Origin of the sequence: Vibrio cincinnatiensis, assembly GCF_022113815.1 — a bacterium.
GTDB lineage: Bacteria > Pseudomonadota > Gammaproteobacteria > Enterobacterales > Vibrionaceae > Vibrio > Vibrio cincinnatiensis_A.
This window is the reverse complement of record NZ_SGOM01000004.1, coordinates 1-115,343: the sequence shown is the minus strand read 5'-3', so window position 1 is coordinate 115,343 and position 115,343 is coordinate 1. Positions and strand designations below refer to the sequence as shown.

Below are 115,343 nucleotides of genomic sequence, written 5' to 3'. Positions count from 1 at the left end.
GGAGTAATCACCCATCGTGATGTCCTTGCGGCCCAAGAATCGAGTTTATACAACCAAAAGGCGGAAACCTCGTATACAGAAGAGACCCCGCTCTATGAAGTGATGCATACAGGAGTCATGTCGGTTGCCCCTCAAGCAGGCTTAAAAGAAAGTGCTATCTACATGCAAAAGCATAAGGTTGGCTGTTTACCTGTTGTGTCCAAAGGGGAATTAGTGGGTATTATTACCGACAGCGATTTCGTGACCATTGCGGTTAATTTACTTGAGTTACAAGAAGATACAGAGCCTGATGAAATTGAGTTGGATGATAGTATTGAAGACGACATTCTCTAATGCCAGTAACAGTTCATTCTTTACTTAAGAAAAATGACGCTAGGCAAAAAATGGGAAGATGATATTCATCCATGTGAAAAAAGAGCGGCTTTTGCCGCTCAACAATTGCATCAACTTTAATTGAAAGACAAGTCGATAACCCAAGAGGCGATATTAAATAACCTCTACGAGTAACCTAAAATTGTTCTTCTTCGGTAGAGCCTGTTAATGCCGTCACTGAAGATTGCCCACCTTGAATGGTATTAGTCATTTTATCAAAATACCCCGTTCCCACTTCTTGTTGGTGAGCCACAAAGGTATAGCCTTTTTCTGCTGCGGCAAACTCTTTGCGCTGTACCATTTCTACGTAGTGGCGCATCCCCTCTCCTTGCGCATAAGCATGAGCTAACTCAAACATGTTAAACCACATGTTATGAATTCCCGCTAGAGTAATAAATTGGTATTTGTATCCCATATCCGCCAACTCTTGCTGGAATTTTGCAATCGTCTCTGCATCTAAGTTTTTCTCCCAGTTAAAGGAAGGTGAGCAGTTATAAGCAAGGAGTTGATCTGGATATTGAGCATGAATGGCTTCAGCAAACTTACGAGCCTCTTCGAGATCCGGTTTAGCGGTTTCACACCATACTAAGTCTGCATACGGTGCGTAAGCTAAGCCACGAGAAATCGCTTGATCAATGCCAGCGCGTACGCGATAAAAACCTTCAGAGGTACGTTCACCAACGATAAAATCACCATCGTAAGGGTCACAATCTGAAGTGAGCAGATCGGCAGCGTTAGCATCGGTACGTGCAATAACCAGCGTAGTTGTACCTGAAACATCAGCCGCTAAGCGAGCCGCAATCAGTTTTTGTACCGCCTCTTGGGTAGGAACCAAAACTTTTCCACCCATGTGACCACATTTTTTCACTGACGCTAATTGGTCTTCAAAGTGAACACCAGCGGCTCCTGCTTCAATCATCGATTTCATCAATTCATAGGCGTTCAATACGCCCCCAAATCCTGCTTCTGCATCCGCGACAATAGGCAGGAAATAATCAATGCCACCTTCATCTTGCGGCGATTTGCCATTCGACCACTGAATTTGGTCAGCCCGACGAAACGCATTGTTGATACGTTTCACTACGCTGGGTACTGAGTCAACCGGGTAGAGAGATTGGTCTGGATACATGGTTCCTGCGGTATTGTTATCCGCAGCCACTTGCCAACCAGAAAGGTAAATCGCTTCAATTCCCGCTTTTGCTTGTTGCACTGCTTGGCCGCCCGTTAAAGCACCTAAGCAATTCACATAACCTTTCTTAGCGTCTCCATTGACTAAAGACCACAGTTTATCCGCACCACGCTGCGCAATGGTATTAGCAGGAGTAACCGAACCACGTAGATTGACGACGTCTTCAGCACTGTAGGTGCGCTTTACATTTTTCCAGCGGGGGTTAGTTGCCCAATCTTTTTCTAAAGCTTCGATTTGTTGGCGACGAGTCAATGTCATAATGTATCCCTCTTATAGTAGTACGTGGCTAGATGCTCACGTCTGTTTCTTCCTTTTCGCTATCAGTACAACTTATGCTGACTTTGAAGATGATGTTTCACGTTAAGTTTTATGGTTATTCCTAGGCTAAGTAGTCATAGCCCGGTATGGTTAAAAAGTTGGTTAATTCATCACTGGTAGTTAATCGTTCCATTAGCTCAGCCGCTTCAGTAAAACGCCCAAGAGCAAAGCGTTCTTCTCCGATTTCCTGTTTCACCACTTCAATCTCTTCGGTGAGATAACGACGAAATAGGGCTTTCGTCACCACCTCTCCGTTATCGAGAGTTTTGCCGTGTTGAATCCACTGCCAGATAGACGCCCGAGAAATTTCTGCCGTTGCCGCATCTTCCATGAGTCCATAGATTGGCACACAGCCATTACCAGAAATCCAAGCTTCAATGTATTGCAGAGCCACCCGAATGTTATGTCGCATTCCTTCTTCACTCCTAGGCCCCTCACAAGGTTGGAGAAGCTCAGTAGCACTAATTGGAGCATCCGACATCCGGCTAACATCCAATTGATTTTGACGCTCACCCAGCACTTGGCTAAAGACTTCCATCGCCGTATCGGCCAGCCCCGGATGCGCAACCCAAGTACCATCATGACCATTTTGGGCTTCCAGCATTTTGTCGTTGCGGATCTTTTCCAATACCTGCGCGTTGAGAGTCGGATCTTTAGCAGGAATAAAAGCCGCCATGCCTCCCATTGCAAAAGCACCACGTCGATGGCAGGTATAAATCAAGAGACGGGAATACGCATTTAAGAAAGGTTTATCCATCGTCACCACTTGACGGTCTGGCAGTACACGATCTGCGTGTTTTTTTAACGTTTTAATATAACTGAAGATGTAATCCCAGCGGCCACAGTTAAGCCCCACAATGTGCTCTTTTAACACAAAAAGGATTTCATCCATCTGAAACACGGCGGGTAACGTTTCAATCAATACCGTCGCTTTGATCGTACCAGTCTCTAAACCAAAATAGTCTTCAGTAAAATGGAACACGTCACTCCACCACTGTGCTTCTTGATAGGCTTGCAACTTAGGAAGATAGAAATAAGGACCACTGCCTTTTTTCAGTAAGGCTTGATAATTATTGAAAAAGTACAAAGCAAAATCGAATAGCGAACCGGGAATAATTTGCCCCGCAAAGGAGACGTGTTTCTCTTTAAGATGCAAACCACGAACTCGACAGATTAAAACTGCGGGATCTTCTTTTAGCTGGTACACCTTGCCATTATCTGGGTTGATATAACTGATCGTGCCATTAACGGCATCCCGCAAGTTCACTTGTCCATCCAGCACTTTATCCCACGCCGGAGCCATCGAGTCCTCAAAATCGGCCATAAAAACTTTGACGTTAGCATTCAAAGCATTGATCACCATTTTACGTTCCGTTGGCCCAGTAATTTCTACTCGGCGATCTTGTAGATCTTGTGGAATTCCAAGAATTTTCCAACTGCCTTCTCGGATATCCTGTGTTTGTTCCAGAAAGTCGGGCAAGTTACCTTGATCGATCCACGATTGCAGACGCTCTCGCTCACTTAGCAAGCTATCGACTCGTGAAGCAAATTGCGCACACAAAGCCGTTAAAAAAGTTTGGGCTTCAATAGGGAAAATAGCTTGATGTTCAAGAGACAATCTCCCCCTCACCTCAAGCGAGCCTTGGGAATTGGAATGTTGATCGTGTAATGGTGAAGTTTCTGGGGTTTGAGCAAGCATAACCATTTTCCTTATTGGGTTAATAAACATTTGTAACTTTAAAACTACAAATTATTTTCCTGACTTTTATTATTTTGACCTATTTATTCTCTATAATTTTTCGTAAAAACATCCGTAACTCAAGCACGAAATTAGTATCAAAATCTAAATTAAACCTTAACCCATAAGACGTTTACATAAAAGAGCAAAAGTTACCATAACGTTAAATTCAAAGTTTTATTCCGTTTCTTTTCTCGTTATTCTCTCACCACAAAAATGTCATTAATTACGTAATTAAATTACATTTAAAAATAAAAGAAGAAATGATTCAAACATGAATAAAAAAAACAACAGAGCAATGTGATGCTAATGATGGTGGGAAAAAGGAAGGAAAATGCCGACAAGGTTTAAACAATAACACCAAACATTTATGTAAAATTGACGGTGTGAATTTTTACTATTTTATGAAAGCTTCAAAAATTTATTTCTGTGAAATTTTACAATTAAAGGTTCACTATCAGAATAAAAAACTAAAAAAGCGAACTAAAACAGCACGCTTTAACTAGTTTATCGATTAAATATAGTAATGAATAAACGCTATAATAGTTCAGCCACTACATCTGCTAATTGCTCAAAAGTCTGATAGCGAGATGAACTCGGCCGCCATACTAAGCCGATTTCTCGATATGCCTGCTGACCAGGTGGGTCAATCACCACCAAATTTTGATTCTCCAATAAGCCATGATCAATCGCCATTTGAGGAATAAAGGTAGTGCCAAGCCCATTGGCCACCATTTGCACCAGCGTATGTAAGCTTGTTGCCGTAAATGGATTAATCTTCTCTTTATCGGTTAATTGGCATGCCGATACCGCATGCTCCGTTAAGCAATGCTCATTTTCTAGCAAGAAAACAGATTCATCAGGTAAGTCGTCATATTTAATCGGAACTCGAATACCGCCCGCTTGTTGACGGCTTATTACCATTCGAAAAGGATCGCGCCCAACAACTCGGCTTTCCATATGACCGATATCAATCGGTAAAGCAAGAATCAATACATCTAATTCACCTAAACGTAATGCATTGAGAAGGTTAGCCGTGGTGTCTTCCCGTAATAGGAGATGAAGGCTGGAATAACGCGAATTGAGCACTTGGACTAAATCACACAGTAAAAAAGGCGCAATCGTCGGAATACAGCCCAACTTTAATTGCCCTTCCATCGGACCATTTTGGCACTGTTGTCCTAATTCGAGGAGATCCTTCCCCCTAGCCAATAGCTCTCGGCCACGTTTAATCACCAGTTCACCGGCATGAGTAAAAACCAGTGGACTTTTCTTATCCTGCTTTTCATACAAAGGACAACCGATTAATGCTTCTAGGTTTTGAATGCCTTTGCTTAAAGTGGATTGACTAACAAAACAGCGATCTGCTGCTTCACTAAAATGTCGTGTTTCATGTAAAGTTATTAGGTAATGTAACTGCTTTAGACTCGGCCACTTATTCATAATTTCAACTTTCTTCTTAAATCGCTTTTTTCGATTAACTTAATCTATTTAATTCGCTTTTTTTCATACTACACTCTGTACTATAGTTTGTCTCGAATACACATGGACTCGGTAACACAATCTGGTGCTACCGAGCATTAACCATCATTCTTAGGAGCAAAAAATGGTACTCGTAGGTCGTCAAGCCCCTGATTTTACTGCTGCAGCTGTTCTTGGTAACGGTGAAATCGTTGATACATTCAACTTTGCAGAGTTTACTAAAGGTAAGAAAGCCGTTGTTTTCTTCTATCCACTCGATTTTACTTTTGTTTGCCCTTCAGAGCTGATCGCGTTTGATAAACGTTTTGAAGACTTCCAAGCGAAAGGTGTTGAAGTCATCGGTGTGTCCATCGACTCACAATTCTCACACAACGCATGGCGTAATACTGCCGTTGAAAATGGCGGTATTGGTCAAGTGAAATACCCACTGGTTGCTGACGTTAAACACGAAATTGTTAAAGCATACGATGTTGAACATCCTGAAGTGGGTGTTGCTTTCCGTGGTTCATTCCTTATCGATGAAGACGGTGTCGTTCGTCACCAAGTCGTCAATGATCTTCCTCTAGGCCGCAACATCGATGAAATGTTACGCATGGTTGACGCTCTAAACTTCCACCAAAAACACGGTGAAGTCTGCCCTGCACAATGGGAAGAAGGTAAAGCAGGCATGAAAGATACGCCAGCTGGTGTAGCCGCTTATCTATCTGAACATACTGACGATTTAGGTAAAAAATAATATCAGAAACAAATTGCCCGCGCTCAACTCGGGTGAATGGTTGGACAAATAATAAAGCGATAACGCAACGCCAATCAGTGAAGTAAAGTCCCCAAAGCCCAAAGCAACTTTGCTTTGGGCTTTTTGTTTCTAATTTTTTCTTTCAATCCCCCCATTCCGGAAATTCAAGGAGTGTAACTTTTCCCCTATTCTCTAGTTTATCTAACAGACTTGTGAGGAAGTGGCTGCTAGAATTCTGCCACCGAGATCACTGATGAGAAACGCCATGAACTATCAACTTGAAGTCTGTATTGATAATGTAGAATCATTACACTTGGCCATTCAAGGGGGAGCAACCCGCATTGAACTTTGCTCTTCCTTAGCATTAGGTGGCTTAACACCCAGCTATGGGTTGATGAAACAGAGCGCCAGAATATCTCCAATTCCTATCTATGCAATGATTCGCCCTCGCCAAGGCGATTTTCTTTATGATTCAGAAGAAATGGCAATCATGTTGGATGATATTGATGCAGCAGCCAATGCTGGGCTACAAGGGGTTGTACTTGGGGTATTGACGGCACAAGGTGAAATCAATCGTGAGCAAAATGCTCAACTCATTCAGCATGCGAAACAGCGTGGGTTAGGTGTCACCTTTCATCGAGCCATTGATCAATGTGCTGATTTTCGCCAAGCATTAAATACGCTCATTGAGCTTGGTTGTGAACGAGTCTTAACTTCAGGGCTCGCCAGCCGAGTTGAGAATGGCATAGATACACTGGCTGACATGGTGACTCTTGCTCAAGGGCGTATCCAGATTATGGCGGGAGCGGGCCTGAATGCTGACAATGTCACTCACATTGTGCAACAAACGGGCGTACAAGAAGTACATTTGTCAGGCAAAACCACTCGCCCCAGCCGTATGCAGCTTCAGGCTACCAGTGCTAAAATGGGGCAAGCGAATCTTGATGATTTTGTGATTCCCGTGACGAACCCACAAGCCATCGCTCAAGTGGCTGAGCGACTTAAAGCGCTTTAACGCAGCGCATCATCAATGGATTGTTCGCCCAAGTGGCGAACATCTTTTCCTTTAACAAAATAGATGATGTATTCACAAATATTTTGACAGCGATCCCCAACCCGCTCGATAGCACGAGCAGACCACATCACTTGTAAAATATGTGGAATATTTTTCGGATCTTCCATCATGTACGTCATTAATTGACGAATTACCGCTTCATACTCTTTGTCTAACTTATCATCTTGCTTGTGAACTTCTGCTGCGGCTTCCACATCCATACGGGCAAAAGCATCAAGTACTTGGTGCAACATCGCTATCGCTTGACGACAGAGCGGCTCTAAAGAAACTTGGAACTGACGCTCTTTGATGGTTGGACTTTCAATGGCAATATAAGCCATTTTAGTTGCCACATCACCAATACGTTCGAGGTCAGTAATCGTTTTAATGATCGCCATGATTAACCGTAGATCTTTAGCGGTCGGTTGCCGTTTGGCAATAATTCGCGTGCAAGCTTCATCGATCGAGACTTCCATTTCGTTGACTTTATGATCATCACGAACCACTTTACGAGCTAATTCAATATCGTCTTTATGCAGCGCTTGCATAGCAAAGGAGAGCTGTTGTTCAACCAAGCCGCCCATTGTCAGTACATGAGTACGAATCGACTCAAGTTCGACATTAAATTGCCCTGAAATGTGTCGTCCTAGCTGCATGTTCGCTTCCTACCTTATGATTAAATTAACCGTATCTTCCGGTAATGTAGTCTTCTGTCTGCTTTTTCAATGGGGAGGTAAAAATAGAGTCGGTATCGGAGTATTCGATGAGTTTTCCCATGTGAATAAAAGCGGTGTGATCACTCACCCGAGCCGCTTGCTGCATATTATGCGTCACGATAACCACTGTGTATTTGGTTTTTAAATCGTGGATCAATTCTTCAATGGTCAAGGTTGAGATGGGATCCAAAGCCGATGTTGGCTCATCAAGCAGTAACACTTCGGGTTCAATGGCAATGGCTCGAGCAATCACCAACCGTTGTTGTTGCCCTCCCGATAAACCAAAAGCATTTTCATGCAAACGATGCTTCACTTCATCCCACAAAGCGGCCGCTCGTAAGGAGTGTTCTGCGGCATCATCCAGTGTACGGCTATTTTTGATGCCTTGTAAGCGTAACCCATAAATTACATTTTCATAAATAGATTTAGGAAAAGGATTTGGCCGCTGAAACACCATACCAACACGGCGACGTAAAGTGGGAACGTCCACATCCGGAGCATAAACATTTTTACCATGCAATTTAACCGCGCCTTCCACTCGACAACCTTCGACCAGATCGTTCATACGATTAATACAGCGCAGTAAGGTGGACTTACCACAGCCAGACGGACCGATAAATGCCGTTACCTGACCTTTGGGAATACGCATCGAAATATCGTTTAACGCCCGAGTTTGCTGGTAATACAAGCTCAACCCTTCAATCGAGATGGAGGTTTGCTTATCAGTTAAGTTATTCACATCCAAAGGGGGCTGATAACCTAATGTTTGGTTGGCAGAAAACATGATTAATCTTGTCCTAAAGTTCGATATTTCTCACGCAAATTATTGCGAATATGTATTGCCGTTAAATTTAAACTCACAACAACCGTCACCAAGAGAAAAGCCGTGGCGTACACCAATGGCCGCGCAGCTTCAATATTGGTAGTTTGAAACCCAACATCATAGATATGAAAACCTAAATGCATGAATTTTCGCTCTAAATGCACAAAGGGAAATTCGCCATCCACAGGTAAGTTTGAAGCCAGTTTTACCGCACCGACCAACATTAACGGCGCAACTTCTCCAGCAGCACGAGCTATCGCCAGAATTAACCCGGTGATCATCGCAGGACTCGCCATAGGTAATACGATACGCCAAATCGTTTCAAATTGCGTCGCACCTAATGCTAAAGAGCCATGACGAACGGAAACGGGAATACGGGTCAGCCCTTCTTCTGTTGTGACAATGACCACAGGTAAAGTCAGTACAGCCAGAGTCAACGCGGCCCATAATAACCCCGGAGTGCCAAACGTGGGGGCAGGCAAACGATCAGCATAAAGAAGGTTATCGATACTGGCTCCAATGGTATACACAAAAAAACCGAGCCCAAAGACTCCATACACGATCGATGGCACACCAGCTAAGTTAATTACGGCAACTCGAATTAAACGGGTAAACGCGTTATCTTTCGCATATTCATTGAGGTATACCGCTGCGACAATCCCAAGAGGCATCACAATGATCGACATCAGCAAGACTAACAATACCGTACCAAAGATTGCCGGGAAAACGCCCCCTTCAGAGTTAGACTCACGCGGATTGTCTGACAAAAAACCCCATAACTGTTTTCCCCACTGGTAGAGTTTTTGCCAATCATTCATATCATTCGGATACCAGTAGTCCAAAATCTGACTGAGTGGAATTCTAACGATCGCACCGCCCATTTCTTCCACCAATAACACTTGGCTATCCAATTGCTGACGTAACTTATCTAACTCACCTTCAGCCATGGATAGTTTTTCCTCAAGTTGCTGTATCTGATGAGAAATAGTACTTTTTTCTTGCTCATTCACCGAGCGACGACGTGCCTGTTGCTGCTCAAAACGTAATGTGTCTAATTGATGTCCAAAAGAGCGAATGGATTGATGAATTAAGTGATCAATCTGCGCTCTAATTTGCTGCGCCTCAGCAAATGCTTGTGGTAACCACACATCAACCTGTGTTCGATGCTGGCCATCACCGGGTTCAAAACCGACTGGTTTACCGTAAAACTGCCCATCACGTGTACGCTCCACCACCAACCAGCCGGAAGGTTGAGTCGGAGAAGAGAGTTTAAGATCTAAGATAGAAATGAAATCTGCATCATAGCGCTCACGGTTAGCGACCTTAATATTAAGCCGCTGAGCATGCTGTTCGACGTCATCAGGGAGTGCAATTCCCATCTCATGCAAATGACTAATCGATACCGTTTCACTGGCATACAATTGCCCAATTAAACGTTGCCCTTGTTCCGTTTCCCATTGATAAAGAGGGGCGGGCCAAAAATAGGTTAATCCTTTCCAGCCAATGAGCAGTAAAAGCATTAAGACCGAAATTAAGCTAATACTGACTGCACCTCCGGTTAACCATATCCAAGGAGCACCTGTTTTAAATGACTGTAGCATTTTCATCTCGGCCTCCTATCACAACGAACGATATCGAGTACGTAAGCGCTGACGTACCCATTCTGCTAATGAATTAACAACAAAAGTAAACAGAAAGAGCAATAAAGCCGATAGGAATAAAATTCGATAGTGAGAGCTAGCCACTTCCGACTCAGGAAGTTCGACCGCAATATTGGCCGATAAGGTGCGCATTCCTTCCAAAATATTCCAGTCTAAAAGCGGTGTATTTCCCGTCGCCATCAGAACAATCATCGTTTCGCCAACCGCTCTTCCTAAGCCCATCATCACTGCTGAAAAAATCCCCGGACTTGCGGTTAAGAGCACCACCCGAAGTAAGGTTTGCCAAGCTGTCGCCCCCAATGCTAATGACCCATCCGACAAATGCTTAGGAACAGAGAAAATAGCATCTTCGGCAATGGTAAAAATAGTCGGAATCACAGCAAACCCCATTGCCATACCGACGACCAACGCATTGCGTTGATCAAAGCCAATGCCGCGCTCTTGCAAATAAAGCAAAATATCCCCAGCAAAGAAGGCTTGTTCCAGTTCATGACTATAAGACAAGGTCACAGCAATCAACCCCAATAGAAGTGGGATTAACATTAGAGCATGCCATTCAACTAACCCTCGCCCCACTATACGCTTGGGCAACCAAGACCAGAGCAACCCAATGAACACCGTTGATAATGGCAACCCAATCAGTAGAGTGACGACAGCAGCAAGGTGGTTTTCAACAATCGGTGCGAGCCATAAACCCGCTAAAAAACCGATAATAACCGTGGGCAATGCTTCCATTAACTCAATGGTGGGCTTAACCACACGGCGCATGGACGGTGCCATAAAATAAGCAGTATAAATCGCTGCTAACACCGCAATGGGTACGGCAAACAACATCGCATAAAAGGCCGCTTTTAATGTTCCAAAAGCTATGGGGACTAAACTGAGTTTGGCTTCAAAATCATTATCTGCAGAGGTAGATTGCCAAACAAACTGTGGCTCAGGGTAGCTTTCATACCAGATTTTACGCCATAACGAACGAAACGAGACTTCCGGGTGTGGATTGTCGACTTCAGCAATTCGAGCGATACCCTGAGCAAACATAATCAGATAATGCTCGTTGTCAGACATTGCTGCAAGACGAGGAGCCTGTGGTAATACTCGCTCAAATAACACCAGCTTTTCGCTGGTAGTATAATGGCTTTGCAACGTGCCATTAGGATAAAACGTATAAAACCCTTTACGGTTAGTATCAGGCAGTAATAACCGAATGTGGGGAGCCAAATGAAAATGACGAATCGGAGCTAAAGTTCTTGCTCCCCTTTCTAACACATCAAACCATTGGCTGACGTTCCCATTCTCATACGTAACCAGTAAAGAGTGCGCGCCCGCCAGTAAGGTTATTCCCGATACCGTTTGCTCTGCATTCCCTTGGCTTAAGTCAACTTGTTCACGCAATTGATAGCGTTGTCCTTCTTGCTGAACAACCGATAATTGATCGCCTTGACGTAGATACAGCGTTTTACCATCCGGAGTCATCAAGAGTTGATCAAGCTGCGGATAACGCTGAGCCAATACGGCTTCGTTCACAAGCGCCCCCCCCTCTGAAACCCAGCGAACGACCACTTTTCCATCACTTAAATAACTCGCAAAATAGACATCCGGCCGCGCTACCGCAAAACTCAATAACCGAATTTTTTGCTCGCTCGGTGCAATCGTCAGATTCTCAGGAAGCGGCCATGACTCAAGTCGAGGAGTAAATACTCGCCCTTGCTTTTCAACCGAATAATGAAAAAGAGGACGAGCAATCTGTGGCCGGTGCTGGTTATCTAGCACCAAAAACCAGCCATTTTGAGGATTTCCTTTCACAATCCATTCTGGGTGAAAAGACAATGTCTGCTCCCAGAGGGGAGTGGGGGTTGGCGCATTCACTGGCCAAAACTGAATTTGACCTTGCTCGGTAACAACAAACAGATGTTCACCGTAATCATCAATGGCCAATATTTGAGGTTCACTCTCAGGCAATGCTAGCTGCGCAACATCGGGGGTCAGTTTCGCATCGCCAAACAAAGGCAGAGCGACTAAGGCAAGATAGACAAAAATTAAAATCAATGCCCCTAATACACTTACCCCGCCACACGTTACAGCAAAACGGATCATACGGTCTTTAATCAACCGTTTACGATCGCGTTCTTGTAATGAGAATTCGACGTAAGCCATGAATGTCATCTATCCTTTTTATTTGACGGGCTGAACACCAAAGTACACACACCTTGGTGAAAACATAAGCTTTCAGCGATGGGTTAATATCAGGTATTTTGTTGTTAACTCGATATTCTATTTCAAATACGTGACGATTATATTACAGCTCACAATAACCGACTGAAAATAAAACAACTCTGCATACTAACGTTTTTTGCAATAAATGTGTCACATAACTTGCCTAGTTTGCATAAAACCAGCGTCATTAACAGTAGTAGAAGGGCAAAAGAATGAGTACGGAAAAGTTGTATATCGATAAAGAATTAAGTTGGCTATCGTTTAATGAACGCGTCTTGCAAGAAGCGGCAGACAAAAGCGTTCCTTTAGTCGAAAGAATTCGATTTTTAGGTATCTTTTCCAATAACTTAGATGAGTTTTATAAAGTTCGCTTCTCCGATGTTAAAAGGCGAATTTTAATTAATCGAGAGCAAGGGGTGAAAGACACCTCAAAACATTTGCTGACACGAATGCAAAATAAAGCATTTAAGCTCAATCAAGACTTTGACAATCTCTACAACGACATCATTCTCGAAATGGCTCGGCGACGAATTTTTTTAGTGAATGAAACCCAGCTCGATAGCGTACAACAACGGTGGATCAGTAAATATTTTCATAAAGAGGTTTTGCCTCATATCACGCCTTTATTGATGCGTGATGATATTGATGTCTTACAGTTTTTGAAAGATGAATACGCCTATATTGCGGTAGATCTAAAAAAGGGAGAAAACTCTAGTTACGCGTTAATAGAGATCCCCACCGATCACCTGCCTCGTTTTGTCATGGTGCCCGAACAAAAAGGTAAAGGCCGAAAAACCATTATTCTGTTAGATAACATCATTCGCCACTGCTTAGATGATATTTTTCGTGGCTTTTTCGAGTATGACACGCTCACTGGCTACGCGATGAAAATGACAAGAGATGCGGAATATGATTTAAGTAGAGAAGTCGAATACAGCTTGTTAGAACAACTTTCAGAAGGCTTAAGCCAACGCTTAACGGCCATGCCAGTACGTTTTGTCTATGAGCGAGAAATGCCACCAGCCATGCTTTCCTTCCTATGTGAGAAACTGAAAATCTCTCATTATGACAGCCTACTACCCGGCGGGCGTTACCATAATTTTAAAGACTTCATTGCCTTTCCTAATGTCGGACGTGACTATTTGGAAAACCGCCCGTTACCACCACTAAACTGTGCTGACTTCGACGGGTATCCCAATGCGTTTGATGCCATTCGCGCACAAGATATCCTGCTGCACTACCCTTACCATAGCTTTGAACACATTACTGAACTCGTAAGACAAGCCTCCTTTGACCCAAAGGTCATAAGCATAAAGATTAATATTTACCGTGTAGCAAAAGACTCGCGCCTGATGAACTCGCTGATAGATGCCGTGCATAACGGTAAACGTGTGGTCGTAGTCGTTGAGTTACAGGCCCGATTTGATGAAGAAGCCAATATTGAGTGGTCCCGGGTACTGACTGAGGCGGGAGTCAATGTACTGTTCGGTGTACCAGGGATGAAAATACACGCCAAATTACTGTTAATTACTCGTAGGGAAGAGAGAGAGATCGTGCGCTATGCCCATATTGGGACCGGAAATTTCCATGAAAAAACGGCACGTATTTATACCGATTTTTCCCTACTCACGGCCGATAAAGAACTGACTGGAGAAGTCCGTAATGTATTTGGTTATATTGAAAACCCATTTCGCCCAGTTAAGTTTAACCAACTGTTAGTCTCTCCACGCAATAGCCGAACACAATTGTATCGATTAATTGATGCCGAAATCGCTAATGCTAAACAGGGGAAAAAAAGTGAAATCATCATTAAAGTTAATAACTTGGTAGACAAAGGGCTCATTAATAAACTGTATGGAGCCAGCAGTTCTGGCGTTAAAATTAAAATGATCATTCGGGGAATGTGCTCGTTAGTCCCCGGAGTGGCTGGAGTGAGTGATAATATTTCCATCATCAGTATTGTTGATCGCTTCTTAGAGCACCCTCGCGTGCTTATTACCCACAATGATGGCGATCCATTAGTCTATATTTCATCAGCCGATTGGATGACACGTAATATCGACCACAGGATAGAAGTCACCGCTCCGGTTCGAGATGCTCGCTTAAAACAGCGAATTATCGATATCATCAATATCCAATTTACTGATACGGTAAAAGCACGAGTCGTCGATAAAGAAATGAGCAACCGCTATATCAAACGAGGAAATCGTAAGAAAATACGGTCACAGTTAGCGATTTATGACTATCTTAAACAGATAGAAAGAGAAACACGAAAAAGCAAAGGGCAACTGGATCATCATGAACACAACGCAACACGATAACGGTCATTCCCACGAAGCAGCAGTCAGCCGTGAAATCGCTGCGATTGATCTTGGCTCAAATAGTTTTCATATGGTGGTCGCTAAAGTCGTCGAACAAGACTTGCAACTGATCAGCCGACATAAGCAGCGGGTTCGTTTAGCGGCAGGCCTTGATGAGCAAAAAAACTTAGACCATGCCGCCATGGAGCGAGGGCTTGAGTGTTTAGCCATGTTTGCTGAACGCCTACAAGGCTTTACTTCTGATAATGTACGCATTGCTGCAACGCATACACTTCGTCAAGCCAATAACGCGCACCTTTTTTTACAACGTGCTCGTGATGTTATTCCATTCCCTATCGAAATCATCCCCGGCAGTGAAGAAGCTCGCTTAATTTATCTTGGGGTCGCTCATACCCAGCCCCAAGCCGATTCGATGTTAGTGGTCGATATTGGCGGCGGCAGTACTGAAATTGTGATAGGACAAGGCTTTGAAGCCGAACTGGTCAATAGTAAGCAAATGGGGTGCGTCAGCTATACCGAACGTTTTTTTGCTAATGGCAAACTCTCCAAGAAAAAGTTTGCTCAAGCGATTCTGGCTGCTGAACAAAAACTGGAATCCATTGCCAGTCAATATCGTAAAAAAGGTTGGCAGATGGCGTTTGGTTCATCTGGAACCGTCAAAGCCATCAATGAAGTCTTGGTCGGATTAGGAGAAGAAGATGGGCTTATCACACAAGAACGATTATGTAAGCTGACTGAAAAACTGTGTGTGTGGGCCAGTATTGATGAGATTCAATTAGAAGGTCTCACTGAGGATAGAAAGCCGGTATTTGCCGCAGGGGTGGCTATCTTAACCGCTATTTTTAGCGCTCTGAAAATTAAAGAGATGTACTTTTCCGATGGAGCGTTACGGGAAGGTTTGCTGTATGAGATGGAGGATCGCTTTAAATACACTGATATCCGGTTACGCACCACCGAACATCTCGCCAGCAAACACTTGGTCGATTTAGAGCATGCCGCTAAAGTGAAAGGTTATGCCAAAGAATTTCTCGCTCAAGTCAGTGAAAGTTTAGGTTTAAAAGCTAACAGTGAACTGTTTTCTCTGTTGGAATGGGCCGCTTTGTTGCATGAAGTGGGGTTAAGTATCAATTTACAAGCGTTTCACCGCCACTCGGCCTACATCTTACAACACACCAATATGCCCGGATTTAACAGTGAGCAACAACGTGTGCTCGCTACATTGGCCCGCTTTCAGCGCAAAGCGCTCAAACTAGGAGAAATGATTGAGTTTAGCTTGTTTAAGAAAAAACATATTATCGGCTTAATTCGTATTTTACGCTTAGCAATTGTGGTTAATGGCCAACGAAATGATGAGCCTTTACCAGAGTTGCGCTTAATTGCTCACGATGATGAGTGGCAATTACTCAGCTCTGAAACGCATTGGTTAGAAAACAATAAGCTGTTACATGCCGATCTGCTCAGTGAGCAAGAGTATTGGAAAAATGTTGGCTGGACACTGGCATTCTAAAGAAGCATTCGTCGGCATTACTTGATGCCGACTTTAACCAATTCTTGCTCTGCTAACTCTGCAGAAATAGGTAAATAGCCATCTTTACTGACTAATGCTTGCCCCTGTTGTGAAAAAATAAAGCGAATAAATTCACGCTCAACAGGGGTTAATGGATGTGAGGGATGCTTATTAATGTACACATATAAATAACGCGATAACGGATAACGACCAGACAAAATATTGTCGTGAGTGGGATATATATAGTCATTCCCCTGCTGAGCAATAGGGATTAGTCTCACCCCAGAAACGCGGTATCCCACGCCTGAATACCCAAGCGTATTGATTGATGAAGCCACCGCCTGAACCACGGAGGCGGAGCCTGGTTGCTCATTGACATTCGCGGTAAAGTCCCCACTACATAAGGCGTGTTGCTTAAAGTAACCATAGGTGCCCGACACCGAATTGCGCCCAAACAACTGCATACGGCGTTTGGCCCAAGGAAAAGAAAGCCCTAACTGAGACCAACTCTCTATCGATTCACTCGCTCCACAACGTAACGTGCTGGAAAAAATGCTGTCAAGCTGAGCAAAGTTGAGCCCCTCTATTGGATTATCACGGTGAGCAAACAGACCTATCGCATCAATGGCAACCCGTAACTCCGTCGGTTTATACCCATAAGCACGCTCAAATGCTTCAATCTCACGGCTACGCATTGGGCGACTCATCGGGCCAAATTGCGCCGTGCCTTCCGCCAATGCTGGCGGGGCCGTAGAAGACCCCGAAGCTTGCACTTGCGCATTGACATTCGGATATAGCTGATTAAATTCTTCCACCCACAAGGTCGTCATTCCCGCTAAAGTATCAGAGCCCACCGATAACAAACTGCCAGAAATTCCCGTGGTTTTATGATAAACCGCCAGCTCTTTTCCATAGCTTAAGCTTGCTTGCAAGCTTAAAAAACCTAATATCAGTAATCGACTAAACTTCATCGCACAACCAAACGTTTCGGTAAAACAAAAGAAAAACGACTCCCAACCCCAACTTCACTGTGAATATCAAGGTGTGAGTCATGGTGAGACAGTGCATGCTTCACAATTGCCAGCCCCAATCCACTTCCTCCTGTATCACGAGAACGTGCTTTATCTACCCGATAAAAACGTTCAGTTAAGCGGTGTAAATGCTGAGGCTCAATACCTTCCCCTGTGTCTTGAACTTCCAAACAAGCCCCTTGTGGGGTTTGAAACCAGCGTACATTGACTTCTGCACCCGGTGGAGTGTATTTCACCGCATTATAAACAAGGTTAGAAATAGCACTGCGTAGCTGATCTTCATCTGCCAGTACTTTCAGTTGTTTATCCACCATAAAGCGAACCTTGTGCGCGTGTTCTCCACTTAAACTTACCGCTTCTTTTTCAAGAACTTCCAGCATCGCAGGAACATCCACCACCTCATCTAATTCATGAATGGGTGAGGCTTCTATTTTTGATAAGGTCAGTAGTTGATTGACCAAACTCGACATTCGGTTCAACTGTTCGGTCATCACACTGTGTGCTTTCGGCCACATAGGCCCAATGAGTAAATCTGGGTCTTCGGTCATTTCCAAATACCCTTGTAATACCGTCATTGGAGTGCGTAATTCATGGGAAACATTAGCAAAAAAGTTACGACGCATCCCCTCTAACTGCTTTAACTGAGTCACGTCTCGTACCACCATCAAATGCTCTCCTTCGGTATAAGGTACAATCCTCAATTCAAGTGATCGCTCTACATTAAGGGGGGAGCGCATAGTGAGCGGTTCAGAAAAATCATCTTTTTTCAGATACTTAATAAAATCCGGTGTACGAATCAAGTTCGTGATCGGCTGCCCTGCATCATCGGGCCAACGAAAACCGAGCAGATGCTGCGCTAAACGGTTACACCAAACAATGTTTCCTTCCGAACGGAACACAACGACAGCATCGGGTAACGATTCAGCCCCATTACGAAAACGACGAATTAAATTGGTCAGCTCTTTTCGCTTTTTACGCTGACGTTGCTGCAAACGGTAAATACCATTAAAAAGCGATTCCCAATTTCCAGACCCAGAAGGTGGGGTTAAACGCTTCTCATCCCATAGCCAAGCAGAAAAACGCACTTGGTTGTGCAAGTGCCAAACCAATTGCAATACCGTTGCTGCCAGCAGCAGCCAAGGCATATAACCAAAAAACCACCCTACAACCACCCAAGGTAGATAAAAAAAAGCCAGCTCCCAAGCCAGCTTCTTCCAAGTCAATCGCTCAACCATAATGCTCCATCGTTGATCTTATTAAGCTTTTGTTGAAAAACGATAACCTGCGCCACGTACCGTCTGAATCAATTTATCATGCCCAGCGTCTTCCAAAGCTTTGCGTAAACGTCGAATATGTACATCAACCGTTCTATCTTCCACGTATACATTAGTGCCCCAAATATTATTCAGCAACTGCTCACGGCTGTAGACTCGCTCTTGATGCGTCATAAAAAAGTGTAGCATCTTAAATTCTGTCGGCCCCATATCAAGCGGCTCATCATTAGCCGTCACACGATGGGAGACGGGATCTAACTTAAGCCCTTGCACATCAATCACATCTTCCAATGCGGTTGGGGTAACACGACGAATCACCGCTTTTAACCGAGCCACGAGCTCTTTTGGCGAGAAAGGTTTGGTGATGTAATCATCCGCCCCCACTTCCAAACCACGAACTTTATCTTCTTCTTCGCCACGAGCGGTCAGCATCACCACTGGAATGTTGCGGGTCAACTCTTCTCGCTTCATGTGTTTAATAAAGTTAATACCACTGCCACCCGGTAACATCCAGTCAAGCAGAACAAGGTCTGGAAACGGTTCAGCTAATTTGGCGACGGCCGTATCGTAGTCTTCCGCTTCTACCGCCTGATAGCCTTTTTGTTCAAGAACAAAGCACAACATTTCACGAATCGGTGCCTCGTCTTCAACAACCAGAATCCTTCTAGACATAATTGAATAACCTTTGTTATTAATCAACGCCATGCATTATGGGAAATGTTTATGACACTTTTGTGACTATTGCAAACAAATTTTAATATAAGCTTCACGAATTATGCTCAGTGTGACACGAAACGAACCATCACTGAATTTTTCACAGACAGGTAAGACTTTACCGCGAAAATCCCCTATTATGGCGGGATTTTGAATAAGAGAAAGAAGGGTAATATGTGGTTTAAAAACTGTATGGTTTATCGCGTGAATCGTGATATCCAGTTCAACGCTGATCAACTGGAACAGCAACTGGCCGAGTTTCGTTTTACCCCCTGCTCAAGCCAAGATAAACAAAAGTTTGGTTGGGTACATGCACTCGGTAAACATGGCGACATGATGACCCACGTGAGTGAAGATCGCATTCTGATCTGTGCGAAAAAAGAAGAAAAAATGTTACCCGCTTCCGTGATCAAAGAGTCGTTAAACGCCAAAGTTGAGATTATGGAGGCCGAAGAAGGTCGCCCACTCAAGAAAAAAGAAAAAGAAAATTTAAAAGAAGATATTGTCATTGATCTTCTACCAAGAGCGTTTAGCCGTAGCCACTACACCTATGTTTTGATTATGCCAAAAGCAGGGCTGATCTTAGTCGATGCCAGCAGTTATAAAAAAGCGGAAGATGTGCTGGCGCTACTGCGTAAAACGATGGGGAGCTTACCCGTGGTGCCGGCGATTCCTGAAGTCGCGGTGGAAACCACACTGACGCAGTGGGTTAAAGAAGGCAACTTGCCGCAGGGCTTTAACTTACTGGATGAAGCTGAGCTGAAATCCATTCTTGATGATGGTGCGACCATTCGTTGTAAGAAGCAAGAGCTCTCGAGTGATGAGATCCTCAGCCATATTGAAGCCAACAAAGTGGTCACTAAGCTTGCGATCAACTGGCAAGATAGAATTCGCTTTATTCTGGCGGACGACTGTAGCTTAAAACGCTTAGCCTTCAGTGATGAGCTGAAAGATCAAAATGAAGATATCCCCAGAGAAGATCAAGCCGCTCGCTTTGATGCCGATTTCTCACTCATGTGTGGTGAGTTTTCAGTATTCCTTCCCAATTTATTTGAAGTTCTCGGCGGGCTTCCTCACGCTGCTGCTTAATTTTACTACAGGCTCTTACTTCTAAGAGCCTGACTTTTCTGATAACGCTCCCCTTCCTCATCGCGGCTTTAATAAGCCAGCTATAGTCAGGCTGTTCTTTTTAGCGTAAAATTTGCGCCTTTTCCAATACCATCAGGTGGTATTGGCCTGACTTGAGATCAGATTGAGAAGCAAATGATGAGTACAAAATCCCCTTTCGTTCCAGAACTGTTGTCACCAGCAGGCAGCTTAAAAAACATGCGCTACGCTTTTGCGTACGGTGCCGATGCGGTTTACGCAGGCCAACCTCGTTACAGCTTACGTGTGCGTAATAACGAATTTAACCACGAGAGCCTGCAAATCGGCATTAACGAGGCGCATGCTCTAGGTAAGAAATTCTATGTAGTGTGCAATATTCAGCCACACAACTCTAAGTTAAAAACCTTTATCCGCGACTTAAAACCCGTGATTGATATGGGCCCAGATGCGTTAATTATGTCTGATCCTGGCCTTATCATGATGGTAAGAGAAGCCTTCCCTGAGATGGCGATTCACCTCTCGGTACAAGCCAATGCCGTCAACTGGGCAACCGTGAAATTTTGGTCAACTCAAGGCGTTGAGCGAGTGATTCTATCTCGTGAGCTCTCTTTAGAAGAGATTGAAGAAATTCATGAAAAATGTCCAGAAATGGAACTTGAGGTTTTTGTACATGGCGCGTTATGCATGGCCTATTCTGGCCGCTGTCTCCTTTCAGGTTACATCAATAAACGTGATCCGAACCAAGGCACTTGTACCAACGCTTGCCGTTGGGAATATAAAGTGGAGCAAGGCAAAGAAGATGAAACTGGGCAAATTGTTGAACAATTCGACCCAATGGCCGCTCAGCCTATTGAAGTACAGAGTGAACGCCCAGACAATACCATTGGGTTAGGTAAACCAATCGATGACGTCGTTCTGCTTTCAGAAAGCCATCGCCCAGATGAAAAAATGGCCGCATATGAAGATGAACATGGTACTTATATCATGAACTCAAAAGACTTACGTGCGGTACAACACGTCGAACGCTTAACTCAAATGGGTGTGCATTCTTTAAAAATTGAAGGCCGTACGAAGTCGTTCTACTACTGTGCCCGTACTGCGCAAGTGTATCGCAAAGCGATTGATGACGCGGTAGCCGGCAAGCCGTTTGACGAAAGTTTAATGGGGACGCTTGAAAGCTTAGCGCACCGCGGTTATACCGAAGGTTTCTTACGTCGCCATACCCATGATACGTACCAAAATTATGACTATGGTTATTCCGTCTCAGACAGCCAACAGTTTGTCGGTGAATTTACTGGAAAGCGCCGTGGTCATTTGGTTGAAGTGGAAGTTAAGAACAAATTCTGCGTGGGTGATAGCCTAGAATTGATGACGCCGAAAGGAAATATCGTCTTTACGCTTGAAACCATGGAAAACCGTAAATCTGAAATCATTAATGATGCAAAAGGCAACGGTCACTTCGTGTTTATTCCTATGCCAGAAGATCTTAACTTGGATTATGCCCTGCTGATGCGCAACTTGAATGTAGGTCAAGATACGCGTAATCCAACAGGTAAATAATTATGGCGCTATTGATCACAGCGAAATGCACCAACTGTGACATGTGTGAACCTGAATGTCCAAACGATGCGATTTCAATGGGGAAAGATATCTATGAGATCAATCCCGATTTATGCACAGAATGCAAAGGGCATTACGACAAGCCGACGTGTCAGTCGGTTTGTCCTATCACAAATTGTATCATTACCGACCCTAAGCATATTGAAACCGAAGAACAGCTATTAGAAAAGTTCGTCGTGATTCAAGGTCTTGCTTAATTAAAGCCCCAGAGATAACACTCTGGGGTTTATTTCATCCAGCTAACTATAATCATCCAATTGAATGTGCGGTGCACGCAGCGCATTCACTACACATAAAAATGCCAAACCTGAAGCCAATAAATACCCAGTTTGAAAAGCGTGAATAATCACCGCTTGCGGGGTATCCAATAATGCCTCCAACGAGCTTTGTGCATTAAAACCGGGAATTTGTGAGTAAATCAAACTGCCAAATACCGCAGTTCCCACCGAAGCTCCCAAAGAACGAGACAGAGCAGCCATTGAGGTAATTCGCCCTAGGCTTTCTCTTCCTGCGATGGTCTGAATCAGTACTTGAGTCGAAGGCATTACCGTTCCTAACCCTAGGCCACAACAACACGCGAGTCCACTCACCCAATAGGGAGAGGGAGTTGTCACCGCCAGCAAAAGAAAACTCAGACAACTGATCAACATCCCAACCACAGGTAGCCATTTCGGTACGCCCGTCTTGGCTATCGTTTTCCCAGTCACGTAAGAGCCCGTGATAATTCCAGCGGAAAGTGGAATTAATAATAACCCCGATCTCGCCGCATTCACCCCTAATCCCACTTGTAAAAAAATCGGCAAGAAAAACACCAGAGCAAATAAACAAGAAGCAAATAAAAAGGTGGAAATCAGAGGAATATAAATTTCTTTACGCACTAAAAGTGCCAAAGGTAAAAATGAATACTTAACCCATCGTTGCTGCCATACAAACATTAGTAGCAATCCGAAAAACAGCCCGAGTAAGGTCAGACTAAGCAAAGAGCCCCATGCGAAATAGTGCCCTCCCGCAGACAACCAATAAATAATCACCGTCATCAAACTCGGAAATAGGATTAACCCGAAAAAATCGATCTGGGTTTTCTGGGTTTTCTTTACTGTTGAAGCCAGTTTCGATAAGCGATAAATCGCAATGCCAATCAAAGGTAAATTAATCCAAAATAACCAATGCCACGTTAAATAAGTGACAATCACGCCCCCCATGACGGGTCCACCAATACTGGCTAAAGCAAATAAAGAAGAAAAGTAACCTTGGAAACGCGCTCGTTGACGTGGAGGAACCAATTCACCAATTAAGGCTTGTGATAGGCTCATTAAACCGCCACTGCCCAGCCCTTGAATAATTCTCCCGGCCACTAGCCATTGCATATTACCAGCAAGCGCGCAGACCACCGACCCCACGCCAAAGAGAATTAAAGCTATCGTCAGCATTTTCTTGCGACCATATTGATCCCCCAGCCAGCCGTAAATGGGAACCGATGCGGCCCCCGCCAGCATATAACCCACCGCAATCCATGAGGAAAGCTGCATATCACCTAAATCGTTCACCATTGAAGGGGTTGCCGTCGCTAGCAGCGTTTGATCCACCGCCGCCAAAAACATCGGCAGAAAGACCGTAGCAAAAATACTTAAAAAGGTTTTTTTATCAACAGGCTGAGACATGAGTGTTTACTGGAATACGAAGAATAGAAGCATCATATAGTGAGAATAAACAAAACCAAAGGGCAGAACGTTACTCTGCCAAATAAACGAAAAAAACCGCTCTATCAAAGAGCGGCTTCCATACGATATTATGCTTGAATTAGTTTGTACGGCGAAAACGGCGTAGCCAACCGAATGTCAGTAAAGACAAAAGACCAAAACCGCCTAACGAACCACCCGATCCAGAGCCGTCATAACTAGGAACCGTCACTTTCCCGACGCCAACATCATCCTTATTAGCAACCACGATAGAGAGCTCTTTACTCGAACCAGAGACTTCAGACCAAGTCACTTGCGACTCACTCATTTTGGCAGCAACCGCATCTTGTTCTGTGTTTTCACGCATCAGATACATACGTACGGTATACTCACCTTTAGGTAAATTCGCAATATTAAATGAAACGGTTTGTGCTCCATCAGCTTTAATATCGACCACTGGAATCTGTGGATTATCATTAGATTTCAGTCCATTAGTCACGACAAGATAAGCTTTATCACCTTTTTGAGCTGCCTGATTAATAACAAAAGGAATATCAATACGGCTACTATCTATAGTAAAGCGAATCCGTTCACTCCCTTGCTCTGCGTACTTATAAGCTAGATTCATTAACACAGGATCATGATCTGATGAACGGAAAGCCGTTACTACTGGGTTAGAGTAGTCTTTATCCGTGCTATGGAACTTACCTGGGTTAGTACCTGCATTTGTCTTAGCATAATCAAACAGTGGCGTTTCTGAGCTATTGATATGCCAGTCAACCGCATCAACAACTCGCCCTTTAAGACCAGAACTGACTAACATATGATCTAACGAGCCAATTTCATCGTTGTAAGAGTAACTCCAGCTTGGCTGGCGACCTTTCTTCTCATCCATCATGTGTACCGCATTGGTATACCCAAAAGAACGAGTAATCACAGCACCATTAGAACCAAATTGAGGTTGATTACCAATCCAAGTATCACGAGCCGCCGTCAATACTTTATTTGTCGGATTGCTGGTCAAAACGAGCATAGGATCTTCTTTAGCATACGAGTTTAAGTCCCCCATAATGATACGATCATTATCTGGATAACGTTTAGCTAATTGTTCACCTAATTGAACGGCCCCTGCAACACGGAAGTTCTCGCAGTTACCTTGCTGATCTTCATCTATCGGGTTATTGCTTGAGTCTCGATTTTGGAAATCTTCCCAACAAGCTGAGCCTTTAGATTTAAGATGGTTAACGGAAATGGTTAACTTTTTCCCTGTGTTATGCACTAAAAAAGTTCCCGTTAATGCATCACGTTGATAAGCACGACCACTCCCAATTAATTCTCCTTTACTATTGGTTAATACATTGCCATTTTCATCAGTAATCGCTGGTGCTTCTTGTCGAGGCATTGGAATAATATCCACTTCTTCCAATGTGACTTTACTTGGTCGGTAAATAAGACCAGTGGTAATCGCATCAGAGCCAATGGTATCTTCAGAAGTAATCAGTTTATCGCCGTTCGAATCATACGCCACAAAGGTATAACGGTTGCCAACGTAACGAGCATCCGTTCGTTTAGAATAACGTTCTTCAGTATATTCTTGGTTAAGCGCCTCTACTAACTCTTTAATTGCTCCATAGTGACCAAACCCATTATTCTCAACCTCCATTAAGCCAATTACATCGGCATTCATACCATATAATGCTTTGACTAATTTGGCTTTTTGCAACTCAAATTCGACTTGGCTCTCTGCACCACGATTCAATCCATGTGGGTTATGATCCCCCTTGAACGGAGAGTTAAAGAAGTTAAGAACATTCTTAGAGGCGACTCGTAATACAAACTCATCAGAACTCACTGTTGAATCAATCACAGGAGAAGTTTGACGACCACTGTTGGCTTTAAAGTTTGCTTTAGTCACATCAGCTGTAGGTATTAAACGATATTCATCATAACTGTAATTAATAACACCTTGCATACCTACGACACTGTCATCCACACGAATATAATTACTGGTCGGATTATCAGTCCAAGCTGGGAAATAGGGAATGACACCATCGGCGGCTTTTGCATCACTTTCAACATATAAGCGACGATCTTGGTTATCGATGATCGCAGCTTTCGATGAATCAGAACCTGCTGGGGCAAGTTGGTTCGGATGCAAGTTGGTTTTCTCATAAGATAAAACGAGATTGCTACGATAAGAGGAATAGTCAAAGCTGAACGTTCGAGTCACTCTCATGTCTTGCTTGCCTTCTCGTGAAGTATCAATATCTTCAGGAAGCGTCACCAACATCCCTTCATGACGCTCAAGCAATTTACGAAATGAACCTTCATCACTATCAATCATCGTTAATGGAGTTGGGGTGATTTGAACTGGCGTAGAGTTCGTGATTTCCCATTTATTTTCGGTAGGATTTAATTGTGTGGAATTATAGTACTCTTGTACTTTTCCACGGAAACACAACGTTTGCCCAACTAAGTTGGTGTCAATTCCTGAAGGAAAATAGACGAACAGACCATCTGACGTTTCTGGATCGCCATCACCATGTTGATCTTGAATATAATAGCCTTTGGTTAGACCTGTTGTAGTAGCAACCACTACACCTTCGACTAGATATTCATCGTCACTGTAGTATTTATTATTTTCCACATCCACCAATGGAGAGTTCCAGCCATTCCCTTGAATTTCATAAATGGCTTTTTTCACAATGGAACTAGGCGCATCACTACACACTCCGGTTTCCGGTACTGGTTCAACCGGAGCACCAGATAACCCAGTCCCTAAGCCTGCTGGAGAATCTACTGAATATTCAACCCAATCAGCCGCAATAAAGGAAGAGCTGGGCTGTGATAACTCACCAGTATTACGCACCCATGTTTTCCGATATCCCCAACCAGTGGTGTTACCCGAAACCGTCTTAGCGCCAACAATATCATGAGTATTGGCTCGAATAGCCTCTCTAGCATCATCACCATCAACGTAACAGACGGTCTCATCAGAACAACCGGGATTAATAACGGGATGGGCGATAAAAATCGCATCATCACCATTAAACACAAATCCAGCGACTTTAGTTTGTACACCAGCGGGAATTTCAGATTTTATTGTATCGGCAAGAGAACCATGATGGATAACAATAGATTGTCCTGCTCCCAAAGTTACCCCATTAAGCATATTGATGCCTTGGAATGAATCCGCACCACTGCCAGAAAAACCATCCATATACAAGGCGGTATTTTCAAAAGTATGCGCTTCAGAGCCAACATTGGTAATTTCAATAGCTTTATTATTACTCATTCCCATTAAATAACGCGCAATCACAATATCGTTAATATCAGCAATAGCAGGGGCAGCTAATGAACCACTCACCGCTAGTGCGAGTAGAGAAATTTTATGTTTCATAAGTATAATCCTTCACTGAGCGGGTTAGAAAAAGACGGTTGCTTTAGCGTACGCATCTTGATATGCCTCACCAATATTGCCTTCAATCTCGATGACGGAAGAACGGCTGGGTTTATAACGTACCCCGATGGTATGGAAAGTTCGGCTACGTCCCATGGCTTCCCATAAAGCATCATCCCCTCCCCATTGCTGACTTCCCCTGTCCCAGTCTTTATAAGCTTCATAGTTTGCTGAACCCACTAAATCCCAACGTTCATTGAAGCTATATTGAAACGAAACAAGTCCACCTTGGTTTTTAAATTCTTGATAGCGATTACAAACTTTAATCGCCGGATCGACCCAAGGATCGGATGTAGTGGTACACTCACCGATTTCTTCATATTCAATAAAGCCATTAAGCCCCAGTAAGAGCTGATCAGTGATCGCATAACGTAGCCCAACGCCGTACAGTTTAAACAAACCGTATTTCGACTCCCCTGCCGAACCATTACGACGCTCAGCACCCAGTACCATAGAAAATTCATCACCAAAGTAGCCCACATATCCATTCGTGATATTACCTTGAGCTTGACCAGATGAAGATTTACCTTTGTAACTATAAGAAAGACCTACGGCAAAGTTTTGATAATTCCCTTCATATTTGATTGTTTTATCTTGGTCACCCGCTTCACCAGTTTCAGCACCAGTATCAAAGGTCAAATCACCATAAGCATCATAATCATCAAATGCCGTATCAGTGAGACCAAACTCTAAATAATGATATTGATTAATACGATATCCTAACCAAGCTTTATCAATATGAAGCTCCATATCCCCGGAACCACCACGCCAATTTTCTCGCTCATAATCCAATTCAATACGATAATCAAAAATACCAATACGCCCCTTTGAACCAAAAGTCGCAAATGTGTCATCAATATATGAATCATCAGAGTGGTATTGTTTATATTTAGCTTTTGTTCCGAAATAACCACCAACACCAACTTCACCAAATACATCCATGTAGTCGCCATTTTCGGCAGTATAAATCCGAGCCGCTTGACTCGTGATTGGTAAAGCTAAAAATACAGCGGACAGCGCTAAAGGAAGCACTGATTTTCGAGAGTTTATTACTCGCATGCCATTTTCCTTGCTATAGAGTTCAGTTCTAAAAATGAGTATCCCATCACAGTGGAATGTAATTCTAACCTCACAAATATTTATTTTTTGTGATCAAAACTCACATAAATCGTCAACAGAAATCCACAAAACCAAAACCACACAAATAAATCCAATACAAAACAATACATTAGACAAATGAACAAAAGTTCAAAACCCACGTTATTTTCTTTATATCTTGACTTAAGTCTCACTATCAAAAAATAAAAGAAAAACAGCAAACGTTTGCTTTTGATTTAATTAAGGCTTAGAAAAAAAAGAAAGGAAAATAAATAGAAAACTTTCTGAAAAGAAAAAGACAACCACTATGAAAAATAAATAAAGAGAGATCTATTTTATAGAAAGATAGAGAATAAAAACTCAATAAAATAGTGTAAGACAAAAATATTTATTCAATTCATCTCATAAGAAAATTAAAATTTAAATAGCAAAAAATACTCAAATCACATTTTTTCAATACAACATTTATATTGTTTAATCACCCTATAAAAAAACAACACAAATATACTCACCTTGTTTAATACAAGGTTCTACTCTCATCCCATCAAGTTAAAATACCCAACACAACAAAAACCAGATCAAAGTCACAAATAAAAGCAACAAAAGTAAAATAATCAACTAAAATTCACCAATAAGGAGATAAAATTCACACTACAGCATGTAGCACGAAAAAAGCTCATTCTTGAAACCCATATATTGAGAGACTCCTATGCGTAAATCACTTTTAGCTCTTGGCCTCATGGCTGCAACTACCGCTCCTGTTATGGCAGCAGACTACTCCGATGGTGATATCCACAAAAATGATTATAAGTGGCTACAGTTCAACCTAATGGGAGCATTCAATGAACTCCCAGGTAAATCTGACCATGATTATCTAGAAATGGAATTTGGTGGTCGCTCTGGAATTTTTGATCTGTATGGCTATGTCGACATTTTTAACCTCACCAGTGACAAGAGCAGTGATAAATACGGTAAAGATAAAATCTTTATGAAATTTGCACCTCGTATGTCTTTAGATGCTTTAACGGGTAAAGACCTCTCTTTTGGCCCAGTACAAGAGCTGTATATTGCTTCACTGATCGAATGGGATGGTGGCAGTAATGGTGTTAACAACCAAAAAATTGGTTTAGGTTCCGATGTGATGGTGCCTTGGTTTGGTAAAGTTGGGGTGAACTTATACGCCACTTACGAAGGCAGTAACAAAGATTGGAATGGTTTCCATTTTGCTACCAACTGGTTTAAACCTTTCTACTTCTTTGAGAATGGCTCATTTATCTCTTACCAAGGTTATATTGATTATCAATTTGGTATGGATGATGACAACAAAGAACTCAACAGTTCTCATGGCGGTGCAATGTTTAATGGCTTGTACTGGCATTCAGATCGCTTTGCGGTCGGCTATGGCCTTAAAGGTTATAAAGATGTTTATGGCTTAAAAGACGGCGGATGGGCAGGTAAAACCACTGGTTTCGGACACTACCTAGCCGTGACTTATAAATTCTAATTGAGCGTCATTGTTTAAAATTAAGGTGAAGTATCAACTTCACCTTTTCTTTATCTGTGTCAATAAAAACGGTCTTTATTTCCCACAAAAGACCGTTGATAAATTCAATCAATGTGACTGAACACTGGCTATTTTACTCGATTAAGCGTGACAACTGGGTAATCAAGCGCTTGTAGTATGGGTTGCTGCTCAGCAATGTATTTGACCACCGCACGGGCATCGGTATTACACAACACATGCTCAGCCTTGCAGTTAAGTGGTTGAGATTGGTAACGAACTTGATAACGTCCATCCACCTCTTCAATACGGCTGACTGGAAATGCGGTTAACGCTCCATCCACATAAGCTAAATCCACCCGACCGGTCTCTATTTTTTGTGCTTCAAACAAAGGCGTCCAACCATCATTACCGGTTGCATTGTAGCTATTCATCGCAACATTATAGATTCGCTCATCCTGCAATGGCGTCCAATTAGGATTATCAAGCGAGCCGCTATTCACTTCAATCAAGGTTAACTGACCTTGCTGATGAGCCACCGTTTCATCAAAGACATAACGCAAGTTTCCTCCATAAGGAAACTTCCCTGCATGTGCACTGGGGGGAAGTGTCTCTGTCACGGTTTTAGTGATCAGCGCTTTAATTACCTTCCCCTTAACCGGAACAACCGACATGAAATTAGAAAAAGGTAGCATTTCAAGCGTTACATCTCCTTCTCGATATTCACCTTCACTGATATTGGTGCGAATACCGCCCGCTCCCGTCAAAGCAAAATCCACTTTCATCCCCGTCACTTGAACGACTTCATCACTCGCTGCCCAGTAATACTGCCCTAAAGCAACAACCGGCGCGACCTGAGAGCCGTGTTGATCTGAATGATTATCTCCAGGACGGCGAGCATGGCGAATTTCTTGCGGCACATTCGCTATCACGTCACCATAAGCTTTCTCTACTGAGGGTTTGTATTTTGAATCAATATGGCGGCGCAGTTGTGCTTCTTCAGCAGCAATGGCGATATTACGTTGACGTTCGATAAAACGAATCGCTTTACTTTTTTCACTCTCACTAAATGCACTTTCGCTTTGGCGGTTAGCTTGATGATAGAACTCATCATTACTCAGTAATGTATTATGACCCGCGCAAGAGACCAATTCACCTTGAGCATCAAAGCTCACTTTAGTTTTACCAATGGCTTGAGCAAATTCTCCGGCTTGCACAACACAGGTCTTACTTGTTCCATTCGGATTCGTAACCAACTGCGCATAGATACCATTATTGCTCAGCCCCAAATTGGTAAAATCGCCTAATAATGTATGTGAGTGCCCCCCCACAATCAGATCGATACCGTTCACTTTGCTGGCAAGATCCAGATCAATCGCATTCCCGATATGAGTGACAGCAATAATATTCTTTATCCCAAGGGCCTGAAGCTCATCCACAGCCGCCTGCGCAGAGGTGACCATATCAAAAAATTGTAAGTCTCCCGTATTAGGGGCAATGTTAGGCATATCATCGAGGGCAATACCCAATACAGCCACTAACGGTTTATCTTTAGGAAGAGACTCCGCATCATCAACTCGTTGTTTACTAAAACCATCAAAAGCGTAAATCACATAAGGTTTTAAATTGGTTTGATCTTTTAAATCTTTATCTAAACTGGCATCAATATTCGCCGCTAAAACTGGGAAATTAATCTGATCTAAAAAGGCATTCAGTTTTTGGTTATTTAAATCAAATTCGTGATTCCCCAATGCCATCGCATCAATCCCCATTTGACTGAGAATATCGGCATTCATTGCCCCTTCATTGATTTTAAAATAAGCACTTCCCTGCCAAGCATCTCCGCCATGCAAAAACAGCAAGCTTTGATTTTCTTTCTCCGCTTCTGCTCGATATTCATTGGCTTTAGTGAGAATACGCGGATGTCCGCCAAATTCGTTATACACACGCTGCTTATTGATGTAAAAACTGGAACGTACCGGATCAAAGCTAGAATGGGTATCGTTAATATGGGCAATGGTTAGCTCAAATACGCTATTGTCTGTTGATGGAGAAGGGCTTTGGCTACACCCCAATAGCGCAAACGCAATACTACTGGCGAGTAGAACACGGTTAAATCGCATAACTGCATTTCCTTATTTAGATAAAAATCACAGAGTTTATGTAATCTAAAGGAAAAAACATTTAACTTCTGTGACACAAAATAGATATTCACGGTTACATAACACGACCATGATTTATCAGCAATAGGTTGGGAATTTATGACAACTCGGTATTATCGGAATAATAATGAAAGGAATAAAAGAGAATCATGAATATCGTCATACTTGGGCCAGGGGCCATTGGCAGTTTATGGGCCTATCAATTACATCATAGTGGTCATCAGGTAGCGTTGTGGGGAACGCAAAGCCTCGAGCATTGGTCTATATCTCAAGATAATCGCCCAGCTATCTCTTATGCTTATAATCAACCTTCGACACTCCGTCACGCTGATGTTTTATTGATCACGGTAAAAGCTTGGCAAGTGGCTCAAGCTTTGCCGCCTGTACTTCCCCATTTGGCACCAGAAACCATATTAATCTTTATGCACAATGGTATGGGCGCACTAGATTCACTCACAACGGAGATTAACCATCATCCCATCGTATTGGCGACCACAACACATGGTGCTCAAAAAACCTCCCCCCACCATGTTATGCACACAGGAAAGGGAATGACACAACTTGGTGCCTACAATGCCCAAGGCAAACAGTGCGAATTTCTCACCGAAGTTTTTAATCACGCCTTACCTACGGTGAGTTGGAATCCCGAGATGACTCATGCGCTGTGGCATAAACTGGCGATCAATTGTGTTATTAACCCGCTGACAGCGATTCATCAATGTAACAACGGGGCTCTGGCGCAGCCTCAGTATCATTCTATTATCGAACAGATTATCCATGAGCTAGTCAGTGTTATGCAGGCGGAAAGCATACCGTGTGATAAAGCAGCATTAACAGAGTCCATTTATCAAGTCATCACAGCCACCGCAAAAAATCACTCGTCAATGCAGCAAGATGTTGTTCATCAACGCCAAACCGAGATAGACTTTATCACTGGTTATCTGGTGAAAAGAGCTCAGCAGCATGGGTTATCCATTCCCACAAATCTGGAGCTTTATCAGCACATTCACTCGCTACAACAACGTTGGATATCTCAATGAAAAAACGCATATTGGTCCCGATCGCTCCCGGAACGGAAGAGTTGGAAGCGGTCACCATCATCGATATTTTGGTTCGTGCCGATTATGAGGTCGTTGTTGCCAGTGCGGATTTTTCAGGTCAATTAAGCGTTATCGGCTCTCGGGGAATCATTCTGACGGCGAGCTGTAAACTGGTCGATGTCGCCGATGAAGAGTTTTCAGCCATCGTCCTACCGGGTGGGCTAAAAGGGGCAGAAGTGTTCCGTGATAGTACCTTGTTAGTGGAAATTCTCAGACAACAAAAATACGATGGTCGATTAGTCGCCGCCATTTGTGCCTCTCCGGCTATCGTGTTAGAGCACCATCAATTATACCCTAGGGCCATCATGACAGCTTACCCCAGTTTTCAAAGTCATATTCCTCAAGATCGCTGGCGTAACCGTCGAGTCACCTTTGATGTTAACCATAACTTACTGACTAGCCAAGGGCCGGGAAGCGCACTCGAATTTGCGATAGAAATTATTGCTCAGCTATCGGGGAAAACCTTTGCAAAGCAGGTCGCTCTTCCTTTAGTTCCCCTCCCTCAACTGCACTATGAAAAATTAGGTGAAGAATAATTTCCTATGTTAGATATCACCGCCATCCGTGCGCAATTTCCCGCACTAACACAGCAGATCAATCAAGCACCTCTGGTTTATTTAGACAGCGCAGCCACCACTCAAAAACCGCAATGCGTGATTGATACTCTTAGCCATTATTATTCAACGCACAATGCCAATGTCCATCGTGGGAGCCACGCCTTAACAGCTCAAGCCACCTCACAGTTCGAAGCCGCACGACACTGTGTTGCGCAGTTTATCGGGGCAGAGCAGAGCCACAATATCATTTGGACACGAGGCGCTACTGAAGCACTCAACTTGATTGCCCAAAGTTATGCTCGCAATATTTTACTTCCGGGAGACGAAATACTGCTTTGTGAAACGGAGCATCACGCCAATATCGTGCCTTGGCAAATGGTTGCTCAGCAAACGGGAGCAAAAGTCGTCAAAATTCCAATGACTGAGCAAGGGGAATTTGATTTAAACGTTTTTTATCAACAACTCACGCCGCAATGTAAAATCGTCTCACTGGCTCATGTGACTAACGTAACCGGAGCTCGCAATCCAATAGAGTCAGTGATTGAAGCGGCCCATCATATTGGAGCCATTGTGGTGGTTGATGGGGCGCAAGGTATTGTGCATGAGAAGGTGAATGTCGCTGAACTTGATGCCGATTTCTATGTTTTCTCCGGCCATAAACTCTACGCCCCTACTGGGATTGGAGTATTGTATGGAAAAACCGACTTATTAAACTCGATGCCGCCTTGGCATGGAGGCGGAAAGATGGTGGATAAAGTCTCCTTTTCTGGTACCACTTATGCGGGTCTACCGGGAAAATTTGAAGCAGGAACACCCAATGTTGCCGGCGCATTAGCGCTCGCCTGTGCGATTGAATGGTATCAATCTTTTCCTAAGGCAGCGGTGTTACAACATCTGCATGAGTTACAGAGCAAAACCTATGCGGCGCTCTGTGAGATAGAGGATATCAAGGTTATTGGCTACCAACCTCAATCCAGCATTATCAGTTTTATTTTACAAGGCGTGCATCATCAAGATGTTGCCACCTTACTGGATCAACAAGGCATTGCGGTGCGAGCGGGTCATCACTGTGCACACCCACTCATGGAGGCCTTTGGCTTGCAGGGGACGGTACGCATTTCATTTGGGATATACAACAACTTACAAGATGTGGACCGGTTTATCCACGCACTCCATAAAGCCGTTGAAATACTGTAGAGTGATTTTGCAAGATTTAGTAGGGAAGACTTATCTTAAATCTTGCAAGATTTTATCCGTCATGGCTTTTAAACCATTCCCCCGAGATGGGCTTAAATGAGCCAATAAGCCAAGTTGAGAGAAATAACCCTCAATATCAAAACTGAGGATCTGCTCTTTGGTTTTGCCCTCAAAAGCAGCCAGCAATAAAGCCATCAGCCCCCGCACAATACGGGCATCCGAATCGGCACAAAAATGCCATACCCCCTCTTGCTCCTGACTGACTAACCATACCTGACTTTCGCACCCAGCCACCCTCACTTGCTCACTCTTTAATGATTCAGGCATGACAGGCAGTTGCTTCCCCCACACAATCAATTGTCGATAACGCGCTTCCCAGCCTTGCAGTGTCTGCATCACAACAAGGACATCATCACTGGTAATCTCAGAACCAAAGGGGTGAGAAGGAAAAAGCATGGTCTATCTCCAATGATAAAAATCAACGGGTTAATAATAAAAAACAAGCAGAATTCAAGCGATTAAGCGCGATGCTTTTGAATCAATTTCTCAATGATACGAGCAACCGCCACAAAACCAAAACTGGCCGTTACCACCGTAGCAGCTCCAAAACCACTGGCACAATCCATACGTTTGGGACCTTCTGCCGTTGATTTTACCGCACAAACCGAGCCATCCGCTTGAGGGTATTTAAGCTGTTCGGTCGAAAAAACGCACTCAATGCCAAATTTACGAGCCGGATTGGTTGGGAAATGATGATGGCGACGCAAACGATCTTTGAGCTTTTTCGCCAAAGGATCTTGAATAGTCTTGGTTAAATCTGCCACTTTAATTTGCGTGGGATCCGTCTGCCCACCCGCGCCACCGACGGTGATCACTTTTATTTTATTACTGCGGCAATAAGCCAGCAGCGACGCTTTAGCCGGTAAGCTATCAATCGCATCTAATACGTAATCAAAGTCTTTACTCAAATAGAGGTGCTGATTGTCAGGGCTGATAAAATCATCAATCAAATGGATTTGACAATCCGGGTTAATCCGTTGAACGCGCTCCGCCATCACTTCAATTTTGCTCTGCCCGACGGTACCGTTCATGGCATGAATTTGTCGGTTGATGTTAGTGACACACACATCATCCATATCAATCAAGGTTAATGCACCGATACCAGAGCGCGCGAGCGCTTCCACGGCCCATGAACCAACCCCGCCAATGCCAATCACACACACATGCGCGGCACGTAAAATTTCCACTTCACTGTGACCATATAGGCGACGGGTTCCACCAAAACGTTGGTTATAACTGTCTGAGGCAGGCGTATCAAGTTCACGCATAACAAGCTTCCACCACTATAAAAGCCAAAAAGAAAGAGTGCGATTTATACGCACTCTTTACTCAAAAGTCTAGTTTCGCAAACTACTCTCTCTTTTCCGGAGAGAGTGCCCAAGGCGCTTGAGTGGGCGAATTGTCTAAGCCTAATTTCCACACGCGGCCAAAATGCTTGTAATGGCCCGCTTCTATTCCAGCCCTTGGCCCCATACCATGGTAAAGATCAAGGTGATTCTGTTTTACCGCCCCGCCCGTATCAAGCACAATCAATAACCTAAGTTGATGAGCACCAGACCAAGTGCCATCAGCATTCAACAGAGGGACTTCAGCTAAAATCGGCGTGCCCATGGGGAATAGGGTTCTGTCACCAGCAACCGATGCCATCGGTAATAATGGAATCCCAGCACTGCCCGTCACTGGTGCGGCTGCACTTGGACGGAAAAAAACATAAGACGGATTCTGCTCTAACAACTCTTTCACCGTCGCTTCATCATTGGCAAGAACCCATTCTTTAATCGCTTTTAAAGACATATCGGCACGTTTAACGAAACCACGTTCAATTAAAATACGGCCAATACTGACGTAAGCTCGGTTATTTTTTCCGGCATAGGCAAAATATTCTAAGGTATCGTCATCCTCAAAATGGACAAACCCACTTCCTTGCACTTCCATAATAAAGGGGTCAATTAAATTGGCCGAATAGCCCAACTCTAGCCCCTGTCCATCCAAAGCACCAGCGTAGATTTCCGCTCGAGTAGGGCAATCAGCGTCACACTCAGGTAATGCGTAAACGGGGTAACGAAAAACCTCATCTGGCGTATGACGAAGCTCCATCACCGGAGAAAAATACCCTGTAAATAACACGTTACCTTGCTTATCACCACCTCCCAGCTGTGCTGTTTGTATACCAAACTGGGCAAGCTCAGCCGGATCACCACTTTGCAAAACCCATTCATTCAGCTTTTCATACAATGACTGATAAATGGCAGCCATAGATGCAGAACGAGTCACGACTTGTTCACTTTGTGCGGCAAAAGCACTGAAATCACGAGGAGAATTAGAAGCGACAGAATCCACTTTATTTAAAATTTGTGGAAATTCATCATCCAAATACTGCTGCGCTCGATCCGTTGGCTGTGCACAACCAAATAAAAACGCCAAAGTAGCGTAAGAAAAAAAACGTTTTATCACTGAGAGTTCTATCCATATTGGGTGTGAGCGAAAAGGATGACAAACTCCTCAGTGAAGAGCAATGACAGAATCGTTACTGAAGGTTTTTTTTATGTTTTCCTGACAATTGAAAAATGGGGTTATAGCGATTGGGAGAGACTAATCTCATCTCCGTATTCTCTTCATTGAGCATCTTATACTGGAAAGACTTGTCAGCAATTGAGAAGCTAAGAGAACGGCCATTATACTGATAGGTCGTGCTCACTACTCGCCCATCAATCACAATCGCATTCGGCTGAACTTCAATTTTTTGTGCCATATAAGGGGCAACATTTTGCTCAATCCATACCCCGTAGATAGAACTCTTAGGCGGTGCAAAGTGCCCCGTGATTCGGCCAAATAAATTGCTATAAAGTAGAATCACAATCACGGTTCCAACTAATGCCGCAGCAATTAATAATCGCTCAACCGATTTTTTTCGCAAAAAACGACCGGGCTGATTCGATTGATCTGCGTTTTTATATTTTAATCTCATCTCTTCTCTTTGAATATTTTCTCAAAACATCATCAAACCCTATTTATCTTTTCCTCGCTTCAGGATAAAAACATAGGGATAAAAATTTCTGCCAAAGGCAAAAAAAACTTGTACCAAATTGAATAAAAAGTCATTATTTGGACATATTTAAACAACCATGAGTGTCAGATCGTGAAAATTCGCAGTACAGCTCTTGTCAAAGGATTCAGACAATCCGCTCCTTACGTCAACGCTCATCGCGGAAAAATCATGGTGGTCATGATAGGTGGCGAAGCGATTGCCGATAAAAATTTTGCCAATATTATTAGTGATCTTGCACTGCTGCATAGCCTTGGTGTCAAAATAGTTCTCGTTCACGGCGCACGCCCACAAATTAATCAGATTTTAGCTACACAGCAACGAACCACACCTTACCACAAAGGGATCCGAATAACGGATGAAGAAGCTCTCAGTTTAGTAATGCAAGCCGCAGGCCAACTACAATTGGCTATCACAGCTCGGCTTTCTATGAGTTTAAATAACACCCCAATGGCTGGCACCCAACTTAATGTAGTGAGTGGTAATTTTGTTATCTCTCAACCACTAGGGGTAGATGATGGCATCGATTATTGCCATAGCGGCCGAATTCGTCGTATTGATATTGAGGGAATCAACCGGACTCTCGATCAAGGTTCTATCGTACTACTCGGCCCGATCGCCAGCTCAGTAACCGGTGAATGCTTCAACCTTCTTTCTGAAGAAGTGGCAACCCAAGTTGCGATTCGGCTAAAAGCCGATAAGCTCATTGGTTTTTGTTCCGAACAAGGCATTATCGATGAACGGGGAAACGCTATCGCCGAACTCTTTCCTTCCGAAGTCGAAGCGTTAGTGGATAGGTTAGAGTCCACCATGAACAGTAACGATGACTCAACGGGTACCCTGCGTTTTTTACGTGCCGCTGTTGTGGCTTGTCGAGCGGGAGTTCCTCGTAGCCATTTGATCAGCTATAAAGAAGATGGCGCTTTAATTCAAGAACTGTTTTCTTTTGATGGCATCGGAACACAAATTGTCATGGCGAGTGCAGAGCAAGTTCGCCAAGCTCAGATTGATGACATTGGGGGGATTTTTGATTTAATTCGCCCGCTGGAAGAGCAAGGTATTTTAGTTCGCCGCTCCCGCGAACAATTAGAACAAGAGATCCATAAATTTACCATTATTGAAAAAGACAGCTTATTGATTGGCTGTGCAGCCCTCTACCCTTATTCCGAAGAAGGCATGGCGGAAATGGCATGCGTTGCTATTCATCCTGAATATCGAGATGGTAATCGTGGCCTATTGCTGCTCAATCATATGAAAACACAGGCCAAGCAGATGGGCATCCGCCATTTATTCGTATTAACCACTCACAGTTTACACTGGTTTAGAGAACAAGGGTTCACTGAAGTGGGTGTGGATCGCCTCCCGATGGCAAAACAGAGCCTCTACAACTATCAACGTCGTTCGAAGATCTTAATCTTATCTATCTAACCCCTATTTCTCAGGCTCACACATCCCCTAAATGGTTGCTGCTTTTAGGGGAAAATACCAAAAGCCATGAGAGAATACGGAAGAAATGTGAATATAAAACATCCAAAAGCGGGGAGAAAAAGCAGGACACTCTAGATTTCACTGTATAGAAAATAATCACTTGCAATGCTTATGCAACTGTGTAAAATTCGCACAACTGTGATTTAGATCTACTTTTTCACACAAAATAGGACCCTTATTCATTCATAAGGCACAGCGCCAGAGAGACTCATTCCATATCTCTGATAGACCATCTGGTGTCGTACCAAAAAAGATGAATATGTCAGTCTAAATGAATTATTTAGACCTCGCATGGATTGCTTTTACTACACCTATTAGTAACTAAGAGCATTTTATCGATGAAAACCGTTATTTGTAATTCACTACAGAGCTTTTGGGACATGGCGGATAACCAGTTTCTAGGAGGTCTGGATGTCCACTGCGTCTTTCCTGTATGTGAGAACCTACGCCGGTTTCTACTTGAATCAAAAGAACGCTATAAAATTCGTAATATTACCTTTACCAAGGCTCTACAAGCATAATTAGCCACCCTAATCGGCCAAGGATGGTAAATTTCTCATTAATCTTCCACACACGTTAACCGCTCTACCAACCCACTGGCTCGCTCAGTTTTCACTGTGATACTCCGTTTTAATACCGCCATATCGGCATACAGTGCAAGACGCTGTTTGGCGCGTGTGATTCCCGTATAAATCAACTCTCGAGTCATGATTGGGCTAAAATCTGGCGGTAGAATCAATAAGGTAAAATCAAATTCACTGCCTTGTGATTTATGGATAGTCATGGCATACGCGGTTTCATGAGCGGGAACTCGACTCGGTAATACCGTTTTTATCTGGCCATCCGGTAACTCAAAATAGACTTTTAGCCGCCGAACAGGATCATTTTCATCGGGCAAGCAAATACCAATATCGCCGTTATACAACCCAAGGGAATGATCATTTTGGCTAACCATAACGGGTCTCCCTGCATACCATTGTTCATCTTGGAATTTAATCAGCTTTCTTGCTGCCAATGCTCGTTCAACCCGTAGGTTCAAACCTTGCACGCCAAAATCACCTTCCCGCACAGCACATAATAATCGGCAGCGGCCAAATTCTTTTAAAATAGCTCGCGCTTTGCTCGCCATCGATTCAGGTTGCTCTAATTCATCGTTAAGCGAATGCTTCATTCTCTGTAAATAACCAGAGTAAGCGCTCACCAAGGTTTGTAATAAATGTCGGTAGTTTTCGCTGGATATTGAATAATGCTCAATATCCGTAAACCCTTGCTGCCAAACCTGATGAAGTTTTTCAGCTTGGCCACGATTGATCGCTTTGGCGAGTTGCCCTATCCCAGAACGAGCATCGAACCGGTAGCTTTTTTGTAGCATACATAGGCAGTCGGCCAAAGGATTCGTGACCGCTCGTGTAGAATAAGAAGTTAAGCAAGTAAATCCGGTGAGCTCCGCTAATAACTGGCGCTGTAAGGGAGAATAGCCTTGCGATAAAAAACTGCAAATATCCCCTAACACCGCCCCGGCCTCGACAGAAGCGAGTTGATCTTTATCTCCCAGTAAAATTAGCTGAGCATGGGTAGGCAAAGCTTCTACCAACTTGCTCATCATGGGTAAATCAACCATGGACGCTTCATCTACCACTAAAATATCCAAATGCAGCGGATTTTTACTATGGTGACGAAATTCAGCACTGTTTGGGATTGCGCCAAGCAAACGGTGTAGCGTGCTTGACTCGGTAGGAATTCTCGCTTTCAAGCTGGGATCAATGGCTAACTTAGCGACCGCTTGCCCAATCGATTCGGTTAACCGAGCGGCGGCTTTACCTGTTGGGGCTACCAGTTTAACCAATGGTGTTTGTCCTTGCTGCTGAGCTTGAAGCATGAGAGCGGCAAGGAGTTTAGTGACCGTGGTGGTTTTCCCTGTTCCCGGCCCACCGGAGATCACCGCGAAGCGACGCGTCAAGGCGATAGCAGCTGCAACTTTTTGCCAATTTAAACAGTGACGTTCTGCGACTAACTCATCCAATACCATCAGATCATTGGCTTTTTTGGCCTGAACCAGCACTGCGTCAATGGCTGGCCAATCAAGCTTATCTTCTTCAACCACATCTAACCAGTCACAAACCAAACGTTGGCGGATACCAAAAGAGTCATTCTCATGCTGCAAAGCGCTAAAGAGAGCCGTGTAGTCTCGAGCAAATAGCTCATCTAAGTGCTGCTTGAGGTTTTGGACCATAGGAAGCTTTAAGCTCATTGGTGTCCCAAAGCGTTGTAAATGCTCTGCCAGCGTGAGTTCATACTGCCAGTAACGGTGCAGATATAATCGCTGCCCATCGAAAACCAGCGGCACTGAATCACCGTGTTCGCTGATCAATGGACACTGTGTTACTAACGCTTGCCAATGAACGGAATACCATAGCTCATTAACCAGTAAACTTGATTGTCCATGCAACCCAAGTTTACTGGCTAACTCTATTTTCTGCCCTTGTTCATCAAACAAAGGGAGGCAGATGTGCCCTCGTCCTAATTCGGCACTGATCGCCGCACTGATCACCAATAACAGTTGTTGCTGCTGGCTGGATAAAACCAACTCTTTCGCACACCCCAGCATAAATTGTGCAAATTGATAATCGAGCTGACGCAATATTCCTTGCTTAGCCAGTTGTGCTAATTGAATCGATTGCTGCTCTATCATAAATCAAACTCCATCTGCCCAAGCTCACTCGTCGGAGGCGAAGCGGGTTGTCCATCGATCAATCGGTCTAAGGCCTGAATGAATTCAATCTTTGGCTTAGCATGAAATACTCCACTCTGAGATTGCCCATCCATGCCCCGTAAAAATAGATAATAAACTCCACCAAAATGTTGCTGATAATCGTAATTATCCAATCGGCTACTTAAAAATCGGTGTAAAGCTAACGTATATAATTGGTATTGCAGATCATAGCGATGTTCAACCATTGCTCGGCTGAGTTGCTCACCTTGATAGGCTTGTCGATCATATCCTAAATGGTTTGATTTCCAGTCTAAGAGATAATATTGCCCTTGATGTTCAAACACTAAATCAATAAACCCTTTGAGCATCCCTTGAACCGGATAAAACCCGAGTTCCCCAGCTTTAGCAGACAGTGGATCATAACGATGGCCGATTCGATTGAGCTCAGGTGCGGTTAATAGCTCGATCGGCAGGAGAAACTCCATCTCCGTCAAACGCCGCTCTGGAGCCGTTTGGTTGAGGCGTAATGATTGGCCATCCAACGGTGTACTGAGTACGGTTTCAACCATCTTTTGCAATACCTCTAGCCACTCAAAATCCACTTGATGGCGTTCCATTAAGGTTTCAATGGTCGTTTGATTTTTCTCACTGTACGCAGACTCGGTAAACTCAACCTCTTCAAACAGTGCGTGCAAAAAGGTGCCCGGTGTCGCACCACGAGGAAAGGTAAAAATCGAACGTTCCAACTCATCAGAAGCGAACGGTTCATCATGCTCACCGGCAGAATCAAGATCAAACCCAATCCGATCAAACGCGCTCTCTTGTGGATGCCCTCCTTGCTTAACGAGTCCAGAATAACTGGTCACTCGCCATGCGCGGTCAATGGAATGCTGTAATGTTTGAGCGCTCAGCTCAGGCTGTGACGTTTGTAATGGGGTAAAGGGTTCTGGCAACAGCTCTGGCGGTTCGGTGACGATAATCGAACTCAGCGCCGCTTGCTGAGACAAAGCCTGAGTCAGCTGCGCAATGTCCCCCTGTTGACCATTTTGCAACAAATATCCAAGAGCACTTAAATGCACCCCCGTCGGCTCTTTGGTTGAGCGCCCGTTACGCAGCGGAGCCACACCGATAAAACAGCCATAAACGGCACGAGTTAACGCGACATAAATTAAGCGTAAATCTTCTGCTAACCGTTCTTTATCTGCTTGCAGTAAAGCGGCGTCACTACCCATAATATCCAGTAGAGTTTGACCACTGGCAATATCGTAATATTTTCCTTCTTGTGCTTCTCGATAGCTCAACACAAAAGGTAAAAAGACCAAGTCATATTCAAGCCCTTTCGATTTATGGATTGTGACGATTTGCACCAAATTTCGCTCAGATTCAAGACGCAACATGGCATCGTCACTGCTACTCCCCGATTGAGCATCAACCATTGACTGAGCAAACCAGCGCAATAAACCATGATCACTTTCGAGCGTTTGGGTGGCTTGTTGCAATAATTCACTCAAATGCATAAAGTCCGTTAATTGCCGTTCACCATTAGGCTCAGCAAGCCAGCGCTCAGCAATATGTCTCAAGCTTAATACCGCTCGCAGCATCGGCAACACTCCGCGCTCTTGCCAGAGTTTGCGATAATGCTTAAATTCATTTTGTACCGCTTCCCACTCATTCTCATCATTATTGAGCAAATCCAACTGAGCCGCATTCAGAGCAAAAAGGGGCGATGCGAGTGCACTACGTAGTGCTTTTTCATCTTCAGGATGCAAAGCGGCCTGCAGCAATCGCTGGAGATCAGCGGCAACCGCACTGGTAAAAACACTGTCTCGATTCGAAAGATACACGCTTGCAATGCCTTGTTGTGCCAAAGCTTGTTGAATCAAGCGACCTTCACTTCCTGTGCGCACGAGCACCGCGATATCCGCTGGTTCAATGAGGCGATCTCGCTCAAAGTGAGCCTCTCCTTGCTGAGCCGCCGTTAATAGGGCTTGAATCTGACTGGCGGTTGCCTGTGCCATGATTTGTTGATACTCCCCCTTGCTCAGTGGTGCTTCTGTCTGTTGATACCAATAGGTTAAGGCTGGCTGAGCTTGCCCTGCTAAAAACCACTGCTTTTGCTGCGCTTTTGGGCTCGGTTGCACCGGATAAAAAGGAATGTCGTTATCATAAATAAAAGGACTATCGGGAAAAGCAAATAACTGATTAACCGACGCCACCATCTCGGCACTGGATCGCCAGTTCGTGCCTAATGTGTAATGAGCCGAGACCTGATTTCTTGCTTTAATGTAAGTAAAGATATCAGCGCCACGAAAGGCATAAATGGCCTGTTTGGGGTCCCCAATCATAAACCAACCACAAGTCGGATGCGCCAAATAGACTTGGCTAAAAATATGGTATTGCAGTGGATCGGTATCTTGAAATTCATCGATCATGGCAACCGGATACAAGTGACGAATTCGCTCAGCCAGTAACCCTTGTTCATCTTCGGCGAGAGAGGCGGATAATTGACTTAATAAATCATCAAAAGAGAGCCATTGCTGGCTTGCTTTCGCTTTAGACAAGAGCTGTCGGCACTCGGTGATCGCATGAGCCATTAACGGCCCTTGCAAACTTATCGGTTCTGCAAGAAAGGTTTCGATAGCATCAAATAATGGGTGATGAGGCGCTTCCCCTTTGGGTGTTTTTTCCATTAACACGGATTGAGAAAAACGGCCCAATTTCTCAGGGATATCATAAGTGATGGTTGGGGTTTCAGCCCAAGAGGAAATGCGTTCAATCCATTCTGGTAGTAACTTCTTAGTATAGCTGCGCTTATTCACATCTGAGCGACTAATGAGTGTTTCAATGTCCTGTTCAGCCGCTCGCCACTGCTGTTTCAAAGCATCAATTTTGGCCAAATTACTTTGGTGTAACGCTAAGAGATCCCCCGTCATGACCGGAGTGGTTAAGCTCAGGGCTTCCCCGCTCAAATAACGACCAATTTTATCCAGTAACGCTTGAGGTGAAGACCATAAACGGCGAATTTCTCCCGCTAAATTCAGCGGAAGCGGGTAGAATTGTCGCCGCCAGTAGTCCGCAACCACTTGGGCTTTCAGTTGGCTTTCATCGGTAATGAATTCATTATCGAAACGCATTCCCGATTCAAAGGCATTTTGAGTCAACATACGCTGACAAAAACCATGAATGGTGTAGATCGCCGCTTGATCCATCTGCCGCTCGGCATTCAATAATAAATGGACCGCAAAAACATGATCGGTAACCTGTTCGAGTAGCGGTTTCACCACAGGATCATCACTACTCCCTCGACTAAAGGCGATACGGGCCTCATGAATACGACGGCGAATTCGATCTCTTAACTCAGCAGTGGCAGCTTCCGTGAATGTCACCACTAAAATCTGTTCCACCGTCAGAGGCTGTTCATGACGAGTCTGTGGGGAACCGTGACCCAAAAGCAGCCGTAAGTACAGCCCAGCAATGGTAAATGTTTTTCCTGTCCCCGCAGAAGCTTCAATTAACCTTGCCCCGTGCAAAGGAAACGTCAGGGTATCCAACGGGGTGGGAACAATACTGTCAATGTTACTCATCATTCACTCTGCTTTTGGTGGTTTATAGGGGTACTAGTGTGATCTGTATTAAATAATTCTATTTAGTCAGAGCGAAACAAGATAACTCAGAAAGATATGAGACCTGACTCACGGTGCAGCCCACAACAACCGATTACACTGCGCCGCATCGATGGAGTGATACTCCTAGCCACTCCTCACGAATTCTGGTCCCTCTGACCTGTGGCCGTACAGCAAACGCCCTACACAAATAATGATTTACTGGCGGCCACCCTACTTCTCAGGTTTCTTCCTCGTCTTGCAACGATAGCCTTGCCGTTTGAATCACTCGCTTTGCTAATAAGTGCACTTGCTCGGCCAATTCATCATTCCATTGAGGCCAGATTCGGGCAATATATTCATTGCTTCCTTCTCCCGATGAGAAATAGCCATCATTAAAAGTATCCGCCATTTTTTTTCGTGCTTTTTCTTCATCCTCAACCCATTTTCCTCGGCTAAAACCAGCCTCAACGGCAGCTAATGCTGTTTTAGGAAAATAGGGTAAGGGCGAGCTCATCCCTTGGTAATAAAGCTGTACCAGATCCGCTAACTGAGCTTGAGCCTGAAATGAATCCTCCAGTGCTGGAAAGCAATAATGAAGCGCACCGTCTTTGCGATCATAACCAATAAGATGGGTTGAAGCATGATGTCCCATCGCGGCAAAAGCCAGATGATCAAGCCAAGCCGCTAGCAGATCTTGGGCACGGATCGATCCGCTGCGATAACGCACTAAACCCGATTGATAGACTTGCGTCAACCAACCAGTTACCCATATAGGTTTATCTGCCCCCAATGGATGCAATGTGATATTGATTTCAACATCTTGTTGAGGCCTCTGGCATAAGCCATGAAGGCTATCTAACAAGGCTTCTGCCTGAACTCGGTTGGTTTCAAGCTCAAGAGTACCAAAGGCACCAATGGGTAAACGCCCTTGTGCTCGTTGCTGGGCGGCAAAAGTTCGGAGTACGATTTCTCTTTCCGCTGGTTCTGGATGATTAAGCAAGGTGGCAAGCAGTTCATCTCGCAACTGATAACTCGCCAACCCATTCAACGCAAAAGGTTCTTCGTCTTCGAGAACATTAAGCGCTGAATCAAACGTCACTTTTAATCGCCGTTGAAAAAAATACTGCACGGGCAAACGCCAAAAACGGTGTAGTTCAACCCAATCAAGTTCAAGGGGATAGATCCCCCCCAATAAGTAATCCTCAACGGGCTGATAAAAAGCCAAGCTCGCTTGACCTTGTCGCCGAGCCGCGGGTAGCCACTCTTTAGCATAACTGCCCGTTGCTCCCCAAAAAGCGTGCGGACTAAATGGCACCATCGCGTGCTGCCTTGTGATCTGAGCCAGTAGCTTTTCACCCGATTCATCACTGGGTAATGCTTCATCCCCTTGCAAGCAATAGTTTTGTTGGCAATATTCCAACAGTTCGCTAACCAAAACAGAAGGAACTTTAACACTGTTATCTTGAATAGAGCGCCCCACATAACTGATATAGAGCCGCTGCTGTGCAGACAAAAGAGCCTCCAAAAATAGATAACGATCATCATCACGCCGAGAGCGATCACCGGGCCGAATCCTTTGACGCATCAAATCAAACCCTTCTGTTGGCATCGCACGGGGGTAGACACCATCGTTCATCCCCAATAAACAAACCACATTAAAAGGAATCGAGCGCATAGGCATTAAGGTACAAAAGTTAACCTGTCCGGCCAAAAAGCGTGGACTCACACGTGTACTCGATAACTGATTGTGCAGATATTGGCGAATAATGGCAGGCGCTATCGGCGATTGATAGTCCGCCTCCTGCAACTGTTCCTGTAATGCCGCTAAAGTTTCACGAATGGATTGCAGGGCGATTTCACCAGTAATATCCACCGCAAAACTATCGGCTAATAATTGTGAAAGGGTTTCTCGCCACTCAGCGATAGATTGAGTTTGTGCCAAACGGCTTCGATAATCACTTACTGTAGCGATAAAATGCGCCAACTTACCCGCTAGTTCAGCAGTCATTCCCTGAACTTCATTGTAAGGAGCAAGCTGAACGTCTCCTAACTCCACAATACCAGCATGGCTCGACATCGCATAGCCAAGCAACATTCGCTGAATGCCAAACTGCCAAGTATTTTGCTCGGTAGCAGGCAACTCAAATTCTCGTGCCGTTTCGCCATTCAGCCCCCAGCGAATACCACTCTCTTCCACCCACTGCTGGGCAGTGGCAAACTCCTCTTCACTGATCTCAAAGCGAGCTAAGACTGCTGGAGTTTCCAATAACTCCAGTAGTTCTGACGCTAAACAGCGGGATAAAGGCAGCGATAACCACTGCATAAAAGCATGAAGAATTGGGCTTTCTTGATCAACCGATCGATCAGAAATGGAATAGGGAATAAACCGCTCTCCCGGCGCATTGCCAAACACGGCTTGTATATAAGGGCTGTAGGCATCAATATCGGCCACCATAACAATCACATCACGCGGTTTAAGTGATGGATCACGATCAAACATCGACAAGAGTTGGTCGTGCAATACTTCCACTTCTCGCATCGGGCTGTGACAAAGGTGCAATGTTAGTGAATCATCACCGCGCTCAAGAGCGGGCTTATGTTCACTACTGGCTAACCATTGATCATTATGGTGTTCTTGCAGGTGTAAAATATCCGCCTGAATATGATGCAGCAGGCTATCTCGAGGTACATCGATGAACAGTTCCAACTCCTCATTATTGCTCTGTTCAAGCAAAAATAAGTTGTCCCGTCCTAACTTACCAAGAGAGGCCAACAAACTGTGCCCTACCGCTTGCTGCGTATGGAGTTCATCATTTATTAAATAGTCGCTGATTTTTCCTTTCAGTGGTGAGGTTTCTCCACGAATCGTGAACGGTTGATCAGCCTGCACTATTTTTTTTCGTCGTTGTGTTTCAAGCCGAGAAAGATAATGGCGGTCTCGGATCTCTCCCCAATAATGCTGACAGGGATTAGTAAACATCAGATGAACATCAATATGATCACCTAATGCTTTTAGCGCATCCAGATAACGCGGAGGTAAGGAAGAAATACCAAAAATAAATAGTCGCTTTGGCAATTGCTCAAGCGGAATAGAGTCGCTTTGCAGTTGATCAATAAAGGTTTGATAAAGGTTGGCTCGATGATAATGAGACTGGCCAAGAGCAAGGGCATCATCGTACAACGCTTTCCACAAGGTAGGTTGCCAAGAGTGCTCGTCTTCGATCTCGGTTACCGTTTCTCCCGATTCCCAAGCGGCGATCCAATCCGGGCGATAGACTAAATAACCATCAAAAATATCGGCAATTTTTTCAGCAAGTTGATAGCGCTTTGCTTGGTCTGGATCATCGGCCAAATAACGACGCAGTGGGGCAAAAGCGGGTAAATCAAGCAAGTTCGGTAATAAACGCATTAATTTCCAACTTATCGTTTCCTTGTTAAAGGCACTACGGGTTGGAACATCGGAAATGATTTTCGTGAACATCTGCCAAATAAAGCTAGCAGGCAAAGGGAACTCGATGTTAGCGGCCACCCCCATCTCTTTAGCTAACGCCATCTTTAGCCATTGAGACATTCCGGAACTTTGCACCAGAATATGCTCTTTACTAAAAGGATGATTGAGCGGATCATTTTTAATCAGATGCACTAAAAGAATCTTTAGTGTTTCGATGTTATTAGAGTGGTAAACCGTAAACACAATGCACTCACACGACTTTGGCCCGAATAGAAGTTGAGAGTAGCATAAGTGCACTTAACTGAATAATTTTCCTGAGCTAAGCAAGGGAATTACGCCTGGCTCATCACGGCTCGAGCGGGAAGATAAAACAGCACATAGCGCAGTGCTACATAACTCACCACCAAAGTAGCCACCATAAGCTCAAGAGTGGCTAACACATGCACCTGTTCAATATAGTGCGGTGCGATTGACACCTGCTCCATCCAATGGGTCATCTTAAATAATGCCGTGGCACCGATAACCATTGGGAAGGTAAAAGCGGCATAGCCTGGGCTAAAAGGCAAACGCAGTAACTGGGTAAAGGCTAAATAAATAATCGCTGTCATTAAAACCGCAATGCCAAACAATAATGCAATGATGACCGGGGAAGGGTCAGCCGTTACACTCAAATAACCCGCTAAAGAAAGGCTTGCAGGAGCAGCTAAGATCGCCAACGTCGGCTTTGCTGCATCTGGAACTTCACGAGTAAACATAAAGCGGTAGATCATCACAGGTAGCATTACCGCATACGTTAACATACCAAAAATCAACGCACTGTGTGCTATTGGCGCTAAAGCCGGATTACCCGAGAAAGAAACGTCCGCCACAATAATACCAACCGGTGGAACAAACCAACTGGGGATCATGTGATGCAGTTCAAACGCTTTAGCACGATGATAAATAAAACTGACCAAAAAAATGACATGCAGTATGACCGCCAATAACCAGAGGCCATCTCCCGCAATAGGAAAAAATTGCCCGACAGAATGAGAGACCACCATACAAGCCATGGCAAAAGTAGGCACCACGCTTCCCACGACAGGATGCGCTAAATCTTCCTGTAACGCATGACTATGACACAAAAATTTCACTGCCAAAATCAGCAATAAGATACTGGCAATCATTGCCCCAGACCACTGGCCAATACCCTGTAAATCTGCGGCGTTTTCCCAGCTCCACCCCAAACTGGCAATGCCTAATGCCAACCCAGCCATAGGGGTGGGCGCGCCCATCACTTTGATTTTTGCTGCTTGAATCATCTCAACCTCAATACACAACATTGTTGCTACTGGCGGCATGATACGCTTGCTTATTGTTTGAATATATCTAATTATTTATAACAAACGTTCAATAAAACTAAACATTCATGAGCCTTTCTATTTCACTCAAACAATTAAACGTCTTTATGACCATTACTCAGCATAAAACCTTAACAGCGGCGGCTGAGGCCCTGTTTCTTTCTAAAGCGGCGGTCAGTATGGCCTTAGCTGAACTAGAAAAGCAGCTAGGCCATGTGTTATTTGACAGGGTCAACAACCGGTTAATTCTCAATCAGGAAGGTCAAAAATTACTCCCCTTAGCCGATGAGTTACTAGGACGAGCAAAAGATCTTAATCATCTCTTTGATGAAGGAAATACCCTCTCCGGCCAATTACGAATTGGGGCCAGTGACACCATAGGTAATCAAGTTGCCCCCTACCTACTCAGTGCCTTTCAAAAGCAATTTGATCATCACGCCCAAAGCCTATTCATCTCCAATACTGCGCTTATCTGCCAAAAACTGGTCGATTACGAACTGGATATCGCATTGATTGAGGGAAAGACACGACATCCACAATTGTTGGCAACACAATTTGCACACGATGAGATGTGTATTATTTGCTCCTCTTCACATCCCCTTACTCATAAAAAGAATATTCGCTTGACCGATTTTGAACAAAGCCAATGGGTTTTACGAGAATCAGGTTCTGGCTCTCGAGAATTCTTTATGCGGGTGGTCGCTCCTCGAATTGAACAGTGGCAAGAAAGTTTCGAACTCAACACGACTGAAGCGTTAATCAATAGCGTTTCTGCCGGGCTTGGTCTGGGTTGCCTGTCACAGTTAGCCGCTCAATGTGCACTCAAAGATGGACGCGTTCGTTTACTGAACGTACCGCTCGATATGAAACGTCGTTTTTGGGTACTGGTTCACAAAGAAAAGTACCAAAGCCCACTACTAAAAAACTTTATGGAATTTTGTCATCAGTGGGCGGGCTCGCCTCTCAGTTTTGATGGCTTATCTGGACTTTACACAATAAAAACTGTATAAACAGCCAGTAATTTTTAGCACAATGTAGAGGATGAACCATGGCCGTCATCGTTAAGTACGTGGTGGAGCGCAACGGAGAAGAGAAAATGACTTTTACCTCGAAAGCCGAAGCTGACGCTTATGACAAAATGCTGGATATGGCAGATGAGTTATTCGATCTGTTAGGTAAAAGCGCTCTGATCGAAGAAGAAAGCAAGCAAGAAGAACTCGCGCTCTTCTTAGCACAAAATAAAGAAGAGGTGTTAATCGCTCTGGGGGCGAAACGTAAGCCGACCCCACCGAAAAAACCCAAAGCAGCAAAAAGTGATGAATCGGTTGATGATGCCGCTTAATAAGGTCAAGCCGCTGCCCAGCAGCGGTTTTTCTATCTAAAAAGACATATCTATCGCTAAGAAGACAAAAGGTATCGGTCTACAGACGGATCAGTGCTCACCTCTTTCTTCCCTCTCAGACTCTCTTTAAGATACCCTTGAAGTCGCAATAACACCGCTCACTCATAATGACTCACCCAAGTAAAGGTAAGCCTAACGTGCAGCAGCGTTAAATCATCAGCGATATGATGGAATTAATCCCTATTTATGGAGAACTCACATGGCGAATTTTGCCCTTGGCTTTGGTACGGCCACAAAAAATCGTGACGGAAAAATCGTTGAGGCATTTTTCCCTCATCCCGTTCTTAACCCAAGTGATGCACTGGTGAGTGCTTTGGCGAATATTTCTGGTTATTTGCAAGGTAACCAAACGCTAGAAGTCTCAGCAGAACAAAGCGCACAATTAGCCAATGCTTTTGCGGCCAATGGTCAAGCGGCCAATGCAGCCTTCGCCGATAAAGCCGCCAAATCAGCTCAGCCATTAGTGTTGGTGATCCTCGCTTCTGATGATAAACCACAAAGCGTGTCAGAAGGCTTCCTGAAGCTTCAACTCATTTCACACCGTTTGGTTCAGCCTCATGGCACCGTGCTCGACGGTATTTTTGGCCTACTACACAATATTGCATGGACCAATGAAGGCCCGATTGACCTACCTGAGCTGGCAGAGCGCCAAATTGAAGCTCGCTTAGCAGGACGCTCATTAAGTGTCGATTGTGTGGATAAATTCCCTAAAATGGTGGATTACATTGTTCCAACAGGTGTACGTATTGCCGATACCTCGCGTGTTCGTCTTGGCGCTCATGTGGGCGAAGGAACAACCGTCATGCACGAAGGCTTTATCAACTTTAATGCCGGAACCACTGGGGTGAGTATGGTCGAAGGGCGCATTTCGGCTGGCGTGATGGTTGGCAATGGCTCAGATATCGGTGGAGGGGCTTCCATTATGGGTACCCTCTCTGGTGGGGGCAAAGTTGTGGTATCTATTGGTGAAAATTCATTGCTTGGTGCTAACGCTGGCCTTGGTTTCCCATTGGGTGATCGCTGTACCGTTGAGTCTGGCCTCTATGTTACCGCTGGAACCAAAGTCCGTATGCTGGATAAAGAAGGCAACGAAGTAGAAATCATTAAAGCCCGTGAACTGGCTGGTGTTTCCGACTTACTCTTCCGCCGTAATTCACAGACAGGCCAAGTGGAGTGCTTAGCGAACAAATCTGCCGTGGAACTCAATAGCGAGTTACACAGCAATAACTAAATCTTCATTCCATTACTACTAGGCCAGCTTATGCTGGCCTATTCTGTACTTTTCGCACTCATCGCATTAACACGAATTAGCCTCCCCCCCCATTCCCCTCAAGCGATTTTTTTGTACGGTAGACTTTTTTCAACGATTCGTTATTATGCGAGGCAATTTTCTGCTTGTGAATCTGGGCAGATAATGACTATTGGCTTCGTATAACCTCACTGATAGGGTGTGAGGGTCTCTACCAGAATCCGTAAAATTCTGATTACGAAGAGTAAAGTGATTGATCGCTTTTCTCTTTGTATGACCGTCATACCTCAGATGAATAGCGCTTAATCGCAACTTTTTGATTAAGAGGGAACCATGAAACCATTTATTCAGCAACTGCCTAAAGTCGAACTCCATCTGCATATCGAAGGCTCATTGGAGCCAGAATTAATGTTTGAACTGGCGCAACGTAACCAAATCGAAATACCTTTCCGATCCCCTCAACAAGTGCGTGAGGCTTATCAGTTTTCAAACTTACAAGACTTTTTAGATATCTACTATCAAGGGGCGAATGTCTTAATCCACGAGCAAGATTTTTTTGATTTAGCGTGGGCTTATCTATTGCGTTGCCAACAAGACAATGTCATACACACGGAAATTTTCTTTGACCCTCAAACACATACCGCCCGTGGAATTGCCTTTGATACCGTCATCAACGGCATTAGCCGAGCACTGGAACAAGCAAAACATCAATTAGGCATATCCAGCCAACTGATCCTGTGCTTTTTACGCCATCTCAGCGAAGAAGAGGCATTACTAACCCTAGAACAAGCTTTACCATATCGAGATAAAATTATTGGTGTCGGGCTAGACTCGTCCGAGCAAGGTAACCCACCCGAGAAATTTATGCGCGTGTTTGCCAAAGCTCGTGAGGCAGGTTTTCTGACCGTAGCCCACGCTGGAGAAGAAGGCCCAGCACAAAATATCCGTCATGCGATGGAGTTATTACAGGTTCAACGGGTTGATCACGGAGTACGCTGTGTCGAAGACGCTGGATTAGTAGAACAATTAATTAAGACACGAATGCCGTTGACGGTTTGTCCATTGTCCAATCTAAAACTCAACGTTTTTCAAGAAATGTCTCAACATAATGTGGTGGAATTATTACGACAAGGGCTCTGTGTAACCATTAATTCTGATGACCCCGCCTACTTTGGTGGCTACATGACAGATAACTTCCTTGCGGTAGCGGACGCTCACCCTATGACTAAAGCCGAATTAGCACAATTTACCCTCAACGCGATTGAAGCCAGCTTTATCAGTGATGAGGAAAAACAGCGTCTAACACAACAAGTGACGGATTTTATGGCTCAACATTAATTGAATCTGTGGTTGAAATGCCTCCCTCATCCGGAGGGGGAGGCTGTCTTTTCGATTATCCCGGATGGCCATCGACGCGAGGCGTAAGTAACATCCCTGCAAATTTAATGACAAACAGAGCAAAAGCCCCCATCCATAAAACAGCACTGATATTCACCCATAACATCATTTGTACCGGCCAAATAGCAACACCCAACGCGCGTATACAAGCCGACAGCAACAGTGCGATAAAGGCCAACGACATACGAGGACCTTGATAAATCGCCCGCCCTGTGTGCCCCATGGTGACCCGTGCAATCATCGTTAAAATTAATCCCGCTAAAGCTCCTATCGCAAATAGGTGGATTAAGTTATGGGTAATGAATGCGTTATCGAGTAAACCACGCAGTAACAGACTCAATGGAATGCAAAAATAGAACAAGTGCAACGACCAAACTAAAGGTTCTTGGTAAGTTCGCCATGGTTTCCAACGTAAACAGCGAACCAACTGAGCCAAACCAGCAAACACCATAGTCGGCTGGCCAAACTGAGCCATGCTTAACGGGAAGAAGCTAAGAATAAACAGCACCACTAACGGAGCATTAGCCAAAAGATCCAGCCATTGATTGGCTTCAGGTTTCGAAAATTGAAAACGACGAGCGGTAAAGAAAGGGATCACTCGCCCCCCCATGATGGAAAGCAAGAGTGTAAACCACCATAACATCGCCAGCCATACCGCAGAAGAGGAAAAAGGAGGCATTCCTTTAATCGTTGCATAGCTGGCAAAATTGGCAGCGATTGCCAGTAAAAAAAGAGGGATAAAGAAAATATTACGCCACCCCTTCGCTTTTACCACTCGAATGCCAATTTCGTAGGCCGTTAAGGCCAAAAATATCGCCTCAATACTTGACGTTAACCATAAAGGCGCGGGAGTCCAAAAGAGAACACGAACGGCTAACCACAAGGCCACCAGCAGAGCTAATCGATATCGCTTTGTGCCGGGAATTCCCGTCCAGTTTTGTACCGCGGTCAATAAAAACCCCACAACAATCGCCATTGCAAAGCCAAACAGCATTTCATGCACATGCCACCAAAGAGCGGGAACCGCTAACCCTGTCGGCTGGCCCGTTTGAAACATCCACACCCACAAACCAATAGCAATGATGGCGTATATGCTTCCTAGCAAAAAGAAAGGACGAAACCCTAACCGAAGTACGGCAGGAATCTTTTCTTCGATACGTTTATCGACAATATTTAACACGGTGGCTCCTCATGACGTAATCGTCTACACTCTCATGCGTAACACTACGCATAAATCGCGCCAGTATTAAATACAATTAAAAACAAAAAGTTAAAAAAACAAAACTCAATAAAAAAGTCTAAACGACCCATTTAAAACAGGTCATTTAGACTCCATAAAATCAAATAAACTCAAGCGCGATTAATCACAACGCAGGCGATTTGCTTTTGCTTACCAAAACCAATGATCTGTGATAACGCTTTTTTCCCCACCGGAACATAAGCCGATGCCATAGCATGTTGCTCAGATTCAGCATGAGGATCGTGGAAGAAGAAAAATTTCTCACTCATACCGCTAAGAACAATCCAGTGTGGTTCCTTTTTTCCATCAAAACGATAAGTACTGATCAGCAATAACACACATGCACCTTGATTTACCCAAGTTTCAAGCTGCAACTGACTCGGTGGCGCATCGATAATTGCAACCGCTTGCTCATTCAGTTGCTGGCAAAAATCTTGGTGGACTAACTCAATCACCGTTTTTTTATTCGCATCACGAACACTGTCAATAAAAGGGGTGCCTTGTGATTGATTCCATAATTCAACATGAAAGCCACGCTTAGCCGCAGCCAGAGCCAATCCTTGTCCACTGCATCCCCCATGCCCAGCCGCCATAAAAATCGTCGTGGCTTCTCGCCATAATTGCAGCTCTTGGGTACGGCTCGGCTCAAAGTGAGTATCCAAACAAGCAAAACTCATTAATAGGCAAGCCGCTCCACAAGTAAAGGGCGTGGTTTGTACATAAAGCGGCATAGGCAATAACACTTTCGGCCCATGTGGAGTCAAACGCTTTTGCATTCGACGGCCATCACATAAATCATCGTAATAGTGGATCAAACATTTCAAGGTTTGGTAGCCCATTCTTTCATACAATTTTATTGCTGCTATATTGTCTTCACGGACTTCTAGCCGTAATGTAGTGAAGCCTTGATCAAGAGCGGCTCGCTCGCATTGCTCAACCAATGTTTGAGCAATCCTCCGGCCTCTGAAGTCAGGTTTAACGGCAATCGAATACAACCTTGAGAGCTGTGTACCTTGATGAAATAGTAGCAAAGCATAACCAGCCAGTTCGTCACCGGAATCGGCAACAAAAATCACCGAATGGCTGGAATGTAAAAAACGCTTCATTTGACGTGGAGAGATTTTGTCTCCATCAAACAGCTGTTGTTCTAACGCATTAAGCGCAGCGAGATCAGCACTTTTCGCAAGACGAAAGTCCATACGACGTCCTTACTGGATGAAAAAGTGGTTGGTAAGATTGTGTTTCAATCATAGACCTATTGATTTAGGAAGAATATAGCGATGGCAAACCTTTTAATCGTGACCGATCAAGCCAGTGATTGGCAGCAATATTTCCCTTCAGAGCAAGTCGTCAGTGTTGACCAATATCTAGATGCAGAATGGAAATCGACCCAGCGCAGCGTACAAGTGGTTAATCTCTGTCGCGATTATGATTATATGAGTACAGGCTATTACTGTTCTCTATTAGCAGAAGCTCGGGGGCATCGTGTGATCCCGAGAGTCATGGCTATTAATGATATTAACCAACCATTTTTACTTTCATCAGGGTTAGTCAAACTCAATAAGCTGTGTAAGAACATCGAGGCCATTCACTGTAAAATCTATTTTGGTCGCACACCAGAAAAAGGGTTAGAAAAGCTGGCTCAGCGTTTGTTTGAACAATTTATGGTGCCCGTCATTGAACTGGAAATGAATAAAATTCACGATCAGTGGCAAATCCATAAGATTGCCCCCTTTCCTTTTCAAGACTTGCAAGATAGCGAACAAGATTTTTTTATTGAATCACTGGAACTGTTTTCTAGCAAAATTTGGCGCAAACCCAAACAAGAAAAGAAATACCGTTACGATATCGCCATGCTGGTGGATGAGGAGGAAAAGATGCCTCCCTCCGATGCCTCCGCTCTTAAACGTTTCCGTCGGGCCGCTAATCGGCTAGGGATGAACTTGGAACTCATTTCTCCTGATGATCTCTCCCGCCTTGGCGAGTTTGATGGTTTGTTTATTCGTGCAACAACCAATATCAGCAACTACACCTATCGCTTTGCCAAAACTGCAGAAAAAATGGGACTGATTGTGATGGATGATTCAGAGTCCATCATGAAGTGTACGAACAAGGTTTTTCTAACCGAGTTATTGCAACGCAATAACGTGCCTGCGCCGAAAAGTGTCATCGTGCAAGGTTTTGATGAAAACTGGAAAAGCTACCTCATGGGGCAACTAGATTTCCCCATGGTACTAAAAATTCCTGATGGTGCCTTCTCACGAGGTGTCGTCAAAGTACGCAATGAGCAAGAGCTAGAAAAAGAAGCCACAGAATTATTTAACAAAAGTGCGTTAATTTTAGCACAAGCCTTTATGCCCACCGATTTTGACTGGCGAATAGGCGTCATGAACCGCCAAGCTATTTATGCCTGTAAATACATGATGAGCCGTGGTCACTGGCAAATCTATCAACACCATAGCAGTGGTCGCGTCTCTTCCGGTGGCTTTGAAACGTTGGATCTAAAACAAGTGCCCAAAGCTGTCGTAGATGTGGCAGTAAAGGCGGCAAACTTGATCGGCAGTGGATTGTATGGCGTCGATCTCAAAGAGATTGATGGACAAGTGTATGTGATTGAAGTTAACGATAACCCAAGTATTGATCACCACGTAGAAGATGCCTTTCTGGGGGATTTACTGTATGACCGAATCATGACCGAATTTTTACGTCGTATTCAGATGCGTGGCTTTTAAAACCGAGTTTGACTCCCACCCAAGTACTCCTTTATAAAAGTACTTGGGTTTCTTTTATCACAAGGGATTATATGGATTATCTTATTGATCACTGGGAATTTTCCGATCAACCCATTTCACACGCACTCGAAACCACCCAAAGAATTGAAGCACACCACTGGTATCATTGCCAACGAGACAAAACTGGTCTGCGAGAGTGGTTAATAGACAATACCATTCCATCTTCTATTGTCGATAGTTTACTAGCAGAAGACACTCGCCCATTATTTGAGCAATATGATGAACAAAATTTTCTGCTTATTTTGCGAGGAGTCAACCTTAATGAACATGCAGATCCTTCTGATATGCTCAGTGTTCGGATTCTCTATTATCAAGGAGCGTTAATCACCAGCAGAAAGATCCCATCAAAAACTATTACGGCAATACGAGACTTATTAACTCAAGGCCAAGGCCCCAAAACTCTCTCGGATGTCGTCCTTTCTATTATTGATGGGCTCAATAAAAATATTGATGATTACCTGGATTCAGTAGAAGAGAAGATCACCTTATTTGATGATGAAACGGAACTCAGTGATCCCCTTATTCAAACTCATAAAGCTTTACTCAAAATCAAACGCTTTATCAAACCACAACAATACGCGATCGATGATTATCAATCCTCGGTTAATTTACTCGCGACAAGTAAACAACTGCGTTTACGCCACAGTGTCAATACCATTATTCGCATTAACGAAACGCTAGACTTTTTCTTAAGTGAGCTAGAAATCATTAAAGGAGAACTTCGCCAATATCACGCAGAAAAAATGAACCAAAATACCTATCTTTTTTCTGTCATTGCCGCCATTTTTTTACCAACCAGCTTTTTAACTGGCTTACTGGGCGTCAATGTTGGGGGGATTCCAGGAACTGAATCACCCATCGCTTTTGCTTTATTTTGCGCCAGCTTAGTGGCTATTTTTGCATTAGAATTTTGGATTTTACATCGATTACGCTTTCTGACTAATCAGTAACCGAGCACTGTGTTTTATGTCTATTTGGCATTATGGAAGCCTTATCCAGCACCTTTTCCCCGCCAAATGAGCCAAGCAGAGATTCTCCCAACACAAAAGGAATGACAGATGTGGGAAATATTTAAAACCTTTTTTATTTTAGGCTGGATCAGCTTTGGTGGCCCCACCGCTCACATTGGTTATTTTCGTCAAACGTTTGTAACTCAGCGTCAATGGCTAACCGATGATCAATACGCACAACTGGTGGCTCTAAGTCAGTTTTTACCCGGGCCAGGCTCAAGCCAAGTCGGCTTTGCGATTGGTTATCAGCGTGCAGGGCTTCTAGGAGCTTGCCTTGCTTTTCTCGGTTTTACCTTACCTTCCATGGGCTTAATGGTTTTGTTAGGAAGTATTAGCCACCAGTTACTTGATCAACCAGTTTTTGAACACCTAATTCACGGTTTAAAATTATTGGCCGTACTAGTCGTGGCAGATGCAACCTGGGGGATGCATCAAAACTTTTGTCGCAACAAAGTAACCCACTACCTTTGTTTGCTTAGTGCTGTCATTCTATTACTCTTACCCGGTATGCTCTCCCAAATGAGTGTACTGATACTGGCCGCAATCGCGGGAATGCTCTGGCTAAAACAGCCACACACGTTATCAGATAAGCCTCGATTTCGACCTAACTGGTGGCCTCTTATTCTCTTCGCCACTTTATTCCTAGGGCTTCCTTGGCTAACCAATGGGCAACCAAGCCTGATGCTGTTTGAAACCTTTTTTCACGCAGGCAGCTTAGTGTTTGGTGGTGGCCATGTAGTGATGCCTTTATTGCAAAGTTTACTAACCGAACAGATCACAACCGATACTTTTTTAACCGGATACGCAGCCGCTCAAGCCGTACCGGGGCCGATGTTCACTCTCGCCACCTATTTAGGCGTCCATTTATTACCTAGCACCCCAATTTTTGGGGCGTTGGTTGCAACAACGGCCATTTTTCTACCTGGATTTTTACTCTTACTCTCAGTATTAAGAAACTGGCAAACCTTATCTCACCACCCCTTCATTTCTGGAGCCCTGAACGGCGTTAACGCCGCGGTTGTCGGGCTATTACTAGCCGCTCTTTATCAACCTGTTTTTATCAGCTCAGTCTTAACATCACTAGATGTCGCTTTGCTACTCATTGGTTATGGGCTATTAAAAGTTGCTCGATGGCCGATTCTTGGCCTAGTAATGTTTTACCTTCTCTGCGGATTAGGATTGGCATTTATTTAGTAAAAAGAAGTGAATTTGTGCTCTATAAATCGGTTAGTTCAGGTTTTGTCACCTAAACTAAAGCTGGTTGAATGATAAACAGGGTGGCATAGGAAAAAGCCAGAACAGCAAGAAAAAGGAAAGCTTGAAGATGGATAATAAAGAACAACATAGCTTCTTTGCTATTGCAGGAACGTTAAATACTCAATTGTCCCACATTCATCAGCGGATCCTCACTCATGATCCCACCATTGCCCGACTCTCTTTTGCCTTATACGATGCCGAAAACGATCAGCTAAAAACCTATGCCGATAGTACCTACCACGGCTTTGAACTGTCACATTACTCCTACCCTCTTAGCGATTTACCCTCTCTGCAAGCGTGTGTCAAATCAGGACAAGCGCGTTACCTTCATGATATCCCACGTGAATTAAATTCAGACTCACCACATAGTCGCTGGTTAATTGCACAAGGTTTTCACTCCTCTTTAGCTTTGCCGGTTTATCACGAACAAACCTTTATTGGCTTTATTTTTCTTAACTCTTGTGAAAAACAGGCTTTTCATCCTCAAAAATATGCAGAGCTTAAACCTTTCATCGATATCCTTCGTTTTGTGGTTAGCTCTGAATATGATTTGGTCCACTCACTGCTCAACGCAGCAACCGAAATGAATGAAAAATCCACCGAACATTGGCAAGAATCCAGAGAACATAAAGAACGGATCAGTCGTTTTGCGCGAGTCATAGCCTTAGAAGTGGCGGCTATTTATCAATTAGATGATGAGTTAATTGAACATATTAGCCAATTTTCCAAATGCCATGACATCGGTAAACTGTCGATACCTTGCCAAGTGCTAAATAAACCTTGTTCATTGGCTGATGAAGAGAGAGAACAACTCAACCAACATGTGGAGAAAGGCATTGAGATTATCAACCACATTATTGATGACATCGGATCCCCTGAACACCCGAGCGTTTCGGTTCTTAAAGAGATTGTGGCTTACCATCATGAATTTCTTGATGGTACAGGCTACCCCTATGGGTTAACAGAGGAATCCATCCCCGTTTCGGCTCGAATTATTACCGTTGCCAATATTTTTGACGCCTTGACCAGCCATCGTCCATATAAACAAGCATGGTCCATTCCTTTTGCTTTATTAGAACTCGAAAAAATGGTGGTAGCAGGTAAGCTGGATAAACATTGCGTTAACGCTCTACGCTACCATCAAGATTATCTCAAACGTGTGATTGAAACCTACCCAGAGGTCGACCCTCAAGATAGGTTCTCTCATTAATAAGTCGTAACGTTTTTTTCTTTCCATCATAAAGAATCGGTAATAAATGTGAGTTAACTACGCTAACACCCTCAACCTCCTGTGCTACATTTATAATCAATTAACAAAAATATAACAATTAACTTAAGCATGGAGTTTGAGAATGAATCAGCCAAACAAGTTAAGCCAAACAACTTGTGCTCTCCCACCACCTAACGAAATGATCTTAACTTGGGCACAAACGCGTCCTAATGAAGTGTACCTACGGCAAATGATTAATCGCCAATTTGTCGAATTCACTTTTTCTCAAGTCGCCGATAGCGCCTTAAGACTAGTTTCTGCATTACGCTCTCTAGGCGCAGAACCTGGCGACAAAATAGCACTCATCTCCAAAAACTGCGCAGAATGGTTTATCTGCGATCTCGCGATGATGCTCGGTGATTATGTCAGTGTTCCGATTTTCCCTACCGCTGGTGCAGATACCATTGAGTACTGCGTCAGTCACAGTGAAAGTAAAATATTAATCGCTGGTAAACTTGATGATAGCAAGGCAACCACACAAGTACTGAAAGCCATGCCTGAACTCATAAGTATCGGATTACCTTATCCATCTGCCCCCAAATGCCAATATCAATACCAAGAATTAATTGCACAACACTCGCCGAGTGAAGATAGGCCACTGCATACTGATGATAAGTTGATGTCTTTAGTATATACCTCTGGCACATCCGGACAGCCTAAAGGGGCGATGCTAACCTATGGGGCTTTTTCTTGGTCTGTGCAGCAACTGATTCATCAAATTGGTATTGAACCGGAAGACCGGCTCTTTTCCTACCTACCTTTGGCCCATATTACGGAGCGTGTTTATGTCTTTGGAACCTCCATACAAGCCGGAATTATCACCGCTTTTCCTGAATCATTAGATACCTTTATTGAAGATGTCAAAATGCAGCGTCCCACCCTCTTTATCTCTGTCCCTCGACTTTGGACGCTCTTTCAGCAACGTATTCAAGATAAACTTCCACAAAAGAAACTCAATATTTTGCTTAAAATCCCGCTGATCAACCGTTTCATTAAACATAAATTAGCCGATGGACTAGGCTTAGATAAGGCACGGATATTGGGTTGTGGCTCAGCACCTGTTTCACCTGCATTACTTGAGTGGTATCACAGTATTGGACTGGATATTACCGAAGCTTGGGGAATGACAGAATCCTTTGCCTACAGTACCCTCAATTGCCCTTTTAGAGCGGATAAAATCGGAACCGTCGGTCATGCAGGCCCCGGAATTCGGCTAAAAATTACCGATGAAGGGGAAATATTAGTACACAGTAAAGGTGTATTCTCGGGATACTACAAAAATGAAACCGCTTCTAAAGAAGCCTTTGATAGCGAAGGTTGGTTGCATACGGGTGATAGAGGATCTATTGATGCCGATGGTTACCTGACTATTCAGGGGCGAATTAAAGATACGTTTAAAACCGCCAAAGGAAAATTTGTTTCTCCTGTTCCAATTGAAAATAAACTCTTTGAATACAGCCGGGTAGAGATGCTCTGCCTTATCGGGTTAGGTTTACCCGCTCCAATTTTGCTGGTTGTCCCACATCAATTTCCTCATTTCGATAAAGCTCGTTATGAAAGAACCACGAAAAAAGTGCTCGACAAAATGAATGCTCAACTTGAATCACATGAACAAATTAAAGGGGTATTGATGATTAAAGAACCGTGGAGTATTGATAATGGCATTCTGACACCAACCCTAAAAATCAAACGGCATGTATTAGAGCAAAAATATCATGAAGTAGGGCAAAACTGGCCCAAAGATCAGTTGGTCGTCTGGGAAGAATAAGACTTCAAATTGAATTAAATCCCGTAAAGATTGCGCTCAATAAGGATAAGTCAATCAAGAGCATTCATCAAAGAACATAGAATCATGGCCAAGAAAAAAGCCCCACCAGTATTTACTGGTGGGGCTTTTTAAGCATCTAAATTAAAGAATTACTTCTTCTCTTTTTTCGCTTTAACGTCAGCAATAACAGCTTCAGCAACGTTAGCTGGACATGCAGCGTAGTGTGAGAACTCCATAGAGAACTGACCACGGCCAGATGTCATTGTACGCAGTGTACCGATATAACCAAACATTTCAGATAGTGGAACGTCTGCTTTAACACGAACACCCGTCACACCCGCTTCTTGGTCTTTGATCATACCGCGACGACGGTTCAAGTCACCAATCACATCACCAACGTGATCGTCAGGAGTGAACACGTCAACTTTCATGATAGGTTCAAGAAGTTGTGGGCCCGCTTTAGGCATAGATTGACGGAATGCGCCTTTCGCTGCAATTTCAAACGCGATTGCAGATGAGTCCACTGCGTGGAAGCCACCGTCAAATAGTTCAACTTCAACGTCTAAGGTTGGGAAGCCCGCAAGAACACCTTCTTGCATCATGCCTGCAAAACCTTTTTCGATTGCTGGCCAGAATTCCTTAGGAACGTTACCACCCACTACGGTTGATACAAACTTGAAGCCAGAGTTTGCTTCACCTGGTTTGATACGGTAATCGATCTTACCAAACTGACCAGAACCACCAGACTGTTTCTTGTGAGTGTAGCTGTCTTCAACGGCTTTCGTGATAGTTTCACGGTAAGCAACTTGAGGAGCACCAACTTCTAGCTCAACGCCGTAAGTACGTTTTAGGATATCAACTTTGATATCTAGGTGAAGTTCACCCATACCTTTTAGGATGGTTTCGCCTGAATCTTCATCAGTTTCAACTTGGAATGATGGATCTTCTGCAACCATTTTACCAATCGCGATACCCATTTTCTCTGAACCGTTTTTATCTTTAGGCTTAACAGCGATAGAGATAACTGGATCTGGGAAGATCATTGGCTCTAGAGTACATTCATGTTTTGGATCACATAGCGTGTGACCTGTTTGAACGTTCTTCATACCGACAACGGCGATGATATCACCCGCTTGAGCAGAATCGATTTCGTTACGTTGGTCAGCATGCATCTCAACCATACGGCCGATACGTTCAGTTTTGCCTGTTGCACTGTTAAGAATGGTATCGCCTTTCTTCATCTTACCAGAGTAGATGCGGATAAAGGTCAAGGCACCGAAACGGTCATCCATGATCTTAAATGCAAGAGCACGTAGTGGCTCATCAGCAGAAACAGTCGCAACTTCACCCGTTGGCTCACCAGTTTCAGGGTTAGTTAGCGGTTGAGCATCCACTTCTGTTGGAGAAGGTAGGTAATCCACTACCGCGTCCAAAATAAGCTGCATACCTTTGTTTTTATATGCAGAACCACAGTAAGTTGGGAAGAATGCAAGGTCACGAGTACCTTTACGGATACAACGTTTGATGTCTTCAAGAGAAGGTTCTTCACCTTCCATGTAAGCCATCATGAGTTCATCATCCATTTCAACAGCGGTTTCAATCAGCATTTCACGGTATTCAGCCGCTTTTTCCACCATATCTGCTGGAATATCAGTTACTTCGTAGTTTTCTGGCAGGCCAGATTCGTCCCAGATGTACGCTTTTTGGCTCAATACATCTACAACGCCTTTGAAATCTTCTTCGATACCGATTGGCAGAGTCATCACAAGTGGTGTTGCACCAAGTACATTCTTCACTTGCTCTACTACGCGGTAGAAATCTGCACCCATACGGTCCAGTTTGTTTACGAAGATAATACGTGATACGTGTGAATCATCAGCATAACGCCAGTTGGTTTCTGATTGAGGTTCAACACCACCAGAACCACAGAATACACCGATACCACCGTCAAGAACTTTTAGAGAACGATAAACTTCGATAGTGAAGTCTACGTGTCCAGGAGTATCGATGATGTTTAGGCGGTGATCTTTCCAGAAACAAGTAGTCGCAGCCGACTGGATAGTAATACCACGTTCAGCTTCCTGTTCCATAAAGTCAGTGGTGGTCGTACCGTCGTGACTGTCACCCATTTTATGGATTTTACCAGTTAGCTTTAGGATACGCTCGGTAGAGGTAGTTTTACCCGCATCTACGTGAGCAAAAATACCAATGTTTCTGTATTTTGATAAGTCGGTCATTGTCTTACTCTGTTAATAAGGTATAAAGTGCGCGCAGAGTATATCACAATCTGTCAAGACTGATAGCCCTGCTTACGCTTGCTGAAAAAAAATAGTCAATGATTGTCTATTGCTGATGAAATATAGGTGATAGCGGTGAAAGACGCGAGTAAAGATAGGTAAAATTTACTTCGCCATCACACGCTCCCCTTGGGAAAATCCAGCTTATTGATATTGCTACGTAGGTTTAAAGTTCATCAAAAGCATTGATCGCTTCCGATAACTTTCTCACTCCATGTATCTGCATACCTGCAATCCCATTTTTAGGCATATTAGCAATAGGAACAATCGCTTTAGTAAAGCCGTGTTTAAAAGCTTCATTGAGCCGCTCTTGTCCACTTGGAACAGGACGGATCTCACCGGCTAATCCAACTTCGCCAAATACCACTACATCTTTTGGTAAGGGTTTATCACGAAAGCTGGAGAGTAACGCCATCAGTAAGGCTAAATCTGCACTGGTTTCGGTTACTTTGACTCCACCAACTACGTTAACAAACACGTCCTGATCAGCCATTTGCAACCCACCGTGTTTGTGTAACACAGCCAGTAACAATGATAAGCGATTCTGTTCTAAACCGACTGCAACTCGTCTCGGGTTAGCCAATTGGGAGTAATCAACTAAGGCTTGAATTTCAACCAGCAATGGTCGAGTTCCTTCCCAAACGACCATGACAGAACTTCCTGAAGTCGCTTCTTCGCCACGAGATAAAAAGATAGCAGAAGGATTACTCACTTCTCGTAAACCTTGTCCTGTCATAGCAAATACGCCCAGCTCATTAACTGCACCAAAGCGATTTTTGTGACTCCGTAATGTTCGAAAACGGCTATCTGCGCCACCGTCAAGAAGCACTGAGCAATCGATAATATGCTCAAGCACTTTTGGACCAGCCAAGGTACCATCTTTGGTCACATGGCCAACAATAAACACCGCGACATTATTTTGTTTCGCATAGCGTGTCAAGGCTGTTGCTGATTCTCGAACTTGGGCCACGCTACCAGGAGAAGATTGAACATCTGCGACATGCATCACTTGAATCGAATCAATCACCATGATACGAGGCTGTTCCTTTTCAGCAATCTGACAGACACGGTCCACATTTGTTTCCGAGAGCATTTTTAAATGATCTTTCGGTAACCCAAGCCGAGAAGCCCGCATCGCCACTTGTTGTAACGACTCTTCTCCTGTGACATATAAGGTCGGCATTTGAGCTGAAAGCAAACACATGGTTTGCAGTAATAACGTCGACTTTCCTGCGCCAGGGTTTCCTCCAATTAAAATCGCAGCTCCTGGAACAACCCCACCGCCAAGTACTCGGTCAAATTCTTTAAAGCCGCTACTAAAGCGCGGAACTTCCTGAAGATCGATCTCAGAAAGAGTTTGCACTTGGGTTTCTGTTGCGCTCCCAGCGTACCCCATAAGACGCTCATGACGAGCCACCTGAGGAGAGGCGGCTAAGCGCACTTCCGAAATGGTATTCCAAGCCCCACACGCATTACATTGCCCCTGCCAACGGGGAAAGTCGGCCCCACACTCGTTACATACATAAGCACGTTTTGCTTTTGCCATGAATCCTCAAAACTTATCTGAACTGTGAACCAAAAGGTTTAAGAAAAGGTTAAATCACTGCACTATAGGATGACATCATATTGATGTTACTAACATAAATCACTAAAGATTAATGAAATCATGCCGATAAATCGGTTAGGGATTCACTCTAACAGAGACACGCTTTAATAGAAAAGTATGCAGCAACCTGAAATTCTCTCTTTCGCTGAACAACTCATTCCGGTGTACCACTCACCTGATTTTGAGTACTTACTATCCCAGATCACGGATGGTCAGCCCCCCTCTGTCAAACTATTGGTTAAGATGGAACTTAATCGAGTCATGGCCCCATGCACTAAAATTATCGACTTACGAGGTCGCGTTCATGGGGAATGCCGAGAATACGATTTAGAAGGCCGTAAACATTGGCTTGATGATGTCGCTTTTAATGCTTATCACAAAGGCATCAAAAAATTTGGTGGTTATACGGAAGGCGTTTGGGAAAGCCTCTACAATACCCATAATAACTTTAGAGTGATGAAACAGCGAGGTGAGCTGTCGAGCACCAAAAACCAATCATCCAATAATACATCTTTTCAGGTTGAGGCCATTAATCTTGGTTACGATCTTAAACGACAAGAGAATCGCTTAAAACTCGCCACTCAAGTAAGTATCACCCTTAACGATCAATTTCTACACGGTATCAGCGTGGATCTCTCCGCTTCTGGCGGAAAATTCAAAGTCCCAGCGGCATTTAACTATAAGCTGGGGCAAGTTATCCAAGTTCGTTTCAGTGAACTGGAAAAAACGTTAACACTTCCGGGCATAGACGAAGTGGTTGAATATCGAATTCTTGCGATTGATGATTCTTATGATAATGATGCGGTCAAATTTCTACGCACCTTAAAGCTGACAGATTCTCCGTTGGTTGAAAATATTATCACCGAAGTTTTAGCGAACAATCACCAGAAAGCTCGCCATGATAACCAAGACAAAATTATTCGTGCTCGAACGCGTGGATATGAACATACTTATCTTAAACACAGCTGTAATCTGCCGCTCTTTTTTAGTGGCAATGATTTAAAGTTGGTCTTGTTGACAGAACATAATCAATCAACATGGCAATATTGGCATGATGAACGCAACCAACAAATGTTGGGCAGCGTCTTTAATCGCTCCCGAATGACATTACTCACCAAGCCTGGTGTCGCTGGCAGTGGCAATATATTGTATTCGTTTAAACACGATCACCAAGACAAAACCTTATTTTTTTCAATGATGATGCCGGAAGCCCCTCCCGATCATCGAAAATTGTTTTGGCACATCGGGGCTCGTAAAGACAGCTGGAAAGCCTTTCAGTTATCCATGTTTGAACTCTCAGAGAAAGAGCGTCAAGAACTTGCGCTTCATTCCAAAGAATTGGCGGATCACTCTAGTCAACTCACCCACTGTGGCATATTGCAAGAAATTGCCGATGTCGGTTCAGCGAAAGATTATTTGTTGGTTGAAAAACCACCGCTTCCGGCCAATGAACTCAATGCATATCGTCACGCTCGCCAAGTTGTGGGGCACCCCATGGGAATCTATTTTGATGCCCGTTCTCGTCGCAAAGAGCCCCGATACCGCTTTCGCACCCCACTACAATTGAAAAACCAAGATCATGCCCTTGCAGAAGGGTTTACGGTAGATCTATCAAAGCGAGGGCTTAGCATTATTCTAGACAACCCCGTCGCTCTGAAAGCGGGTGACATGGTTCAGATTAACTACCATGAACTTAAATTGTATGATCGGAAGCTACCGTTAGATGCGCTGCCCTATCAAGTCATTCGTATCAGCCCCGAAGGCCGCCGTTTGCAACTCATGATTGAGGAAAACTCAGTCACGATGAAAAGCATTGCTTTTTTTAATAGTATTATTGAGCACAACCAAGATAAGTTGTTGCCTCAAAAAGAACAACTACCTAGCCCAGAGCTACTCGAAGGGCTACATAATATCTTACTCGATAAAATGGTCAGTTCCCCTATCTTTGTAGAAAAGGCAGGAGCGAATCTCAAACCAAGAGTTATTGGTGTCAACTATCCTCTTCCTCCCCATCTTGCTTTACTCGCTAAACTCGGGGAAGAGCAAAATATTTCTCTTGAACCCATTTTTAAAGGCCATACAAACACGCTACTCGCTTCACCGATGCGCCGAGTCGACAAAGCCGAACCTCATTATAACGAGGTGTATATCATTGCCGTTAAATTTGCCGATCGTATTCAGTCTGTTGAGTCGAGGCTGCTCAGTGAGTTTGGTTCGATGAGAGAACGGCTTGAATTTATCCGAAAAGGAAAACAAATGGGGGAACTTTATGTCCTTCGAATTTGCGGCGCACCTGTATTTGATCCGCTAACCACTTTATTACAAAGTGATCTCAATGAGCTGGCTTTGATTAATCTAAGCCAAGCAAAAAATTTAGAGAAAGAAATCAGTTCTATCGTTGGCTATGGTGAGTTGGTGGATATAACCGAAGAGGTGTTAAGTCGTTTAGAAATGATGCCATAACCATTCTTAATTCAATCTTTTTCCAATCTTTATCATAACGAGAGCCATAAGGCTCTCGTTATCTCTTCCGATCCAGCCCATTATGGTTGTGTTTTCCAACTGACTTTTTGTTGTTTCACCAATCCAGCCGATAAAATACACAATACACCACCTAGACTTGCATAACGTATCGCGGTTTGAGCTTGTGTCTCAACTTTGGGTTTGGCGTGATAAGCAATCCCTAACCCTGCCGTCCCCATCATCACAAGATCATTGGCTCCATCACCCACAGCTACGGTATTATGCAGTTCAATGGCATACTCTTCTGCCAATTTAACCAAAATATCAGCTTTAGTTTGAGCGCCAACAATCTGTCCTAGGACTTGCCCAGTTAGTTGTCCATCAATGATTTCTAATTGATTAGACTGCGCATAATCGAACCCGAGTTGCTGCTGAAGATGATCTGAAAAATAGGTGAAGCCTCCAGAAGCTATCGCCGTTTTCCAGCCCAATTGCCGTAATGTGTGAATCAGTTCAGGTAATTCAGGCATAAGCGGTAACTGTTCTCGCACCGAAGCTAAAATTGCCGCATCAGCACCACAAAGTTTCCCTACCCGTTGGCGCAGACTTTGCTCAAAATCTAACTCCCCTTGCATGGCTCGCTCAGTCACTTCCGCCACCTCGTCACCCACTCCCGCAAGCTTGGCGATTTCATCGATACACTCAATTTGAATGGCCGTAGAGTCCATATCAAATACGATTAAGCCCGGTTTAGAAAGATCTGGCACTTCATCAATGCGAGCATAATCGAGCTTTAAATTTTGCAAGATGGTTTCATGTTCAGCAGAAAGCTCTCCCGCCATTAATGCCACATCGTAAGGGCCCACTTTCCATGTTTCGACTATCGCATTGTATTGCCCTGTGAAGACATCGAGATCCTCAAATTGCTGCGGCGTTAAATACTCGGCAAACACGATCCAGTTTGCCTTTGTTTTATCTAGCTGTGTTGCTAAGCGTGTTTCAGGAAGACGATTAAGCAAGGTTGTGTGTTTTCTGATCAATAACGTTTTTACCGCGTCCATGTCCACTTTCCTTTGTTATGATTACCAGACGTTACCCTATTGCAATTTAAAAACGCAAGTCTCAATATGGACTCGGTGTGATTTTTTCAGGTTAACTGTCTATGGATGGCTCACTTTTTTCATTTCGCGTTGTGTTACGTAGTCTCATCATAGTGTTATTGACGGTGATGTTCTTCATCACGATTCAAAACAGCGTAGTGATCAGCAAAGGCAACGAACGTATTCAAGCCAAACAATTGGAAACACTCACAAAAGTGTTGATCAACCAAGCTTCTCTTTCTGCAAGTACAATGCTGGCAGAACAAGATCAAGAACGGTTGTTGGCTCTCACCAATCAACTGGCACAAGAGCGCTTAGTCTTTGATGCCACTATCTATGATGCTGAAGGCGTTAAACTGGCGGCCAGCGACTCAGCACTCAGTGCACGTGAAGTATTAGGGTTAGATACCCCACTGCAAACGGCCAGTATTGGTCGTCAGCAGTTAGTCGAACCCGTTCTGCACGATGGCAGCATTATTGGCTTTGTTCGTCTCACCTTTGAAACAGGGAAGGTTACCGCTATTTCAGATCATCATTATCGAAAAAGTGATCGCTATATGTATCTGATGTTATTAATGAGCTTTATCAGTGGCGTGTTAATGACACTATTGCTACGCCGCCAATTTAAGCCACCCTCAACCGCTGAAAACTTGTTACTAAAAAATGCACAATAAAAAGCCCCAGCCGTTAGGCTGAGGCTTAAAGTTAACCTGATGACAGCTTATTAGACGTTAGCTTGATCACCAATAAGAATTGAGTCAAGAGCAATTTCTATCATCTCATTAAAGGTGTTCTGGCGCTCTTCTGACGTTGTTTGTTCACCGGTTTTAATATGATCTGACACCGTGCAAATGGCTAATGCTTTCGCGCCATACTCAGCGGCCACCCCATAAATACCGGCCGCTTCCATCTCAACGCCAACAATGCCATATTTATCCATCACATCAAACATATCTGGATCAGGGGTATAGAATAATTCGGCTGAAAATAAATTACCGACTTTCACATCAATACCGCGTGCTTTCGCCGCTTCTTCAGCCGCTTTCACCATTTTGTAATCCGCAATAGCCGCAAAATCATGATCCTTAAAGCGAATACGGTTTACTTTAGAATCGGTACAAGCTCCCATGCCGATAACAACATCACGGACTTTAATCTCTTCATTGACAGCACCACAGCTACCCACACGGATGATTTTTTTTACCCCAAAATCTTTAATTAGCTCAGTCACATAAATTGAGCAAGACGGAATCCCCATACCGTGCCCCATGACAGAGACTTTGCGGCCTTTATAGGTGCCTGTATAACCAAACATATTGCGTACATCACACACTTGTACGACATCTTCAAGAAAAGTTTCTGCGATAAATTTTGCACGTAGTGGATCACCCGGCATGAGTACAACGTCTGCAAAATCACCCAGTTGAGCATTGATATGTGGAGTTGCCATGTTTGTTTTCCTATATTGCGTGTTTCTAACTCACCCTAGCATAAATTAGGCTAGGTCTCGCTAGATAAAAATTCCTCACTTAATTCAACCCAAGTGATTGAACTAAGTCTGACTTCATTTTGTTTTTAAGCCTCATTCATGGCTATAAAAAATTTTTTCCATAATCCATTGCTGACAAGTCAAAATAATGCGCAATGCTTTGTCCGATATCAGCAAAGGTTTCCCTAAGCCCTAATGAGCCCGGAGCGACATTTTGACCAAAAACCAGTACGGGAATGTGTTCACGAGTATGGTCGGTCCCCGGCCAAGTTGGATCACAACCATGATCGGCCGTGAGTATTAACACGTCATTTTCTTGCATCTCAGCAAAAATTTCTGGTAAACGTCGATCAAAATATTCCAGAGCAGCTGCATAACCGGCGACATCACGACGATGCCCATAAGCAGAGTCAAAATCAACAAAGTTAGTAAAAACGATGGTGTTATTACCCGCTTGTTGAATTTGCTCAACGGTTGCATCAAATAATGCAGGAATGCCTGTTGCTTTCACTTTTTTGCTAATACCACAGTGGGCATAAATATCTGCAATTTTACCAATCGAAATCACTTGGCCTTGTTTTTCTTCCACCAATTTCTGTAACACGGTCGCAGAAGGCGGTTCAACGGAGAGATCTCGACGATTTCCTGTTCGTTCAAATTGTCCTTTTCCTGCGCCAATAAACGGGCGAGCAATCACTCGGCCAATATTGTAGTCAGCCAGTTCTTCACGAGCAATTTGACACAAATCCAGCAAGCGATCGAGGCCAAACGACTCTTCATGACAAGCGATTTGGAATACGGAATCCGCCGAAGTATAAAAAATCGGTTTTCCCGTTTTCATATGCTCTTCACCCAAGTCATCCAGTACTTGCGTACCTGAAGCGTGGCAATTACCTAAGAAACCTTCCAAGCCCGCACGTGCTAAAATGCGATCAGTTAAGGCTTTAGGAAAACTATTTTGTTTATCACTAAAGTAACCCCATTCAAACAAAACCGGCACACCAGCGATTTCCCAATGCCCTGACGGCGTATCTTTACCAGAAGAAAGCTCTGCGGCATGACCATAGGCACCCATAATATCCGAGTTTTGCTCCAATCCAGGTGCAAACTGGCCAGTGGCTTCTTTGTGCGCCATTGCTAGCCCTAGTTTAGAGAGATTGGGTAACGTTAACGGGCCTTGACGATCCGCATTATCTGCTTTGCCTTGTTGGCATTGTTCGGCAATGTGACCTAACGTATCCGCGCCAATATCACCAAACTTTTCTGCATCGGGTGCAGCGCCAATGCCAAACGAATCTAAAACTAAAATAAAGGTTCTTTTCATCACTCTTTCCTCACCAAAACTTACACATCTTCAGAACGGATCTGCTGGTAAACTTCTGGCGTTGCTTGATAATCACCACCTACGGTGATCGCTTGTTGTACTGCGTAAGCCGCTCTTTCCCATTGTTCTTCATTGCGAGCATGAATTATGGCTAAAGGGGTTTTAGTATCAACGCTCTCACCCAGACGAATAAATTGGTCAAAACCAACTGCATAATCAATGGTGTCAGTAGCCACACGGCGCCCTCCCCCCATTTCGACCACAGCCATGCCAATCGCGCGAGTATCCATTGCGGAAACAAGGCCACTTTGCTGCGCGTACACCGGGCGAGTAATTTCAGCCCGCTCAAGGTAGCGATCATAATGTTCTACAAAGTCTGTGGGGCCACCTAGTCCAGCAACCATAGTTCCAAAACGCTCTGCTGCTTGACCATTATCAAGTACGGCTTGTAACTGAGTTCGCGCTTGGGCTGTATTCTCAGCCAGTTTCGCTAAAACCAACATCTCCGCACACGAAGTCATTGTGACTTCAAATAAGCGAGGGTTTCGATACTCTCCCGTTAAAAAACGTACCGCTTCACGCACTTCAACGGCATTCCCCGCCGAAGATGCCAGAACTTGATTCATATCGGTCAAAATAGCCGTCGTCTTCGTACCAGCCCCATTAGCTACAGCAACAATGGATTTAGCGAGCTCTTCAGAGGCTTGGTAGGTTGGCATAAAAGCTCCGGTTCCCACTTTGACATCCATGACTAATGAATCCAGCCCTGCGGCAAGTTTCTTCGACAGGATAGAAGCGGTGATCAGCGAAATGTTATCAACCGTTGCCGTAATATCCCGAGTGGCATAAATACGTTTGTCCGCAGGAGCCAAATTGCCGGTTTGACCAATAATGGCAACACCCGCTTTTTTGGTTACCTGACCAAATAATGCATTACTCGGCATAATGTTATAACCAGGGATAGACTCCAGTTTATCCAATGTTCCACCTGTATGTCCGAGCCCTCGACCTGAAATCATCGGTACATAACCACCGCAAGCAGCCACCATTGGGCCCAACATTAAAGAGGTGACATCACCAACGCCTCCAGTCGAATGTTTATCCACAATGGGTCCATCAAAGTTCATCGGCCGCCAATCGATCACCATCCCCGAGTCTCTCATCGCACACGTTAAGGCGATGCGTTCAGGCATGGTCATTTCACGAAAGAAAATGGCCATGGCAAAAGCGGCTATTTGACCTTCTGAAACCGTATTATTCGCTACACCTTGGATAAAAAAGTTGATCTCTTCACGGGTCAACACTTCACCATCGCGCTTTCTACGAATAATTTCTTGCGGTAAAAAAGCATTAGCTAAAGACATTAGTACCTCCCAAGCTCCTAATAAGAGCCATGGTATAAATGATATATCGAGGATTTAGGTGGCGCTTTACACCACCTATAGAGAAGTCAGGATGTTAGTAAGCCGTAGGATCCGCTTTCTGATCGGTGACGTCTAACGTATTGAGTAGATTCGTCAGTAGGCTAGAAGCCCCAAAGCGATAATGACGGCTATCAACCCAACTCTCTCCTAAGAGGTCATCTGCCATCGCTAAATAAAGCTCAGCATCTTCAGCAGTACGAACACCACCAGCTGGTTTAAATCCAACCTTATCAGCAACCCCCATGTCACGAATCACTTCTAGCATCATCCGTGCATATTCAGGGGTAGCATTAACTGGCACTTTTCCTGTCGAGGTTTTAATGAAGTCAGCACCGGCTTCAATACTGATTTGCGAGGCTTTTTTAATCAACGCCTCTTCTTTTAGTTCACCCGTTTCAATGATCACTTTTAACAGCGCTTTTTCGCCACAAGCTTCCTTACATGCTTTAACTAAATCGAAACCCACTTTCTCATTACCTGCAATCAGAGCTCGATAAGGGAAAACGACATCTACTTCATCAGCACCATAGGCAACCGCCGCTTTGGTTTCCGCAACAGCAATCTCAATATCATCATTACCATGAGGGAAGTTCGTAACCGTAGCAATACGGATTTCTGGGGTTCCTTGCTCACGAAGAGTTTTCTTAGCAATAGGAATAAAGCGAGGGTAAATACAAATAGCGGCCGTATTACCAACAGGGCTTTTGGCGTCATGGCAAAGTTGAATGACTTTTGCATCCGTATCATCGTCATTGAGTGTAGTTAAATCCATTAATTTCAGTGCACGTAGTGCTGCGGCTTTTAAATCGCTCATGTCTATCTCCGATCAATATATTCAATTAGTTCACTACTTAGTTGAAACCAACTAAAACTAGGTAGCCACAAAATGAACGGACTTGGTTCCCTGAAGACTCGGTGCAACACACCAATTGCTATCCTTTTCACCGCACAGTACCCAATAGGTATGGCACAACAATCAATGATTGCGGTGTCTCTCTAAGGCAAGTTTTTTGCCTTTGCTTAACTCAACCTCTTGTCTTATTAAGCGCCGACATTACTGTCACTTCATTCATTACATGCTATAGCGGTTAGTCGTAAAACTATAGCACTATAGAGAGCGCAAACGGTTTGTATCTCAAAATAACCGTACCCATAAGTTTTCTTTCACTTAGCATGAAAAACAAATAAACCCCCGTAACAACTGCTTGCTACGAGGGAATATACATTGGCGTCTATAAACTCAGTTCCTAATAATTAGAAAGAGAGGAAGAAGCCTGCGATGGTCGCCGCCATCAAGTTAGAAAGAGTACCCGCAACTACAGCTTTAATACCCATTCGAGCAATATCACCACGGCGTGAAGGTGCTAAGCTGCCTAAACCGCCCAGTAGAATGGCGATAGACGATAAGTTAGCAAAACCACACAATGCAAAAGAGATGATCGCTTTGGTTTTCTCTGTCAATACCGCAGGAGCAGCATCGGTTAAGTATGGGGCAAACTGAGAATAAGCCACAAATTCGTTAGCTACGGTTTTAAGGCCAATGAACTCACCTGCAACCGTTGCTTCTGTCCAAGGCACACCTAATAGGAATGCTAGAGGCGCAAAAACCCAGCCTAAAATCATTTCTAAGGTCAGCTCAGGCATGCCGAACCAATCACCGATACCACCAAGCATACCGTTGATAAGGGCAATCAAGCCGATAAACGCGATCAACATTGCGCCTACGTTAAGCGCTAACTGTAGGCCAGCCGATGCTCCGCCAGCCGCCGCATCGATCACGTTCGCTGGTTTTTCATTTTCTGCTGCTTCAATACCATCAATCTGATCAACAGGTTTGTCGGTTTCAGGCATAATAATTTTTGCGAATAACAAACCACCCGGAGCAGCCATGAAAGAGGCTGCAACCAAGTATTCGATTCTAACACCCATTGATGCATACCCCGCCAGCACACCACCTGCGATAGAGGCCAAGCCACCACACATAACGGCAAACAGCTCTGACTGAGTCATTTTAGGAACAAATGGACGAACCACCAACGGCGCTTCCGTTTGACCAACAAAAATGTTTGCTGCCGCTGACATAGATTCTGCACGAGAAGTACCCAACGCTTTTTGTAGGCCCCCCCCCAAAATTCTAATGACCCACTGCATGATACCAAGGTAGTAAAGCACTGAGATCAAAGCAGAGAAGAAGATCAGTGTTGGAAGCACACGGAATGCAAAGATAAAACCGCCTCCACCAAACAGCTCAAACATCTTACCTGAAACTAACCCTCCGAACAGGAAGGACGTACCATCATTACCATAGTTGATAACATTGGATACCGCGTCAGAGAAGCCACGTAGTAGTTCTTGACCCCAAGGAACATAAAGAATAAATGCCCCTAGTGAAAATTGGATAGCAAAAGCACCACCCACGGTTCTAAGATTGATAGCTTTACGGTTCGATGACAGTAATACTGCAATAGCAAGTAGAACGGCCATACCGATTAGGCTCATAAACAGGCTCATAGTTTATGACTTCCTTATAAGTTAAATGTTGGCGTGTTACAAAATGGAGCTCAAAAGCGAAGCAATTATACGCACCCCATCCTAGATAAAGTACTGTACCCTTCACATTTTATTATAAGAACTATCATACATTCACATATTTATGTGAGTGAAATCACTAAACAGTCTCTTAAGCGGGGATGAATGCGACATTTATTTTCACTTTCTTTCACAAAGAATAGTCAAGCGAGGAGAGAGGTAAAGCTAAAGCGGTAAATTAAATAACCGATGGCTATTTTGCCATAAGATATCTGCCAGCATTTCGGGATCTTGCTGTTTAAGTAAAGCGAGTTCATTCAATATTAGAGGCAGTTGGCTCGGTGTATTAATTTGCCCCTGAAACCCACAAAGCGGCATATCAGGAGAATCGGTTTCTAAAACAAGATGCTCAAGTGGCACCGCCGCTATCGCTCGTCGGGTTTTATTGGCTCTTGGATAAGTAATAATGCCACCCACCCCCAATTTAAACCCTAACGCAATAAACTGTTTTGCCTCTTGCTCACTACCACTGAAAGCGTGAATAACACCACCTTGAGTAAAACGTGATTGTTTGATGATCTGCAATAAACGGTTGTGTGTTTTTCGGCTATGCAGCACCACGGGTAACCGAGCGCTTTGTGCAATCGCTAACTGCCCTTTCAAAATGGTTTCTTGATGCTGAGCAGAATCACTGACCATGGCATCTAATCCACACTCACCGACAGCCACACACGCTTGATTCGACTGAGAGAGCTGCTCTTCTAGAAGAGAAAGCACTTGGCAAGCCGTCAGTGAAGGTAAAAAATGCGGATGAATTCCTAACGCATAATAAAAGGTATTCAGGTGCTGTTTAGCCAATAGGGCAACGGTGGACCAATTTTCGGGGCCCACACTGGGAATCAAAAACCGCACCACACCTTGCTGCTGAGCCTGCCTAAGTTCTGTCTCCACAGTACTAGAAAAAGGATCGAGGTCTAAATGACAATGAGTATCAAATAACTGATAAACAATCTTACTCGGTTCGAGATGAAGAGGCATCATGATGGTTCGTTTCTTGGCGATAAGGCACACAGCTACGCTTTTGTTCTGGAGTCAAACCTAGCTGTTTACACCACGCATCATAACGAGCAATAACTTGTGAGAGCCACAACCACATCTTTTTCTCCTCATTGCGCTTCGCGTTTAAAAACAAGTTCAGTCGGGGTTGATTCTTGCTCAACAAAATAATACCCAGCGACATCAAAATGAGTAAGAGCTTGTACAGAAGAGAGCTGATTTTCAATGATATAACGCGCCATCATACCGCGTGCTTTTTTTGCATAGAAACTGATCACTTTATATTGACCATTTTTATAGTCTTTAAAGATAGGTGTCACCACCTGCGCATCCAGCTTGTTCACTTTTACCGACTTGAAATATTCATTAGATGCAAGATTGACCAAAACATGATCCCCTTGAGCTTGAATGGCCTCATTCAATTTATCGGTAATAATGTCGCCCCAAAACTGATATAAATTACTGCCTCGGGGATTTGCCAGTTTAGTCCCCATTTCTAGCCGATAAGGTTGCATAAGATCTAACGGTTTAAGCAAGCCATATAAACCGGAAAGCATCCGTAAATGTTGCTGAGCAAAAACCAGATCATCATCACTTAACGTTTCAGCGTCTAGCCCAGTATACACATCCCCCTTAAAAGCAAAAATGGCTTGGCGAGCATTTTCAAGGGTAAAGCTTTCACTCCACTGAGCAAAGCGAGCAACGTTTAGACCCGCTATCTTATCACTCACTTTCATGAGTCCCGCAATATATCCGGGCGTTAACTGACGACAAACGTCAATTAATGCTTGTGAGTGTTCCACCAATTCGGGCTGTGTGTAACGTTGACTGGGTAATGGCGATTCGTAATCCAATGTTTTTGCAGGGGAAACCACAATCAGCATTGTTATATCCTATATTTTTATTGTTGAGCAGCTTATAGCCTACAAAAAAAGCCATGCATTGTCTGCATGGCTTTCACTATCTTTCCTATTGGGCATATCTATTGAGACGGATTATTGTCCCAAATACCCTCTTCTAACTGAGATTTCAATTCAGGATAATCATTGGCATCAAAGGTAGGGAGCTTGCCCGCTTTGAGCTGACGGTTATAGTCTTTCGCTAACTTAACGACGATCCCTGACAATAATAAAATAGCCACTAAGTTGACAATCGCCATCAGCCCCATAGAAACATCTGCCATTGACCAAACAACGGGTAATGTGGCCAGAGATCCAAACATCACCATACCCAGTACAATGATTCGGAACACAATCAACCCCTTCTTATTATTGTGCTCTAAGAAGATTAGGTTTGTCTCAGCATAAGAATAGTTAGCAATAATAGAGGTAAAGGCGAAGAAGAAAATAGCAAAAGCAATAAAGATACTCCCCCAATCCCCCACTTGTGAACTTAATGCGCGTTGTGTCAGCTCAATCCCTGTAATTTCTCCATGAGGAACATATTCACCAGACATCAAAATAATAGCCACGGTCGCTGAACAGATAACAATGGTATCCACAAACACGCCAAGCATCTGAACATAACCTTGAGAAGCTGGGTGGGGAGGATAAGGTGTGGCAGATGCCGCGGCATTAGGCGCTGAACCCATACCGGCTTCGTTAGAGAATAAACCGCGCTTAACCCCATTAATCATCGCTTGAGCGATTGCATAGCCAACACCACCAGCGGCAGCCTGCTCTAATCCGAATGCACTTCTAAAGACCAAACTGATCACGGCTGGCAGTTTATCAATATTGATAAACACCACCGCTAATGCAATGACGATATAAGCCAGAGCCATGAAGGGAACAATCAGCTCTGCAGTACGAGCAATTTTACGAATACCACCAAAAATGACAAACGCAGAAAGGAGAACAATAACAATACCCACATACAAAGGTTTGAAACCAAATGCCGTATGCATTGCACTAGAGATAGAGTTAGCTTGTACTGCGTTAAACACTAAACCAAACGCAACGATTAGAAAGATAGAGAATAAAACCCCCATCCAGCGCATCCCTAACCCTTTTTCCATGTAATAAGCTGGGCCACCACGGTAGTTACCATCTTTATCACGCGTTTTATAAAGCTGAGCTAAAGTGCTTTCAGCAAATGAAGTTGCCATGCCAACCATCGCAGTCATCCACATCCAGAAGATAGCACCTGGGCCACCTAACGTTAAGGCAACGGCCACACCAGCCATATTTCCGGTTCCAACACGGGCGGCTAAGCTGGTACACAACGCCTGAAAAGAAGAAATACCAGATTTGTCTGACTTGCGACTGTTTCTTAGTACGCTAAACATATGCCCAAAGTGGCGAAATTGGATAAAACCCAATCGAAAGGTGAAATAAATCCCAACTCCCACCAAAAGATAAACCAGAATTGACCCCCAAAGCAGGTCATTCATTAAATTAATTAAGTCTGTCACAAGAACCTCTCATAGAGTGATGCGCTGATTGTAGTCAAAACTAACACCGTAAATGGGCATATATGAATCCCGAAAAATTATCAGAGTGATGGGATGCATTTACGGTTATTCAACGCGGATCCAGTTAGTTGAATAATGCAGCGATTTTTTTGACTGGCGGATAATGCAACCTGAACCACCAAAAATCAATATGCAAACATTAGCATTTTGTTGTTATTTTTTACTATAAAATCACCATCCATTAACACATAAGTGACCATTTTAAGCGAGAAAGTAATACAAAATAAACACAAAAAACCAACAATGAAGATTAAAAAACAATCAAGGAAACATTATTGCATAAGAGAAATCTCATATACTGAGAAGCAAGCTATCACAATGCACCAAGCATAAAATTGTCAGCTAAAAGTCATAACTCAAGCCCAAGCGTTCAAAAAAACACCAACCGCTTACTTCAGTAACCTTTAATAACAGGTCATTAACAGGATTTCTTTTCCAATAAAAACGTTTGCTAAACCTTTGTGATGATTTTTTAGACATGTTTTTCGATAAAAATGTGAAATGACGCAGAAAAAAAACTCAACCATCACGAAAAGATCATAAATGAGAAATAAATCATAGTTAAATTTAAGCCAGTTATGCTATCTAGATAGCTATCACGGGATGATGACAACAATGAGGCTTGCTTATGGATGACTTGCACTTTGATCAACTATTGGACATGGAAATAACCAAAGCCCGAGCACTCCGGACCAAACCGGTAAAACGTATGTGGCGAGAAATAGAAGCCATCCGAGATAAAAAACGCCTAGAGAAAGAATTATTGGATATGGATATCTGCTTAGAGTTAGAAAACATCAAATTATAGTATGAACAGTCATGCCAGTCAGTTAAGCTGACTGGCTTTTTTCAAAACGGATATTTAGAAGCTTGATATTTAACAGCTTGAAGATAGCGCAGCTCTTCTCGATTCGGTGGTAATACAGAGTGAACCGGTCTGGACTATAAGTCCGCTACCGCTTCAAGTAGAAAGAAACCATTTCTCATCTAAATACACTCAGTATTACTTTTTCTCACACGGCGAGCCAATTGAGAAAAACGTTCAGCAATCGTATCCCCAAACACCGGATCATCTTCGTTGCTGGTCCACAGTGCTTCAACATTTTGCCAATCAGAGATAGTAAAAGTTTGATTAATTAGCGGTAGCACCGATTTGTCTTCTAACGCCAAATGATGAAGCTGGCTTTCGATAAACTCCTCTAATTTTTCAACAAAGAGTGCTTGAGGTACAACCGCATCTTGCAAAATCATCTCAACCAAATCAAGAAATCTCTGGGTTTGCTCAGCCAACTGAAGATGTTCTTTCTCTAAGTTATCAATGGCAGGATCTTGTGCATAATGCTCAAGATAATAGCGGTAAATAATATCTTCTTTCGGATGATGCACAGTTTCTGAGTGGCTACCTAAGTAGTCAACGATCTCTTTAATCAAGCTATAATTCACGGATTTTTCAGCTTTAAGTAACTGTAACTTGTCACGTAATATAGCGAGTAAACGAGCCATATACCCATGTTCGCGCTGGATCCTTTCTATCATCATAGTGTTTCTCCCTACACCGCTTTCCCCAATTCACTTTAGGGAATATTCATCTTAGTGTATAGAAGGATCAGGACATGCGCTTTGATACTGGTCGAAAAAACGTCAGTTTGTCACCGGTTCTATCTTGGGTTGCCAATCAATTGGACTTTTTCCTTGCTGAATCAGGATCTGATTCGTCAAGGAAAAATGTTTACATCCCAAAAAACCTCGATGAGCAGATAAAGGAGAAGGGTGTGGAGCCATCAGAACATGATGTCGTTGGCGATCGATCATACCGCCTTTTTTTTGCGCATGTGAACCCCAAAGCAGAAAAATAATGCCTTCTCTTTGTTGGTTCAACACGTCGATCACTCGATCAGTGAATGTCTCCCAGCCACTCTTTGCATGTGAATGCGCTTTACCTTGTTCAACGGTCAGGACCGTATTAAGCAGTAACACCCCCTGCTCAGCCCAGCTCTTTAGATAGCCATGATCCGGAATCTGAAAACCCGGTATATCCTGAGCAAGCTCTTTATAAATATTGACGAGAGAAGGGGGCGTTTTCACTCCCGGAAGGACCGAAAAACAAAGGCCATGCGCTTGGTTCGGTCCGTGGTAAGGATCTTGACCAAGAATGACGACCTTCACTTGATTAAATTCAGTCAAACGAAAAGCGTTAAAGACCTCTTTCGCTGGTGGATAGATAATTTTTCCACTCTGCCTTTCTGCCTCAACAAATTGTAGTGTTTGCTGAAAATACGTTTGTTGTTTCTCAACACCAATAACATCGTGCCAAACGAGTGACTGAGTCATAAACGCTCCTGATTACTTGAAAAAAAGAAGTATACCTTGAATCACCTCAAGCGTCAGGAACTGAGCCATGTCTTTACCACCTAAAGGCAGCAACAACATTCAATGAGTGAAGTTGAATGTTCTTTTTTCTATTTACTTGGCTTACTGGGTTGTGGCACCCGGTGATGGCCTTGCCCTTTCACATGTCGATTCGGTACCGGCATGCGAGGAGTAGCTTGGCTTGCTTGATGAACAGATAAATACATAAGTGCACGCATGATGGCATCCTTCTAACGACTCTTTAGCGAATCGTAATGAAAAAAGGATGCCAAGTTTGTGAAACTACTCTAAAAATGTGTCACCATAATGAAATCTTTTTAAGATTTCGATCTCTTTAGGCCATAAATCTGGATCAATCGTCTCAAGAATCAAAGGAATCCCATTAAAGCGGGGATCTTTCGCTATGTATTCAAAGCACGTCCAACCAATTTCACCTTGCCCTAATGAGTGATGTCGATCAACTCGACTGCCTAATTTAGATTTTGAATCATTAATGTGCATTGCTCTTAAATAGTGCATACCAACCACATGATCAAACTGCGAAAAAGTCTCCTCACAAGCAGCAGGTGTACGTAAATCATAACCAGCAGCAAAGGTATGACAGGTATCCAAACAGACTCCAACTCGAGACTTATCGTCGACTTGCTCAATAATTTCAGCCAAATGCTCAAAGCGCCAACCTAAATTACTTCCCTGTCCTGCCGTGTTCTCAATCACAGCAATCACATCAGGCACCGCTTGGTGTGCCTGATTGATCGATTCCGCAATCGTCGTCAAACACTGAGCTTCCGAGATCTGTTTTAGATGACTGCCAGGGTGAAAATTGAGCAAACGGAGCCCAAGTTGTTGGCAACGCTGCATTTCATCAATAAACGCTTGGCGAGACTTAGCCAACTTATCTTGATCCGGTGCTCCTAAATTAATGAGGTAAGAGTCATGTGGTAAAATATGCTGATCTGAAAATCCTAACTGCTGACAATGCAACCTAAAGGCACGAATCGTTTGTTCATCCAGAGGTTTCCCTCCCCATTGTCGCTGGTTTTTAGTAAACAGCGCAAAGGCTGTCGCTCCGATCTGTTTGGCGCGAATGGGAGCTTGATCAACGCCCCCCGCCGCAGAAACATGCGCACCAAAAAACTTCTCTTCAGACCTCGTCTTATTATTTGTCATTTTATCACTTTCTACTTTCACATCGGCTTCCTAACTGACTGATCTGTCGATTCACACAAGATAATAAAGCATAAAAATGTAGTAAAATTACAACAAAAGCCAGTTAAAAAATTATTTAATAATTCAAATAATTTATACGTTTATTGTTTTTAAAGGCTTTATTGATTAAAATCAAATTTATCACCTTAAAATAATAATGGTTTTTTGTTGTTTTTTGACCTAAATCAATACTAGAATTAAGGATATTAGGTATATAATACCCAACTCAACAAATTTTGAAAATTAACACCAATAACACCACATTCAGTGGGCAAGGAGATAGTAATGATCCAAGGTATCCAAATCACTAAAGCAGCTAATGATGACTTACTTAACTCAATTTGGCTAATCGACAACGAAAAAAATGAAGCGCGTTGTGTCGCTGCAGTCGCAGGTTATGAAGCCGATCAAGTCGTTGCTATCAGCGAGTTTGGTGATTATGAAAGCCGTGAAGTCGCCATTGAAGCAGCACCTCGCATTGAAGGTGGTCAACACCTCAACGTCAATGTACTGAAACGTGAAACTTTAGAAGATGCTGTTGCGCACCCAGAAAAATACCCACAACTGACTATTCGTGTTTCGGGTTATGCTGTACGTTTTAACTCTCTAACACCAGAACAACAACGCGACGTTATCGCTCGTACTTTTACTGAATCACTATAATTTTCAGTAAAATCAACACCTATTCAAAATCTGGTGTTGGATCAAATAACGAAAAAGCGGTGCTTATCAGCACCGCTTTTTATATGGGTAAAAAGAGCTTAAATTATGACAGCTTTACCAATAACGCTCTTAAAGCAGTAAAATCATTTTCTAATTCAACAGAAAGTAGATCCATAACCGCGTGTTTTGCTAATGGTGCTGGTAGCTCAATATCAGTATCGAGGATCTCATCCACCACCTCTTTAAATTTAGCAGGGTGCGCTGTACATAAGAAAAGTCCGGTTTCTCCGGCTTGCAGTTGCTCATTCAATACTCGATAAGCAATCGCACCATGTGGTTCACAGAGATACCCCAGTTGGTTAAGATCCTTAACTGATTCCGCACTCTGATCATCCAATACGGCACCTTTGCCTAAGGTTTCTAGCCCCCACTCTTTCAAACGGCAAAGCTCTTCAATACGTGGCCAGTTATTAGGTTGGCTCACATCCATGGCATTTGACGTTGTTGCAATGGTTGGTTTTGGATCCCAGCACCCAGTTTCTAAATAACGAGGCACCGTATCATTAGCATTGGTTGCAGCGATGAAGCGTTTAATTGGCAGCCCAAGAGCTTTAGCCAACAAACCAGCAGTTAAGTTACCAAAGTTGCCACTTGGCACACTAATAACGAGATTTTCACGCTCTTGTTTACTCATTTGGGCTACAGCTTCAAAGTAGTAACAAATTTGCGCCATCAAACGACTAATATTGATCGAATTGGCCGAGTTTAGCCCGATTTTCTGACGCAACTCTGCATCATCAAAGGCTTGTTTAACGAGTGCCTGACAAGCATCAAAGTCACCATTAACCGCAACCGTATGAATATTTTGACCTAAGGTACAAAATAGCTTTTCTTGCAGTGGGCTAATTTTTCCTTTTGGATATAAAATCACAACATCAATATCAGGCATACCATAAAAAGCATGAGCAACGGCAGCACCAGTGTCACCGGATGTCGCGGTCAAAATAGTAATTTTTCCACCATCAGAAACCGCCGCCAATGACTGGGCCATAAAGCGACCACCAAAATCTTTAAAAGCCAATGTAGGGCCATGAAAAAGCTCAAGCGCATAAACGCCATCTTTAACGGCTTTAATGGGGGCTGGGAACTGAAACGCGTTGTTAACTAATTGCTTTACCTGCTCAGCAGGAAGTTCGTCCCCAATGAGGGCTGATAAAATCTTACTACTACGAGAAATAAAGTCTTCCTCTAGCAGCGCATCAATATCCTCAAATTTGGGCAATTCTGATGGAAAAAATAGGCCTTGATTACGCCCTAACCCTTGGCGAACCGCTTGGCCAAAGGAAACTTGTTCATCATTTTCTTTTATATTGTACAGCTTCATAGCTCACTTCCTGTCACTTTCGAACCCTGCTTGTCAAGACGACAAATATGCACGAATCCTTCTTCATTTTGTACGTAATGTTGTTCAAGCCACCGAGCAACACGCTCAGCCACCTCTTTTTCTTTGCATACGCTAAACAGCGTTGGCCCGCTTCCTGAAATTCCGGTGGCAAGAGCGCCAGCGGAGGCTGCATACTGGCGAGCTTGAGCAAAACCGGGCAATAGTTTCTCACGATAGGGCTCGGCAATCACGTCTTTGATCATTTTGGCGGCTAATTCAGGTTGTTGAGTATGACAAGCGTGAATAAACCCCGCCAGATAGCGACCATGAGCGATAATATCTTGTCGACGATACTGAGAAGGCAGAATTGCTCGCGCTTCAGCCGTTGATACTTTTATCCCCGGATAAGCCATGACCCAATACCACTCATCAAATCCCGGTACAGATTGGCTAATAATACCGAGTTCTTCCAACATTAATTGCAAACCGCCTAAATAACAGGGAGCCACATTGTCATAGTGAATGCCACCTGAGATCTTTCCTTCCATTTCTCCCATCAAAGCCAATAACTCTGTCTCATTTAATGGTTGTCCATGGAATCGGTTTAGGGCATCGAGTGCTGCCACGATAGAGCAAGCGCTAGAACCTAGCCCCGAACCAATCGGCATATTCTTCTCTAGCGTCATTGTAATCGGCTGTAATGCCAATTGTTTTTTATCTAGCTCACGAGCAAATACACACCAGCAGTCATATACAATATTATCTTTAGGCTCCGTCGGTAATTTATTGACAAAACGCCCCGCTGTTTGTAATGAAAAAGGACTATCTCCTTTTTTCACTAATACGCGATCGCCCAACAAGGTTCCATCAATCGGTGAGATCGCAGCCCCTAAAACATCAAATCCAACACTGACGTTACCAATGGATGCTGGCGCGTAAACGACCACACTCATATCACTTGAATTCATTCATTAAACCCCTAATTTCCAACCTAAAGTGCGCATCACGTCAGCAAAAACCCCCGCGGCGGTGACTTCTGTACCTGCGCCGTAACCACGTAATACAAGTGGAATAGGCTGATAGTAACGGCTGTAAAAAGCCAGCGCATTTTCCCCTTCTTTAACCTTAAACATAGGGTCGTTTTCATCCACCATGGCAATTCGGACTCGGCATTCCCCCTCCACAATTTCACCCACATAACGCAAAACTTTGCCTTGCTGTGCGGCCTGCTTCACTAAGGAAGAAAAATGCTCATCGGCTTGAGGCAAACGAAGCATAAACTCGTCAATGCTACCTGAGGTATCAAAACCCGGTGGCAATGCTTGTTCAACATTGACATCAGATAATTCAAGCTTCATACCCGCTTCACGCGCTAGGATTAATAACTTACGCGCCACATCCATACCAGAAAGATCGTCACGAGGATCGGGTTCAGTAAAGCCTTTTTCTTTGGCAAGAGAGGTGGCTTGGCTAAAAGTTAACCCTTCATCTAATTTGCCAAAAATAAAGGACAATGAACCGGATAAAATACCGTTAAACTTCTCTAACTCATCACCCGCGGCAATCAAGTTTTGCAAGTTTTCAATCACCGGTAAGCCCGCCCCTACCGTTGTTTCATACATAAGTTTACGGCGAGAGTGTCTCGCTACATCGCGCAATTGTTGGTAATACGCCATGCTGGCTGTATTGGCTTTTTTATTCGGAGTCACCACATGGAAACCAGCGGAAAGAAAGTCGGCGTATTGGCTAGCAATCTCTTCACTTGATGTACAATCCACCAAGACGGGGTTAATAATATGATTGCGCTGCACCAATGCCGTTAAGCTCCCTAATGAGAACCCTTCTGTTGCCGCATTCATTCTATCGCGCCAATGTTCCAGAGGTAATCCACTCCCATCGAGCAGTAAACCTTGGCTATTCGCTAACCCACACACTCGAATTACGATACCTTTTTCAGCCAGTTTCGCTTGTTGACGATGAATTTGATCAACCAACTCACCCCCAACACCACCTAACCCCACAACGAACAGATCTAAGAAGTGTTTCGAATTAAACAAGTTCTCATGACACGCTTTAATTGCAGAAGAGACTTTATCTTCGGGAATCACGGCTGAAATCGCACGTTCAGAAGAACCTTGAGCAATAGCCACAATATTGACATGCGCTTCCGTTAAAGAAGAGAAAAACTGCGATGCAACTCCGCGAGAAGTACGCATTCCATCTCCCACTAAAGTAATGATGGAGAGATCGTTCATAAACTCAACAGGCTCTAATAATCCTTCTTTAAGTTCCAGTTCAAAAGCTTCAGCTAGAGCTTGTTTAGCCAAAGGCTTGTCATCGGCTTCGATACAAAAACTAATGCTATATTCAGAGGAAGACTGGGTAATTAATACAATAGAAACGCCTGCCGACGACATCGCACCAAAAATACGGCTTGCCATCCCAACCATACCTTTCATACCTGGCCCTGAGACGTTAACCATCGTTAGGTTATTCAGCGTCGTAATTCCTTTAATCGCTAACTTATCTTCTCCTGTATCTTGACCAATCAAAGTTCCCGCCCCTTGCGGGTTAAAGCTATTTTTGATTAAGCAAGGAATTTGGAATTGAGCTATCGGTGCAATGGTTTTTGGGTGAAGTACGGAAGCACCAAAATAGGAAAGTTCCATTGCTTCTTGATAGCTCAAAGATTTCAGCAAGCGAGCATCATCAACCAAGCGAGGATCACAGTTATAAACCCCATCTACATCGGTCCAAATCTCACAACAATCCGCACGTAAACATGCAGCTAATACGGCAGCAGAATAGTCTGAGCCATTGCGACCTAAGCAAACTAGCTCACCTTTTTTATTACCAGCAGTAAAACCAGGCATAATGTGTACATGTTTTGCTGGTAGAGGCGATTGCTTAAAGTTTTGTGTGGAGACTTCAACGTCAACCATTGCTTCAAGGTAATCTCCTTTTGCAAAGAGATACTGCACAGGATCAATCAAATTGGCTGAAAGACCTTTGGCTTGAATCACCGCTTTCATCAACTGAATAGAAATGCGCTCGCCTTTACTAATAATACGAGCATTAACATTATCAGGGCACATTCCCAATAAACGGATTCCATGTACAAATTGACGCAATTGAGCCATTGAAGTGGCGACTTGGTCAGCATAAGCCTCACCGTTAATATTGGTTAGTTGTGCTTGAATATCCTTGAACAAGATTTGAAAGGATTCTTCTAACTCAACGATTTGGCGTTCAGCATCCCCATTACGTAGCGCAGTATCGATCACAGCAATTAATTTATTGGTCGTTTTTCCTGGTGCAGATAGCACCACGGCAACCTCTTCCTGTTGGGCATTATTCGCAATAATATCCGCCACTCTTAATAAGCGATCGGCATCAGCTAACGATGAACCACCAAACTTTAATACTCGCATCCCTTCCTCCAAACTCATAAAAAATAGGTATAAAAAAAGGCCTGTACCGGTTGGGATACAGGCCTTTTTTTGTGAATTTTTACGCTCAGCAGCCTGCCCCAACATGCGTAGTGTCGGTAATAATAATGGTGGTGGTCATTACTACTAGGCTGCGGTTATTCATAAATATTCAAAAACTCGTGTACTTATCTGCCTCTACGTTTAACCTATTTGGGATTAATGAGTCAACGAAAAAATGATTTTTTTTTATTTTCGTTCAATGAACGCCATAAAAATTGCCTTTTATTGCGAAAAATCATTCATCCATAGACTCTCCACCTTTCTCACAAAATGATAATTCAATAGCTATTTCGTATTTTTTATCAGCAACGCTATTCATTTTATGCTTAAATTATATTCTGTTGATAAAGTAATTGAATCATTAGAATCTAGGAAATAAAGAAGGAGGAAGGAGAAATGAATCAGCGACTTGCGCTATTTTTCCTATGTCTGACTGCCAGCGCTTCAGCAACGACTCTCCCACCTTTACCATCTGAACAGAATGATTCTTCACACTCTTTATTTATCAGCAGTGAACCGAACAGCCAAACATTTGATAGTTGGGTAATCGACAGTGGCTACGCTTACCGTCTCTTTCGCAATGTCGATTTATATGTCGGAACCAGGATTAACTCGTCCATCAATGGGGGCTATAATGGCTTTCTCAGTGGAGTGAGCTATAAAATGAACGAACACCTTATAGTGAAAAGTACCTTCTATTCATCGACAAAAGTTGACGAAGAGAACCGACGCAATGAGAGTATTTCTGCGGAACTATCTAGCCGTTTACGTTTATCTGACAATATGGACCTTCATGCCACTCTTGATTATCAAGAATGGCAGCAAGGTATTGAATTTGGCCTTGGCTTTCGTTTCTAATTAACCTCTAACGCCTGTTTAGAGCATAAGATGCCATTCCAGTCTGCATAGAGATAATCTCCCGGTAAAATCATTTGGTTTTGGATGGTTAGTGTGACATTCACTTCCCCCGTCCCACGCTTTTCTGGCCGAAAAGGTGACGTACCTAAAGCCTTTACCCCTAAATCCATTTGAGACATCTCTACAACATCTCGTACTGCACCATAAATCACCACGCCTTCCCAGCCATTTTTAATCGCCATGATCGAGACTTGATCTCCCATAAGGGCTTTCTGGCAAGAACCATGGCCATCCACAACTAAGACTTTACCGTGCCCAGGTTGGCTCAATACTTCTTTTATTTTGCCATTATCGTGATAGCAACGCACCGTCACAATTTGCCCCCAAAAAGCATGACGCATACCAAAATTCTGCAATGGGAGATCCAGTAAAGTAACCTGAGATTCGTATTGATCACATAGATCTGGCGTTATATCTTTCATCATTCCTCCATGATTCTTATTGGGCTTCATCCAAGTAACCTCATCACAGCCAAATGTCTGCTCTAAAGGATAAATGTCATTTATTTCCATTTTTCTGACAATGAACCTAAATACAATACCTGATTATCCACACAAGAGTGCAGTGTTAGTTCATCATTAATTACATAGTAAATGGCGTTTTGCGCAAATTTTCTCGCCAGATTTTGAGCTTCAACTAATGGCATACAAACCGCGAAGCTCTCTTCATACCAGCAAAAATCTTCATCTCCAACAAGTAGGCCGACCCAATCATAGCCGATCAGCGCTTGCTGTAAACGCTGATTATTTATTCGATTCTCATTATCTGACAAGCGCACGCTTTTCGGGTTCCATGCTGTGATCACAGCAAAAGCTTCTTGGGTAGGAAGGGCAGAAAAGCGAAACGTAACTTGAGAGTAGGCTCGCCATAGCATCTTATCCATCATCAAACTTTACAACTCGTTATTAATATTCATATCTGTTACATTGCAACTCTTGATATAAATCAACAAAGTGATTGGAATTAACATTTGGGCGTTGTTAGCATGCTGTTAACATTATAGAATCCGCCCAAAGCCTAGTAGAATCCCTCAAGGTGATGGCGCTTAATGGTTAGTGATATCCAAGGACGGCGGGCACCCAAAGTCATTATTTTTTAAAAAGCTTTGGTTTATTATCAACATAAAATTACTCATATGTGATGTTTTTGCCTAGAATACATTCTATTAGCATATTTTTTTCACAAGTTTAGGTACCGCCAATGCAAACCCCGCAGATTCTTATCGTTGAAGACGAGCAAGTAACTCGTAACACTCTAAAGAGCATTTTTGAAGCAGAGGGATACGCTGTTTTTGAGGCCAGTAACGGTGAAGAGATGCACCATATTCTGTCCGATAATCCAATTAACTTGGTGATCATGGATATCAACTTACCTGGTAAGAATGGTCTTCTCCTTGCTCGAGAACTCCGTGAGCAAGCGGATGTAGCCCTTATGTTCTTAACCGGTAGAGACAATGAAGTCGACAAGATTTTAGGACTGGAAATTGGCGCTGATGATTACATCACTAAGCCTTTCAATCCTCGTGAATTAACCATTCGTGCTCGTAACTTACTTAGCCGTTCAATGAACACCAACTCAACTCACGAAGAGAAACGTTCCGTTGAATCTTATCAATTCAATGGTTGGGTGTTGGATATCAATAGCCGTTCACTAGTTAGTCCAAGTGGTGATAGCTATAAGCTTCCTCGCTCCGAGTTCCGCGCTCTGCTTCATTTTTGTGAGAACCCAGGTAAGATCCAAACTCGTGCCGATCTATTAAAGAAAATGACTGGTCGTGAATTAAAACCGCATGATCGTACGGTAGATGTCACGATTCGCCGTATTCGCAAACACTTTGAGTCCGTATCTGGTACGCCAGAGATTATTGCGACGATTCATGGTGAAGGATATCGTTTCTGTGGTGATATCACCGAATAAAAACCTGAAATAGAAAAAGCCTCGGTATAAAATATCGAGGCTTTTTTTCTTATTAGAACAATACGTTACGATCCGGTTAGTATACTTTATCAATCATAATTTGATGCTCAACAAGCCAAGTCTCACCTTCACTATCTCGGACCCCAAGAGCGACGCTAACCAAACGCTCAACATCCAATTCTAATGTGCTGTTAAAAATGACTTCCCAAACATGCTCGCTGGGTGTACGCAGCTCTAGCTCTGAAGCAGAAATGGACCACATCTCATCTCCCTGCTTAATTACTAGCATAAGCAAGGTTAAATCTGCAGGTAATTGCCCAGACGTTTCAAGCACTAAAGTACCATTAATATGCTCCGTGGTATTGAGTTCAGCAACCTTGTCATCCCCAACCACATTCGGCATCTGATCTGTCCAAAGGTTACTCTTTAGCTGGATAGCCGTTTGTGAAAAAATGCCAGCATTACTGTGCTGCCAATTGACATCGGATGATGATGAACAAGCAGAAAGTAAAAAAGAGAGGAAAAGTAAGCTACTTTTTTTCATATTATTTCCTTTGTGCTAACCACTGTTTAAGGATCTGAATATCATTGAGATACTCATTTTTGATTTCATCCACCCAGTCGGTAATGTTTTCCCACCAAGCAGGCGCTTCTGGCGACTGTGCTTTTTGTGCCACACTCTGAATTCTTTTTAGGCCAATTGAGCCGGCTGCGCCTTTAATTTTGTGGGCTTCTGAAACAATCCCCGCTTGATCTTTTGCCACCATATTAGAGTCCAACACAGCTAAATAACCGGGCATCATCTCTTCTAACATTTGAATGCTTTCTAACATAGGGGTTGGACCAACAATATCGATATACGAGTCTAACATGCTCAGATCCAACAAACGGCTATACAGCTCTTGATTCGCTTCGGGCAAACTTGGAGACGCTGTGGCTTGTTTACTCTCAACTATCGGTTGTTTCGTCACTACTTTCGCAATAACATCTTGTACCGCTTGAACAGAAAGCGGCTTACTCAGCGCCCCATCCATACCTTGTCTTAAGTACTCTTTTTTATCTTTCAATACGTTTGCCGTTAATGCGACAAGCGGAGGAAGCGAAGAGTAGGTGCTGCGATAATAATGGGCAATATCAAACCCTGTCATATCTGGCAATTGAATATCCAGAAAAACCAAATCAAACAGATCAGGATTAAACATGGCTTTGGCTTCTTCCCCAGTCATAGCAACCGTCACTCGATGGCCAAGGCTTTCTAAAAGAGAACGAGCGACCGTGACATTAAGCGCAATATCTTCCACCATAAAAATATTAAGCTTACGCTGTAGTTCTGGCTGAGGAAGGCTGCAAACTGGGGGGGTAGCAAGTGGCACCCGAATCGTGACGGTGAAAGTGCTGCCAAACCCTTCTTCACTGCTCACACTAATATCACCATCCATTAGATTGATGAGCTGACGAGAAACCGCCAAACCAATCCCCGTGCCTACAGCATGAAGGTTGTCCTTCCCTGATTTAACTTGATAATACATGGCAAAAATTTTATCTAATTCCGTTTCAGGAATACCAATACCCGTATCTTCAATTTCCATTATGATGTTAGCATGCTCAGCGCCTAACTCAGCACTGACATTCATAACAACACCACCGTCTTTCGTAAACTTCATCGCATTACTCATCAAGTTCCAAAGCACCTGACGTAAGCGAGTTGCATCCACCTCAACCCAAGCGGGAAGCTCCGTCATTCGTTCTAAATCAAAACGTAACCCTTTTTGTTCAGCCATCAACGCCGATAAACTTTCCATCTCAGCGACAAACTCTTCAAAGTTAAGTGGCTCAGGAAACAGCTCTAATTTACGGCGGTCAAATTTATCCATATCGATAATATCATTGAAGATATTGCCTAGCGTAATGGCACTCACATGAATCGTTTGCATATGTTTACGCTGCTCTTCCCGCAGCGGCGTATCAAGTAACATACGACTTAAGCCCACAATACCGTTAAGCGGTGTTCTTAGCTCATGACTAATGGTTGAGATAAACGTCGTTTTATCACGGCTGGCCTTTTCTAATGACTCTTCATGCCGCTTGCGTTCCGTTATATCACGCCCAAATCCAACTAACCCCAAATGGCGGCCATCTTTACTGTAAAAAGGCACTTTACGAAGTTCAAAATAACTCTTGCGCCCATCAGGGTATTCCAGCCACTGTTCATAGGTAATAGCTCGATTATTGTTAAAGACTTGCTGATCGGTTTCTACAATCGATTGTGCAATCTCCTTACGATATACATCCCAAGGAGTGAGGCCGACCAACTCACTTTCGCGTTTTCCCGTCAGTTCTTCCATGGCCCGGTTACAACCAGAAAATTCACATTGAGCATTACGATAGTAGATAAGATCAGGAGAAGCATCGATAAAAGAACGCAACAGAGCGGTTCGCTCAGCCAACTCTAATTGTGTTTTTTCTCTTTGATAGACTTCGTTTTCCAAATCTACCATGGCTTCTTCACGCGCTTCTTCAGCTTTGATCCGCTCTTCAATTTCCTGATTGAGTTTGACAATATTCTGTTGAAGCTGCTGATTCAGCTCTTGATCACGAGAGCGCATATCTTTCAATTTAGACACTAGCTTAGAAAGCCGCTGACGAGATTCTTCTAATTGGTCCACCACCACAGATAAAAAGTAAACGGCCCAGGGTGTGATCAATAAGCCAAAGAAGATAGAACGAACAATATCAATATCATCGACAAAGCCTTTCAGCACTAAGGTGATCCCAACTTGAACCACGACGGCTAACGCAACCAATGCTAAAGCTAATAAAATGGAGAAACGTAAAATACCCAGTTTAACGAGTAGATCGACATAGTATTGAGCTAAATTCTTAATCTGTTTCATTGCAGGTCCCGCGACAAAGATTGGCGTTAGTCTAACGTGTTTCTCAAGGCGATATCCATCAAGCAACGGATAGGATCAGAGACTTTCACACAGAGTGTAAAAACACTGACCCATTCGTACTAGGAAGAATGAAAAGATAACAGCTTATTGAAGGATGATCTGCAACTATTCTCGAGGAAGATAGTGGAAAGGTTGTCCAATTAATGAACCTTGAGCACCATCACGATCCAATGCTCGGCCTATTTCAGTCATGGCTAACCAGCGATTTTCACACCACAAGGGGGAGAGAAGTGTCGGACGACGCGCAGCGGAGGAAACTCGGTGAAAAACCACCTCTGGTGGTGTTAAACGAATCAATTCACTCGCAATGGCGACATACTCCTCTAAACTAGGCGCTTCCAGTTTTCCAGCGCGCCAAGCTTTCGCCATAGTACTGCCTTCGACGATATGTAAACCATGCAGTTTAATACCATCCGTTCCAACATCAATGACTTGTTTTAGGGTTGCAATATTGTCAGATCGCGTCTCTTTAGGAAGCCCGACAATCAAATGAGTACAGACTTTAATACCCATGGCTCTCGCACGCTGAGTGATCTCGGCATAACAAGAAAAATCATGCCCACGATTAATTCGCTTCAGTGTCTGATCGTTCGCCGTTTGTAACCCCAGCTCTAACCAAATCTCAAACCCTTGCTGAACATACTCATGCAATAATTCAAGCACTGCATCGGGTACACAATCTGGACGAGTTCCTACACATAAACCCACAATATCTGCCGCTTTTAGCGCCTGTTGATACATCTGCTTCAAAACCTGAACTTCTGCATAAGTACTCGTGTAAGCTTGAAAATAAGCCAAATACTTTTTCGCTCGTCGAATTTCTCCTGCACGTTCTTTTAGCTGAGCTTCAATACTCTGCACTTGAGCGTGCTCATCCGCAAACGAAGCAACATTACAAAATGTACACCCACCTCGTCCAATGGTGCCATCTCGGTTAGGGCAGCTAAAACCGCCATGAAGTGTCAGCTTATGCACTTTTTCTCCATAACGACGCTGAAGATCTTGACCCAGAGTATTCACTAACTCATGTAATTGCATACAAGCACCTAGTTAAAACAACATAAAACACACATCTCTGCGCTTAGTGTAATTTAATTACGCAAATAAATGACAAATAGTAAAGGTATGAAACAGATAGAACGCTAATCAAAATCAATAAATATTGATTAATCCAATATTTAGCTTATATCGTAACGAAATTGTTAAATAAAACTCAGCTTATGGAATAAAAAAGAGCGAAAAAAGACCGAATTTTTCGTTGCATTCACGTGCAACAAAATTGTAGGATACTTACAGTTTCCCAATGATTTTTGTTTGTTTTATTACAAATAACATTAGGAAACATCGGTGATATTCCATCCCTACCTATATAATCCACTATAAAAGTGGCCAGATAAAAGGAATATCACTAAGGATTGTTTTTCTCACAAAATAATTCCTGTGAGAGACGGAAAGGAAGCGAATTAACCTGCACGGGTTGATTTACATTGATAACAATAAGGATTGGATGCAATGCTGGGGCTTGCCTTGGCTTATCTGTGTCCGCTTGAACTGGAAGGATGTATCTATGGTAGATAGAGAGCAAAGTTCGCAAGGTCTATATACGCCAGAATTAGAGCATGACGCTTGCGGTATTGGTTTTGTTGCTCACCTAAAGAACCGTAAATCACACCAAGTTGTCACCCAAGCTCTGGATATGCTAGCGCGAATGGAACACCGCGGTGGTCAAGGTTGTGACCCATGTAGTGGTGATGGTGCGGGGATTTTGTTGCAAAAACCCCATGAGTTTTTATTAGAGGAAGCAGTTAAACTTGGCATTAAACTCCCATCATTTGAAAAATATGGTGTGGGTGTTGTGCTGTTTCCCAAAGATGAGCATAAGCGTGCTCAATGCCGAGATATTCTTGAACGCAATGCTAAGCGTCTTGATCTCGATGTCTTAGGTTATCGTGTCCTGCCTACCGATAATTCAATGCTAGGGGCCGATCCATTAAGTACCGAGCCTCAATTTGAACATGTCTTTATTTCAGCAGGCCCAGGGACGACGCCAGAAGAGCTAGAGCGTAAACTTTACGTCCTGCGTAATTATACCGTTCGCGTTTGTTTAGAAAGTGTCTCAAATATTGGTGATGATTTTTACATCAACTCACTTTCCTATAAGACACTGGTCTATAAAGGTCAGTTAACCACTGAGCAAGTTCCTCAATACTTTCTCGATTTACAAAACCCAACCATGGTGACCGCGCTCGCTTTGGTTCACTCACGCTTTTCTACCAACACTTTCCCAAGATGGCGTCTCGCGCAACCTTTCCGTTATATAGCTCATAACGGTGAAATCAATACCGTACGCGGAAATTTAAACTGGATGAAAGCACGAGAAGCGATTCTTCAATCGAATCTCTTTACTCAAGCTGAAATCGATATGTTGCTGCCAATTTGTCAGGAAGGCGCCTCTGATTCCGCTAACTTTGATATGGTTTTAGAGTTATTAGTCTTGTCTGGGCGCAGTTTGCCACATGTACTGATGATGATGATTCCTGAAGCATGGCAAGAAAATAAAACCCTAGATCCCAAACGCCGTGCGTTTTATCAGTACCATGCCAATATCATGGAACCGTGGGATGGCCCAGCTTCTGTCTGCTTTACTGATGGTGTACAAGTCGGGGCAACGCTCGATCGGAATGGCTTACGTCCTTCTCGTTATACCGTGACCAAAGATGATTTCTTAATCATGGCTTCAGAAACAGGCGTGGTCGAAATTGACCCAGCCAATGTGGAATATCGTGGGCGTTTGCAACCGGGACGTATTTTTGTCGCCGATCTTGAACAAGGCCGCATTATCTCTGACGAAGAAGTGAAAGATGGCATTGCCAATGCCCAACCTTATGAAAAATGGGTAGAAGAGAACTTACTCAGCCTGAAAAAGCTTCCTGAAGCGGATAACGTTCATAGCCAACCGTCGCCTGAACGTCTACTACATCGTCAACAAGCCTTTGGTGTCAGCAGTGAAGAAGCAAATGACATCATTTTTACGCTGGCGGAAACAGGGTATGAACCATTAGGTTCGATGGGAGCTGACTGGCCGGTTGCGGTACTGTCTCATCAATCACAACACCTTGCTAATTACTTTAAGCAGTTGTTCGCGCAAGTGACTAACCCACCGATTGATCCCATTCGTGAACGAATGGTGATGTCACTCAATACCTATATCGGCCGCGATCAAAACTTGCTGGCTGAGTCACCGGCTCACTGTCGTAAAGTGGAGCTGGAATCTCCCGTGATTTCCAATGCCGAATTAGAAAAACTGCGGGCAATTGATAATGAACATCTGCAGGCCAAAACGCTGGATATTGTTTTCCAAGCTAGCGAAGAGCCCGGCAAGCTAGAACGAGCGCTAAAGCGCATCTGTCAATACGCAGAAGATGCGGTCATTGATGGTTACTCGATCATTTTGTTGACAGACCGTGCCGTCAACTCAAACCATGCGGCTATTCCAGCCATGCTGGCAGTCGGTGCTGTCCATCACCACTTAATCCGTAAAGGGTTACGCTCGAAATGTGGCATTGTGGTGGAAACTGGAGATGCACGTGAAACCCATCACTTTGCAACCTTAGTCGGTTATGGTGCAAACGCCGTCAACCCTTACTTGGTTGTTGAAACCATTGTTGATCTTCAGCGCCGTAACAAACTGGATGTAGAGGTATCGGTTGAGAAATACTTTGAAAACTATCGTAAAGGTATCAACGCTGGTCTATTGAAGATCTTCTCTAAAATGGGCATTTCAACCCTACAGTCTTACCATGGCGCTCAGATTTTTGAAGCATTGGGGATCAGTAAAGCTGTCGTTGATAAGTATTTCACCGGTACGATTACTCGTATTCAAGGTTTGACTCTCGATGACATAGCGAAAGAAGTCGTAGTTCGTCATCGTATTGGTTACCCAACTCGTGAAATCCCTCTGCAAATGCTGGATGTGGGTGGTGTTTATCAATGGAAACAACGAGGTGAAAAACACCTGTTCAACCCTGAAACGATCCATCTACTTCAGCATTCAACCCGTAATAAAGACTATCAGCAATTTAAACAGTATGCGGCAGCAGTAGATAGCCAAGGCGATAAAGCCGTCACACTACGTAGCCAACTGGATTTCGTAAAAAATCCGGCAGGTTCTATTCCCATCGAAGAAGTCGAACCGATTGAAAACATTGTCAAACGTTTCGCAACCGGAGCGATGTCATTTGGTTCAATCTCTCACGAAGCTCACTCAACCTTAGCGGTTGCGATGAACCGCCTAGGTGCGAAGTCGAACTCCGGTGAAGGCGGTGAAGATCCCGCTCGTTTTATCCGCAAAGAAAATGGTGACTGGGAACGCTCTGCAATTAAACAGGTCGCATCTGGCCGCTTTGGTGTTACCTCTTACTATTTAGCCAACGCGGATGAAATTCAGATAAAAATGGCACAAGGAGCGAAACCGGGTGAAGGGGGTCAACTTCCGGGCGATAAAGTCGATGATTGGATCGGAGCAACTCGTCACTCAACACCAGGTGTCGGTCTCATCTCACCACCACCACACCATGACATTTATTCTATTGAAGATTTAGCTCAACTGATCTTTGATTTGAAAAATGCCAACCGTAAGGGTCGCGTTAACGTCAAACTGGTGTCAGAAGCTGGGGTGGGAACCATTGCCTCTGGGGTTGCAAAAGCTAAAGCAGATGTCGTACTCATTGCAGGCCATGACGGCGGTACAGGTGCATCGCCTATTTCATCGATTCGCCATACTGGACTTCCTTGGGAATTAGGCTTAGCAGAAACACATCAAACTCTACTGAAAAACGGCCTACGTAACCGTATCGTGGTACAAGCTGATGGGCAGATGAAAACACCACGCGATATTGCCATCGCAACTCTGCTTGGTGCCGAGGAATGGGGTATTGCTACCGCCGCGCTTGTCGTTGAAGGGTGTATCATGATGCGTAAGTGTCATAAAAATACCTGCCCTGTCGGAATTGCCACACAAAATAAAACACTCCGTGAACGTTTTGATGGCCGTGTCGAAGATGTCGTTACCTTCTTCCAATACATGGTGCAAGGTTTGCGTGAAATCATGGCTGAACTTGGGTTCCGCACCATTGATGAAATGGTCGGCCAAGCACAAAAATTGAAAGTTCGTGATGATATTGGCCACTGGAAATACAAAAATCTCGATCTCTCAACTTTATTGTATCTTGAGCCTCCTCGTGAGGCTGACGGTATCTACTGTCAAACCACACAAAACCATAACTTGGAAAGTATTCTCGATCGTCAATTGATTAAAATCGCTCAGCCCGCACTTGAGAAATGTCTGCCGATTAACGCAGAATTTCCGATCATTAACACCGATCGCAGTACAGGCACTATGCTTTCTAATGAAATTTCTAAAGTGTATAAAGATCAAGGTTTACCTCAACCTATGCACGTGAAATTTAATGGCAGTGCGGGTCAATCTTTTGGGGCATTCTTGGCTAAAGGTGTCCATTTTGAAGTGGAAGGTGACGCAAACGACTATTGGGGTAAAGGGCTATCTGGCGGTACTTTGGTTCTCTATCCAAACCGCCATTCAACCCTGATTGCTGAAGACAATATTGTGGTTGGTAACGTCTGCTTCTATGGAGCAACCTCTGGTGAATCTTTCATCCGCGGCTTAGCCGGTGAACGTTTCTGTGTTCGTAACTCTGGCGCAAAAGTTGTGGTTGAAGGCGTTGGAGATCACGGTTGTGAATATATGACTGGTGGTGTGGCAATTATCTTAGGTTCAACAGGGCGTAACTTTGCCGCTGGAATGAGTGGAGGAATCGCTTATGTCTGGGACAAAGCGGGCGACTTTAACCAAAAACTCAACCCTGAGTTGGTAGATCTCGATCCGATTGAACCAGAAGATAAAGCGCTCTTAAAAGACATGCTCACCAAACATGTCCAATTCACAGGAAGTGAAGTAGCAAAAGCTTTCCTGAGCGATTTTGAACATCACTTAGCCTCTATGGTAAAAGTCATGCCACGAGACTATAAAGCAGTACTTCAAAAACGTCAGGAAGCCGCAGCGGCAATGGAAGAAGCGGAGGCAGTGTAAATGGGTAAAGCAACTGGATTTTTAGAGTTTGGTCGTGAACTACCAAAGAAAATCGACCCAGCAGAGCGAATCAAGAACAACCATGAATTCGTTCTTAATCAAGAATTTGGGAATAAAATTAATCAACAAGCTGCACGTTGTATGGACTGTGGGGTTCCGTTTTGCCATAGCGGATGCCCGATTGGCAACATCATTCCTGAATTTAACGATGCGGTTTATCGAGATAGCTGGGAAGAAGCATGGCAGATCTTAAGCTCAACCAATAACTTCCCCGAATTTACGGGGCGTGTTTGCCCTGCACCTTGCGAAACGGCATGTGTACTTGGCATTAACCAAGATCCCATCACCATCTGTAATATCGAAAAGACTATCGTTGAACGCGCCTATCAAGAAGGCTATGCCAAACCTAAAACACCTCGTTCACGAACAGGAAAAAAAGTGGCGATCATTGGTTCTGGTCCAGCCGGACTTTCTGCGGCTGAGCAGCTTAATAGTGCAGGTCACACAGTCACGGTATTTGAACGGGATGAGAAAGTTGGTGGATTACTCCGCTTTGGGATTCCTGATTTCAAACTGAGCATGGCGGTGATTGATCGCAAAGTTGACCTTATGGCAAAAGCGGGGGTGCAATTTGTGGTCAATGCACATGTGGGTGTCGATATCAACGCACAGCAACTACGCCAAGAGTTTGATGCCATTCTGTTAACTGGTGGCTCAACCGTTCCTCGTGATCTCCCGATACCTGGGCGTGAACTGAAGGGGGTTTATTTTGCTATGCAGTTCCTCGGTCAGAATAATCGCCGAGCAAACAGCATGGATCTTAAAGGTGAAGAAATTCATGCCAAAGGTAAACATGTTGTCGTGATTGGTGGTGGTGATACCGGTTCTGACTGTGTGGGAACCTCCAATCGTCATGGGGCTACCAGTATTACTCAGGTAGAAATTATGCCGATGCCACCTGAAAAACGCCCAGCCAATATGCCTTGGCCGCAATATCCGATGATCCTTCGTACTTCAACCTCCCATGAAGAAGGATGTGAACGCCACTGGAATATTCTCACAAAAGAGTTTATTGGTAACGACGATGGCGAAGTGACTGGACTGCGCATTGCTGATATTGTTTGGCAAGAGGCCGCTCCGGGCCAACGTCCTGAATTCAGTGAAGTGGCAGGTAGTGAACGCATCATTTCTTGTGACATGGCTTTCCTTGCGATGGGCTTTCTTCATCCTGAGCCACATGGCGTACTTGCTCAACTTGATATCAAACTTGATGAGCGTGGAAACGTTGCAACTCAAGGTTTTGCAACCAACCAAAAAGGGGTATTTGCAGCTGGAGATATGCGAACGGGGCAATCACTCGTCGTTCGTTGTATTAATGAAGGTCGAGAGTCCGCAAGAGCAATTGATGCCTTTCTGATGGGAAATACCCATCTCGAAGCCAAAGCGGACTCATTAATGCTTTCTGCTTAAACAAATCCCCCACTTCACTTATCGTGGTGGGGGAATGCTTTTCTGTCTATTTCCTTTTCATCCTTTCCAACTTGGCTAACGTTCACGTTAGCCTTTTTTGCTTTCTTCTCATTAGCTGAGAATTTTCCTTTCATTGGTGATTAATATGGGTTCATCCCCGCTCCTCAATTGGCATTTTCATATCAAAAAACTTTCAAAATGTTTATTTTTAGTGAGTTAAACTAAATATTTTCAAAATATATGACGATAATCTAAAAACTTGATCTTTTTCATAACAAGCGATAGGTTGTGAATAACATGTAGCTAAACATTAGCTAATCTGTTAACTATCACGCTCACGGCAAAGAGTGCATGATTTGACTGTCAGGATGACAGCTAAGCAAAAGGAGTATTGCCATGGCGCTATACAACCCCAACCTTGAAAAAGATAACTGTGGCTTTGGTTTAATTGCCCATATAGAAGGACAAATGAGCCACAAACTGGTTCGTACGGCCATTTCAGCCTTAGATCGCATGACTCACCGAGGCGGTATTGCCGCCGATGGAAAAACTGGCGACGGCTGTGGATTACTGCTGCAAAAGCCCGATCGTTACTTCCGCTTAATCGCCAGCGAACAAAACTGGTCTTTAGCCAAACAATACGCTATCGGCATGATTTTTCTCAGCCAAAATCCTATCAAAGCACAAAGTGCTCGGGACATCATCAATAAAGAATTAAAGCAAGAAACCCTTTCGATTACAGGTTGGCGTACCGTCCCAACAAATCCACAAGTTCTCGGCTCGATTGCTCGAGTTGCCCAGCCCGATATTCAACAAATTTTTATTTCAGCGCCCGCTGGATGGCAACAAGGGGATATTGAACGACGCTTATATATTGCTCGGCGGCGCATCGAAAAACAGTTAATGAATGATCCCGATTTTTATATCTGCTCTCTTTCCACTCAAGTCATTGTGTACAAAGGGCTTTGTATGCCTGCAGATCTGCCCCGCTTTTATCTTGATTTGGCAGATTTACGGCTTGAATCCTCTATCTGTTTGTTCCACCAGCGCTTTTCAACCAATACTCAGCCGCGTTGGCCTCTAGCACAACCTTTTCGCTATTTAGCTCATAATGGAGAAATCAACACTATTGAAGGAAACCGACAGTGGGCAAGAGCACGCGCATACAAACTGACTTCGCCTCTACTACCTGATCTCGCCACTGCGGCACCGTTTGTCAATGAAACGGGTTCAGACTCATCAAGTTTGGATAATATGCTAGAGCTCTTTCTGGCTGGTGGTATGGATCTCTTTCGAGCCATGCGTTTACTAGTACCTCCCGCTTGGCAACACCATCCAGATATGGATCCTGATCTTAAAGCTTTTTACGATTTTAACTCTAAACATATGGAGCCGTGGGATGGGCCAGCAGGTATTGTTCTGTCTGATGGTCGTTATGCGGCTTGTCATCTGGATCGTAATGGTCTGCGCCCCGCTCGCTACGTCATCACTAAAGATAAATGGATCACATTAGCATCAGAGGTCGGTATTTGGGATTACGCCCCCGATGAAGTGGCCGAAAAAGGTCGAGTCGGCCCAGGAGAGCTATTAGTCATCGATACCAAAAAAGGCAAAATATGGTTCTCAAAGGAGATTGATGATGAACTAAAAAATCGCCATCCTTACCGACAATGGATGGAAACCCATGTCCATAAACTGGCTCCTTTTGCTCAGTTGGATGACAGCCAAGTGGGTGAAAAAAGTTTTGACCAACACTTACTGCAAACCTATCAAAAACAGTTTGCCATGAGTAATGAAGAAGTCGATCAAGTGTTGCGTGTGATGGGAGACGTCGGGCAAGAAGCCGTCGGATCAATGGGTGATGACACTCCAATGGCGGTGCTGTCGAGTAAAGAACGTTTGATCAGTGACTATTTTCGCCAGAAATTTGCCCAAGTCACCAATCCGCCGATTGATCCACTGCGTGAAAAACATGTGATGTCACTGGCCACCAGCATTGGTCAAGAGATGAACGTTTTTTGTGAAACCGATGGTCATGCTTATCGCGTGACGTTCGACTCTCCCGTTCTCCTCTACTCCGATATGCAGCAGCTACTCGCATTAAATCATCAATATTATCGGAACACTATGGTCGATATTCATTATGATCCCCAAGAGAAAGATCTGCGCCAAGCGATTATGGATTTATGTGATCAAGTAGAACAGGTTGTCCGAGCTGGTACAGTATTAGTCATCTTGTCTGACCGTGCTCTTAACCAAGCCAAGCTGCCCATCCCCGCCGCAATGGCGGTTGGGGCGGTACAGTCTCGTTTAGTAACAGCAAACTTACGCTGTGACGCCAATATTATTGTTGAAACCGCCTGTGCACGCGATCCTCACCAGTTTGCGGTGCTAATTGGCTTTGGTGCAACCGCTGTTTACCCTTATTTAGCGTATGAAGTCTTGGGGCAACTGGTCGATGATGCCGTTATCCCCCATACCTATCGACAAACCATGATCAATTATCAACAAGCAATCAATAAAGGCTTATATAAGATCATGTCAAAAATGGGGATATCGACTGTCGCCTCTTACCGTTGCTCACAATTATTTGAAGTGGTGGGATTACACCAAGAAGTTGTCGATCTCTGCTTTAAAGGTGTCGCATCACGTATTCAGGGGGCTAACTTTGATGACATCCAGCAAGATCTCTTTAACCTCAACCGTCGGGCATGGCTAAGACGTAAAGGGCTTGAACAGGGAGGGCTGCTCAAATATGTTCATGGTGGTGAATACCATGCTTATAACCCAGATGTCGTCAACCATCTCCAACAAGCCGTTCAAGCCAGTGACTATCAGGCTTATGCAAAATTTGCCCAGCAGGTGAACGAACGCCCCGTCGCCACATTACGTGACTTAATGCAGCTGAAAAAATCCACATCCCCTCTTTCTTTAAATCAGATTGAACCCGCCAGTGAGCTCTTTTCTCGCTTTGACTCGGCGGCGATGTCAATTGGAGCGCTCAGCCCTGAAGCCCATGAAGCGCTGGCAATTGCCATGAATCGTCTCGGCGGTTTTTCTAACTCAGGGGAAGGCGGGGAAGATCCAAAACGCTTTAATAGCGAACGAAATTCACGAATTAAACAAGTGGCATCCGGTCGTTTTGGTGTCACTCCCCACTATTTAACCCATGCCGATGTGCTGCAAATTAAAATCGCGCAGGGTGCTAAACCGGGAGAAGGTGGTCAGTTGCCCGGACATAAAGTTACCGCAGAAATTGCCAAACTTCGCTACTCCGTACAAGGCGTGACTCTGATTTCTCCCCCTCCTCACCATGATATTTACTCGATTGAAGATCTTGCCCAGTTAATCTTCGACCTGAAGCAGATCAATCCTAAAGCACTGGTTTCCGTGAAACTGGTTTCTGAACCGGGAGTGGGCACTATTGCCACAGGAGTAGCAAAAGCCTATGCCGATCTCATCACCATTTCTGGTTATGATGGGGGCACCGCAGCCAGCCCACTGACCTCAGTAAAATATGCCGGAAGCCCTTGGGAATTAGGGCTAGCCGAAACTCAACAAGCGCTCGTTGCGAATGGATTACGTCACAAAATTCGCCTCCAAGTCGATGGAGGATTAAAAACGGGGTTAGATGTCATTAAAGGCGCCATTTTAGGGGCTGAAAGCTTTGGTTTTGGCACCGCACCTATGGTGGCGATGGGATGTAAATATCTACGTATTTGTCATTTAAATAACTGCGCAACAGGCGTGGCAACCCAAGATGAAACCCTGCGTAGAAAATATTTCAAGGGCTTGCCTGAAATGGTTATGCACTACTTTCAAGGTTTAGCACAAGAGGTTCGAGGTTACTTAGCTGAACTAGGAGTGGAAAAGCTCACCGACTTAATTGGTCGTACCGATTTATTAACCGTCATTGCAGGTATGACCGCCAAACAAAATAAATTGGATCTCTCTGATTTATTGCAAGCGCCAGTCTCTCCGCAAGGATTACCGCTCTATTGTACCGAGCCGAATCCTCCCTTTGATAAAGGCATTCTGAATCAAACCATCGTCGATGATGCGATCAACGCCGTTGAGCTGCAACAATCACTCGAACTGCATTATAAAATCCTCAATACCGATCGCTCGGTTGGCGCGCGTCTTTCCGGTGAAATTGCTCAACGCTATGGAAATATGGGTGTTGCCAGTTCCCCCATAAAAGTGATTCTCGATGGCACCGCCGGACAATCATTAGGCGTTTGGAATGCCGGAGGGTTGGAAATTTACCTAACCGGTGATGCCAACGACTACGTAGGTAAAGGCATGGCTGGAGGAAAAATTGTCATCAAACCTCATGTTGGAACCACATTTGTATGTAACCAAGCCACCATTATTGGTAATACCTGTCTATATGGGGCAACGGGCGGAAAACTGTTTGCAGCCGGTAAAGCTGGGGAGCGTTTTGCGGTACGCAACTCCGGCACGATTGCAGTCATTGAAGGCGCAGGAGATAACGCTTGTGAATATATGACAGGCGGCATTGTCGCTATTTTAGGGGCAACAGGGGTTAACTTTGGTGCCGGTATGACCGGAGGTTTTGCTTATGTACTTGATGAACATCACCATTTCCAAGGACGAGTCAATGAGGAATCGGTTGAAGCGCTTTCGTTAACCACCCTGCCGATTCATCAAGAGCACTTACGCTCCTTAATTGCCGAGCACTTACTAGAAACTCAGTCGCAACATGCGGAAGCCATTCTCGCTAATTTTGATGAATGGATTCCTAAATTCTACTTAATTAAGCCACAAGCGGCCGATTTAAACACCTTATTAGGGCACCAAAGTCGCAGTGCTGCTGAATTACGCGTTCAAGCACAATAATGGGAAGGAGCCGATTGTATGAGCCAGAATGTATACCAATTTATTGATGTTAATCGCGTGGATCCCGCGAAAAAACCGCTGACTGTTCGAAAAATTGAATTCGTAGAAATTTATGAACCCTTTACTCAGCAACAAGCCGGAGCACAAGCTGACCGCTGCTTAGATTGTGGAAACCCTTACTGCGAGTGGAAATGCCCAGTCCACAACTACATTCCCCAATGGCTAAAACTGGCTAATGAAGGACGAATTATTGAAGCGGCAGAACTTGCTCATCAAACCAATAGCTTACCCGAAGTATGTGGTCGCGTTTGCCCACAGGACAGGCTCTGTGAAGGGGCTTGTACACTCAATGCCGACTTTGGTGCCGTCACTATCGGCAATATCGAAAAGTACATTACCGATACTGCGTTCAAGATGGGCTGGAAACCTGATCTTTCCCAAGTGGAGTGGACCAAGAAAAAAGTCGCCATTGTGGGTGCTGGTCCAGCAGGATTAGCCGCGGCCGATATTTTAGTTCGCAGTGGTGTCAAACCAGTGGTGTTTGATCGTTATCCAGAAATTGGCGGCTTACTCACCTTCGGAATTCCCTCTTTTAAGCTCGAAAAAAGCGTGATGGCGAACCGACGACACATCTTTAGCGAGATGGGCGTCGAGTTTCAGTTGAATGTCGAGATTGGTAAAGACATTGCCCTGCAAACTCTACTGGATGATTACGATGCTATCTTTCTCGCTGTCGGCACCTATCAATCTATCCGAGCAGGCTTAAAAAACGAACAGGCTAATGGTGTTTATGATGCCCTACCTTTTTTGATATCCAATACTTATCAAGTGATGGAACTCACCAATCCACAACCCTTTATTGATATGGCAGGCAAAAAGGTGGTGGTTCTCGGTGGAGGGGATACCGCCATGGACTGTGTTCGAACCTCGATTCGCCAAGGAGCGGCACAGGTGATTTGTGCTTACCGACGTGATGAAGAGAATATGCCCGGATCTCGCCGTGAAGTCACCAACGCTAAAGAAGAAGGCGTACAATTTCTCTTTAACTTACAACCACTGGGTATTGAAACCAATTCACAAGGCGCCGTCACCGGTGTTCGCGTGGTAAAAACCGCCTTAGGTAGCCCTGATACCGCAGGTCGTCAACGACCCGAACCGATTGCAGGAAGTGAGCATATCTTAGCCGCTGATGCCGTGCTCATGGCATTTGGATTTCAGCCTCACGCTATGGATTGGCTGACCCCTTTTGGTGTCGAGCTGGATGAGCGGGGTCGAATCAAAGCTGCGAAGGATCAACCCTTTGCTTATCAAACCTCACATGAAAAAATGTTTGCGGGAGGAGATATCGTACGAGGTTCAGATCTGGTCGTAACCGCAATAGATGAAGGACGAAAAGCCGCCGAAGGCATACTCAACTACCTGCAAGTGTGAGCTAAGTTGGGGATAAAACAGAGAAGGTTATCCCCTCAAGTGAATATCCGTTATGATTCATTTTTCTTCCGAATAGGAAAGATCGTGAAAGTATGGATCATGATCGGTTTGCCAATACTACTCACTGCCTGTAGCCAAGGAATGTCAGCCAATATGATTGACCGAACCTCAACCCCTTGTGGCAATAAACCGAATTGCGTATCAACCGAAGAACAACGAAGTAAATTTGCAGTTGCCCCCTTTATTCTGCGCCCTGGCGTGACATTAGAGCAGATAGAGCGTATTGCTTTAACGCTTTCTGGCTCAGAGACAGCGGAAAAGACCGGAAATTATTTACGTATCGAATGTACGACTCGCATTTTACGCTTTGTAGATGATTTAGAACTGAAACTGAATGATGACCAATTGACCGTCCGTTCAGAATCTCGAGTTGGGTACAGTGATTTTGGTGTCAACCGAAGAAGAGTGGAAGCGTTAAGAGAAAAATTAAGCGCTGCAGGAATGCTGCAGTAAGCACTTAATAAGCCAAATACACGTTATCTATCGAACCTATCTCGATCAAACCAGAGACAACATGGTAAACTGCGGCCGTTTTATTTATTGATGAAGAGATATCGTATGAAAATTGGCATCATCGGCGCGATGCAACAAGAAGTCGCTATTTTAAAAGACGCTCTCGAACACTGCCAAGAGGTCAGTAAAGCAGGTTGTACCTATTACGTAGGCCAACTCCATGGCGCAGATGTCATTGTTCTACAATCAGGGATCGGCAAAGTTTCTGCCGCCATAGGCACCGCACTCTTGCTTAACGACTATCAACCCGATGTGATCATCAATACCGGTTCTGCTGGTGGGTTTGAACCGTCACTGACCATGGGAGATGTCGTGATCTCCAGCGAAGTTCGTCATCATGACGCCGATGTAACTGCTTTTGGTTATGAAATGGGCCAAATGGCAGGACAACCAGCTGCATTTAAAGCCGATGAGAAATTAATCACCATTGCAGAACAAGCGTTAGCGTCAATGCAAAACAAACACGCGGTTCGTGGATTGATCTGTACTGGCGATGCGTTTGTTTGCACAGAAGAACGTCAAACCTATATTCGCCAACACTTCCCTTCTGTCGTAGCGGTAGAAATGGAAGCATCAGCGATCGCCCAAACCTGCCATCAATTTCAAGTTCCTTTTGTCGTGGTTCGTGCTATTTCGGATGTTGCCGATAAAGCTTCACCAATGTCATTTGATGAATTTTTGCCACTTGCTGCACAGAGTTCATCAGAAATGGTGGTGAAAATGGTTGAGTTGTTGAACAAGTAACCTAACGCTCATGAACGAATTTTCTGCTTTTTTTTATGCCAACAGCGCTCTACTGGTCATGTGGGGCGCTTTGTTGTTTCATTGGGTATTGCCCATTCCTCGTTCTGCTCACCCGGTGACCTTATGGCATAAATTTTCAGAACTGCTGGCACAAAAGGTCAATACCCCGAACAGCTATCAGCAAAGCCTCATTTCAGGGACACTAGCTTGGCTACTCATGATTATTCCAACCATCATCGTTTGTATCGCCTTAAAACCATTAGTCTGGCAGCCTCAGTTGTTTGAACTAGCGTTACTGCTTTTAGCTCTCGATTGGCGTAACTCAGAAAAACTTGCCGAGCACATGAGCCAAGCGCTCTCGAAAGAAGATAAAAAACTCGCCCGACGCTTATTAACCCCTTTTGTTAATCGAGAAACGGAAACACTATCACCATTGGGCCTGGGTAAAGCCAGTGTCGAGACCTTAATCATGGGGTTAGGACGCAATCTGATTGGGGTGTTATTCTGGTATGCCATCCTGGGGGGAACCGGGGCTTTTATCTATCGATTAATGGTAGAATTGGCGCGCTGCTGGTCCCCTTCTAGGGCACAATTTTATCCCTTTGGTTTACCCATTATTCGAATGGTTGCAATCCTGGATTTCATTCCATTACGAAGCTTCGCTTTGTTGATTATGCTTGGTCACAATGTAAAACAAACACTGTCATTAACTTTAGTACAAAGTCGCTCTTGGCCGTTACCTGGGCCCGGTTGGTTACTATGTGCCGTGGGTAATAAACTGCAATTATCACTCGGCGGCCCTGCTATTTACGGTCAACAAAAAGCCGTTAGAAGTAAAATTGGTGGTCGCATTGCCCCAGCAAGCCTCCACCTGCAGCAAGCCTATCGGCTACTTGCTCGTAGAGCATGGATCTGGATTGGGCTACAAAGCCTCTTACTTTTTATTATTTATCAAGGCTTATAAATGAAACAAACCTTGCTGCTTAGCTTGATATTCGTAAACCTATCTGGCATCGCATCCGCAGCTGAACGTATTATCAGCTTAGCACCTCATGCAACAGAGTTAGCTTTTGCAGCCGGGCTTGGTAATAAACTCATTGCCGTCAGTGAATTCAGTGATTATCCCGAACAAGCCAAAACTCGCCCGACGGTTGCTAATTTTCAAGGGATCAACATTGAGCGGATCGTGAATTTACAGCCTGATTTAGTCATCGCTTGGCCCGAGGGTAACTCTGTCCGTGAGCTGGAAAAGCTGAAAAGACTAGGTATCCCGATCTTTTACTCTCAACCTAAACAATTGCTTGATATTGCTGATGAAATAGAACACCTTAGCCGCTATGCCGAAACCCCTTCTATCGGTCTGCAAGCGGCTAAAAAGTTTCGACAACAGCTTGCTCAGCTTCAGCAACATTATGCCCACCTAAAACCGACTCGTTATTTTTTCCAACTGAGTGAAAAACCCATCATTACCTTGGCACAAAACAGTTGGCCAAGTGAAATATTTCAGTTTTGTGGTGGAGAAAACGTCTTTCAAAATAGTCCATCCGCTTATCCACAAGTCAGCATAGAGCAGGTATTACTTGCGCAACCAGAGGTCATCTTCACCTCTGAGCACGCTATCGGTCATGGCACCATGTGGAGCCAGTGGAGTGAACAACTCATCGCAGTCAAACAGTCACACATCTGGGATCTTAACCCTGATTGGCTTAACCGCCCAACACCAAGGACACTCATGGCCATTGAACAGGTTTGTGGATATTTTGAACAGCAACAGACACCTTGATATCGCCAAAGTATTTGCTACACTCGGCAACCGATTCACCTCACCCGATAAATAAACAGGGAATGTTAAGCGAGCGATTATAAATTGGATACCTCACTGCTCTACCTTATTGATATGTTTGGCACCGCAGTGTTTGCCGTTTCTGGCGTACTACTGGCAGGACGACTCAAGATGGACCCATTTGGTGTCGTCGTTCTAGCCAGCGTGACGGCTATTGGCGGTGGCACCATACGAGATATGGCCTTAGGGGCAACCCCCGTCTTTTGGATTACCGATACGACGTATTTGTGGGTCGTCTTCATTACTTGTTTATTGACGATGCTGCTCGTTCGCCGCCCTAAACGCTTACCTTGGTGGATCCTTCCTGTCTGTGATGCAATAGGATTAGCAGTATTTGTCGGTATTGGTGTTGAAAAAGCATTGATTTATCAGGAATCAGCGCTGATCGCCATCATTATGGGTGTCGTCACTGGCTGTGGGGGCGGGATTATTCGAGATGTGCTTGCTCGAGAAATACCGATGGTGCTAAGAAGTGAAGTTTACGCTACCGCCTGTATTATCGGAGGAGTGGTTCACACCAGTGCATTAAGCTTGAACTACGACAGCTCAACGGCCTTTCTCTTCGGTGTTGCGTCCACATTGTTTATCCGTTTAGGCGCGATTCGTTGGCATCTTTCCTTACCCACTTTTGCATTAACCAAATAGTGAGCATTCAACAATACAGGGGTGGATGCATTACAATTGCTTTTAGACATTTCCCTTGGTTTGATGGCCATCACTAAATCAGTTCAGATAAGGCATCATAAATGTCACCAGACAATACTTTCGCTTCTTTATCCGCCCACTCTGAAGTTTGATAAGCCACATAAGCAGTAGCTGCGAGTGAGCCAATCAACACCCCCCCACCGGGCCTGCTACCCCAAAACAACAGCAGCATGGGCCATAGTGCTTTACTCTACGGGGAATAAAAAAGTCGCCCCTATCTGAGCGATTTTAGCTATCCCATCACAACACTTAACTTGCCAAGCCATCACCAAATCAAATTATCTAACAGCATCATCAACATCATTAATACCACTGATAATACATAAATCCGGCAGATCCAACGTTGTAGTGGTGTCGCCACCTCTTGCTGACGATCGCAATTAAAGCAAAGCACGACCCCAGGGGAGTTCAGCATACCCATAGGCATTCCTATATTATAAAGATAGACCATGGTTCTAAACGGCCATTTGACCACCTGACTGACTTCATCTTCCCCTGTTGCCCGTAGTTTACGGTCTATACTTGGCGTGACCCAAAATACCCCTAATAGCCACATCAACATAGCAAGCAGCCCAAAGAAAAGACCTAAAAAAATAAACCATGCAGGTTGCTCTTTCATTAAAAAGCCCCTTTTATTATGTCATATCCTTTACCAGACCAATCTTTGGCTGTTTTATCCGCCCATTCTGAAGTTTGATAAGCCACATAGGCGGTAGCTGCGAGTGAGCCAATCAACAAATGTATTGATCGAGGGGTATGACAGGGAATAAAATATATCGAATCTCTCTGACCGCTTTTAGCTATCTCATCACAACACTTAACTTGCCAAGCCATCACCAAATCAAATTATCTAACAGCATCATCAGCATCATTAATACCACTGATAATACATAAATCCGGCAGATCCAACGTTGTAGTGGTGTTGCCACCTCTTGCTGACGGTCGCAATTAAAGCTCAGAAAGTCGCCTGGTCTTTGCAAAAAGCCGATAGGGTTTCCAATATTATGAAGATAGACCAAGGTTCTAAACGGCCATTTGACCACCTGACTGACTTCATCTTCCCCTGTTGCCCTTAGTTTACGGTCTATACTTGGCGTGACCAAAAATACCCCTAATAGCCACATCAACATAGCAAGCAGCCCAAAGAAAAGACCTAAAAAAATAAACCATGCAGGTTGCTCTTTCATTAAAAAGCCCCTTTTATTATGTCATATCCTT

General features: G+C 44.0%; 90 protein-coding genes, 1 riboswitch and 1 other annotated feature (1 of these 92 running past the window's edge). Of the genes, 38 read left to right on the top strand and 52 right to left on the bottom strand.

Translation table 11 applies throughout. From position 1 onward, the window contains the following. Positions 1-333, top strand: the 3' portion of a protein-coding gene (locus tag EXA13_RS06905) for a CBS domain-containing protein (RefSeq protein WP_238132521.1). The gene continues 138 nt to the left of window position 1, outside the view; 333 of the gene's 471 nt are visible here — the last part of the coding sequence; the start codon falls outside the window, past its left edge; its stop codon occupies positions 331-333. A gap of 175 nt (positions 334-508) precedes the next feature. Here the strand turns inward: EXA13_RS06905 and aceA are convergent, their stop codons facing one another. The 3 genes from aceA to EXA13_RS06890 form a co-directional block, all read right to left on the bottom strand. Beyond that, on the bottom strand, positions 509-1,819 hold the full coding sequence (aceA, locus tag EXA13_RS06900) for an isocitrate lyase (protein ID WP_238132520.1): 1,311 nt from the start codon (positions 1,817-1,819) through the stop codon (positions 509-511). Between the two features lie 121 nt (positions 1,820-1,940). Continuing rightward, a complete protein-coding gene (gene aceB / locus EXA13_RS06895) occupies positions 1,941-3,578 on the bottom strand; it encodes a malate synthase A (RefSeq protein WP_238132519.1) in 1,638 nt (545 codons plus the stop codon). Between the two features lie 576 nt (positions 3,579-4,154). Further along, positions 4,155-5,060, bottom strand: a complete 906-nt coding sequence (locus tag EXA13_RS06890; RefSeq protein WP_238132518.1) for a hydrogen peroxide-inducible genes activator — start codon at positions 5,058-5,060, stop codon at positions 4,155-4,157. Positions 5,061-5,223: 163 nt separating this feature from the next. Here EXA13_RS06890 and EXA13_RS06885 point away from each other — a divergent pair, with 163 nt between their 5' ends. Together EXA13_RS06885 and EXA13_RS06880 are read left to right on the top strand one after the other, a co-directional pair. Next, positions 5,224-5,835: a peroxiredoxin C gene (locus EXA13_RS06885; protein ID WP_238132517.1), complete on the top strand. Its 612-nt coding sequence runs from the start codon at positions 5,224-5,226 to the stop codon at positions 5,833-5,835. A gap of 265 nt (positions 5,836-6,100) precedes the next feature. Continuing rightward, positions 6,101-6,850 carry a copper homeostasis protein CutC gene (locus tag EXA13_RS06880; protein ID WP_238132516.1) on the top strand — a complete coding sequence of 250 codons (750 nt, stop codon included), beginning with the start codon at positions 6,101-6,103 and terminating at the stop codon, positions 6,848-6,850. Here the strand turns inward: EXA13_RS06880 and phoU are convergent. Genes phoU through EXA13_RS06860 form a run of 4 tightly spaced genes read right to left on the bottom strand, consistent with a single transcriptional unit; the run spans position 6,847 to position 12,246 of the window. Then, positions 6,847-7,545, bottom strand: a complete 699-nt coding sequence (phoU, locus tag EXA13_RS06875; protein WP_238132515.1) for a phosphate signaling complex protein PhoU — start codon at positions 7,543-7,545, stop codon at positions 6,847-6,849. The two genes, EXA13_RS06880 and phoU, sit on opposite strands and share 4 nt — an antisense overlap. A 25-nt stretch (positions 7,546-7,570) precedes the next feature. Beyond that, positions 7,571-8,389, bottom strand: coding sequence for a phosphate ABC transporter ATP-binding protein PstB (gene pstB, locus EXA13_RS06870; protein ID WP_238132514.1), 819 nt, complete (start codon positions 8,387-8,389; stop codon positions 7,571-7,573). Between the two features lie 2 nt (positions 8,390-8,391). Continuing rightward, positions 8,392-10,029, bottom strand: coding sequence for a phosphate ABC transporter permease PstA (gene pstA / locus EXA13_RS06865; protein ID WP_238132671.1), 1,638 nt, complete (start codon positions 10,027-10,029; stop codon positions 8,392-8,394). An 18-nt stretch (positions 10,030-10,047) separates the two neighbouring features. Then, entirely contained in the window at positions 10,048-12,246 is a 2,199-nt protein-coding gene (locus EXA13_RS06860) for an ABC transporter permease subunit (protein WP_238132513.1), read from the bottom strand. Positions 12,247-12,518: 272 nt separating this feature from the next. Between EXA13_RS06860 and ppk1 the strand changes: the two genes are divergently transcribed. Both ppk1 and ppx read left to right on the top strand, forming a co-directional pair. Beyond that, positions 12,519-14,627, top strand: coding sequence for a polyphosphate kinase 1 (gene ppk1, locus EXA13_RS06855; RefSeq protein ID WP_238132512.1), 2,109 nt, complete (start codon positions 12,519-12,521; stop codon positions 14,625-14,627). Beyond that, on the top strand, positions 14,605-16,134 hold the full coding sequence (gene ppx, locus EXA13_RS06850; RefSeq protein WP_238132511.1) for an exopolyphosphatase: 1,530 nt from the start codon (positions 14,605-14,607) through the stop codon (positions 16,132-16,134). Before ppk1 ends, ppx begins: the two co-directional genes overlap by 23 nt. A 17-nt stretch (positions 16,135-16,151) precedes the next feature. On the opposite strand, the gene EXA13_RS06845 is transcribed toward ppx, so the two are convergent. From EXA13_RS06845 to phoB, 3 genes are read right to left on the bottom strand one after another with little or no spacing between them, the layout of a single operon-like run. Beyond that, on the bottom strand, positions 16,152-17,105 hold the full coding sequence (locus EXA13_RS06845) for a PstS family phosphate ABC transporter substrate-binding protein (protein ID WP_238104262.1): 954 nt from the start codon (positions 17,103-17,105) through the stop codon (positions 16,152-16,154). Then, on the bottom strand, positions 17,102-18,400 hold the full coding sequence (gene phoR / locus EXA13_RS06840) for a phosphate regulon sensor histidine kinase PhoR (RefSeq protein WP_238104260.1): 1,299 nt from the start codon (positions 18,398-18,400) through the stop codon (positions 17,102-17,104). Before phoR ends, EXA13_RS06845 begins: the two co-directional genes overlap by 4 nt. A 21-nt stretch (positions 18,401-18,421) precedes the next feature. Continuing rightward, positions 18,422-19,111, bottom strand: a complete 690-nt coding sequence (gene phoB / locus EXA13_RS06835) for a phosphate regulon transcriptional regulator PhoB (protein ID WP_078925662.1) — start codon at positions 19,109-19,111, stop codon at positions 18,422-18,424. Between the two features lie 216 nt (positions 19,112-19,327). Between phoB and rdgC the strand changes: the two genes are divergently transcribed. From rdgC to EXA13_RS06820, 3 genes are all read left to right on the top strand, one after another. Further along, entirely contained in the window at positions 19,328-20,242 is a 915-nt protein-coding gene (gene rdgC, locus EXA13_RS06830) for a recombination-associated protein RdgC (protein ID WP_238132510.1), read from the top strand. 177 nt (positions 20,243-20,419) lie between these two features. Next, complete coding sequence (gene yegQ / locus EXA13_RS06825) at positions 20,420-21,820, top strand: tRNA 5-hydroxyuridine modification protein YegQ (protein WP_154115854.1); 1,401 nt, start codon at positions 20,420-20,422, stop codon at positions 21,818-21,820. Between the two features lie 2 nt (positions 21,821-21,822). Beyond that, positions 21,823-22,077, top strand: coding sequence for a YfhL family 4Fe-4S dicluster ferredoxin (locus EXA13_RS06820; RefSeq protein WP_078925660.1), 255 nt, complete (start codon positions 21,823-21,825; stop codon positions 22,075-22,077). Positions 22,078-22,119: 42 nt separating this feature from the next. Here EXA13_RS06820 and EXA13_RS06815 read toward each other — a convergent pair whose 3' ends face one another. From EXA13_RS06815 to EXA13_RS06805, 3 genes are all read right to left on the bottom strand, one after another. Further along, entirely contained in the window at positions 22,120-23,541 is a 1,422-nt protein-coding gene (locus tag EXA13_RS06815) for an MDR family MFS transporter (protein ID WP_238132509.1), read from the bottom strand. Between the two features lie 139 nt (positions 23,542-23,680). After that, positions 23,681-26,959 carry an ExeM/NucH family extracellular endonuclease gene (locus EXA13_RS06810; RefSeq protein ID WP_238132508.1) on the bottom strand — a complete coding sequence of 1,093 codons (3,279 nt, stop codon included), beginning with the start codon at positions 26,957-26,959 and terminating at the stop codon, positions 23,681-23,683. A 24-nt stretch (positions 26,960-26,983) separates the two neighbouring features. After that, positions 26,984-28,078, bottom strand: a complete 1,095-nt coding sequence (locus EXA13_RS06805; protein ID WP_238132507.1) for a porin — start codon at positions 28,076-28,078, stop codon at positions 26,984-26,986. 748 nt (positions 28,079-28,826) lie between these two features. Here EXA13_RS06805 and EXA13_RS06800 point away from each other — a divergent pair. Next, positions 28,827-29,621: an outer membrane protein OmpK gene (locus EXA13_RS06800; protein ID WP_078925656.1), complete on the top strand. Its 795-nt coding sequence runs from the start codon at positions 28,827-28,829 to the stop codon at positions 29,619-29,621. A 128-nt stretch (positions 29,622-29,749) separates the two neighbouring features. Here EXA13_RS06800 and EXA13_RS06795 read toward each other — a convergent pair whose 3' ends face one another. After that, on the bottom strand, positions 29,750-31,741 hold the full coding sequence (locus tag EXA13_RS06795) for a bifunctional metallophosphatase/5'-nucleotidase (RefSeq protein WP_154114761.1): 1,992 nt from the start codon (positions 31,739-31,741) through the stop codon (positions 29,750-29,752). A 188-nt stretch (positions 31,742-31,929) separates the two neighbouring features. Here EXA13_RS06795 and panE point away from each other — a divergent pair, with 188 nt between their 5' ends. From panE to csdA, 3 genes are read left to right on the top strand one after another with little or no spacing between them, the layout of a single operon-like run. Then, positions 31,930-32,820, top strand: coding sequence for a 2-dehydropantoate 2-reductase (gene panE, locus EXA13_RS06790; protein ID WP_238114437.1), 891 nt, complete (start codon positions 31,930-31,932; stop codon positions 32,818-32,820). Next, positions 32,817-33,416 carry a DJ-1 family glyoxalase III gene (locus EXA13_RS06785; protein ID WP_238132506.1) on the top strand — a complete coding sequence of 200 codons (600 nt, stop codon included), beginning with the start codon at positions 32,817-32,819 and terminating at the stop codon, positions 33,414-33,416. The genes panE and EXA13_RS06785 overlap by 4 nt, the downstream gene beginning before the upstream one ends. 6 nt (positions 33,417-33,422) lie before the next feature. Next, complete coding sequence (csdA, locus tag EXA13_RS06780) at positions 33,423-34,634, top strand: cysteine desulfurase CsdA (RefSeq protein ID WP_238132505.1); 1,212 nt, start codon at positions 33,423-33,425, stop codon at positions 34,632-34,634. 30 nt (positions 34,635-34,664) lie between these two features. On the opposite strand, the gene csdE is transcribed toward csdA, so the two are convergent. From csdE to EXA13_RS06760, 4 genes are all read right to left on the bottom strand, one after another. Further along, entirely contained in the window at positions 34,665-35,090 is a 426-nt protein-coding gene (csdE, locus tag EXA13_RS06775; protein ID WP_238116758.1) for a cysteine desulfurase sulfur acceptor subunit CsdE, read from the bottom strand. Positions 35,091-35,152: 62 nt separating this feature from the next. After that, the gene (tcdA, locus tag EXA13_RS06770) at positions 35,153-35,962 is read right to left on the bottom strand and encodes a tRNA cyclic N6-threonylcarbamoyladenosine(37) synthase TcdA (RefSeq protein WP_154114766.1); all 810 of its coding nucleotides are present in this window, start codon (positions 35,960-35,962) and stop codon (positions 35,153-35,155) included. An 82-nt stretch (positions 35,963-36,044) separates the two neighbouring features. Beyond that, complete coding sequence (mltA, locus tag EXA13_RS06765) at positions 36,045-37,148, bottom strand: murein transglycosylase A (protein WP_154114767.1); 1,104 nt, start codon at positions 37,146-37,148, stop codon at positions 36,045-36,047. A 73-nt stretch (positions 37,149-37,221) separates the two neighbouring features. Then, the gene (locus EXA13_RS06760; protein ID WP_238132504.1) at positions 37,222-37,662 is read right to left on the bottom strand and encodes a DUF2850 domain-containing protein; all 441 of its coding nucleotides are present in this window, start codon (positions 37,660-37,662) and stop codon (positions 37,222-37,224) included. 171 nt (positions 37,663-37,833) lie between these two features. Here EXA13_RS06760 and argA point away from each other — a divergent pair, with 171 nt between their 5' ends. After that, the gene (gene argA, locus EXA13_RS06755; RefSeq protein WP_238114432.1) at positions 37,834-39,168 is read left to right on the top strand and encodes an amino-acid N-acetyltransferase; all 1,335 of its coding nucleotides are present in this window, start codon (positions 37,834-37,836) and stop codon (positions 39,166-39,168) included. Between the two features lie 398 nt (positions 39,169-39,566). Next, positions 39,567-39,749: a hypothetical protein gene (locus tag EXA13_RS06750; protein ID WP_238132503.1), complete on the top strand. Its 183-nt coding sequence runs from the start codon at positions 39,567-39,569 to the stop codon at positions 39,747-39,749. Positions 39,750-39,787: 38 nt separating this feature from the next. On the opposite strand, the gene recD is transcribed toward EXA13_RS06750, so the two are convergent. From recD to EXA13_RS06730, 4 genes are all read right to left on the bottom strand, one after another. After that, positions 39,788-41,920, bottom strand: coding sequence for an exodeoxyribonuclease V subunit alpha (recD, locus tag EXA13_RS06745; RefSeq protein WP_238132502.1), 2,133 nt, complete (start codon positions 41,918-41,920; stop codon positions 39,788-39,790). Next, positions 41,917-45,525: an exodeoxyribonuclease V subunit beta gene (gene recB, locus EXA13_RS06740; RefSeq protein ID WP_238132670.1), complete on the bottom strand. Its 3,609-nt coding sequence runs from the start codon at positions 45,523-45,525 to the stop codon at positions 41,917-41,919. The genes recD and recB overlap by 4 nt, the downstream gene beginning before the upstream one ends. Positions 45,526-45,784: 259 nt before the next feature. After that, positions 45,785-49,240 (bottom strand): exodeoxyribonuclease V subunit gamma, encoded by a 3,456-nt coding sequence (recC, locus tag EXA13_RS06735; protein WP_238132501.1) that lies wholly within the window; start codon positions 49,238-49,240, stop codon positions 45,785-45,787. Positions 49,241-49,329: 89 nt separating this feature from the next. Then, positions 49,330-50,298 (bottom strand): TDT family transporter, encoded by a 969-nt coding sequence (locus tag EXA13_RS06730; protein WP_238132669.1) that lies wholly within the window; start codon positions 50,296-50,298, stop codon positions 49,330-49,332. Between the two features lie 107 nt (positions 50,299-50,405). Between EXA13_RS06730 and EXA13_RS06725 the strand changes: the two genes are divergently transcribed. The 4 genes from EXA13_RS06725 (at position 50,406) to EXA13_RS06710 (ending at position 54,326) form a co-directional block, all read left to right on the top strand. Then, positions 50,406-51,347 carry a LysR family transcriptional regulator gene (locus tag EXA13_RS06725; RefSeq protein ID WP_238132500.1) on the top strand — a complete coding sequence of 314 codons (942 nt, stop codon included), beginning with the start codon at positions 50,406-50,408 and terminating at the stop codon, positions 51,345-51,347. A gap of 38 nt (positions 51,348-51,385) precedes the next feature. Further along, positions 51,386-51,679 carry a YebG family protein gene (locus EXA13_RS06720; protein WP_238132499.1) on the top strand — a complete coding sequence of 98 codons (294 nt, stop codon included), beginning with the start codon at positions 51,386-51,388 and terminating at the stop codon, positions 51,677-51,679. Positions 51,680-51,938: 259 nt separating this feature from the next. Beyond that, complete coding sequence (dapD, locus tag EXA13_RS06715; protein ID WP_238132498.1) at positions 51,939-52,970, top strand: 2,3,4,5-tetrahydropyridine-2,6-dicarboxylate N-succinyltransferase; 1,032 nt, start codon at positions 51,939-51,941, stop codon at positions 52,968-52,970. A 176-nt stretch (positions 52,971-53,146) separates the two neighbouring features. Further along, positions 53,147-53,246: riboswitch (purine riboswitch) on the top strand. Between the two features lie 75 nt (positions 53,247-53,321). Beyond that, positions 53,322-54,326 carry an adenosine deaminase gene (locus EXA13_RS06710; RefSeq protein WP_238132497.1) on the top strand — a complete coding sequence of 335 codons (1,005 nt, stop codon included), beginning with the start codon at positions 53,322-53,324 and terminating at the stop codon, positions 54,324-54,326. Positions 54,327-54,381: 55 nt separating this feature from the next. On the opposite strand, the gene EXA13_RS06705 is transcribed toward EXA13_RS06710, so the two are convergent. Further along, positions 54,382-55,566, bottom strand: coding sequence for an NnrS family protein (locus tag EXA13_RS06705; RefSeq protein WP_238132496.1), 1,185 nt, complete (start codon positions 55,564-55,566; stop codon positions 54,382-54,384). 170 nt (positions 55,567-55,736) lie between these two features. After that, entirely contained in the window at positions 55,737-56,825 is a 1,089-nt protein-coding gene (locus EXA13_RS06700; RefSeq protein WP_238132495.1) for a GNAT family N-acetyltransferase/peptidase C39 family protein, read from the bottom strand. A gap of 81 nt (positions 56,826-56,906) precedes the next feature. On the opposite strand from EXA13_RS06700, the gene EXA13_RS06695 reads away from it, so the two are divergent. The 5 genes from EXA13_RS06695 (at position 56,907) to EXA13_RS06675 (ending at position 63,723) form a co-directional block, all read left to right on the top strand. Further along, entirely contained in the window at positions 56,907-58,358 is a 1,452-nt protein-coding gene (locus tag EXA13_RS06695; RefSeq protein ID WP_238132494.1) for a RimK family protein, read from the top strand. Between the two features lie 71 nt (positions 58,359-58,429). Next, positions 58,430-59,368 (top strand): zinc transporter ZntB, encoded by a 939-nt coding sequence (locus tag EXA13_RS06690; protein WP_238132493.1) that lies wholly within the window; start codon positions 58,430-58,432, stop codon positions 59,366-59,368. A gap of 108 nt (positions 59,369-59,476) precedes the next feature. Then, positions 59,477-60,622 carry a chromate efflux transporter gene (gene chrA / locus EXA13_RS06685; protein ID WP_238132492.1) on the top strand — a complete coding sequence of 382 codons (1,146 nt, stop codon included), beginning with the start codon at positions 59,477-59,479 and terminating at the stop codon, positions 60,620-60,622. Between the two features lie 130 nt (positions 60,623-60,752). Beyond that, positions 60,753-61,895 (top strand): HD-GYP domain-containing protein, encoded by a 1,143-nt coding sequence (locus tag EXA13_RS06680; RefSeq protein WP_238132491.1) that lies wholly within the window; start codon positions 60,753-60,755, stop codon positions 61,893-61,895. Positions 61,896-62,037: 142 nt separating this feature from the next. Further along, complete coding sequence (locus tag EXA13_RS06675) at positions 62,038-63,723, top strand: AMP-binding protein (protein WP_238132490.1); 1,686 nt, start codon at positions 62,038-62,040, stop codon at positions 63,721-63,723. 149 nt (positions 63,724-63,872) lie between these two features. On the opposite strand, the gene fusA is transcribed toward EXA13_RS06675, so the two are convergent. Together fusA and radA are read right to left on the bottom strand one after the other, a co-directional pair. Continuing rightward, on the bottom strand, positions 63,873-65,960 hold the full coding sequence (gene fusA, locus EXA13_RS06670) for an elongation factor G (RefSeq protein WP_238132489.1): 2,088 nt from the start codon (positions 65,958-65,960) through the stop codon (positions 63,873-63,875). A gap of 226 nt (positions 65,961-66,186) precedes the next feature. Beyond that, positions 66,187-67,566 (bottom strand): DNA repair protein RadA, encoded by a 1,380-nt coding sequence (gene radA, locus EXA13_RS06665; RefSeq protein WP_238132488.1) that lies wholly within the window; start codon positions 67,564-67,566, stop codon positions 66,187-66,189. A gap of 177 nt (positions 67,567-67,743) precedes the next feature. On the opposite strand from radA, the gene EXA13_RS06660 reads away from it, so the two are divergent. Then, positions 67,744-70,089, top strand: a complete 2,346-nt coding sequence (locus tag EXA13_RS06660) for a PilZ domain-containing protein (RefSeq protein ID WP_238132487.1) — start codon at positions 67,744-67,746, stop codon at positions 70,087-70,089. 80 nt (positions 70,090-70,169) lie between these two features. Here EXA13_RS06660 and serB read toward each other — a convergent pair whose 3' ends face one another. Beyond that, the gene (serB, locus tag EXA13_RS06655) at positions 70,170-71,150 is read right to left on the bottom strand and encodes a phosphoserine phosphatase (protein WP_238132486.1); all 981 of its coding nucleotides are present in this window, start codon (positions 71,148-71,150) and stop codon (positions 70,170-70,172) included. 101 nt (positions 71,151-71,251) lie between these two features. Between serB and EXA13_RS06650 the strand changes: the two genes are divergently transcribed. Then, entirely contained in the window at positions 71,252-71,863 is a 612-nt protein-coding gene (locus EXA13_RS06650; protein WP_238132485.1) for a YtjB family periplasmic protein, read from the top strand. A gap of 50 nt (positions 71,864-71,913) precedes the next feature. On the opposite strand, the gene deoD is transcribed toward EXA13_RS06650, so the two are convergent. The 9 genes from deoD to EXA13_RS06605 form a co-directional block, all read right to left on the bottom strand. Beyond that, entirely contained in the window at positions 71,914-72,639 is a 726-nt protein-coding gene (deoD, locus tag EXA13_RS06645; RefSeq protein WP_238132484.1) for a purine-nucleoside phosphorylase, read from the bottom strand. 142 nt (positions 72,640-72,781) lie between these two features. Continuing rightward, positions 72,782-74,002: a phosphopentomutase gene (locus tag EXA13_RS06640; protein ID WP_238132483.1), complete on the bottom strand. Its 1,221-nt coding sequence runs from the start codon at positions 74,000-74,002 to the stop codon at positions 72,782-72,784. Positions 74,003-74,022: 20 nt separating this feature from the next. Next, positions 74,023-75,366, bottom strand: a complete 1,344-nt coding sequence (gene deoA / locus EXA13_RS06635) for a thymidine phosphorylase (protein ID WP_238132482.1) — start codon at positions 75,364-75,366, stop codon at positions 74,023-74,025. Positions 75,367-75,460: 94 nt separating this feature from the next. After that, positions 75,461-76,240 (bottom strand): deoxyribose-phosphate aldolase, encoded by a 780-nt coding sequence (gene deoC, locus EXA13_RS06630; protein WP_238132481.1) that lies wholly within the window; start codon positions 76,238-76,240, stop codon positions 75,461-75,463. A gap of 440 nt (positions 76,241-76,680) precedes the next feature. Then, a complete protein-coding gene (locus EXA13_RS06625; protein ID WP_238132480.1) occupies positions 76,681-77,937 on the bottom strand; it encodes a NupC/NupG family nucleoside CNT transporter in 1,257 nt (418 codons plus the stop codon). 243 nt (positions 77,938-78,180) lie between these two features. Continuing rightward, on the bottom strand, positions 78,181-78,996 hold the full coding sequence (locus EXA13_RS06620) for a TatD family hydrolase (RefSeq protein ID WP_238132479.1): 816 nt from the start codon (positions 78,994-78,996) through the stop codon (positions 78,181-78,183). Next, positions 78,968-79,111, bottom strand: a complete 144-nt coding sequence (locus EXA13_RS06615; protein WP_238132478.1) for a DUF5363 domain-containing protein — start codon at positions 79,109-79,111, stop codon at positions 78,968-78,970. The genes EXA13_RS06620 and EXA13_RS06615 overlap by 29 nt, the downstream gene beginning before the upstream one ends. A gap of 10 nt (positions 79,112-79,121) precedes the next feature. After that, on the bottom strand, positions 79,122-79,895 hold the full coding sequence (gene yaaA / locus EXA13_RS06610) for a peroxide stress protein YaaA (protein WP_238132477.1): 774 nt from the start codon (positions 79,893-79,895) through the stop codon (positions 79,122-79,124). 98 nt (positions 79,896-79,993) lie between these two features. Beyond that, positions 79,994-81,424, bottom strand: coding sequence for an alanine/glycine:cation symporter family protein (locus EXA13_RS06605; protein ID WP_238132476.1), 1,431 nt, complete (start codon positions 81,422-81,424; stop codon positions 79,994-79,996). A 688-nt stretch (positions 81,425-82,112) separates the two neighbouring features. On the opposite strand from EXA13_RS06605, the gene EXA13_RS06600 reads away from it, so the two are divergent. Then, positions 82,113-82,292 (top strand): DUF3545 family protein, encoded by a 180-nt coding sequence (locus EXA13_RS06600; RefSeq protein ID WP_078925619.1) that lies wholly within the window; start codon positions 82,113-82,115, stop codon positions 82,290-82,292. A gap of 179 nt (positions 82,293-82,471) precedes the next feature. Here the strand turns inward: EXA13_RS06600 and EXA13_RS06595 are convergent, their stop codons facing one another. The 4 genes from EXA13_RS06595 to nfo all read right to left on the bottom strand — a co-directional run bounded on the left by EXA13_RS06595 (position 82,472) and on the right by nfo (position 85,024). After that, on the bottom strand, positions 82,472-83,023 hold the full coding sequence (locus EXA13_RS06595) for a hemerythrin domain-containing protein (RefSeq protein ID WP_238132475.1): 552 nt from the start codon (positions 83,021-83,023) through the stop codon (positions 82,472-82,474). Positions 83,024-83,125: 102 nt separating this feature from the next. After that, on the bottom strand, positions 83,126-83,815 hold the full coding sequence (gene ung, locus EXA13_RS06590) for a uracil-DNA glycosylase (protein ID WP_238132474.1): 690 nt from the start codon (positions 83,813-83,815) through the stop codon (positions 83,126-83,128). Between the two features lie 128 nt (positions 83,816-83,943). Next, on the bottom strand, positions 83,944-84,072 hold the full coding sequence (locus EXA13_RS16810) for a hypothetical protein (protein ID WP_269136888.1): 129 nt from the start codon (positions 84,070-84,072) through the stop codon (positions 83,944-83,946). A 64-nt stretch (positions 84,073-84,136) separates the two neighbouring features. Continuing rightward, a complete protein-coding gene (nfo, locus tag EXA13_RS06585; RefSeq protein WP_238132668.1) occupies positions 84,137-85,024 on the bottom strand; it encodes a deoxyribonuclease IV in 888 nt (295 codons plus the stop codon). A 324-nt stretch (positions 85,025-85,348) separates the two neighbouring features. Here nfo and grcA point away from each other — a divergent pair, with 324 nt between their 5' ends. After that, on the top strand, positions 85,349-85,726 hold the full coding sequence (grcA, locus tag EXA13_RS06580) for an autonomous glycyl radical cofactor GrcA (protein WP_238132473.1): 378 nt from the start codon (positions 85,349-85,351) through the stop codon (positions 85,724-85,726). Between the two features lie 103 nt (positions 85,727-85,829). Here grcA and thrC read toward each other — a convergent pair whose 3' ends face one another. The 4 genes from thrC to thrL form a co-directional block, all read right to left on the bottom strand. Next, positions 85,830-87,110 (bottom strand): threonine synthase, encoded by a 1,281-nt coding sequence (thrC, locus tag EXA13_RS06575; protein ID WP_238132472.1) that lies wholly within the window; start codon positions 87,108-87,110, stop codon positions 85,830-85,832. Next, entirely contained in the window at positions 87,107-88,063 is a 957-nt protein-coding gene (gene thrB, locus EXA13_RS06570; RefSeq protein WP_238132667.1) for a homoserine kinase, read from the bottom strand. Before thrB ends, thrC begins: the two co-directional genes overlap by 4 nt. Positions 88,064-88,081: 18 nt before the next feature. Beyond that, complete coding sequence (gene thrA, locus EXA13_RS06565) at positions 88,082-90,541, bottom strand: bifunctional aspartate kinase/homoserine dehydrogenase I (protein WP_238132471.1); 2,460 nt, start codon at positions 90,539-90,541, stop codon at positions 88,082-88,084. A gap of 30 nt (positions 90,542-90,571) precedes the next feature. Next, positions 90,572-90,691, bottom strand: a sequence feature (Thr leader region). After that, entirely contained in the window at positions 90,627-90,704 is a 78-nt protein-coding gene (thrL, locus tag EXA13_RS06560; protein ID WP_078925759.1) for a thr operon leader peptide, read from the bottom strand. Its footprint overlaps the feature before it by 65 nt. 326 nt (positions 90,705-91,030) lie before the next feature. Here thrL and EXA13_RS06555 point away from each other — a divergent pair, with 326 nt between their 5' ends. After that, positions 91,031-91,459: a hypothetical protein gene (locus tag EXA13_RS06555; protein WP_430794476.1), complete on the top strand. Its 429-nt coding sequence runs from the start codon at positions 91,031-91,033 to the stop codon at positions 91,457-91,459. On the opposite strand, the gene EXA13_RS06550 is transcribed toward EXA13_RS06555, so the two are convergent. Together EXA13_RS06550 and EXA13_RS06545 are read right to left on the bottom strand one after the other, a co-directional pair. After that, positions 91,456-91,941 (bottom strand): putative 4-hydroxy-4-methyl-2-oxoglutarate aldolase, encoded by a 486-nt coding sequence (locus tag EXA13_RS06550; protein WP_238132666.1) that lies wholly within the window; start codon positions 91,939-91,941, stop codon positions 91,456-91,458. The two genes, EXA13_RS06555 and EXA13_RS06550, sit on opposite strands and share 4 nt — an antisense overlap. 80 nt (positions 91,942-92,021) lie before the next feature. Beyond that, positions 92,022-92,405, bottom strand: coding sequence for a DUF3293 domain-containing protein (locus EXA13_RS06545; RefSeq protein WP_430794471.1), 384 nt, complete (start codon positions 92,403-92,405; stop codon positions 92,022-92,024). A gap of 314 nt (positions 92,406-92,719) precedes the next feature. Between EXA13_RS06545 and arcA the strand changes: the two genes are divergently transcribed. After that, entirely contained in the window at positions 92,720-93,436 is a 717-nt protein-coding gene (arcA, locus tag EXA13_RS06540; RefSeq protein WP_238132468.1) for a two-component system response regulator ArcA, read from the top strand. Between the two features lie 76 nt (positions 93,437-93,512). Here arcA and EXA13_RS06535 read toward each other — a convergent pair whose 3' ends face one another. From EXA13_RS06535 to EXA13_RS06525, 3 genes are all read right to left on the bottom strand, one after another. Beyond that, positions 93,513-93,980: a hypothetical protein gene (locus EXA13_RS06535; RefSeq protein ID WP_238132467.1), complete on the bottom strand. Its 468-nt coding sequence runs from the start codon at positions 93,978-93,980 to the stop codon at positions 93,513-93,515. A gap of 1 nt (position 93,981) precedes the next feature. Beyond that, a complete protein-coding gene (gene arcB, locus EXA13_RS06530) occupies positions 93,982-96,330 on the bottom strand; it encodes an aerobic respiration two-component sensor histidine kinase ArcB (protein WP_238132466.1) in 2,349 nt (782 codons plus the stop codon). Positions 96,331-96,495: 165 nt separating this feature from the next. Then, positions 96,496-97,428 (bottom strand): TIGR01212 family radical SAM protein, encoded by a 933-nt coding sequence (locus tag EXA13_RS06525; protein ID WP_238132465.1) that lies wholly within the window; start codon positions 97,426-97,428, stop codon positions 96,496-96,498. Between the two features lie 529 nt (positions 97,429-97,957). Here EXA13_RS06525 and gltB (EXA13_RS06520) point away from each other — a divergent pair. The 9 genes from gltB (EXA13_RS06520) (at position 97,958) to EXA13_RS06480 (ending at position 114,065) form a co-directional block, all read left to right on the top strand. Then, positions 97,958-102,499: a glutamate synthase large subunit gene (gene gltB, locus EXA13_RS06520; RefSeq protein ID WP_238132464.1), complete on the top strand. Its 4,542-nt coding sequence runs from the start codon at positions 97,958-97,960 to the stop codon at positions 102,497-102,499. Next, positions 102,500-103,969 (top strand): glutamate synthase subunit beta, encoded by a 1,470-nt coding sequence (locus tag EXA13_RS06515; RefSeq protein ID WP_238132463.1) that lies wholly within the window; start codon positions 102,500-102,502, stop codon positions 103,967-103,969. It begins immediately after the preceding gene. Positions 103,970-104,365: 396 nt separating this feature from the next. Then, positions 104,366-108,829: a glutamate synthase large subunit gene (gene gltB / locus EXA13_RS06510; protein ID WP_238132462.1), complete on the top strand. Its 4,464-nt coding sequence runs from the start codon at positions 104,366-104,368 to the stop codon at positions 108,827-108,829. A gap of 18 nt (positions 108,830-108,847) precedes the next feature. Next, positions 108,848-110,260: an FAD-dependent oxidoreductase gene (locus EXA13_RS06505; RefSeq protein ID WP_238132461.1), complete on the top strand. Its 1,413-nt coding sequence runs from the start codon at positions 108,848-108,850 to the stop codon at positions 110,258-110,260. Positions 110,261-110,413: 153 nt separating this feature from the next. Then, the gene (locus EXA13_RS06500; RefSeq protein WP_238132665.1) at positions 110,414-110,773 is read left to right on the top strand and encodes a DUF1499 domain-containing protein; all 360 of its coding nucleotides are present in this window, start codon (positions 110,414-110,416) and stop codon (positions 110,771-110,773) included. 105 nt (positions 110,774-110,878) lie between these two features. Continuing rightward, a complete protein-coding gene (gene mtnN, locus EXA13_RS06495) occupies positions 110,879-111,577 on the top strand; it encodes a 5'-methylthioadenosine/S-adenosylhomocysteine nucleosidase (protein WP_238132460.1) in 699 nt (232 codons plus the stop codon). A gap of 10 nt (positions 111,578-111,587) precedes the next feature. Beyond that, the gene (locus EXA13_RS06490) at positions 111,588-112,541 is read left to right on the top strand and encodes a cobalamin biosynthesis family protein (RefSeq protein WP_238132459.1); all 954 of its coding nucleotides are present in this window, start codon (positions 111,588-111,590) and stop codon (positions 112,539-112,541) included. Beyond that, the gene (gene btuF, locus EXA13_RS06485; protein ID WP_238132458.1) at positions 112,542-113,360 is read left to right on the top strand and encodes a vitamin B12 ABC transporter substrate-binding protein BtuF; all 819 of its coding nucleotides are present in this window, start codon (positions 112,542-112,544) and stop codon (positions 113,358-113,360) included. Positions 113,361-113,444: 84 nt separating this feature from the next. Further along, positions 113,445-114,065, top strand: coding sequence for a TRIC cation channel family protein (locus tag EXA13_RS06480; RefSeq protein WP_078925602.1), 621 nt, complete (start codon positions 113,445-113,447; stop codon positions 114,063-114,065). Between the two features lie 73 nt (positions 114,066-114,138). Here the strand turns inward: EXA13_RS06480 and EXA13_RS06475 are convergent, their stop codons facing one another. The 3 genes from EXA13_RS06475 to EXA13_RS06465 all read right to left on the bottom strand — a co-directional run bounded on the left by EXA13_RS06475 (position 114,139) and on the right by EXA13_RS06465 (position 115,312). After that, positions 114,139-114,297 carry a hypothetical protein gene (locus EXA13_RS06475; protein ID WP_238132457.1) on the bottom strand — a complete coding sequence of 53 codons (159 nt, stop codon included), beginning with the start codon at positions 114,295-114,297 and terminating at the stop codon, positions 114,139-114,141. A gap of 93 nt (positions 114,298-114,390) precedes the next feature. Further along, positions 114,391-114,744: a hypothetical protein gene (locus EXA13_RS06470; protein WP_238132456.1), complete on the bottom strand. Its 354-nt coding sequence runs from the start codon at positions 114,742-114,744 to the stop codon at positions 114,391-114,393. A gap of 214 nt (positions 114,745-114,958) precedes the next feature. Next, positions 114,959-115,312, bottom strand: a complete 354-nt coding sequence (locus EXA13_RS06465; protein ID WP_238132455.1) for a hypothetical protein — start codon at positions 115,310-115,312, stop codon at positions 114,959-114,961. Between the last annotated feature and the right edge of the window lie 31 nt (positions 115,313-115,343).

Bases quoted from the DNA above. Each gene is read 5' to 3' on its own strand.
- aceA (WP_238132520.1), bottom strand. From the start codon at position 1,819: ATGACATTGACTCGTCGCCAACAAATCGAAGCTTTAGAAAAAGATTGG.
- aceB (WP_238132519.1), bottom strand. From the start codon at position 3,578: ATGCTTGCTCAAACCCCAGAAACTTCACCATTACACGATCAACATTCC.
- EXA13_RS06890 (WP_238132518.1), bottom strand. From the start codon at position 5,060: ATGAATAAGTGGCCGAGTCTAAAGCAGTTACATTACCTAATAACTTTA.
- EXA13_RS06885 (WP_238132517.1), top strand. From the start codon at position 5,224: ATGGTACTCGTAGGTCGTCAAGCCCCTGATTTTACTGCTGCAGCTGTT.
- EXA13_RS06880 (WP_238132516.1), top strand. From the start codon at position 6,101: ATGAACTATCAACTTGAAGTCTGTATTGATAATGTAGAATCATTACAC.
- phoU (WP_238132515.1), bottom strand. From the start codon at position 7,545: ATGCAGCTAGGACGACACATTTCAGGGCAATTTAATGTCGAACTTGAG.
- pstB (WP_238132514.1), bottom strand. From the start codon at position 8,389: ATGTTTTCTGCCAACCAAACATTAGGTTATCAGCCCCCTTTGGATGTG.
- pstA (WP_238132671.1), bottom strand. From the start codon at position 10,029: ATGCTACAGTCATTTAAAACAGGTGCTCCTTGGATATGGTTAACCGGA.
- EXA13_RS06860 (WP_238132513.1), bottom strand. From the start codon at position 12,246: ATGGCTTACGTCGAATTCTCATTACAAGAACGCGATCGTAAACGGTTG.
- ppk1 (WP_238132512.1), top strand. From the start codon at position 12,519: ATGAGTACGGAAAAGTTGTATATCGATAAAGAATTAAGTTGGCTATCG.
- ppx (WP_238132511.1), top strand. From the start codon at position 14,605: ATGAACACAACGCAACACGATAACGGTCATTCCCACGAAGCAGCAGTC.
- EXA13_RS06845 (WP_238104262.1), bottom strand. From the start codon at position 17,105: ATGAAGTTTAGTCGATTACTGATATTAGGTTTTTTAAGCTTGCAAGCA.
- phoR (WP_238104260.1), bottom strand. From the start codon at position 18,400: ATGGTTGAGCGATTGACTTGGAAGAAGCTGGCTTGGGAGCTGGCTTTT.
- phoB (WP_078925662.1), bottom strand. From the start codon at position 19,111: ATGTCTAGAAGGATTCTGGTTGTTGAAGACGAGGCACCGATTCGTGAA.
- rdgC (WP_238132510.1), top strand. From the start codon at position 19,328: ATGTGGTTTAAAAACTGTATGGTTTATCGCGTGAATCGTGATATCCAG.
- yegQ (WP_154115854.1), top strand. From the start codon at position 20,420: ATGAGTACAAAATCCCCTTTCGTTCCAGAACTGTTGTCACCAGCAGGC.
- EXA13_RS06820 (WP_078925660.1), top strand. From the start codon at position 21,823: ATGGCGCTATTGATCACAGCGAAATGCACCAACTGTGACATGTGTGAA.
- EXA13_RS06815 (WP_238132509.1), bottom strand. From the start codon at position 23,541: ATGTCTCAGCCTGTTGATAAAAAAACCTTTTTAAGTATTTTTGCTACG.
- EXA13_RS06810 (WP_238132508.1), bottom strand. From the start codon at position 26,959: ATGAAACATAAAATTTCTCTACTCGCACTAGCGGTGAGTGGTTCATTA.
- EXA13_RS06805 (WP_238132507.1), bottom strand. From the start codon at position 28,078: ATGCGAGTAATAAACTCTCGAAAATCAGTGCTTCCTTTAGCGCTGTCC.
- EXA13_RS06800 (WP_078925656.1), top strand. From the start codon at position 28,827: ATGCGTAAATCACTTTTAGCTCTTGGCCTCATGGCTGCAACTACCGCT.
- EXA13_RS06795 (WP_154114761.1), bottom strand. From the start codon at position 31,741: ATGCGATTTAACCGTGTTCTACTCGCCAGTAGTATTGCGTTTGCGCTA.
- panE (WP_238114437.1), top strand. From the start codon at position 31,930: ATGAATATCGTCATACTTGGGCCAGGGGCCATTGGCAGTTTATGGGCC.
- EXA13_RS06785 (WP_238132506.1), top strand. From the start codon at position 32,817: ATGAAAAAACGCATATTGGTCCCGATCGCTCCCGGAACGGAAGAGTTG.
- csdA (WP_238132505.1), top strand. From the start codon at position 33,423: ATGTTAGATATCACCGCCATCCGTGCGCAATTTCCCGCACTAACACAG.
- csdE (WP_238116758.1), bottom strand. From the start codon at position 35,090: ATGCTTTTTCCTTCTCACCCCTTTGGTTCTGAGATTACCAGTGATGAT.
- tcdA (WP_154114766.1), bottom strand. From the start codon at position 35,962: ATGCGTGAACTTGATACGCCTGCCTCAGACAGTTATAACCAACGTTTT.
- EXA13_RS06760 (WP_238132504.1), bottom strand. From the start codon at position 37,662: ATGAGATTAAAATATAAAAACGCAGATCAATCGAATCAGCCCGGTCGT.
- EXA13_RS06750 (WP_238132503.1), top strand. From the start codon at position 39,567: ATGAAAACCGTTATTTGTAATTCACTACAGAGCTTTTGGGACATGGCG.
- recD (WP_238132502.1), bottom strand. From the start codon at position 41,920: ATGATAGAGCAGCAATCGATTCAATTAGCACAACTGGCTAAGCAAGGA.
- recB (WP_238132670.1), bottom strand. From the start codon at position 45,525: ATGAGTAACATTGACAGTATTGTTCCCACCCCGTTGGATACCCTGACG.
- EXA13_RS06730 (WP_238132669.1), bottom strand. From the start codon at position 50,298: ATGATTCAAGCAGCAAAAATCAAAGTGATGGGCGCGCCCACCCCTATG.
- EXA13_RS06725 (WP_238132500.1), top strand. From the start codon at position 50,406: ATGAGCCTTTCTATTTCACTCAAACAATTAAACGTCTTTATGACCATT.
- EXA13_RS06720 (WP_238132499.1), top strand. From the start codon at position 51,386: ATGGCCGTCATCGTTAAGTACGTGGTGGAGCGCAACGGAGAAGAGAAA.
- dapD (WP_238132498.1), top strand. From the start codon at position 51,939: ATGGCGAATTTTGCCCTTGGCTTTGGTACGGCCACAAAAAATCGTGAC.
- EXA13_RS06710 (WP_238132497.1), top strand. From the start codon at position 53,322: ATGAAACCATTTATTCAGCAACTGCCTAAAGTCGAACTCCATCTGCAT.
- EXA13_RS06700 (WP_238132495.1), bottom strand. From the start codon at position 56,825: ATGGACTTTCGTCTTGCGAAAAGTGCTGATCTCGCTGCGCTTAATGCG.
- EXA13_RS06695 (WP_238132494.1), top strand. From the start codon at position 56,907: ATGGCAAACCTTTTAATCGTGACCGATCAAGCCAGTGATTGGCAGCAA.
- EXA13_RS06690 (WP_238132493.1), top strand. From the start codon at position 58,430: ATGGATTATCTTATTGATCACTGGGAATTTTCCGATCAACCCATTTCA.
- chrA (WP_238132492.1), top strand. From the start codon at position 59,477: ATGTGGGAAATATTTAAAACCTTTTTTATTTTAGGCTGGATCAGCTTT.
- EXA13_RS06680 (WP_238132491.1), top strand. From the start codon at position 60,753: ATGGATAATAAAGAACAACATAGCTTCTTTGCTATTGCAGGAACGTTA.
- EXA13_RS06675 (WP_238132490.1), top strand. From the start codon at position 62,038: ATGAATCAGCCAAACAAGTTAAGCCAAACAACTTGTGCTCTCCCACCA.
- fusA (WP_238132489.1), bottom strand. From the start codon at position 65,960: ATGACCGACTTATCAAAATACAGAAACATTGGTATTTTTGCTCACGTA.
- radA (WP_238132488.1), bottom strand. From the start codon at position 67,566: ATGGCAAAAGCAAAACGTGCTTATGTATGTAACGAGTGTGGGGCCGAC.
- EXA13_RS06660 (WP_238132487.1), top strand. From the start codon at position 67,744: ATGCAGCAACCTGAAATTCTCTCTTTCGCTGAACAACTCATTCCGGTG.
- serB (WP_238132486.1), bottom strand. From the start codon at position 71,150: ATGGACGCGGTAAAAACGTTATTGATCAGAAAACACACAACCTTGCTT.
- EXA13_RS06650 (WP_238132485.1), top strand. From the start codon at position 71,252: ATGGATGGCTCACTTTTTTCATTTCGCGTTGTGTTACGTAGTCTCATC.
- deoD (WP_238132484.1), bottom strand. From the start codon at position 72,639: ATGGCAACTCCACATATCAATGCTCAACTGGGTGATTTTGCAGACGTT.
- EXA13_RS06640 (WP_238132483.1), bottom strand. From the start codon at position 74,002: ATGAAAAGAACCTTTATTTTAGTTTTAGATTCGTTTGGCATTGGCGCT.
- deoA (WP_238132482.1), bottom strand. From the start codon at position 75,366: ATGTCTTTAGCTAATGCTTTTTTACCGCAAGAAATTATTCGTAGAAAG.
- deoC (WP_238132481.1), bottom strand. From the start codon at position 76,240: ATGAGCGATTTAAAAGCCGCAGCACTACGTGCACTGAAATTAATGGAT.
- EXA13_RS06625 (WP_238132480.1), bottom strand. From the start codon at position 77,937: ATGAGCCTGTTTATGAGCCTAATCGGTATGGCCGTTCTACTTGCTATT.
- EXA13_RS06620 (WP_238132479.1), bottom strand. From the start codon at position 78,996: ATGATGCCTCTTCATCTCGAACCGAGTAAGATTGTTTATCAGTTATTT.
- EXA13_RS06615 (WP_238132478.1), bottom strand. From the start codon at position 79,111: ATGTGGTTGTGGCTCTCACAAGTTATTGCTCGTTATGATGCGTGGTGT.
- yaaA (WP_238132477.1), bottom strand. From the start codon at position 79,895: ATGCTGATTGTGGTTTCCCCTGCAAAAACATTGGATTACGAATCGCCA.
- EXA13_RS06600 (WP_078925619.1), top strand. From the start codon at position 82,113: ATGGATGACTTGCACTTTGATCAACTATTGGACATGGAAATAACCAAA.
- EXA13_RS06595 (WP_238132475.1), bottom strand. From the start codon at position 83,023: ATGATGATAGAAAGGATCCAGCGCGAACATGGGTATATGGCTCGTTTA.
- ung (WP_238132474.1), bottom strand. From the start codon at position 83,815: ATGACTCAGTCACTCGTTTGGCACGATGTTATTGGTGTTGAGAAACAA.
- EXA13_RS16810 (WP_269136888.1), bottom strand. From the start codon at position 84,072: ATGCGTGCACTTATGTATTTATCTGTTCATCAAGCAAGCCAAGCTACT.
- nfo (WP_238132668.1), bottom strand. From the start codon at position 85,024: ATGACAAATAATAAGACGAGGTCTGAAGAGAAGTTTTTTGGTGCGCAT.
- grcA (WP_238132473.1), top strand. From the start codon at position 85,349: ATGATCCAAGGTATCCAAATCACTAAAGCAGCTAATGATGACTTACTT.
- thrC (WP_238132472.1), bottom strand. From the start codon at position 87,110: ATGAAGCTGTACAATATAAAAGAAAATGATGAACAAGTTTCCTTTGGC.
- thrB (WP_238132667.1), bottom strand. From the start codon at position 88,063: ATGAGTGTGGTCGTTTACGCGCCAGCATCCATTGGTAACGTCAGTGTT.
- thrA (WP_238132471.1), bottom strand. From the start codon at position 90,541: ATGCGAGTATTAAAGTTTGGTGGTTCATCGTTAGCTGATGCCGATCGC.
- thrL (WP_078925759.1), bottom strand. From the start codon at position 90,704: ATGAATAACCGCAGCCTAGTAGTAATGACCACCACCATTATTATTACC.
- EXA13_RS06550 (WP_238132666.1), bottom strand. From the start codon at position 91,941: ATGAAAGATATAACGCCAGATCTATGTGATCAATACGAATCTCAGGTT.
- EXA13_RS06545 (WP_430794471.1), bottom strand. From the start codon at position 92,405: ATGATGGATAAGATGCTATGGCGAGCCTACTCTCAAGTTACGTTTCGC.
- arcA (WP_238132468.1), top strand. From the start codon at position 92,720: ATGCAAACCCCGCAGATTCTTATCGTTGAAGACGAGCAAGTAACTCGT.
- EXA13_RS06535 (WP_238132467.1), bottom strand. From the start codon at position 93,980: ATGAAAAAAAGTAGCTTACTTTTCCTCTCTTTTTTACTTTCTGCTTGT.
- arcB (WP_238132466.1), bottom strand. From the start codon at position 96,330: ATGAAACAGATTAAGAATTTAGCTCAATACTATGTCGATCTACTCGTT.
- EXA13_RS06525 (WP_238132465.1), bottom strand. From the start codon at position 97,428: ATGCAATTACATGAGTTAGTGAATACTCTGGGTCAAGATCTTCAGCGT.
- gltB (WP_238132464.1), top strand. From the start codon at position 97,958: ATGGTAGATAGAGAGCAAAGTTCGCAAGGTCTATATACGCCAGAATTA.
- EXA13_RS06515 (WP_238132463.1), top strand. From the start codon at position 102,500: ATGGGTAAAGCAACTGGATTTTTAGAGTTTGGTCGTGAACTACCAAAG.
- gltB (WP_238132462.1), top strand. From the start codon at position 104,366: ATGGCGCTATACAACCCCAACCTTGAAAAAGATAACTGTGGCTTTGGT.
- EXA13_RS06505 (WP_238132461.1), top strand. From the start codon at position 108,848: ATGAGCCAGAATGTATACCAATTTATTGATGTTAATCGCGTGGATCCC.
- EXA13_RS06500 (WP_238132665.1), top strand. From the start codon at position 110,414: ATGATTGACCGAACCTCAACCCCTTGTGGCAATAAACCGAATTGCGTA.
- mtnN (WP_238132460.1), top strand. From the start codon at position 110,879: ATGAAAATTGGCATCATCGGCGCGATGCAACAAGAAGTCGCTATTTTA.
- EXA13_RS06490 (WP_238132459.1), top strand. From the start codon at position 111,588: ATGAACGAATTTTCTGCTTTTTTTTATGCCAACAGCGCTCTACTGGTC.
- btuF (WP_238132458.1), top strand. From the start codon at position 112,542: ATGAAACAAACCTTGCTGCTTAGCTTGATATTCGTAAACCTATCTGGC.
- EXA13_RS06475 (WP_238132457.1), bottom strand. From the start codon at position 114,297: ATGCTGCTGTTGTTTTGGGGTAGCAGGCCCGGTGGGGGGGTGTTGATT.
- EXA13_RS06470 (WP_238132456.1), bottom strand. From the start codon at position 114,744: ATGAAAGAGCAACCTGCATGGTTTATTTTTTTAGGTCTTTTCTTTGGG.
- EXA13_RS06465 (WP_238132455.1), bottom strand. From the start codon at position 115,312: ATGAAAGAGCAACCTGCATGGTTTATTTTTTTAGGTCTTTTCTTTGGG.